Annotated in this window: 107 protein-coding genes and 1 pseudogene (1 of these 108 running past the window's edge); 42 read left to right on the top strand and 66 right to left on the bottom strand. The window is 69.5% G+C overall.

Annotated elements, in window-relative coordinates; genetic code table 11:
• Nucleotides 1-544, bottom strand: partial view of an FAD-binding oxidoreductase gene (locus A5696_RS22030; protein ID WP_067883104.1) — the start only. It extends 821 nt beyond the left edge of the window; 544 of the gene's 1365 nt are visible here — the first part of the coding sequence; its start codon is at nt 542-544; its stop codon lies off the left edge, out of view.
• Between the two features lie 237 nt (nt 545-781).
• Here A5696_RS22030 and A5696_RS22025 point away from each other — a divergent pair, with 237 nt between their 5' ends.
• The 4 genes from A5696_RS22025 (at nt 782) to A5696_RS22010 (ending at nt 5162) form a co-directional block, all read left to right on the top strand.
• Nucleotides 782-1639 carry a hydroxypyruvate isomerase family protein gene (locus A5696_RS22025; protein WP_067883160.1) on the top strand — a complete coding sequence of 286 codons (858 nt, stop codon included), beginning with the start codon at nt 782-784 and terminating at the stop codon, nt 1637-1639.
• Nucleotides 1636-2520, top strand: a complete 885-nt coding sequence (locus A5696_RS22020; protein ID WP_067883103.1) for a 2-hydroxy-3-oxopropionate reductase — start codon at nt 1636-1638, stop codon at nt 2518-2520. Before A5696_RS22025 ends, A5696_RS22020 begins: the two co-directional genes overlap by 4 nt.
• Before the next feature lie 4 nt (nt 2521-2524).
• Nucleotides 2525-4291 carry a glyoxylate carboligase gene (gene gcl, locus A5696_RS22015; protein WP_067883102.1) on the top strand — a complete coding sequence of 589 codons (1767 nt, stop codon included), beginning with the start codon at nt 2525-2527 and terminating at the stop codon, nt 4289-4291.
• 91 nt (nt 4292-4382) lie between these two features.
• Nucleotides 4383-5162, top strand: coding sequence for an IclR family transcriptional regulator (locus A5696_RS22010; protein WP_067883101.1), 780 nt, complete (start codon nt 4383-4385; stop codon nt 5160-5162).
• Here the strand turns inward: A5696_RS22010 and A5696_RS22005 are convergent.
• Nucleotides 5159-5473 carry a helix-turn-helix domain-containing protein gene (locus A5696_RS22005; protein WP_231964550.1) on the bottom strand — a complete coding sequence of 105 codons (315 nt, stop codon included), beginning with the start codon at nt 5471-5473 and terminating at the stop codon, nt 5159-5161. The genes A5696_RS22010 and A5696_RS22005 overlap by 4 nt on opposite strands.
• 90 nt (nt 5474-5563) lie before the next feature.
• Here A5696_RS22005 and A5696_RS22000 point away from each other — a divergent pair, with 90 nt between their 5' ends.
• Complete coding sequence (locus A5696_RS22000) at nt 5564-6130, top strand: carboxymuconolactone decarboxylase family protein (protein WP_067883100.1); 567 nt, start codon at nt 5564-5566, stop codon at nt 6128-6130.
• On the opposite strand, the gene A5696_RS21995 is transcribed toward A5696_RS22000, so the two are convergent.
• The 4 genes from A5696_RS21995 to A5696_RS21980 all read right to left on the bottom strand — a co-directional run bounded on the left by A5696_RS21995 (nt 6122) and on the right by A5696_RS21980 (nt 9156).
• The gene (locus tag A5696_RS21995; protein WP_067883099.1) at nt 6122-6658 is read right to left on the bottom strand and encodes a cupin domain-containing protein; all 537 of its coding nucleotides are present in this window, start codon (nt 6656-6658) and stop codon (nt 6122-6124) included. The two genes, A5696_RS22000 and A5696_RS21995, sit on opposite strands and share 9 nt — an antisense overlap.
• 105 nt (nt 6659-6763) lie before the next feature.
• Nucleotides 6764-7468, bottom strand: coding sequence for a nitroreductase family protein (locus A5696_RS21990; RefSeq protein WP_067883158.1), 705 nt, complete (start codon nt 7466-7468; stop codon nt 6764-6766).
• 17 nt (nt 7469-7485) lie between these two features.
• Entirely contained in the window at nt 7486-8136 is a 651-nt protein-coding gene (locus A5696_RS21985) for an HD domain-containing protein (protein ID WP_067883157.1), read from the bottom strand.
• Nucleotides 8137-8505: 369 nt separating this feature from the next.
• Nucleotides 8506-9156, bottom strand: a complete 651-nt coding sequence (locus A5696_RS21980) for an HD domain-containing protein (RefSeq protein ID WP_067883098.1) — start codon at nt 9154-9156, stop codon at nt 8506-8508.
• Between the two features lie 79 nt (nt 9157-9235).
• On the opposite strand from A5696_RS21980, the gene A5696_RS21975 reads away from it, so the two are divergent.
• The gene (locus tag A5696_RS21975; protein ID WP_197517050.1) at nt 9236-10210 is read left to right on the top strand and encodes a GlxA family transcriptional regulator; all 975 of its coding nucleotides are present in this window, start codon (nt 9236-9238) and stop codon (nt 10208-10210) included.
• Nucleotides 10211-10234: 24 nt separating this feature from the next.
• Nucleotides 10235-11260, top strand: a complete 1026-nt coding sequence (locus A5696_RS21970) for a TIGR03617 family F420-dependent LLM class oxidoreductase (protein WP_067883097.1) — start codon at nt 10235-10237, stop codon at nt 11258-11260.
• A 95-nt stretch (nt 11261-11355) separates the two neighbouring features.
• On the opposite strand, the gene A5696_RS21965 is transcribed toward A5696_RS21970, so the two are convergent.
• Both A5696_RS21965 and A5696_RS21960 read right to left on the bottom strand, forming a co-directional pair.
• Complete coding sequence (locus A5696_RS21965; RefSeq protein ID WP_067883096.1) at nt 11356-14352, bottom strand: UPF0182 family protein; 2997 nt, start codon at nt 14350-14352, stop codon at nt 11356-11358.
• 93 nt (nt 14353-14445) lie between these two features.
• On the bottom strand, nt 14446-15477 hold the full coding sequence (locus A5696_RS21960; RefSeq protein ID WP_067883095.1) for a PDZ domain-containing protein: 1032 nt from the start codon (nt 15475-15477) through the stop codon (nt 14446-14448).
• 78 nt (nt 15478-15555) lie between these two features.
• Between A5696_RS21960 and A5696_RS21955 the strand changes: the two genes are divergently transcribed.
• A complete protein-coding gene (locus A5696_RS21955; RefSeq protein WP_197517049.1) occupies nt 15556-16944 on the top strand; it encodes a zinc-dependent metalloprotease in 1389 nt (462 codons plus the stop codon).
• A 107-nt stretch (nt 16945-17051) separates the two neighbouring features.
• Entirely contained in the window at nt 17052-17783 is a 732-nt protein-coding gene (locus A5696_RS21950) for a C39 family peptidase (protein WP_067883093.1), read from the top strand.
• A 15-nt stretch (nt 17784-17798) separates the two neighbouring features.
• Here the strand turns inward: A5696_RS21950 and A5696_RS21945 are convergent, their stop codons facing one another.
• Entirely contained in the window at nt 17799-19274 is a 1476-nt protein-coding gene (locus A5696_RS21945; protein WP_082969097.1) for a PE family protein, read from the bottom strand.
• Between the two features lie 173 nt (nt 19275-19447).
• Here A5696_RS21945 and A5696_RS21940 point away from each other — a divergent pair, with 173 nt between their 5' ends.
• Nucleotides 19448-20305 carry a cyclodehydratase gene (locus A5696_RS21940; RefSeq protein WP_067883091.1) on the top strand — a complete coding sequence of 286 codons (858 nt, stop codon included), beginning with the start codon at nt 19448-19450 and terminating at the stop codon, nt 20303-20305.
• On the opposite strand, the gene A5696_RS28095 is transcribed toward A5696_RS21940, so the two are convergent.
• Nucleotides 20302-20475, bottom strand: a complete 174-nt coding sequence (locus A5696_RS28095; protein WP_197517048.1) for a hypothetical protein — start codon at nt 20473-20475, stop codon at nt 20302-20304. The two genes, A5696_RS21940 and A5696_RS28095, sit on opposite strands and share 4 nt — an antisense overlap.
• A gap of 91 nt (nt 20476-20566) precedes the next feature.
• On the opposite strand from A5696_RS28095, the gene A5696_RS21935 reads away from it, so the two are divergent.
• Nucleotides 20567-21910: an AarF/ABC1/UbiB kinase family protein gene (locus A5696_RS21935; RefSeq protein WP_067883090.1), complete on the top strand. Its 1344-nt coding sequence runs from the start codon at nt 20567-20569 to the stop codon at nt 21908-21910.
• A 14-nt stretch (nt 21911-21924) separates the two neighbouring features.
• On the opposite strand, the gene A5696_RS21930 is transcribed toward A5696_RS21935, so the two are convergent.
• From A5696_RS21930 to A5696_RS21925, 3 genes are all read right to left on the bottom strand, one after another.
• Nucleotides 21925-22194: a WhiB family transcriptional regulator gene (locus tag A5696_RS21930; protein WP_067883089.1), complete on the bottom strand. Its 270-nt coding sequence runs from the start codon at nt 22192-22194 to the stop codon at nt 21925-21927.
• Between the two features lie 130 nt (nt 22195-22324).
• Complete coding sequence (locus tag A5696_RS28515) at nt 22325-22486, bottom strand: hypothetical protein (RefSeq protein ID WP_231964549.1); 162 nt, start codon at nt 22484-22486, stop codon at nt 22325-22327.
• A 99-nt stretch (nt 22487-22585) separates the two neighbouring features.
• Nucleotides 22586-24682 (bottom strand): ATP-dependent DNA helicase UvrD2, encoded by a 2097-nt coding sequence (locus tag A5696_RS21925; RefSeq protein ID WP_197517051.1) that lies wholly within the window; start codon nt 24680-24682, stop codon nt 22586-22588.
• A gap of 113 nt (nt 24683-24795) precedes the next feature.
• On the opposite strand from A5696_RS21925, the gene mrx1 reads away from it, so the two are divergent.
• Nucleotides 24796-25044, top strand: a complete 249-nt coding sequence (gene mrx1 / locus A5696_RS21920; protein ID WP_067883088.1) for a mycoredoxin Mrx1 — start codon at nt 24796-24798, stop codon at nt 25042-25044.
• Nucleotides 25045-25050: 6 nt separating this feature from the next.
• Here mrx1 and nudC read toward each other — a convergent pair whose 3' ends face one another.
• The 4 genes from nudC to A5696_RS21900 all read right to left on the bottom strand — a co-directional run bounded on the left by nudC (nt 25051) and on the right by A5696_RS21900 (nt 33608).
• Entirely contained in the window at nt 25051-26019 is a 969-nt protein-coding gene (gene nudC / locus A5696_RS21915) for an NAD(+) diphosphatase (protein ID WP_156738538.1), read from the bottom strand.
• A complete protein-coding gene (locus A5696_RS21910; RefSeq protein WP_067883087.1) occupies nt 26019-27089 on the bottom strand; it encodes a TrkA family potassium uptake protein in 1071 nt (356 codons plus the stop codon). The genes nudC and A5696_RS21910 overlap by 1 nt, the downstream gene beginning before the upstream one ends.
• Nucleotides 27090-27183: 94 nt before the next feature.
• Nucleotides 27184-30510: an ATP-dependent helicase gene (locus tag A5696_RS21905; RefSeq protein ID WP_369803376.1), complete on the bottom strand. Its 3327-nt coding sequence runs from the start codon at nt 30508-30510 to the stop codon at nt 27184-27186.
• Nucleotides 30477-33608 (bottom strand): ATP-dependent DNA helicase, encoded by a 3132-nt coding sequence (locus A5696_RS21900; RefSeq protein WP_067883086.1) that lies wholly within the window; start codon nt 33606-33608, stop codon nt 30477-30479. The genes A5696_RS21905 and A5696_RS21900 overlap by 34 nt, the downstream gene beginning before the upstream one ends.
• A gap of 83 nt (nt 33609-33691) precedes the next feature.
• On the opposite strand from A5696_RS21900, the gene A5696_RS21895 reads away from it, so the two are divergent.
• Genes A5696_RS21895 through A5696_RS21885 form a run of 3 tightly spaced genes read left to right on the top strand, consistent with a single transcriptional unit; the run spans nt 33692 to nt 35003 of the window.
• Nucleotides 33692-33898: a hypothetical protein gene (locus tag A5696_RS21895; RefSeq protein WP_067883085.1), complete on the top strand. Its 207-nt coding sequence runs from the start codon at nt 33692-33694 to the stop codon at nt 33896-33898.
• Nucleotides 33895-34677 carry an alpha/beta hydrolase gene (locus tag A5696_RS21890; RefSeq protein WP_067883084.1) on the top strand — a complete coding sequence of 261 codons (783 nt, stop codon included), beginning with the start codon at nt 33895-33897 and terminating at the stop codon, nt 34675-34677. Before A5696_RS21895 ends, A5696_RS21890 begins: the two co-directional genes overlap by 4 nt.
• 2 nt (nt 34678-34679) lie before the next feature.
• Nucleotides 34680-35003 carry an MGMT family protein gene (locus A5696_RS21885; protein ID WP_067883083.1) on the top strand — a complete coding sequence of 108 codons (324 nt, stop codon included), beginning with the start codon at nt 34680-34682 and terminating at the stop codon, nt 35001-35003.
• A 139-nt stretch (nt 35004-35142) separates the two neighbouring features.
• On the opposite strand, the gene A5696_RS21880 is transcribed toward A5696_RS21885, so the two are convergent.
• The 3 genes from A5696_RS21880 to A5696_RS21870 form a co-directional block, all read right to left on the bottom strand.
• Nucleotides 35143-35997 carry a TIGR02569 family protein gene (locus tag A5696_RS21880; protein ID WP_067883082.1) on the bottom strand — a complete coding sequence of 285 codons (855 nt, stop codon included), beginning with the start codon at nt 35995-35997 and terminating at the stop codon, nt 35143-35145.
• Nucleotides 35998-36033: 36 nt separating this feature from the next.
• Nucleotides 36034-37221, bottom strand: a complete 1188-nt coding sequence (moeZ, locus tag A5696_RS21875; RefSeq protein WP_067883081.1) for an adenylyltransferase/sulfurtransferase MoeZ — start codon at nt 37219-37221, stop codon at nt 36034-36036.
• A 181-nt stretch (nt 37222-37402) separates the two neighbouring features.
• On the bottom strand, nt 37403-38428 hold the full coding sequence (locus tag A5696_RS21870) for a DUF3152 domain-containing protein (protein WP_197517047.1): 1026 nt from the start codon (nt 38426-38428) through the stop codon (nt 37403-37405).
• A 198-nt stretch (nt 38429-38626) separates the two neighbouring features.
• On the opposite strand from A5696_RS21870, the gene A5696_RS21865 reads away from it, so the two are divergent.
• The gene (locus A5696_RS21865; protein ID WP_067883079.1) at nt 38627-39310 is read left to right on the top strand and encodes a TetR/AcrR family transcriptional regulator; all 684 of its coding nucleotides are present in this window, start codon (nt 38627-38629) and stop codon (nt 39308-39310) included.
• Here the strand turns inward: A5696_RS21865 and A5696_RS21860 are convergent.
• The gene (locus A5696_RS21860; protein ID WP_067883152.1) at nt 39297-39572 is read right to left on the bottom strand and encodes a DUF3107 domain-containing protein; all 276 of its coding nucleotides are present in this window, start codon (nt 39570-39572) and stop codon (nt 39297-39299) included. The genes A5696_RS21865 and A5696_RS21860 overlap by 14 nt on opposite strands.
• A gap of 191 nt (nt 39573-39763) precedes the next feature.
• Here A5696_RS21860 and A5696_RS21855 point away from each other — a divergent pair, with 191 nt between their 5' ends.
• Entirely contained in the window at nt 39764-40489 is a 726-nt protein-coding gene (locus tag A5696_RS21855; protein WP_369803375.1) for an MmpS family transport accessory protein, read from the top strand.
• Nucleotides 40490-40501: 12 nt separating this feature from the next.
• Here A5696_RS21855 and A5696_RS21850 read toward each other — a convergent pair whose 3' ends face one another.
• Entirely contained in the window at nt 40502-41209 is a 708-nt protein-coding gene (locus tag A5696_RS21850) for a ferritin-like fold-containing protein (protein WP_067883077.1), read from the bottom strand.
• Nucleotides 41210-41462: 253 nt separating this feature from the next.
• On the opposite strand from A5696_RS21850, the gene A5696_RS21845 reads away from it, so the two are divergent.
• Both A5696_RS21845 and A5696_RS21840 read left to right on the top strand, forming a co-directional pair.
• Entirely contained in the window at nt 41463-42998 is a 1536-nt protein-coding gene (locus tag A5696_RS21845; RefSeq protein WP_067883076.1) for a DEAD/DEAH box helicase, read from the top strand.
• A gap of 15 nt (nt 42999-43013) precedes the next feature.
• On the top strand, nt 43014-44228 hold the full coding sequence (locus A5696_RS21840) for a hypothetical protein (RefSeq protein ID WP_067883075.1): 1215 nt from the start codon (nt 43014-43016) through the stop codon (nt 44226-44228).
• An 86-nt stretch (nt 44229-44314) separates the two neighbouring features.
• On the opposite strand, the gene A5696_RS21835 is transcribed toward A5696_RS21840, so the two are convergent.
• The gene (locus A5696_RS21835; protein ID WP_067883074.1) at nt 44315-45115 is read right to left on the bottom strand and encodes a ParA family protein; all 801 of its coding nucleotides are present in this window, start codon (nt 45113-45115) and stop codon (nt 44315-44317) included.
• Nucleotides 45116-45214: 99 nt separating this feature from the next.
• Here A5696_RS21835 and A5696_RS21830 point away from each other — a divergent pair, with 99 nt between their 5' ends.
• From A5696_RS21830 to A5696_RS21820, 3 genes are read left to right on the top strand one after another with little or no spacing between them, the layout of a single operon-like run.
• A complete protein-coding gene (locus A5696_RS21830; RefSeq protein WP_067883073.1) occupies nt 45215-45826 on the top strand; it encodes an acid phosphatase in 612 nt (203 codons plus the stop codon).
• Complete coding sequence (locus A5696_RS21825; RefSeq protein WP_067883072.1) at nt 45823-46923, top strand: isochorismate synthase MenF; 1101 nt, start codon at nt 45823-45825, stop codon at nt 46921-46923. The genes A5696_RS21830 and A5696_RS21825 overlap by 4 nt, the downstream gene beginning before the upstream one ends.
• A complete protein-coding gene (locus A5696_RS21820; protein WP_067883071.1) occupies nt 46920-47402 on the top strand; it encodes a GNAT family N-acetyltransferase in 483 nt (160 codons plus the stop codon). The genes A5696_RS21825 and A5696_RS21820 overlap by 4 nt, the downstream gene beginning before the upstream one ends.
• Here the strand turns inward: A5696_RS21820 and A5696_RS21815 are convergent.
• On the bottom strand, nt 47354-47788 hold the full coding sequence (locus tag A5696_RS21815) for a hypothetical protein (protein WP_067883070.1): 435 nt from the start codon (nt 47786-47788) through the stop codon (nt 47354-47356). The two genes, A5696_RS21820 and A5696_RS21815, sit on opposite strands and share 49 nt — an antisense overlap.
• A 69-nt stretch (nt 47789-47857) precedes the next feature.
• Between A5696_RS21815 and A5696_RS21810 the strand changes: the two genes are divergently transcribed.
• Together A5696_RS21810 and whiB1 are read left to right on the top strand one after the other, a co-directional pair.
• Complete coding sequence (locus A5696_RS21810; RefSeq protein ID WP_067883069.1) at nt 47858-48823, top strand: diacylglycerol kinase family protein; 966 nt, start codon at nt 47858-47860, stop codon at nt 48821-48823.
• Nucleotides 48824-49093: 270 nt separating this feature from the next.
• The gene (whiB1, locus tag A5696_RS21805; RefSeq protein WP_066962223.1) at nt 49094-49348 is read left to right on the top strand and encodes a transcriptional regulator WhiB1; all 255 of its coding nucleotides are present in this window, start codon (nt 49094-49096) and stop codon (nt 49346-49348) included.
• A 63-nt stretch (nt 49349-49411) separates the two neighbouring features.
• Here the strand turns inward: whiB1 and A5696_RS21800 are convergent, their stop codons facing one another.
• Both A5696_RS21800 and A5696_RS21795 read right to left on the bottom strand, forming a co-directional pair.
• Nucleotides 49412-50914: a sensor histidine kinase gene (locus tag A5696_RS21800; RefSeq protein ID WP_067883068.1), complete on the bottom strand. Its 1503-nt coding sequence runs from the start codon at nt 50912-50914 to the stop codon at nt 49412-49414.
• Nucleotides 50915-50963: 49 nt separating this feature from the next.
• Nucleotides 50964-51179 carry a biotin/lipoyl-binding carrier protein gene (locus A5696_RS21795; RefSeq protein WP_067883151.1) on the bottom strand — a complete coding sequence of 72 codons (216 nt, stop codon included), beginning with the start codon at nt 51177-51179 and terminating at the stop codon, nt 50964-50966.
• Nucleotides 51180-51368: 189 nt separating this feature from the next.
• Here A5696_RS21795 and A5696_RS29260 point away from each other — a divergent pair, with 189 nt between their 5' ends.
• Nucleotides 51369-51443: a 50S ribosomal protein bL37 gene (locus tag A5696_RS29260; RefSeq protein ID WP_003416889.1), complete on the top strand. Its 75-nt coding sequence runs from the start codon at nt 51369-51371 to the stop codon at nt 51441-51443.
• Nucleotides 51444-51452: 9 nt separating this feature from the next.
• Here the strand turns inward: A5696_RS29260 and rsrA are convergent, their stop codons facing one another.
• Together rsrA and A5696_RS21785 are read right to left on the bottom strand one after the other, a co-directional pair.
• Nucleotides 51453-51758 carry a mycothiol system anti-sigma-R factor gene (rsrA, locus tag A5696_RS21790; RefSeq protein ID WP_067883067.1) on the bottom strand — a complete coding sequence of 102 codons (306 nt, stop codon included), beginning with the start codon at nt 51756-51758 and terminating at the stop codon, nt 51453-51455.
• Complete coding sequence (locus tag A5696_RS21785; RefSeq protein WP_067883066.1) at nt 51755-52405, bottom strand: sigma-70 family RNA polymerase sigma factor; 651 nt, start codon at nt 52403-52405, stop codon at nt 51755-51757. The genes rsrA and A5696_RS21785 overlap by 4 nt, the downstream gene beginning before the upstream one ends.
• A 230-nt stretch (nt 52406-52635) precedes the next feature.
• On the opposite strand from A5696_RS21785, the gene A5696_RS21780 reads away from it, so the two are divergent.
• Both A5696_RS21780 and A5696_RS21775 read left to right on the top strand, forming a co-directional pair.
• Entirely contained in the window at nt 52636-53484 is an 849-nt protein-coding gene (locus A5696_RS21780; protein WP_067883065.1) for an NAD(P)-dependent oxidoreductase, read from the top strand.
• A gap of 114 nt (nt 53485-53598) precedes the next feature.
• Nucleotides 53599-54087: a YbaK/EbsC family protein gene (locus A5696_RS21775; protein WP_067883064.1), complete on the top strand. Its 489-nt coding sequence runs from the start codon at nt 53599-53601 to the stop codon at nt 54085-54087.
• Between the two features lie 84 nt (nt 54088-54171).
• Here A5696_RS21775 and A5696_RS21770 read toward each other — a convergent pair whose 3' ends face one another.
• The 3 genes from A5696_RS21770 to A5696_RS21760 are packed head-to-tail and all read right to left on the bottom strand — an operon-like array spanning nt 54172 to nt 58231.
• On the bottom strand, nt 54172-54999 hold the full coding sequence (locus A5696_RS21770) for an alpha/beta fold hydrolase (RefSeq protein ID WP_067883150.1): 828 nt from the start codon (nt 54997-54999) through the stop codon (nt 54172-54174).
• Between the two features lie 26 nt (nt 55000-55025).
• Complete coding sequence (locus A5696_RS21765) at nt 55026-56717, bottom strand: alpha/beta hydrolase (protein WP_067883063.1); 1692 nt, start codon at nt 56715-56717, stop codon at nt 55026-55028.
• A 2-nt stretch (nt 56718-56719) separates the two neighbouring features.
• Nucleotides 56720-58231, bottom strand: coding sequence for a long-chain fatty acid--CoA ligase (locus A5696_RS21760; RefSeq protein ID WP_067883062.1), 1512 nt, complete (start codon nt 58229-58231; stop codon nt 56720-56722).
• A 143-nt stretch (nt 58232-58374) separates the two neighbouring features.
• Between A5696_RS21760 and A5696_RS21755 the strand changes: the two genes are divergently transcribed.
• Nucleotides 58375-59598, top strand: coding sequence for a CdaR family transcriptional regulator (locus tag A5696_RS21755; protein WP_082969096.1), 1224 nt, complete (start codon nt 58375-58377; stop codon nt 59596-59598).
• On the opposite strand, the gene A5696_RS21750 is transcribed toward A5696_RS21755, so the two are convergent.
• Entirely contained in the window at nt 59595-60191 is a 597-nt protein-coding gene (locus A5696_RS21750; RefSeq protein ID WP_067883061.1) for an HdeD family acid-resistance protein, read from the bottom strand. The genes A5696_RS21755 and A5696_RS21750 overlap by 4 nt on opposite strands.
• Nucleotides 60192-60480: 289 nt before the next feature.
• Between A5696_RS21750 and A5696_RS21745 the strand changes: the two genes are divergently transcribed.
• Entirely contained in the window at nt 60481-60675 is a 195-nt protein-coding gene (locus A5696_RS21745) for a hypothetical protein (RefSeq protein WP_067883060.1), read from the top strand.
• A gap of 14 nt (nt 60676-60689) precedes the next feature.
• On the opposite strand, the gene A5696_RS21740 is transcribed toward A5696_RS21745, so the two are convergent.
• Nucleotides 60690-61988, bottom strand: coding sequence for a CdaR family transcriptional regulator (locus A5696_RS21740; protein ID WP_067883059.1), 1299 nt, complete (start codon nt 61986-61988; stop codon nt 60690-60692).
• Nucleotides 61989-62127: 139 nt separating this feature from the next.
• On the opposite strand from A5696_RS21740, the gene A5696_RS21735 reads away from it, so the two are divergent.
• Both A5696_RS21735 and A5696_RS21730 read left to right on the top strand, forming a co-directional pair.
• Nucleotides 62128-63912, top strand: coding sequence for a DUF3556 domain-containing protein (locus A5696_RS21735; protein ID WP_067883058.1), 1785 nt, complete (start codon nt 62128-62130; stop codon nt 63910-63912).
• Complete coding sequence (locus tag A5696_RS21730) at nt 63909-65330, top strand: NAD(P)/FAD-dependent oxidoreductase (protein WP_067883057.1); 1422 nt, start codon at nt 63909-63911, stop codon at nt 65328-65330. Before A5696_RS21735 ends, A5696_RS21730 begins: the two co-directional genes overlap by 4 nt.
• A gap of 169 nt (nt 65331-65499) precedes the next feature.
• Here the strand turns inward: A5696_RS21730 and A5696_RS21725 are convergent, their stop codons facing one another.
• Nucleotides 65500-66366: a 3-hydroxyacyl-CoA dehydrogenase family protein gene (locus tag A5696_RS21725; protein ID WP_067883056.1), complete on the bottom strand. Its 867-nt coding sequence runs from the start codon at nt 66364-66366 to the stop codon at nt 65500-65502.
• Between the two features lie 164 nt (nt 66367-66530).
• Between A5696_RS21725 and A5696_RS21720 the strand changes: the two genes are divergently transcribed.
• The gene (locus A5696_RS21720) at nt 66531-67922 is read left to right on the top strand and encodes an HNH endonuclease signature motif containing protein (RefSeq protein WP_067883055.1); all 1392 of its coding nucleotides are present in this window, start codon (nt 66531-66533) and stop codon (nt 67920-67922) included.
• Between the two features lie 9 nt (nt 67923-67931).
• Here A5696_RS21720 and A5696_RS21715 read toward each other — a convergent pair whose 3' ends face one another.
• Nucleotides 67932-68699, bottom strand: a complete 768-nt coding sequence (locus tag A5696_RS21715; protein ID WP_067883054.1) for an SOS response-associated peptidase — start codon at nt 68697-68699, stop codon at nt 67932-67934.
• A gap of 86 nt (nt 68700-68785) precedes the next feature.
• Between A5696_RS21715 and aroA the strand changes: the two genes are divergently transcribed.
• Nucleotides 68786-70078, top strand: a complete 1293-nt coding sequence (gene aroA, locus A5696_RS21710; RefSeq protein WP_197517046.1) for a 3-phosphoshikimate 1-carboxyvinyltransferase — start codon at nt 68786-68788, stop codon at nt 70076-70078.
• Nucleotides 70075-71055 (top strand): ribosome small subunit-dependent GTPase A, encoded by a 981-nt coding sequence (gene rsgA / locus A5696_RS21705; RefSeq protein ID WP_067883053.1) that lies wholly within the window; start codon nt 70075-70077, stop codon nt 71053-71055. The genes aroA and rsgA overlap by 4 nt, the downstream gene beginning before the upstream one ends.
• Before the next feature lie 84 nt (nt 71056-71139).
• On the opposite strand, the gene A5696_RS21700 is transcribed toward rsgA, so the two are convergent.
• Entirely contained in the window at nt 71140-71613 is a 474-nt protein-coding gene (locus A5696_RS21700; protein ID WP_067883147.1) for a helix-turn-helix domain-containing protein, read from the bottom strand.
• 94 nt (nt 71614-71707) lie between these two features.
• Here A5696_RS21700 and A5696_RS21695 point away from each other — a divergent pair, with 94 nt between their 5' ends.
• Nucleotides 71708-72889 (top strand): acetyl-CoA C-acyltransferase, encoded by a 1182-nt coding sequence (locus A5696_RS21695; RefSeq protein ID WP_067883052.1) that lies wholly within the window; start codon nt 71708-71710, stop codon nt 72887-72889.
• Between the two features lie 11 nt (nt 72890-72900).
• On the opposite strand, the gene A5696_RS21690 is transcribed toward A5696_RS21695, so the two are convergent.
• Nucleotides 72901-73965 carry an aldo/keto reductase gene (locus tag A5696_RS21690; RefSeq protein WP_067883051.1) on the bottom strand — a complete coding sequence of 355 codons (1065 nt, stop codon included), beginning with the start codon at nt 73963-73965 and terminating at the stop codon, nt 72901-72903.
• A 149-nt stretch (nt 73966-74114) separates the two neighbouring features.
• On the opposite strand from A5696_RS21690, the gene A5696_RS21685 reads away from it, so the two are divergent.
• Nucleotides 74115-74933, top strand: a complete 819-nt coding sequence (locus A5696_RS21685) for a helix-turn-helix transcriptional regulator (protein ID WP_231964553.1) — start codon at nt 74115-74117, stop codon at nt 74931-74933.
• Between the two features lie 35 nt (nt 74934-74968).
• Here A5696_RS21685 and A5696_RS21680 read toward each other — a convergent pair whose 3' ends face one another.
• Nucleotides 74969-75301: a DUF732 domain-containing protein gene (locus tag A5696_RS21680; RefSeq protein ID WP_067883049.1), complete on the bottom strand. Its 333-nt coding sequence runs from the start codon at nt 75299-75301 to the stop codon at nt 74969-74971.
• Between the two features lie 280 nt (nt 75302-75581).
• Between A5696_RS21680 and A5696_RS21675 the strand changes: the two genes are divergently transcribed.
• The 3 genes from A5696_RS21675 (at nt 75582) to A5696_RS21665 (ending at nt 79368) form a co-directional block, all read left to right on the top strand.
• The gene (locus tag A5696_RS21675) at nt 75582-76082 is read left to right on the top strand and encodes a nitroreductase/quinone reductase family protein (protein WP_067883048.1); all 501 of its coding nucleotides are present in this window, start codon (nt 75582-75584) and stop codon (nt 76080-76082) included.
• Nucleotides 76083-76203: 121 nt separating this feature from the next.
• A complete protein-coding gene (locus tag A5696_RS21670; RefSeq protein WP_067883047.1) occupies nt 76204-77442 on the top strand; it encodes an FAD-dependent oxidoreductase in 1239 nt (412 codons plus the stop codon).
• Nucleotides 77443-77622: 180 nt separating this feature from the next.
• Nucleotides 77623-79368, top strand: coding sequence for a hypothetical protein (locus A5696_RS21665; RefSeq protein WP_156738536.1), 1746 nt, complete (start codon nt 77623-77625; stop codon nt 79366-79368).
• A 27-nt stretch (nt 79369-79395) separates the two neighbouring features.
• On the opposite strand, the gene A5696_RS21660 is transcribed toward A5696_RS21665, so the two are convergent.
• The 6 genes from A5696_RS21660 to A5696_RS21635 form a co-directional block, all read right to left on the bottom strand.
• The gene (locus A5696_RS21660) at nt 79396-79932 is read right to left on the bottom strand and encodes a hypothetical protein (protein WP_067883045.1); all 537 of its coding nucleotides are present in this window, start codon (nt 79930-79932) and stop codon (nt 79396-79398) included.
• 68 nt (nt 79933-80000) lie between these two features.
• Nucleotides 80001-81290: a fatty acid desaturase gene (locus A5696_RS21655; protein ID WP_067883044.1), complete on the bottom strand. Its 1290-nt coding sequence runs from the start codon at nt 81288-81290 to the stop codon at nt 80001-80003.
• Nucleotides 81291-81376: 86 nt separating this feature from the next.
• Nucleotides 81377-82522 carry a ferredoxin reductase gene (locus A5696_RS21650; protein WP_067883043.1) on the bottom strand — a complete coding sequence of 382 codons (1146 nt, stop codon included), beginning with the start codon at nt 82520-82522 and terminating at the stop codon, nt 81377-81379.
• Nucleotides 82523-82623: 101 nt separating this feature from the next.
• Entirely contained in the window at nt 82624-83157 is a 534-nt protein-coding gene (locus tag A5696_RS21645; protein WP_067883042.1) for a hypothetical protein, read from the bottom strand.
• Nucleotides 83154-84014, bottom strand: a complete 861-nt coding sequence (ppk2, locus tag A5696_RS21640; RefSeq protein ID WP_067883041.1) for a polyphosphate kinase 2 — start codon at nt 84012-84014, stop codon at nt 83154-83156. Before ppk2 ends, A5696_RS21645 begins: the two co-directional genes overlap by 4 nt.
• A gap of 44 nt (nt 84015-84058) precedes the next feature.
• Complete coding sequence (locus A5696_RS21635) at nt 84059-85477, bottom strand: wax ester/triacylglycerol synthase family O-acyltransferase (protein WP_067883040.1); 1419 nt, start codon at nt 85475-85477, stop codon at nt 84059-84061.
• Between the two features lie 223 nt (nt 85478-85700).
• Here A5696_RS21635 and A5696_RS21630 point away from each other — a divergent pair, with 223 nt between their 5' ends.
• Nucleotides 85701-86195 carry an Rv3235 family protein gene (locus A5696_RS21630; protein ID WP_067883039.1) on the top strand — a complete coding sequence of 165 codons (495 nt, stop codon included), beginning with the start codon at nt 85701-85703 and terminating at the stop codon, nt 86193-86195.
• Here A5696_RS21630 and A5696_RS21625 read toward each other — a convergent pair.
• From A5696_RS21625 to mddA, 3 genes are all read right to left on the bottom strand, one after another.
• Nucleotides 86192-87331 (bottom strand): cation:proton antiporter, encoded by a 1140-nt coding sequence (locus A5696_RS21625; protein WP_067883038.1) that lies wholly within the window; start codon nt 87329-87331, stop codon nt 86192-86194. The genes A5696_RS21630 and A5696_RS21625 overlap by 4 nt on opposite strands.
• A gap of 4 nt (nt 87332-87335) precedes the next feature.
• Nucleotides 87336-87818, bottom strand: coding sequence for a cation:proton antiporter regulatory subunit (locus A5696_RS21620; protein ID WP_067883037.1), 483 nt, complete (start codon nt 87816-87818; stop codon nt 87336-87338).
• Between the two features lie 131 nt (nt 87819-87949).
• Nucleotides 87950-88714 (bottom strand): methanethiol S-methyltransferase, encoded by a 765-nt coding sequence (gene mddA, locus A5696_RS21615; RefSeq protein ID WP_067883036.1) that lies wholly within the window; start codon nt 88712-88714, stop codon nt 87950-87952.
• A 197-nt stretch (nt 88715-88911) separates the two neighbouring features.
• On the opposite strand from mddA, the gene A5696_RS21610 reads away from it, so the two are divergent.
• Nucleotides 88912-90630 (top strand): ATP-binding cassette domain-containing protein, encoded by a 1719-nt coding sequence (locus tag A5696_RS21610; protein ID WP_082969095.1) that lies wholly within the window; start codon nt 88912-88914, stop codon nt 90628-90630.
• Between the two features lie 48 nt (nt 90631-90678).
• Here A5696_RS21610 and A5696_RS21605 read toward each other — a convergent pair whose 3' ends face one another.
• From A5696_RS21605 to A5696_RS21530, 16 genes are all read right to left on the bottom strand, one after another.
• Nucleotides 90679-91455, bottom strand: coding sequence for an adenylate/guanylate cyclase domain-containing protein (locus A5696_RS21605; RefSeq protein WP_067883035.1), 777 nt, complete (start codon nt 91453-91455; stop codon nt 90679-90681).
• Nucleotides 91456-91509: 54 nt separating this feature from the next.
• On the bottom strand, nt 91510-93066 hold the full coding sequence (locus A5696_RS21600; protein ID WP_067883034.1) for an HD domain-containing phosphohydrolase: 1557 nt from the start codon (nt 93064-93066) through the stop codon (nt 91510-91512).
• 58 nt (nt 93067-93124) lie between these two features.
• The gene (gene secA / locus A5696_RS21595) at nt 93125-95965 is read right to left on the bottom strand and encodes a preprotein translocase subunit SecA (protein WP_067883145.1); all 2841 of its coding nucleotides are present in this window, start codon (nt 95963-95965) and stop codon (nt 93125-93127) included.
• 111 nt (nt 95966-96076) lie between these two features.
• Nucleotides 96077-96769, bottom strand: coding sequence for a ribosome hibernation-promoting factor, HPF/YfiA family (gene hpf / locus A5696_RS21590; RefSeq protein ID WP_067883033.1), 693 nt, complete (start codon nt 96767-96769; stop codon nt 96077-96079).
• A 316-nt stretch (nt 96770-97085) separates the two neighbouring features.
• Entirely contained in the window at nt 97086-97718 is a 633-nt protein-coding gene (locus A5696_RS21585; RefSeq protein WP_067883144.1) for a ComF family protein, read from the bottom strand.
• 56 nt (nt 97719-97774) lie between these two features.
• Nucleotides 97775-99046: an oxalate/formate MFS antiporter gene (oxlT, locus tag A5696_RS21580; protein WP_067883032.1), complete on the bottom strand. Its 1272-nt coding sequence runs from the start codon at nt 99044-99046 to the stop codon at nt 97775-97777.
• A 433-nt stretch (nt 99047-99479) separates the two neighbouring features.
• Nucleotides 99480-101246: an MtrAB system accessory lipoprotein LpqB gene (gene lpqB / locus A5696_RS21575; RefSeq protein WP_067883031.1), complete on the bottom strand. Its 1767-nt coding sequence runs from the start codon at nt 101244-101246 to the stop codon at nt 99480-99482.
• Nucleotides 101246-102919 (bottom strand): MtrAB system histidine kinase MtrB, encoded by a 1674-nt coding sequence (gene mtrB, locus A5696_RS21570; protein WP_082956514.1) that lies wholly within the window; start codon nt 102917-102919, stop codon nt 101246-101248. Before mtrB ends, lpqB begins: the two co-directional genes overlap by 1 nt.
• Nucleotides 102916-103602 (bottom strand): two-component system response regulator MtrA, encoded by a 687-nt coding sequence (mtrA, locus tag A5696_RS21565; RefSeq protein ID WP_055576516.1) that lies wholly within the window; start codon nt 103600-103602, stop codon nt 102916-102918. The genes mtrB and mtrA overlap by 4 nt, the downstream gene beginning before the upstream one ends.
• A gap of 80 nt (nt 103603-103682) precedes the next feature.
• The gene (locus A5696_RS21560; protein ID WP_067883029.1) at nt 103683-104315 is read right to left on the bottom strand and encodes a dTMP kinase; all 633 of its coding nucleotides are present in this window, start codon (nt 104313-104315) and stop codon (nt 103683-103685) included.
• 98 nt (nt 104316-104413) lie between these two features.
• Entirely contained in the window at nt 104414-105886 is a 1473-nt protein-coding gene (gene ahcY, locus A5696_RS21555) for an adenosylhomocysteinase (RefSeq protein ID WP_067883028.1), read from the bottom strand.
• Between the two features lie 58 nt (nt 105887-105944).
• Nucleotides 105945-106556, bottom strand: a complete 612-nt coding sequence (locus A5696_RS21550; RefSeq protein ID WP_369803374.1) for a TetR family transcriptional regulator — start codon at nt 106554-106556, stop codon at nt 105945-105947.
• A gap of 35 nt (nt 106557-106591) precedes the next feature.
• Nucleotides 106592-106774 carry a rubredoxin gene (locus A5696_RS21545; RefSeq protein ID WP_067883026.1) on the bottom strand — a complete coding sequence of 61 codons (183 nt, stop codon included), beginning with the start codon at nt 106772-106774 and terminating at the stop codon, nt 106592-106594.
• Nucleotides 106771-106944 (bottom strand): rubredoxin, encoded by a 174-nt coding sequence (locus A5696_RS21540; RefSeq protein ID WP_067883025.1) that lies wholly within the window; start codon nt 106942-106944, stop codon nt 106771-106773. The genes A5696_RS21545 and A5696_RS21540 overlap by 4 nt, the downstream gene beginning before the upstream one ends.
• The gene (locus A5696_RS21535; protein WP_067883024.1) at nt 106941-108176 is read right to left on the bottom strand and encodes an alkane 1-monooxygenase; all 1236 of its coding nucleotides are present in this window, start codon (nt 108174-108176) and stop codon (nt 106941-106943) included. Before A5696_RS21535 ends, A5696_RS21540 begins: the two co-directional genes overlap by 4 nt.
• An 80-nt stretch (nt 108177-108256) precedes the next feature.
• Nucleotides 108257-109753: an amino acid permease gene (locus A5696_RS21530; protein ID WP_067883023.1), complete on the bottom strand. Its 1497-nt coding sequence runs from the start codon at nt 109751-109753 to the stop codon at nt 108257-108259.
• A 64-nt stretch (nt 109754-109817) separates the two neighbouring features.
• Here A5696_RS21530 and A5696_RS21525 point away from each other — a divergent pair, with 64 nt between their 5' ends.
• Entirely contained in the window at nt 109818-111254 is a 1437-nt protein-coding gene (locus tag A5696_RS21525; RefSeq protein ID WP_067883022.1) for an NAD(P)/FAD-dependent oxidoreductase, read from the top strand.
• Between the two features lie 2 nt (nt 111255-111256).
• On the opposite strand, the gene manA is transcribed toward A5696_RS21525, so the two are convergent.
• The 3 genes and pseudogenes from manA to manB all read right to left on the bottom strand — a co-directional run.
• Nucleotides 111257-112483 carry a mannose-6-phosphate isomerase, class I gene (gene manA, locus A5696_RS21520; RefSeq protein ID WP_067883021.1) on the bottom strand — a complete coding sequence of 409 codons (1227 nt, stop codon included), beginning with the start codon at nt 112481-112483 and terminating at the stop codon, nt 111257-111259.
• Between the two features lie 8 nt (nt 112484-112491).
• The gene (locus A5696_RS21515; RefSeq protein WP_067883020.1) at nt 112492-113589 is read right to left on the bottom strand and encodes a TobH protein; all 1098 of its coding nucleotides are present in this window, start codon (nt 113587-113589) and stop codon (nt 112492-112494) included.
• Nucleotides 113586-114236: pseudogene (gene manB / locus A5696_RS21510) on the bottom strand (phosphomannomutase/phosphoglucomutase); the annotation flags it as partial. The gene A5696_RS21515 and the pseudogene manB, both read right to left, overlap by 4 nt.

The raw sequence follows: 114236 nt of genomic DNA, 5'->3' as shown, positions 1-114236 counted from the left end.
GCGGACCACCGAGGCGCACCACGCTCCCGTCGGCCAGTACGACTTCAAGGCCGAGGATGTAATCGGTGGTGACGCCGTACTTCACGCAGCACAGCCCGCCCGCGTTGGTCGCGGCGTTGCCGCCGATGGAACAGAATTCGAAGGACGACGGATCGGGCGGATACCACAGGCCGTGCTCGGCCACCGCGCGTTTCACCTCGGCGTTGAGGAGCCCCGGCTGTACCACGGCGGTGCGTGTCACCGGGTCGACGTCGATCTGGCGCATCAGCTCGGTGGTCAGCACGATGCCCCCGTCGACCGCCGTGGCGCCGCCGGACAGACCGGAACCGGCACCGCGCGGCACCACCGGCACCCCGGCCGCGGCGGCCCAGCGCATCACCGCCCGGACGTCCTCGGTGCTTCTGGCCCGCACCACCGCCAGCGGGCGCCCGGCGCCGGGATCCTTGGCCCGGTCCTGCCGGTAGCCCTCGGTCACGTCCGGGTCGGTGAGCACAACCACGTTCGGGATGCTGGTGACGAGGTCGCGTTCGTCGAGTGCCGTCATTGGCGAGTTCCATTTCGTATATCGGAATTGCTATTTCGTTCAAGCCACGGTGGCACGGCTCACGTTTGACTGTCAAAGGAAACCCCCGTTGTCAGTAGAGCTTTGGCTCAAGTACACGGCCCGTGACCAGGCTTCGCGCGAAAAGACCGGCGGTACCGGTTGACAAGGTGCGGGGACAGCGCCTTCACTGATTCCGTAATTTGAATACTTTATTTCGTATTGCGGAAGGACGGCGCGGTGTCTGTGACCTACACGGTGAACTGTTCGATCCTGTTCACCGAGCTGCCCCTGCTCAAGCGGCCGGCCGCGGCCCGGGAGGCGGGCTTCGAGGCGGTGGAGTTCTGGTGGCCCTTCGCCGAGCCCGCACCGCCGGACGGTGACGTGGACACGTTCGTTCGCGCCATCGGGAACGCCGGAGTCCAGCTGAGCGGTCTGAACTTCGCGGCGGGAGATATGGCCGGCGGCGACCGGGGCATCCTGTCCGACCCCGGGTCGGTCACCGCCTTCCGGGACAGCGTCGACGTCGCGGTCGACATCGCAAAGACGCTGGGCGCCAAGGCCTTCAATGCGCTCTACGGCAACCGGATCGAGGGCCAGGCGCCGGCGGCCCAGGACGACGTGGCGGCCGAGAACCTCGCCTACGCCGCCCAGGCCGCCCAGCGCATCGGCGCGACGGTGCTGATCGAGCCGGTCAGCGGCGCGCCCCGCTACCCGATCAGGACCGCGGCGGATGCCATCCGGGTCATCGACCGGGTGCGCAGCCGGTCGGGGTACGACAACCTGCGGCTGCTGGCCGATCTCTACCACCTGCACGTCAACGGCGACGACGTGGCCGCCGCGCTGCATGCGCATGCCGACCGGGTGGGTCACGTCCAGATCGCGGACGCTCCGGGTCGCGGGGAGCCGGGGACCGGCGAGATCGTGCTCGCCAGTGATCTTGGGATCCTGCTCGACCACGGGTACGGCGGGTACATCGGTTTGGAATACAAGCCCAGCCGCCCCGACACCTTCGACTGGCTGCCGGCGGCCGAGCGGGGCCGCGGCGGCGTCAACATCGAATCCCTTGCGGCACTTGTCGAAACGAGGAGTCAATGAGCACCATCGCTTTCATCGGCCTGGGCATCATGGGCAGCCCCATGGCATGCCACCTGGCTCGGGCCGGGCACACCGTCGTCGGCTACAACCGCTCGCCCGAGCGCACCGCCGCGCTGGTCGAGGCGGGCGGGGTGGCGGCCGCGTCGATCGAGGAGGCGGTCAAGGATGCCGACGTGGTGGCCGTCATGGTCCCGGACTCCCCCGACGTGCACGACGTATTGGCCTCGGACGGCGGCGTTTTCGCGCACGCCCAGCCCGAGACCTTGGTGATCGACTTCTCCTCGATCCGCCCCGACGTCACCGGTGAGCTGGCGCGCGAGGCGACCCGCCGGGGCTTGCGCCTCGTCGACGCCCCGGTCTCCGGCGGGGAGGCCGGCGCCAAGAACGCGTCGCTGTCGATCATGGTCGGGGGCACCGAGCGCGATTTCGCCGAAGCCAAGCCGGTTTTGGAGGTGGTCGGCAAGACGATCGTCCACGTCGGCCCGAACGGGGCGGGACAGACCGTCAAGGCCGCCAATCAACTGATCGTGGCGGGCAACATCGAACTGCTCGCCGAGGCGATCACGTTCCTGCGGGCCTACGGGGTGGACCTGGACGCGGCGGTCACGGTGCTGGGCGGCGGTCTGGCCGGCTCGGCGGTGCTGGATCAGAAGGCCGCGAAGATGCTGGCCCGCGACTTCGACCCCGGCTTCCGGATCGAGCTGCACCACAAGGACATGGGGATCGTGACCAGCGCGGCCCGCGAGGCCGACGTCGTCATCCCGCTGGGCGCCGTGGTCGCGCAACTGATGGCGTCCGCGCTCGCCAACGGCGACGGGGCCCTCGACCACTCCGGCCTGCTGCTGGGCGTCGAGCGGCTTTCGGGCCGCGGGGAAAGCTAGCGCGATGACGCGGATGCGCACGGTCGACGCGGCCGTCAGGATTCTGGAAATCGAGGGCGCCACACAGGCTTTCGGCCTGCCCGGGGCGGCGATCAACCCGTTCTACTCGGCGATGCGTGCCCACGGCGGGATCAGGCACGTGCTGGCCCGCCACGTCGAGGCCGCCAGCCACATGGCCGAGGGCTATACCCGGGCAGCGCCCGGCAACATCGGGGTCTGCGTCGGCACCTCCGGCCCGGCCGGCACCGACATGATCACCGGATTGTATTCGGCCAGCGCGGATTCCATTCCGATCCTGGCGATCACCGGGCAGGCGCCGGTGAACAGGCTGCACAAGGAGGACTTCCAGGCCGTCGACATCGCGGCGATAGCGGCGCCGGTGACCAAGATGGCGATGACGGTGCTGGAGCCCGGGCAGGTGCCCGGCGCGTTCGCCCAGGCGTTTCACCTGATGCGCTCCGGGCGGCCGGGACCCGTGCTGATCGACCTGCCCATCGACGTTCAGCTGGCCGAGATCGACTTCGACCCAATGGCTTACGCCCCGCTGCCGGTCTACAAACCCGCCGCGGGCCCGGCGCAGATCAACAAGGCGCTCGACATGCTGCAGACGGCGCAGCGGCCACTCATCGTCGCCGGTGGCGGCATCATCAACGCCGACGCTTGCGACCTGCTCGTCGAGCTGGCCGAGGTGCTGAACATCCCCGTGGTGCCGACGCTGATGGGGTGGGGCGCGATTCCCGACGACCATCCGCTGGCCGCCGGGATGGTCGGCCTGCAGACCGCGCATCGCTACGGCAATGCCACCATGCTCGAATCCGATTTCGTGTTCGGGATCGGAAACCGTTGGGCCAACCGCCACACCGGCGGGCTCGACACCTACCGCCGCGGCCGTCGGTTCGTGCACATCGACATCGAGCCCACCCAGATCGGCCGCGTGTTCGCGCCGGACCTCGGCATCGTGTCCGACGCGAGGGCCGCGCTGGAGCTACTGGTGGCACTCGGGACGGCGCGCGCCGCTGCGGGAACGCTGCCGGACTGGAGCGACTGGGTCCGGGCTTGCCAGCTTCGCAAGAAGACGCTGCACCGCAAGACCCACTTCGACGACGTGCCGATCAAGCCGCAACGCGTCTACGAGGAAATGAACCGCGCCTTCGGGCGCAATGCCCGCTACGTCACCGCGATTGGGCTCTCGCAGATCGCCGGCGGCCAGTTTCTGAACGTGTTCGAGCCCCGCCACTGGATCAACTGCGGCCAGGCCGGGCCGCTCGGCTGGACGGTGCCCGCCGCCCTGGGCGTGGTCACCGCCGACCCCACCGCCACGGTGGTCGGCTTGTCGGGCGACTACGACTTCCAATTCCTCATCGAAGAACTCGCCGTCGGCGCGCAATTCAACCTGCCCTACGTGCACGTCGTGGTGAACAACTCCTACCTCGGGCTCATCCGGCAGGCCCAGCTGAACTTCGACATGGACTACTGCGTCTCGCTGGCCTTCGACAACATCAACGCCCAGGAATCCGGCGACGCCGACCTGCCCAAGGGATACGGCGTCGACCATCGGAGTGTGGTGGAAGGACTGGGCTGCAAGGCCATTCAGGTCACCGAGCCGTCCGACATCGGTCCGGCGCTGGGCCGGGCACAACAACTGGCGCGCGAACACAAGGTTCCCGTCGTGGTGGAGGTCTTCCTGGAACGGGTCACCAACATCGCGATGGGCACCGAGATCGACAACGTCACCGAATACAACGAGCTCGCGACGCTGCCCTCCGACTGACCGGCCGGGCCGCTTGCTGCCGGCGTCAATTTCGTGATACGAAAAAGCGCAGGCGGGATGACGGGCCCTCGGGGCTGGATCGGAAGCGGTGATGGCTCGCGGGACCCACGGAAGCCCGAGCACGGGCGGCGTTCAGTCGGTCGAGCGGGCATTCGAGCTGCTGGAGATCCTGGCGACCATGGGCGGGACGGGCGCGCTCGGCGACCTGGCGGCGCGCGCCGACCTGCCGGCGCCGACGATCCACCGCCTCGCGCGCACCCTGCTGGGCATGGGTTACCTGCGGCAGCTGCCCAACCGGCATTATTCGTTGGGGCCCAGGTTGATCCGTCTCGGCGAGAGCGCGGCGCAACTGGTCGGCACCTGGTCGCGGCCGCATCTGGTCGAATTGGTGGAGCGCACCGGCGAGACGGCGAACATGGCGCTGATGGACAACGACATGGCCGTGTACGTGGCCCAGGTGCCCTCGCCGCACTCGATGCGGATGTTCACCGAGGTCGGCCGCCGCGTCTACCCGCATTGCACCGGCGTGGGCAAGGCGCTGCTGATGCAGCTGCCCAACGACGCGGTGCGCGCCCTGGTGTCGCGGACCGGGATGCCCGCGCCGACCGAGAACTCGCACACGACCCCCGAGGAGCTGCTCGCCGACATCGAGCTGTGCCGCTCGCGGGGCTACGCCGTCGACGAGGGCGAGCAGGAGGTCGGGGTGCGCTGCTTCGCGGTGCCGGTGCCCGACGCACCGTCACTGACGGCGATCTCGATCTCGGGTCCCGCGGCCCGGGTCACGCTGAAGTCGGCCACCGAGGTCACCCCGCTGCTCAAGCGGGTCGCCCGCGACATCGCCTCGGAGTTCGACAAGGAGGCGGCAGGCTAGCCGCCGCGAGCCGCACCGGCCTGGCGCCGGGCCCACCGCTTGGCCCACCTGCCCAGCGGCTCATAGGCCGCCAACAAGCTGCGGCCCTCGTCGGAGAGCCGGTAGCCGTCGGAGCCTTTGCCGACGATGCCCGCGTCACGCAGCTCGCGCAGCCTGCTGTTGAGCGCGCTGGCCGACACGCCGCCACAGCGTTGCTGGAGTTGGCGAAACGTCAGTTCGTCGGCGCGCAATTCCCAGATGACCCGCATCGCCCACCGGCGCCCCAGCAAGTCCAGCAGGGCCATGATCGGTTCCTTCGAGCTTTCGGACACGCCCAGCAGCGTAGCTTCCCCGGCCCTCTTGCGCTCTGATTTCCGGAGCGCTATCGTGGTGCTTCGATAATCAGAGCGCGGAGGTGGGTCGTGTCGCGTCGAGTCCGGATCGCTCCGTTGGAGCCTCCCTACGAGCCCGACATCGAGCGGTTTCTCGCCAAGTGGATGCCGCCCGGTTCGGCGGTGGCGCCGCTGGCGTTGTTTCGCACCCTGGCGGTTCACGAGGAGCTCGCGGCGCGGATGCGTCCGCTGGGCGCGGGCATCCTGGGCAGCCGCGTTGTGGCGCCGCGGACGCGCGAGGTACTGATCGCGCGGACGTGTGCGCTCTGTGGCGCCGAGTACGAATGGGGCGTCCACGCCGCCGCCTTCGGTAAGCCGCTCGGCCTGACCGACGAGCAGCTGTTTTCCACCGTGCACGGCGGACCGGACGACGCCTGTTGGAATGCCCAGCAGCGCAACATCATCCGCCTCGCCGATGATCTGCACCACACCAGCGCCATCTCCGACCAGCTGTTCGGCGACCTGCGCGCCGACTTCGACGACCGACAGATCCTCGAACTGACCGCCACGGCCGGCTGGTATCACACCATCGCCTACCTCATCGGCGTCGCCGGCGTCGCGGCCGAACCGTGGGCGCCGCGTTTCCCCTCAGTGTGAGGGCGGGTTCAGCCCGTATCGCCGCGCGACGTCATCCATCCAGTCCGGCGACCCGTAGGTCAGCCCGTATTTGTCCGCCAGCTCGCCGAATTCGGGCAGCTCGTGCAGGACCTTGCCGACCGGGTCATTCGCGTGCTCGATGAGCAGCTCACCCAGCTCGCGGAAGTAGTTCTCGAATCCGCCGGGGGTGATGATCTCGATGATGCGGCCGGGCTCGCCGCCGGCGTTCCACATCGCGTGCATCTGCCCGCGCGGCTTGGTGATGTAGCCGCCCGGGCCGAGGACCACTTCGCTGTCGTCGGAGCGGAAACCGATCTCGCCCGCCAACACGATCGAGTGCTCGTCTTCGCGGGTGTGCCGGTGCGCCGCGGTCAGCAGGCCGACCTCGAACGGGTGCTCGACGATGGAGACCTCGCCCGCGTTGGTCTTGCCGGACAGCTTGAACACCGCACCGAAACCGGGCAGGGCCACGTAATCCCCTTCGCCCGGCTGCACGACCGTGACCCCGAATTCACCCGCACCGGCCATCTGACCCACCTCCCGGACCTGTTATACCGGCTTCCGACTTGTGCGGCCACGCCTCTTGTTTCGCGCCCCGTCACGGTCCAGGCGACGGAATGGTTCGCCGCACCGCTAGCCGACCGCGGCCAATCCGGTCGTCGGGACCTCTTGAGGCGGCCACAGCGGCTCCGATACCTCGACGCCGAACGGGGCATCCCAGCGGTTGCGGGACGAAACCTCTTGCACGGGGCGACGATTGGCCGCCACGCCCCACTTGCCCAGCGGGTAGCCGAGGGTCAGCATGGCCGACATCTTCCAGCCCTCCTCGACGGGCACGCCCAGCATCTCGTTCACCTTGTCCCGGAAGTTGTTGAGCACCATCGTCATGACGCCGCCGACGCCCTCGGCCCGGGCGGCGAGCAGGATGCTCCAGATCGCGGGGTAGATGTTGGCGCCGCCGAGGTCGTCGATCGCGAACACGAAGAGCAGCAGGGGAACTTCGTCGAAGTGGTCGGCCAGATAGTTCCCCGAGCCCTTGATCCGGCGCATCGTTTCGGCGTGCGCCGCCAGGTCGGCACCGGGTCCCGGCACGACCATCGGTCCCTGCCCCGTCTGGAACTTCTCGTACTCGAGGGCGCGGGCCTGCCGGAACAGTTCGCCGAACTGGTGGATGAGTTGTGGATCGTCGACGGCCACGAAGTGCCAGCGTTGGGTGTTGCCGCCGTTGGGTGCCCGGACGGCCGCATCGAGGATGCGGGCCTGCACGTCCAGCGGGACCGGGTCCGGCCGTAACCGCCGCATCATCCTGGTGGTGTACAGCGCCTCATGGATCTCCATTTGCCCGCTCCCTTCCATTATTCGGGCCAGTTGCTGCCGAGAATGAAGTCGACCATGTTTCCCGGTTTGAACGTGGGGTCGAAGTGCACCAGCACGTCGGCGTTCATCGTCCCGAAAGTCGTGTCGGGGCGATGCTTCATGCCTTCGTTGAAGGCCGCCAGGATGCGGTTCTTGAAGTCGGGACGCGGGTGGGCGGCGGTCACCGCGTCGACCGCTTCCGGGTCCAGGGCCTCGAGGCCGACGCCGACCACGTCGGTCTTGACACCGGCTGCCAGCAAGGCGGTTTCGGGGTCGAGGCGCGCGGGAACCTCGGGCGTCGAGTGCAGGGCGATGCCGAGCCACACCTTGTCGGCGTCCGCCTGTCCGACGCCGTGCTCGAGCAGGAACTCGCGCGCCGCGTCGGCGCCGTCCATCTCGAAGCGCTGGGTCGACGTCCGGTAGCGCGCGGTGAGGCCCAGGTCGTGGAACATCGCCGCGACGTAGAGCAGTTCCGGGTCCGGCGCCAGGCCGACCCGGAGCCCGTGCAGCGCGCCGAACAGAAAGACCCGCCGGGAATGGTGGAACAGCACGTCGTCCTCGGCGCCGCGGATGAAGTCGGTCGCGTCCCGGACGAGTGCCGTGTCGGGGATGACGATGCCGGCTATGGTCTCGATGGACTGGATTGCCATGATCGCTTCTCCTTCGTGGACTATGTCCATCTTCCGGCGCCGCGTGGCCATGCACCGGTGCCGCTCGGGCCGTCTTTCCCACAGAATCCGACACGCGTCGGGGACTCGACCCGCGGTGGCGCGCAACAGCGGTTCGGCGTAGGGGTCACCGATGGCCCGACACGCCCGACAAATGGCCGCGGCCCCGGGTGTCCTTATCTCGTTGCGTACATGCGCTTTCGGGGTCTGGCGATCATCTGCAGCATCGTGGACGGATGGAACAGCTCGGCGCGATGGCTGACCATGTTCATCATCCGCAGGAATTTCTGGATCACTACCGGCTCGGTCTCCGCGGCGGACAGTACGTGGTCCAGGAATGAGAAGTGGCGCCTATTCGGGCCAGGTGTTGCCCAGGATGATGTCGACGAAGTTGTCGCGCACGAACTTCGGGTCGAAGTGCGCCAACACATCGGCGTTGACCGTGCCGAACGTGCTGTGCGGGCGGTGCTTCATGCCGTCGTTGAAGGCGGCGAGGATTCGCCGCTTGAAGTCCGGCCGGGGATGGGCGGCGGTAACGGCGGCGAGGGCTTCGGGCGAGAGGTCCTCGCGGCCGATGCCCAGGACGTCCGTCTCGACACCCGCTGTGACCAAGGCGATTTCGGGTTCGAGGAACTCGGGTATGCCGGGCGTCGTGTGCAGGGCGATGCCCAGCCACACCTTGTGGGCGTCGGCTTCGTCGACGCCGCGCTGCAGCAGGAAATCGCGCGCCGCGTTGGCGCCGTCCACCTCGAAGCGCCGGGCGGACGTGCGGTAGCGCTCGGTGAGGCCGATGTCGTGAAACATCGCCCCTGCGTAGAGGAGCTCCAGGTCCGGTTGCAGCCCGCGGCGGCGGCCCTGCAGCGCTCCGAACAGGAACACCCGGCGGGAATGGTCGAAGAGCAGATCGTTCTCTGCGTCGCGGATGTACTCGGTGATCTCCCGCACCAGCGGGGTGTTCGGTACGACGACGTCGGCGATGGTTTCCGTCGGCTGAGTAATCATGCAGCCAGTATGCTGGTGCGAGGCCCGGTCCACCCATGGCGATTGAGCCGTCTTTACCCCAGATTGCGACAATGAGGCCGTGGCGCAAGCCGGCGTGCGGTCGCGGATCGTGGTGATCGTCGTCTTCGACGACGTGACGATGCTGGACGTCGCGGGAGCCGGCGAGGTCTTCGCGGAGGCCAACCGCTTCGGCGCCGACTACGAGCTGAAGATCGCGTCGGTGGACGGCCACGATGTCACGACCTCGATCGGCACCCGGTTGGGCGTCACGGACGCGCTTTCGTCGATCGAGTCGGCGGACATCATCATGGTCGCCGGGAGCGACAACCTGCCTCGGCGGGCGATCGATCCCGCGCTTGTCGACGCGGTCAAGTCGGCCGCACAGCGCACACGGCGCCTGGCGTCGATCTGCACGGGGTCGTTCATCCTCGCGCAGGCCGGCCTGCTCAACGGCCGGCGCGCCACCACGCATTGGCACGAAGCCCGGTTGTTCGCCCGGGCCTTTCCCGACGTCGCCGTCGAGCCGGACGCGCTTTTCGTCCGCGACGGCGACGTCTTCACCTCGGCCGGGGTGTCGTCGGGCATCGACCTGGCGCTGGCGCTCGTCGAAATGGATCACGGCACGGAGCTGGTCCGCGACGTGGCCCGGTGGCTGGTCGTTTATCTCAAGCGCGCGGGCGGTCAGTCGCAATTCTCGACGCTGGTCGAGGCCGAGCCCCCGCCACAGTCCCCGCTGCGCAAGGTCACCGCGGCGATCTCGGCCGACCCGGCGGCCGACCACAGCGTGAAAACGCTTGCCGCGCAGGCCTCCTTGAGCACACGGCAGCTGACCCGGCTGTTCCAGTCCGAGCTCGGCACGACGCCGGCCCGCTACGTCGAAATGGTGCGCATCGACGCCGCCCGCGCCGCGCTCGACGCCGGCCGCACCGTCGCCGACACGGCGCGCATGGCCGGGTTCGGCAGCCCCGAAACCCTGCGGCGCGTGTTCGTCGACCATCTCGGCGTCTCGCCGAAGGCCTATCGGGACAGATTCCGCACCGCGTCCCGCGGCTGAATCGGCGGGGCATAGTGTTCCGCCATGCGCGTCGACGTGATGGCGGTCCCGCAACCGCTGGACAAGATCGGTGACCTGGCCCGCCGGACCCAAGCCGCGGGTTTCTCGGGACTGCTGCTGACCGAGACCGGGCGCACGCCCTACCTCAACGCCGCCGTCGCGTCGCAGGCCGCGCCCGGCCTGGAGCTGTCCACCGGGGTCGCGGTGGCCTTCCCGCGCAGCCCGTTCGTCACGGCCGCCGCCGCCTGGGAACTGCAGGAGGCGACCGGCGGGAAGTTCCGGCTCGGCCTCGGCACGCAGGTGCGCACCCACGTGGTGCGGCGCTACGGGATGGCCTTCGAGCGGCCGGGTCCGCGACTGCGCGACTACGTGCTCGCCGTCAAGTCGTGCTTCGCCGCGTTCCGGACGGGCAAGCTCGAGCACCGCGGTGAGTTCTACAACCTCGACTTCATCACCCCGCAGTGGAGCGCCGGACCGATCGACGCGCCCGACCCGAAAGTCGATGTGGCGGCGGTGAATCCGTGGATGCTGCGGATGGCCGGCGAGGTGGCCGACGGCGTGCATGTGCACCCGCTCGGCGAGCCCGGCTACCTGAGACGGCACGTGGTGCCCAACGTCGCGGAGGGGGCGGCGAAGACGGGCCGCTCGCCGTCGGACATCGCGATGACCGTGCCGGTGATGACGATCGTCGGCGACACCGACGAGGAGCGCGCCGCCGAGCGGGAGTCGGTGCGTGCCAGCATGTCGTTCTACGGCAGCACACCCAACTACGCGTTCATCTGGGACCAGGCGGGTTTCGAGGGGACGACCGCACGCATCCGGGAGAAGCAGAAGGCCGGCGACTTCGCCGGGATGGCGGCCCAGATCACCGACGAGCACATCGCCGCGTTCGCCACCGAGTCGACGTGGGACGGGTTGGCCGACGCGCTGAGGGCGAAGTACGCCGGGATCGCGACGCGGCTGGTGTTCTACAACGCTTTTGGCGCGCTGGGCGACCCCGAGCGCTTCGGGCGCTACGGCGAAATCGCCCGCCGGCTGCAAGCCACGTAGCGCTGCGCGAAGGTGCGCAGAATGCCGCGGTTTACGGCGTGTCGCCGTACAGACCCGCACGCTCGCGGCAGCTCAGCAGTTACTTCGCGGCGTTGTTACTTGGCGGCGTTGTACTTGTTGATGGCGTCGTCGAGTCGCTGCAGCGCCGCGCCGTAGGCGGCGAAGTCGCCCTTTTTCTGGGCGTCTTTCGCCGCGCCGATCGCCGCCTGGATGTCCTGCAGGGCGGCGGCCTTGGCCGCCGACAACGTCACCGACCCGTCCGGGGACGGCGGCACCGCGGCCGGCGGCGGCGGCCCCGGTGGGGCGGCGGGCGCCGGTGGGGCGCCGGGGCTGGGCGGGCTGGCCGGCGGGACCGGCGCCGCGCCCGGCTCGGTGGGCTGGATCCCCGTCGCGGTCGCGCCGGCGCCGGGTCCGAACAGCCCGTTGAGGGCGTCGCCCACCGTGGGGCCGTAACCGATCTTGTCGTTGTACATCATGGCCACCCGGATCAGCCGCGGGTACGACGACGCGGCGTCGCTGGCCCCCGGCGAGGCGTAGACGGGTTCGACGTAGAGCAGGCCGCCCTGGCCCACCGGCAGGGTGAGCAGGTTGCCCCACCGGATCCGGTTCTGGTTGTCGCGCCCGATCACGCCCAGGTCCTGGGACACCGCCGGGTCGGTGGTGATCGCGTTGTTGGCCAGCTTCGGGCCGTTGACCTGACCCGGGATGGTCAGCACGGTGATCCTGCCGTACGTCGCCGGGTCCGAACTGGCGCTGATGTAGGCCGCCAGATAGTCGCGCTTGAACCTGTTCATCGCGCTGATCAACTGGTATGACGCCGAATTGTCGTTCTTCGCAATGTTTTTCGCGACGATGTAGTAGGGCGGCTGATAGCTGCTGGCGGTGGGGTTGGGATCCAGCGGCACGTCCCAGAAGTCCGACGTGGAGAAGAAGGTCACCGGGTCGTTGACGTGGTACTTGGCCAGCAGCATCCGCTGCACCTTGAACAGGTCTTCGGGGTAGCGCAGATGCTCGGCGAGCTCGGGGGTGATGTCGCTCTTGGGCTTGACAGTGCCGGGGAACACCTGCATCCAGGCCTTCAGCACCGGATCCTGCTCGTCCTGCTGGTAGAGCGTGACGGTGCCGTCGTAGGCATCCACGGTGGCCTTCACCGAGTTTCGGATGTAGGACACCTGCTTGTCGGGCGCCAGCCGGTTGAACGCCACCTCGGTGGAGTCGGCGGTGGCCGATTCCAGGGAGGTCAATTCGGAATACGGGTAGTTGTCCAGCGTGGTGTAGCCGTCGATGATCCACACCAGCCGCTTGTTGACGATCGCCGGGTACACCGAGCTGTCGGTCGTCAGCCACGGCGCCACCGCCTCCACCCGCCGCGCGGGATCACGGTTGAACAGGATCTTGCTGTTTGCGCCGATCACGTTGGAGAACAAGAAGTTTCGCTCGGCGAACTTGGCGGCGAAGACGCTGCGGGACAACCAGTCGCCGACCGGGACGCCCCCGAGCCCGGTGTAGGTGTAGTTCTTGGTCTCGGTGCTGGTTTCGTAGTCGTATTCGCGGTCGTTGCCGTTGCGCCCGACGATCGCGTAGTCGGCGGAGGTGTTGGAGATGACGGGCCCGTAATAGATGCGCGGCTGGTCCAGCTGCGCCGGCCCGTCGGACACGATGCTGCCGTTGGCGCCGACGACGTTGGCGAGGAATTCGGGGTAGCCGCCGTTCTGGTTGGGGTCGTTGGCGATTCCGCGCACCGTGTTGGCCGGCGACGCGATGAAACCGTTGCCGTGGGTGTAGACGGTGTGCCGGTTGATCCAGTCCCGCTGATTGTCGATCAGCCGGTCGGGGTTGAGTTCCCTTGCGGCGACGACATAGTCGCGCAGCGCGCCGTTGCGATCCAGGTAGCGGTCGATGGACAGCTGGTCGGGGAAGTAGTAGAAGTTCTTGCCCTGCTGGAACTGCGTGAACGCCGGGCTCACGATCGTGGGGTCCAGCAGCCGGATGTTGGAGGTGGTGGCCCGGTCGGCGGCGACCTGCTGGGCGGTGGCCTGCCCGTCGCCGGTGTAGTTGCGGTAGCTCACCTGGTCGGACGTCAGGCCGTAGGCCTGCCGCGTCGCGGCGATGCTGCGGCTGATGTATTCGCTTTCCTTCTGCGCCGCGTTGGGCCTGACGCTGATCTGCTCGACGATCAACGGCCACCCGGCGCCCACGATCAGTGACGACAGCAGCAACAGCACCAGGCCGATGGCCGGAATCCGCAAGTCGCGCAGGGTGATCGCGGAGAACACCGCGGCGGCGCAGATCACCGCGATCGCCATCAGGATCAGCTTCGCCGGCAGCACCGCGTTGATGTCGGTGTACCCGGCGCCGGTGAACGGCTTGCCGCCGCGGGTGTGCGACAACAGCTCGTAGCGGTCCAGCCAATAAGCGACGGCCTTGAGCAGCACCAGGATTCCGACCAGGGTCACCAGCTGGATGCGCGCCGAGCGGCTCAGCGCGCCGGTGCGGCCGGACAGCCGGATGCCGCCGAAGATGTAGTGCGACAGCAGGTTCGCGAGGAACGCCAGAAACACCGCCACGAACATGTAGCTGAGCAGCAGCCGGTAGAACGGGAGCTCGAACGCGTAGAAGCCGAGGTCCTTGCCGAACTGGGGGTCCCTGATACCGAAGGTCCCGCCATGCAGGAACAGCTGGACCCGCACCCAATAGCTCTGCGCGATGATGCCGGCCAGCAGGCCGACCGCGACCGGGATTCCGATGCCCACCACCCGCAGCCGCGACACCACGACGGCGCGATACCGCGCCACGGGATCGTTGTTGTTGCTGGGGACGAACACGGGCCGGGTGCGGTAGGCCACGGCGAGCCCGGCGAACACGATGCCGCCGACCAGCAGGCCGGCGACCAGAAAGACCACGATGCGGGTGACCAGCACCGTGGTGAACACCGCGCGATAGCCGAGCTCACCGAACCACAGCCAGTCGACGTAGGCGTCGATCAGGCGTGGGCCGGCGAGCAGCAAAACGATCACACCCAGTGCGATCAGGATCAGAATCCGGCTGCGCCGAGTCAGCTTCGGCATCCGTGCGGTGGGCCGCATCCCCACTGGCTACGCTCCCTGATCGATCTGGCCGGGCTCAAGAGATTCCCGAGATTTCTAGCTCACAACTGTACGCATCGCGCGCGGCCGCCCGGGGGGCTAGCAACTGGGCGGCTGACCGCCCGACGTGATCGTGTGCAGCGCGTCCACCGCCTGGCCGAGCGTCTCCACCTTCACCAAGCGCAACCCGGACGGGTTGTCCGAGGTCGCCTCGTAGCAATTCTTGGCCGGCACCAGGAACACCGTGGCCCCGGCCGCGTGCGCGGCGACCATCTTGTGCGTGATGCCGCCGATCTGGCCCACCTTGCCGTCGACGGAGATGGTGCCGGTTCCCGCGATGAACTTCGAGCCGGCCAGATCGCCGGTGGTGAGCTTGTCGACGACCGCGAGGCTGAACATCAGCCCGGCCGACGGGCCGCCCACGTTGGCGAGGTTGAAGTCGATGACGAACGGCGCCCAGGGCGCATCGAGCACCGCCACACCCATGAAGCCGTAGTCACGATCCTTGTTGGTGCCCAGCGTGATCTGCGTGGTGCCGATGGGGGCGGCCGCGTCGTTCTTGCGGCGGTAGTCGATCGTCACCACCTGGCCGGGTTTGGTGTTCTTCAGGAATCCCGTGAACTGCTCGACGTTGGCCACCGGTTTGCCGTCGACCGCGTCGATGGCGTCACCGGATTTCAGCTTGCCCGCCGACGGCCCGGGGTCGGTGACCGTCGCGACCGTCACCGCGGCCGGGTACTTCAGGTACCCCAGGGCCGCGTATTCGGCGCTGTCCTCGGAGTTCTTGAAGTCGGCGTTGTTGGCCTTGTCGACGTCCTCCCGCGACTTGCCCGGGGGGTAGACGAGGTCGCGCGGAATCAACTGTTCCTGTCCCGACAGCCACAGCGTCAGCGCTTCGCCCAGGCTCAGCTCGTCGCGCTGGGACACCGTCGTCATGTTCAGGTGGCCGGTCGTCGGGTGTGTCACGGCGCCCTGGATGGCGACCACCTGCTTGCCGTCGACCTCGCCGAGGGTGTCGAACGTCGGGCCCGGCCCCAGCGACACGAACGGCACCGTCACCACCGCGAGCAGCACGCCGAACACGATGATCGGCACCAGCGCGACGATCAGGGTCAGAATCCGCCTGTTCACGCCGCTTACCCTAGCCGGAGCCAGCGCCGGGACGTTCAGCTACGAGCGTGACCCGGGATACCCCGTGGCGCCCCGGCGGTGAGTACCGTTAGCGGTATGCCTGACCTGCCTTTCGGCTTCTCCTCCGGCGAGGACCCGGAGCACGAGAAGCACGGGAAGAAAGATCCCGATTCCGGCTCGGGGGGCTCCGACCCGCTGGGTGCCTTCGGCCTGGGCGGGGACTTCGGCATGGGCGACCTGGGCCAGATCTTCACCCAGTTGGGCCAGATGTTCAGCAGCGCGGGCACCGCCGCGACCGGCGGCGAGGCGTCGGGACCGGTCAACTACGAGCTGGCGCGGCGCGTCGCGTCCAACTCGATCGGGTTCGTCGCGCCCATTCCCGCCTCGACGAGCAAGGCGATCGCCGACGCCGTCCACCTCGCCGAAACCTGGCTGGACGGCGCGACGGCGCTGCCCGCGGGCACGTCCAAGGCGGTGGGCTGGAGCCCGACCGACTGGGTCGACAACACGATGCAGACCTGGAAGCGGCTGTGCGATCCGATGGCCGAGCAGATCGCCACGGTGTGGTCGTCGTCGCTGCCCGAAGAGGCCAAGACCATGGCGGGTCCGCTGATGGCGATGATGTCGCAGATGGGCGGCATGGCCTTCGGCTCGCAGCTGGGCCAGGCGCTGGGCCGGCTGTCGCGTGAGGTGCTGACCTCGACCGACATCGGTCTGCCGCTCGGCCCCAAGGGGGTCGCCGCGATCCTGCCCGACGCGCTCGAATCGTTCGCCACCGGGCTTGAGCAGCCGCGCAGCGAGATCCTGACGTTCCTGGCCGCGCGCGAGGCCGCCCACCACCGGCTGTTCAGCCACGTGGCGTGGCTGTCCAGCCAGTTGCTGGGGGCGGTCGAGGCCTACGCCCGGGGCATGAAGATCGACATGACCGGGATCGAGGAGCTGGCGCGCGACTTCAACCCCGCGTCGCTGTCCGATCCCGCGGCCATCGAGAGCCTGCTCGGCCAGGGGGTTTTCGAACCGAAGGCGACGCCGGAACAGCAGCAGGCGCTGGAGCGGCTCGAGACCCTGCTGGCGCTGATCGACGGCTGGGTGCAGGTGGTGGTCACCGCGGCCCTGGGCGATCGGATCCCGGGCACGGCCGCGCTCAGCGAGACGCTACGCCGGCGCCGGGCCAGCGGCGGCCCGGCCGAGCAGACCTTCGCGACGCTCGTCGGCCTCGAGCTGCGGCCGCGCAAGCTGCGGGAGGCCGCGGCGCTGTGGGAGCGGCTGACCGAGGCCGTCGGCGCGGACGCCCGCGACGCCGTCTGGCAGCACCCGGACCTGTTGCCCGGCGCCGACGACCTCGACGAGCCGGCCGGCTTCATCGACCGCGTCATCGGCGGGGACACCAGCGGCATCGACGAGGCCATCGCGCGGCTCGAAGACTCCGGCACCGACGACTCGGCCGGCGGCGGCGCGGACAACTGAGCCGCGTTCACCCGTCCTGCTGGAATCATGTCTGATTGGGCCCCGGCCGCCCGCTGAAGTGCTACTTTGCGACCAACCGATTGTCGGGCCGGTCTTTGCGAGCGAACATGGTCAACCTCCGGATCGCCACCGCGGTGCGCACCGCCCTGGCGGCCGCCTGCATCGCGACCGCCGGCGTTTCATCGGTAGCGGCGTGCGGCCCGGCGCCCCCGTCGATGCGCGCCACCGGCGGCGCCTCCGGCAGCCCGTCGGCGACCGCGCGGCCGGCCGCCGACGGCGTATACGGCGACCCGGAGGCGGCGGCCAAATATTGGGTGCAGCAGTCGCTCGAGGACACCTGCGGGCTGGCGTCGGTGGCCGACGTGGTGGGTGAGGTCACGGGCAACGCTCCGACGGAGAAGCAGATCATCAAGCTGGCACAGAACACACCCTCGGTGATCCGTGATGGTCCGATCTACCTTCCCACCGGCGACCCCGGCCACGAAACCGATGCCGGCGGCATCGACATGGCCGACACCGTCGTGCTGCTCGAGCACTACGGCATCAAGTCGCGGATGATCTACGACACGCAGCCCGACCAGACCGGGCTGCCGGCCCTGGAGCAGTACCTCGGCGCCAACCGCAAGGTGATCGCGTGGGTCAACGGCGGAACGATCTTGGACAGCGACGACCAGCGCACCGCGCCCGACCACTTGCTCGTCGTCACCGGGGTCGACACGAACACCGAGACCGTGCACCTCAACGACCCGTACGCCGATCACGCCAACACCAAGGTCAGCATCAAAAGATTCATGACCGCCTGGAAAGTCGGGCAGAAATCGATCGTCGTCACCTCGTGATAGCGGCGCTGTGGGTCAACCCTCCGACCCGGGCAACCCATTCGCGCCGAATAACCGCGCTTTGCCGCCGGCGCCGCCGGCTGCGATGAGGAGCGCGGCGCTGTTGCCGCCGTTGCCGCCGTTGCCGCCGTTGCCGATCAGCCCGGAGATGCCGCCGGTGCCGCCGGTGCCGCCGGGACCGCCTGCGGTATCGCCGCCGGTGCCGCCGGCGCCACCGAAGCCGAAGACGATGCCGGCGTTGCCGCCGCCTCCGCCATTACCCCCGCCGCTGGTGGTGCCGAACCCGCCGATGCCGCCGGCGCCACCGGAACCGGACAGCGTGCCGCCAGCCCCGCCGGCCCCGCCGGTCCCGCCGATGAGGCCGAAGCCGCCGGCGCCACCGGCGCCACCGACACCATTGAGGAAACCGCCGTTGCCGCCACTCCCGCCGGCGCCGCCGTTGTGAGCAGTGCTTGCTCCGCCGGCGCCGCCGGTGCCGCCGTCGCCGAAGAGCCCGGCAGCCCCGCCGGCGCCGCCGTTGCCGCTGAGGCCGGTACCGAGGGGACCGGTGGCACCGAACCCACCGGCCCCGCCGGTGCCACCGGCGCCGAACAGCATGCCGCCGGCACCACCGGTGCCGCCGGTGCCACCGACGGTGCCGGTGCCACCACCGCCACCGACCTGGCCGAACCCGCCGGCGCCACCGGCACCGCCGTGGCCGAACAGCCCGGCAGGCCCGCCGGCGCCACCGGCCCCGGTCATGGCCGACTCTGTCTCGGAGCCGGTGCCCCCGGCACCGCCGATGCCCCACAGCAGCCCGCCGGCCCCGCCGTTCCCGCCGTTGTTGCCGCCCGTGCCGGTGCCCCCGGCTCCGCCGACGCCGATCAGCCCTGCGCGCCCGCCGTGACCGCCAACGCCGCCGAGGTCCCCAACGCCGTGGCCGCCGGGGCCGCCGGCGCCGCCGTTGCCCCAAAGCAGCCCGCCGGCCCCGCCGTTGCCGCCGGGGCCGCCGGGGCCGGTACCTGGAGCGAACCCAGACCCGCCTGACCCGCCGTTGCCGCCGTCGCCGATCAGCCACCCGCCGGGTGCGCCGTTTGCCCCGCTCAACGGCGCGCCGTTGGCACCGTTGCCGATCAACGGGCGCCCGGTCAGCGCCAGGAAGGGCGCATTGATCAGGCCGAGCACATCCTGCACGACCGCTTGCGCCGGATTGGCCGCAAACGCCGCAACATTGGCGGCTTCCGCGTCGGCGTAGGAGCCCGCCCCCGCGCTCAGCGCCAGCACAAACTGATCGTGAAACGCCGCCGCCTGCGCGCCGAGCGCCTGAAAGCCCTCCCCATGGGCGGAGAACACCGCCGCGATGGCCACCGACACCTCATCGCCGGCGGCGGCCAGCAGCCTCGTGGTCTGGGCCGCCGCCACCGTCCGGGCCGCGCCGACGTTCGTGCCGATGGTCGCCAAATCCGTTGCCGCCGATATCATTAGCTCCGGCGCCGCGATCACAGACGACATGTCAGTCCACCTATAGCTAGCCCCTGGTTGTCACTAGCCCGGCGGTCCTCCACCGTCAGAACAGAAAGAAATTCTAGGCCGCATTGGGTTGCCGTTAAATGCCTTCCGCCCAAGCGCGGGCCTGTGGATAGCTGAGGACGGCGGTTGCCGCCGGCGTGGCACAGTCTGACCCCATGTCGGCCGCCACGCTGTCGATGTACGCGCTGAACCCCGCCATGCCGGTGCTGCTGCGGCCCGATGGTGCCGTGCAGGTCGGCTGGGATCCGCGCCGCGCCGTGCTGGTGCGTCCACCGGGTGAGCTGACCGCGGCGGACCTGGCCGGCTTGCTGCGGTCCATGCGATCGCCGACGCCGCTCTCGGAGTTGCGCCGACGGGCCGCCGAGCGCGGCCTGCGGGCCGCCGACGGGCTGAACGACATGGTGGCCCAGCTGGTCGCGGCGGGTGTGGCGACCGAATCCGCGAAGTCCCCCGGCCGGTCGCCGTCCATCCGCATCCACGGCCGCGGGCCGCTGTCCGAGCTGCTCGCCGACGCGCTGCGCTGCTCGGGGGCGCGCATCGCGCACAGCAGCCAGCCGCACGCGGCCGTGTCACCCGCGGCCGTCGACCTCGTGGTGCTGTCGGACTTCCTGGTCGCCGACCCGCGCATGGTGCGCGACCTGCACAGCCGGGGCGTCCCGCACCTTCCGGTGCGGGTGCGAGACGGCACCGGCCTGGTGGGCCCGCTCGTCATTCCCGGCAAGACCAGCTGCCTGGGCTGCGCCGACCTGCACCGCAGCGACCGCGACGCCTCGTGGCCGGCCATCGCCGCCCAGCTGCGCGACACCGTCGGGGTGGCCGACCGGGCCACCCTGCTCGCGACGGCGGCGCTGGCACTCAGCCAGGTGAACCGCGTGATCGCGGCGGTGCGCGGGCAGCAGGCGGTGCCCGATCCCGCGCCGCCGCCGGCCCTGAACGCCACGCTGGAGTTCGACCTCGACGCCGGGTCGATCGTCGCGCGGCAATGGACCAGGCACCCGCTGTGCTCGTGCTAGCCGAGCCGTCCCTGTTCCGGAACGCACGTCGACACCGCGGCGTAGGCCCTGGCGAATTCCTCCAGGATCTCCGCGGTGAGGGTGCCGTCCTTGCGGTTCTTGTCCAGGGTTTCGATGATCGCCCTGAACAAGGCGTCGGCGGCGTCGTGCTGCGCTTGCTTTGCTGCCATGGCTTTGCCTCCTCTGCTGTCTTTTCTCCTATGTCTCCCAAGTGCAAAGACAACCTATGGTCCGGATCACCGGTCCCGCGCGCTGACCGTCGTGGATGATGGATGTGTGTCAGACATCAAACGCGGACGCGCGGCGCGCAACGCGAAGCTGGCCAGCATCCCCGTCGGCTTCGCCGGCCGGGCGGCGCTCGGCTTCGGCAAGCGGTTGACGGGCAAGTCGAAGGACGAAGTCCAGGCGGAGATGCTGGAGAAGGCCGCCAACCAGCTGTTCACGGTGCTGGGTGAGCTCAAGGGCGGGGCGATGAAGGTCGGCCAGGCCCTGTCGGTGATGGAGGCCGCCATCCCCGAGGAGTACGGCGAGCCCTACCGCGAGGCGCTGACCAAGCTGCAGAAGGACGCGCCGCCGCTGCCCGCCGCGAAGGTGCACCGGGTGCTCGACGCGCAGCTCGGCACCAAGTGGCGGGACCGGTTCAGTTCGTTCGACGACACCCCGGTGGCGTCGGCCAGCATCGGCCAGGTGCACAAGGCGGTGTGGTCCGACGGCCGCGAGGTGGCCGTGAAGATCCAGTACCCCGGCGCCGACGAGGCGCTGCGCGCCGACCTGAAGACGATGCAGCGGATGGTCGGCGTGCTCAAGCAGCTTTCGCCGGGCGCCGACGTCCAGGGCGTGGTCGACGAGTTGGTCGAGCGCACCGAGATGGAACTCGACTACCGGCTCGAGGCCGACAACCAGCGCCGGTTCGCCAAGGCGTATCAGGACAGCCCGCACTTCCTGGTGCCGCACGTCGTGGCCAGCTCGCCCAAGGTCGTGGTCCAGGAGTGGATCGAGGGGATCCACATGGCGGAGATCATCCGCAACGGAACCCGCGAGCAGCGCGACCTGATCGGCACCCGCCTGCTCGAGCTCACCTTCGACGCCCCGCGCCGGCTGGAGATGCTGCACGGCGACGCCCACCCGGGGAACTTCATGCTGATGCCCGACGGCCGGATGGGCGTCATCGACTTCGGCGCCGTCGCGCCCCTGCCCGGTGGCTATCCCGTCGAGCTCGGGATGACGATCCGGTTGGCCCGCGACAAGAACTACGACCTGCTGTTGCCGACGATGGAGAAGGTCGGCTTCATCCAGAAGGGCCAGCAGGTCTCGGTGCGCGACATCGACGAGATGCTGCGCCAGTACGTCGAGCCCATCCAAGTCGACGTCTTCCACTACACCCGCAAGTGGCTGCAGAAGATGACCGTGGTGCAGATCGACCGGTCGGTGTCGCAGATCAAGACGGCCCGGCAGATGGACCTGCCGCCCAAGCTGGCGATACCGATGCGGGTCATCGCCTCGGTCGCCGCGATCCTGTGCCAGCTGGACGCGCACGTGCCGATCAAGGCGCTGTCGGAGGAACTGATCCCCGGTTTCGCCGAGCCCGACACCGCGGCGGTCTAGGCCGCTCCTGCGTTCTAGGCCGCGACGGCGTCTTTGCGGGGCCGTCCGCGCGGGCGTTTGCGGCTCACGATCGCGCCGCGCTCGAAGATCTCGCCGCCCCACACACCCCAGGGTTCCGCCCGTTCCAGCGCCGCGGTCAGGCACTGGCGGCGCACCGGGCAGGGCGCGCACAGCGTCTTGGCGCGCTCGAGGTCGGCCGGGGCCTCGGCGAACCACAGGTCGGGATCGTCGACGTGACAAGGCAATTCCGGCAGCGTCGGTCTTCGGACTGGCAATGCCGACATGTCCTGCTCACCTGCTTCCTGGTCGGATGGTTGTCCTTCGTGGTGATCCGGACCAGGGCGGGTTTTCGACCCGAAAACAATGGCCACGGATCCTGCTGACTTCGGGTCCGTGGCCATCAAAGGGGGCTGGTTAGGTGGGGCCCCAATCCACGGACGCGTCGGTCGCGGCGGCGACGCGGTGCTTCACCGCTGCCGCCTTGGCAGCGGCATGGGCAGCATGGGAGGCGGCCTCGGGCAGACCTTCAGCCGGCACCGCGGAGGCCACGCCTACGCCGAACGCGTTCGTGATCATCGTGGCGAGCCTCCTCTCAGCCGGCAGCGGTGTGCGGTTTCGAGGTTAAAGGGTAGCCGCCGGGCCGCACAACCGAATTTCTGACCTGCGCAATCGCCCTCAGCGGGCCGCCCGGACCAGCTCCAGCACGTCGGGTCCGTACTGTTCGAGCTTGCGCGAGCCGATGCCCGGGATCGCGATCAGGGCCGCTTCGTCGGCGGGCAGCAGCTCGGCGATCGCGATCAGGGTGTTGTCGGTGAAGACGACGTAGGCCGGCACCTTCTGTTCCTTGGCGACGTCCATCCGCCAGGCCTTGAGCCTCAACAACAAGTCCTCGTCGATGTCGGCCGCGCACGTCTCACACCGCCGCAGCATGATGGCCGCCGGGGTGGTCAGGTTGTTGTTGCAGATCCGGCAGCGCGTCGCGGTGCCCTTGTTGCGACGGGACCTGGCCGGGGCGGCGTCGGCGCGCGCCTGCGGGGCGATCCCGTTGAGGAACCGCGACGGCTTGCGGCTCTGCCGCCCGCCCGGGCTGCGGGCCAGCGCCCAGCTCAGCGCCAAATGGACTCGCGCCCTGGTGATTCCGACGTAGAGCAGCCGGCGCTCCTCCTCGACGGCCTCGCTTTCGGGTCCGTGCGCCAGCGCGTGCGAGATGGGCAGCGTGCCGTCGGCCAATCCGACCAGGAACACCGCGTCCCACTCGAGCCCCTTGGCCGCGTGCAGCGAGGCCAGCGTGACGCCCTGGACCACCGGCGGGTGGCGCGCGTCGGCGCGCAGGCGCAGCTCGGCCACCAGCCCGGCCAGGTCGAGCTGCGGGCGCTGCGCCACTTCGTCGTCGACCAGCTCGGCCAGCCCGGACAGCGCCTCCCAGCGATCCCGGGCCCGGGTTCCGGTCGGTTCCTCGGCCGTCAGGCCCAGCGGCTCCAGCACCGCGCGGACGACCTCGGGGAGCGGGCCCTCTTCGCCCCGGTCGGCCGCACGCTGCAGCGCCAGCAGCGCCTGCTTGATCTCCTGCCGGTTGAAAAACCCCTCCCCGCCGCGGATCTGGTAGGTGATGCCCGCCTCGGTCAGGGCCTCCTCGTAGACCTCGGATTGCGCGTTGACCCGGTACAGCACCGCGATCTCGGCGGGCGGCGTCCCGGCTTCGATCAGCCGGCCGATCGACTTGGCGACCGCGGCTGCCTCGGCGGTTTCGTCGGGGTGCTCGTGAAACGACGGTGCCGGGCCCGGCGCGCGCTGCCCGGACAGCTGCAGCTTGCTCCCGGCGACGCGGCCGCGGGCCGCGGCGATCACCTGATTGGCCAGGGAGACGACCTGCGGGGTGGAGCGGTAGTCGCGTTCCAGGCGCACCACCGTGGCGTCCGGGAACCGACGCGAGAAGTCGAGCAGGAACCGGGGCGTGGCGCCGGTGAACGAGTAGATGGTCTGGTTGGCGTCGCCGACGACGGTGAGGTCGTCGCGGTCGCCGAGCCAGGCGGCGAGCACGCGCTGCTGCAGCGGGGTGACGTCCTGGTACTCGTCGACGACGAAGCAGCGATAGCGGTCGCGGAACTCCTCGGCGACGGCGGCGTCGTTCTCGATCGCGGCCGCGGTGTGCAGCAGCAGGTCGTCGAAGTCGAGCAGCGCCATCGACTCGTCGCGCACCTTGAGGGCCTCGTAGGCGGAGTAGACGGCCGCGATCTGCTTGGCGTCCATCGGGACGTCGCGGGCGGCGTCGGCCACCGCCGACGCGTACTCCTCGGGGCCGATGAGCGACGCCTTGGCCCACTCGATCTCCCCGGCCAGGTCGCGGACGTCGTCGGTGCTGACGTTGAGCCGGCTGCGGCCGGCGGCCCTGGCCACGACGGGGAACTTGCTGTCGAGCAGCTGCCAGCCGGTGTCGCCGACCACCCGCGGCCAGAAGTAGCGCAGCTGGCGGTGCGCGGCCGCGTGGAAGGTCAGGGCCTGCACGGCACCCGAACCCGGGTGCCCGCTCTGGGCGAGCGCGCGCAACCGCGACCGCATCTCCCCCGCGGCACGCTGGGTGAAGGTGACCGCCAGGACCTGCCCCGCCGCCACGTGCCCGCCGGCGACCAGCTGGGCGATCCGGTGCGTGATGGTGCGGGTCTTGCCCGTCCCGGCGCCCGCCAGCACGCAGACCGGGCCCCGGGGCGCCAGCACGGCCTCGCGTTGCTCGTCGTCGAGCTCGGCGGTCAGCGCGTCGGCGAGCAGCGGCATGGGCTTCATCTTGGCTTCCATGAAAGCAGGAGTGGCCGACAAACACGCCGTGGCGCCGTGCGTGAATCGGGTCGCCGCGGAATTCCGCGTCGCCGCGGTACGTTGAGCGGGCTATGGCCAACGCTCTCACGATGTACACGACGTCCTGGTGCGGCTACTGCCATCGGCTCAAGACGGCGCTCAAGTCCGACGGGATCTCCTACGACGAGGTCGACATCGAGGAGGACCGGGCCGCGGCGGAGTTCGTCGGCTCGGTCAACGGCGGCAACCGGACGGTCCCGACGGTGAGGTTCGCCGACGGGTCCACGCTGACCAACCCGAGCGCGGCCCAGGTCAAGGCGAAGCTCGCCGAAGTGGGCTAGGGCGCCTCAGTCGAGCGCGGCCCAGGATTCGATGATGACCCGCGCGATCGAAATCGAGCCGGGCAACAGCAGTTTGGACCCCTCGGAGTTCGACGCGCTGCTCCAGTCGCCGGCGTCCAGCGCCGCCCGCACCTCGTCGCGGGTGAACCAGCTCGCCTCGGCGATCTCACCGTCGTTGAACGAGAACCCCTCGTCCGGGTCGGCCACCGCGTGGAAGCCGACCATCAGCGAGCGCGGGAACGGCCAGGGCTGACTGCCCAGGTAGCGCACGTCGCGCACCGTCAGGCCGATTTCCTCGCGGATCTCGCGGGCGACGCACGCCTCGAAGGACTCGCCCGCCTCCACGAACCCGGCCAGCAGGGAGAACATCCGCTCCGGCCACACCGCCTGGCGCGCGAGCACCGCGCGGTCGCCGCCGTTGTGCACCAGACAGATCACCGCCGGGTCGATGCGAGGGAACTCCTCGTGACCCGTGACCGGGTTGACCCGCGACCAGCCACCACGGGCAGGTCTGGTCGGTGAGCCGTCCGTCGCGCTGAATCGCGCGCTGTCATGCCAATTCAGCAGCGCGAGGGCCGACGACACCAGTTGGCTGCTGGTGTCGTCGAAGATCCGGCCGAGGCTGCGCAGGTTCACCACCTCGGCCTGCACATCGGGATCCTCGGGCGCCTCCAGCGGGCCGCGGATCGCCCAGACGTGGCGGCCGCCTTCGATGCGGCCCAGGAACACCGCCTCCGGCGGCGGCTTGTCGGCCAGTGTGGCCGCGTTACCGAGCACCACCCGGCCGTCGGCGACCAACACCTGGTTGCGCGAATCCACCCGCAACAGCGCGGCGTCCGGCCAGCCCGCGGTCGCCGCCTCGACGTCGGTGCGCAGCTGATCGGCGCGGTCGGCGCCGACGCGCGACAGCACCGGAACCTCGCGCAGGCGAAACTCCCCAATCGCCACCGGGTCCGATTGACGGCGACCCGCCATCAGTGCCCCGCGTTGCGGATGTAGAGCAGCCGGTCGCTGGCCTCGATCGCGTCCACCTCGGGGGCGCCGATGCGCAACAGGTGGCCGTCGCGCACCACGCCCAGCACGATGTCGCGCAAATGCCTTGGCGATCCCCCTATTTCGGTCTGCTCGACCTCTCGTTCGGCGATCGCCAGGCCGGCGTCGGGGGTCAGCAGGTCCTCGATCATCTCCACGACGCTCGGCGTGGTGGTCGCAAGCCCGAGCAGCCGGCCGGCGGTTTCGGAGGAGACCACCACCGAGTCGGCGCCGGACTGCCCCAGCAGGTGCTGGTTCTCGGCCTCGCGGATCGACGCCACGATCTTGGCTTTCGGCGCGATCTCCCGCGCCGTCAGCGTGACCAGCACGGCGGTGTCGTCGCGGCTGGTGGCGACGACGATCGACGCCGCGTGTTGCGCCCCCGCCAGCCGCAGCACATCGGACTTGGTGGCGTCGCCGCGGACGGTGACCAGGCCGGCCGAGGCGGCGTGTTCGAGCGCGATCGCGTCGGTGTCGACGACGACGATCTCACCCTGAGCCTCCTCGTCGCCGAGGATGGCCGCGACCGCCGTTTTGCCCTTGGTGCCGTAGCCGATCACGATGGTGTGGTTGCGCACTTTGCTCCTCCAACGCTGGATCTTCCACCCCTGCCGCGACCGCTCCGACAGCACCTCGAGCGTCGTGCCGACCAACACGGCCAGGAACGCGATCCGCAGCGGCGTGAAGATCACGGTGTGAACCAGCCGCGCCGTTTCGGTGTACGGGGTGATGTCGCCGTAGCCCGTCGTCGACAGCGACACCGCGGAAAAATACAGGCAATCGAGGAAGGTCAGCGGCTGGCCGCGCAGGTCGCGGTAGCCGCCGGCGTCCAGGTAGACGATGACGGCGGCGCCGAACAGCACCAGCAACGCGATCGCGACCCGGCGCGCGATGACGCGGGTGGGGCCGGCGTGGTTCTCGGGGATGCGCAGAACGCCGACCAGCTGATGACCGGGCTGGGCGGTCAGTGTCTCGTCCAGACCGCTCAATTTGCGGGCCCTACCGTTGCCCACGGCGCTCCATCATCGGCTGAAGCCCAGCGCACGAGACACGCACGACTCCTATGTAACCACGCTGGCGCGCGGCCCATGACGCGAGCGGCGCACCTCACACCGCGACGGCGCCGCCGGGCGGCCCGGTGAGCAACGCGGCCAGCTCGGCGGGTTCGGGCAGTTCATCGGGCGTGACCGTGACGCCGGTGCGTACGTAATAGAAGGCGGTGCGCACCAACGACTCCGGAACCCCGGACAGCGCGGACCAGGCCAACCGGTAGACGGCGAGCTGGACGGCGGCCTGGCGCAGGGCTTCCGCCCCGCGCGGCGGCTCACCGGTCTTCCAGTCCACGACGGTGGCGCCACCGTCGGGGTCGGCGAACACGGCGTCGATGCGGCCGCGGACGACGGTGTCGCCGATCGGCATGTCGAACGGCACCTCGACGGCCACCGGGGTGCGCGACGCCCAGCGCGATCCGGCGAACGTCGCCTGCAGCGCGGTCAATTCCGAGGTGTCGCCGAGGTCGGAATCCGCCGCGCCCGGCAGGTCGCCGAGATCGAACAGCGAGTCCGCGCCGTAGAACCGCTGGACCCACGCGTGGAAGGCCGTGCCGAGGGAGGCGTGGGGGTCCGGGCGCGTCGGCAGCCGGTACACCAGCCGCTGCGCCGCGGCCGCCGGGTCGCGCGCCAGGTCGACCAGCCCGCTGACCGACACCTGACTGGGCAGGGCGCGGGCGCGCCGGCGCTCCGAGCGCACCCGCTCGGCCAGTAACACATCGACGTCGGGGTCCCTGGGGGCACCTTCCGCTTGCGGGGGACCCTCGGCGTCGGCGACGGACTCGCCGAAGTCGGCGGACATGGCCCGGACCACCAGCGCCGCCCCGCCCTCGACGTCGCCGCGGCGCGCGGCCAACGGGTCGGTCGGCCACGTCGCCTCGATGACGTTGTCGCGCAAGGGGTTGCGCTCGCCCTCGGCGGGCGCGGGCGCCCACTCTTCCACCACGCCGCAGGGGTCCCCGTCGGCGGCCGAACCGTCGATGACGTCCTTGAGCTCGCACAGGAATTCCGACGGGCCCCGGGGTTTGACGCCCGTGGATCCCCACTGATGGCCGGACACCAGCAGGGTGTCCTCGGCGCGGGTGATGGCCACGTACAGCAGCCGGCGCTCCTCGTCGACACGGCGCTGCTCGAGCTGGCGCCGATGCTCGAAGACCTTGTCGGACAGCTGCTTCCGGTTGGTGACGTCGGAGACGTCCAGCACCGGGATGCCCAGCGAGCCGGCCGAGGCACGGTCGCCGCGCAGCAGCGGCGGCAGCTCGCCGGCGTCGGTGAGCCACGTGCTGCGCGACGCGGTCGACGGAAAGACCCCGCCCGACAGGTGCGCCACCGCGACCACCTGCCACTCCAGGCCCTTCGCCGAGTGCACCGTGAGCACCTGGACCCGGTCTTGCGCCACCGCCGGCGGGGCCGGCGGCAAGCCGTTCTCCACCGCCTCGGCGACATCCAGGTAGGCCAGCAGGCCGGCGACCGATGCCACCGCTGAGGCGTCCATCGTGCGTTCGGCGTAACCCGCGACGACGTCGGCGAAGGCGTCGAGGTGTTCGGCCCCGGTCCACGGCTGCCCCACGGCGGCCGCCGCGCGCACCTCGCAGTCGACACCCAGCACGCGGCGCACCTCGGCGACCAGGTCGGGCAGCGAATGGCCGAGATGCCCGCGCAGCGCGCACAGTTCGGCGGCCAGCGCCGTGATGCGTCGATACCCCGCCGCCGAATACGCGGCGGCCGGACCGGGGTCGCTGATCGCGTCCGCCAGGCACGCACCGTCGGAGTCGGGGCCGGCGGCCAGCGCGATCGACTCGGGCGACGGCGCCGCGCCCGTCCGTCCCCCGGCCAGGTCCAGCGCACGTTGCCACAGCGCGGCGATATCCCGTCCCCCGAGCCGCCAGCGTGGGCCCGTCAGCACGCGCATCGCCGCCGCGCCGGCGGTCGGGTCGGCCACCAGCCGCAGCATGGCCACGACCTCGGCGACCTCGGGGACCGACAGCAGCCCCGCCAAACCCACCACCTCGACCGGGATTCCCCGCGCGCGCAGCGCGTCGGCGATGGGTGCGGCGTCGGCGTTGCGGCGTACCAGCACCGCGGCGGTCGGCGGGGCGACGCCGTCGGCTCCGGCCCGGCGGTAGTGCCCCTGCAGCTGGTCGGCGATCCACTCGCGTTCGGCCCGAACGTCGGCGAGCAACGCGCAGCGGACGGCGCCCGGCGGGGCGTCCGGGCGGGAGCGCAAGGCGCGCACCGCGACCGACCGCCGCCGCGCCTCCGCCGACACGGCGTTGGCCACCCGCAGGGCGCTGGGCGGGTTGCGCCAGCTGGTCCGCAGCTCCAGCACGGGCGCGGGCGTGCCGTCGGCGCGGGGGAAGTCGGTGGTGAACCGCGGCAGGTTCGTCGCCGAGGCGCCGCGCCAGCCGTAGATCGACTGGATCGGATCCCCGACGGCCGTGAGCGCGAGCCCGTCGTCGACCCCGCCGCCGAACAGCGCCGACAGCGCGATGCGCTGGGCGTGCCCGGTGTCCTGGTACTCGTCGAGCAGCACCACCCGGTAGCGGTTCCGCAGCTCCTCGCCCACCCGGGGGAAGCCCACCGCCAGCCGGGCGGCATAGGCCATCTGCATGCCGAAGTCCATCGCCTTCGTGGCGCGCAACCGGTCGCCCAGCGCGTCGAGCAGCGGCACCAGCTCGGCGCGCTCGGTCTGGGCCGCCAGCAGGCGCAGCAGCCACCGGCTGGGCCCGCGGTCGCGCTGATAGGGACCGGCCGGCAGGGCGTGAATCAGCCGTTCCAGCTCGACGTGGGTGTCGCGGAGCTGGCCGGTGTCCACCAGGTGCTCGGCCAGCTGGCCCCACAGCCGCAGCACCATCGAGGTGACCGCGGCCGGCGTCTTGTCGGTGCGCAGCTCGCCGCCATATCCGTTGACCACGTCGAAGGCCAGCTGCCACAGCTCGGTTTCGCCGAGCAGCCGGGTGTCCGGCTCGACGGGCAGCAGCAGGCCGTGGTCGCGCAACAGCGCGCCCGCGAAGGCGTGATAGGTGCTGACCGCGGGGGCGCCGTCGGGTTCGACGGCGGCGGCGCCGCCCAGGCCGATGCCGGCCAGGCGGGCCAGCCGGGAGCGCACGCGGCGCAGCAGCTGGCCGGCCGCCTTGCGGGTGAACGTCAGCCCGAGCACCTGGCCGGGCTCGGCGTGGCCGTTGGCGATGAGCCACACCACCCGCGCGGCCATCGTCTCGGTCTTGCCGGCGCCGGCCCCGGCGATGACGACCAGCGGGCCCGGTGGCGCCGCGATGACGGCGGCCTGTTCGTCGGTGGGCGGGAAAAGCCCGAGCGCGCAGGCCAATTCGGCGGGGCTGTAGCGCGGGTTCACGGCGTGGTCCCGTCGGCGTGGGCGGGACAGCACGGCCGGATCGGGCAGTGCGCGCAACCGTCATTGCGCCGGGCGACGAACTGCGGCCCGGCCGTCGCGTCGGCGGCGTGGCGCACCAGGTCGCGCCATTCGTCCCGGGCGGCCGCCGTCAGCGGGTCCTGCTCGCGCACGATGGCACCGCCGGCGCCCGCCTTGCCCACGTACACCAGCCGCGCCCCGCCGGGCTCGTCGCCGCCGGCGATCAAGCCCTCGGCGACCGCCAGCTGGTACGCCGCCAGCTGCGCGTGTTGCTGGGCATCGTCCTTGCTGACCGGTGTCTTGCCGGTCTTGACGTCGACGATGACGAGCCGGCCGGCCGCGTCGCGCTCCAGCCGGTCGACCCGCCCGCGCAGCCGGATCTCGCCGCCGTCTTCGCGGGGTGTGCCGAGCGTTCCGTCGACGCCCACCTCGACGCCGACCTCGGTGAGCTCGCCCCGGGTCTGCGCCCGCCACTCGAGGAACGCTCGAACCATCGCGCGATGCCGGGCCAGCTCGTTGGCCGAGTGCCACCGCGCCTCGAAGGGCAGATGCCTCCAGGCGCGGTCCAGCTCGGCCAGCAGTTCGGATTCGGTCTTGCCGGGTTGGGCGATCAGCGCGTGCAGCACCGAGCCGAGGGTGGAGCGCAGCTCCCGTGGGCTGCTCCCCCCGTGCCGTTCGGCCAGCCAGCGCAGCGGGCAGTCGTTGAGCGTCTGCAGGGTCGACGGGGTCAGCGTGACGGGCTCGCCGCTCGCCCGCAGCGGTGCACCGGTGCTGACCGGCAGCAGGCCATGCCAGCCGGCCGGGTCGGCACCCGGGACACCGGCCTGGGCTAGCCGCGCCAATTGCGTTGCGGCGCAACGGCGGACCGCATCGTCGACCGCGCCGGCGGGCGCACACACGACACTGCGCAGCCGGCCCACCACGGCGGCCGTGGACAGCACCCGCGGTGCCGAGACCGGTTGCGCCGCAACGGGATCGCCGCAGTCGGCCCATTGCGCGATTTCGGAGAAGAACGCCGAGGGCAGCGCGGCCTCCGCATCGGCCCCGCCCGCGTCGCCGTCCACCGCCGTCACCAGCAACCGGCGCCGCGCCCGGCCCAGTGCGGCCACCAGCAGCCTGCGCTCCTCGGCCAGCAGCGGCGCCCGCACCGAGGCGTCCCCGCTGACACCGTCGAGAGCGTCGAGCAGCCGCTGGGTGTGCAGCACGCCACCGCGCGGAACGGTGTTGGGCCACAATCCATCCTGCAGGCCGGCGATGACCACGAAGTCCCATTCGTGTCCCAGCGCGGCGTGCGCGCTGAGCACCCTGACCTGCTCGGCCCGGCAGTCGGGCTCGGTGTTGGCGCCGGGCACTTGCAGCGCCGCGACGTGCTCGACGAGCCCGCGCAGCGACGCGCCCGGGGTGCGGGCCACGTAGTGATCGGTGATGTCGAACAGGGCGGTCACCGCCTCCAGGTCCTTGGCGGCCTGGGCACCGGCGGGGCCGCCGCGCTCGGCGGCCGACAGCCAGCGGCGCTGCAGACCGGACCGCTGCCAGGCGGCCCACAGGGTGTAGCGCGGATCCTGGCCGTCGCGATCGCAGCGCGCGGCCGCGTCCAGCACCGCCCGCACCCGCCGCAGCGCGCGGGACTGCGGCCCGGGGAGCGGCGCGTCGGCGTGCAGGGCCTCGACGAGCAGGCCGCCGAAATCGCCCGGCGCGCGATCGGCGTTGGCGCGCTGCAGCGTTCGGCGTAGCTGCCGCAGCGACACCGGATCGACGCGGCCGATGGGGCCGGTCAGCAGCGCCAGGGCCAGGTCGCCGTCGAGCCCGCCGGCGGTGGCCGCCAGCACGGTGAGCAGCGCCCGGGCCGCGGGCTCGTCGGACAACGACCCGCTCGATGAAGGCGCGGCGATCGGTACGCCGGCGGCCGCGAGCGCGCGCGGCAAGCGCGCTCCGGCGCGCGGCACCGACCGGACGATGACGGCCATCTGCGACCACGGCACGCCGTCGACCAGGTGGGCGCGCCGCAACGCGTCGGCGATCATTGCCGCCTCGGCGTGCGCCGAGGCGGCCAGGCGCACCGCGACGGATCCCTCCTCGGGCCCGGTGCCGTCGATGCGTCTGCCCGCGCTGCCGCCCGGCAACCGGCCCGCCACGCCGCTGACCGCGCGCGCCACGGCCGGCGCGCAGCGATGCGACACCGTCAGCGTCACCGACGGTGAATCGTCGGCCAACAGCCCGGACCCCTCGCCGCCGCGGAAGCCGAACACGGCCTGGTTGGGGTCGCCGGCGATCAGCGTCGTCTCGGTGCCCGCCGCCAGCGCCCGAACCAGGCCGGCGGCCTGCGGGTCGAGTTGCTGGGCGTCGTCGATCAGCAGGACGCGGACCCGGGCGCGTTCGGCCGCCAGCAGCTCCGGGTCAACCGCGAAGGCCTCCAGCGCGGCGCCCACCAATTCGGCGGCACCCAGCGCCGGCGTCGTCGCCTGCGGGGCCGCCGTCCCGACCGCCGCCCGCAGCAACATCACCTGCTCGTACTGGCGCGCGAACCGGCCGGCCGCGGTCCATTCCGGACGCCCGCACCGACGGCCCAGCCGCTCCAGTTCCTGCGGATCCACGCCGCGTTCCGCGCAGCGCGCCAACAGGTTTCGCACCTCGGTGGCGAAACCGGCGGTGGCCAGCGCGGGCCGCAGGTGGGCCGGCCACCCGCTGGCCGAGCGCGTCCCGTCCTCGAGGTCACCGGCCAGCAGTTCCCGGATGATGGCGTCCTGTTCGGCGCTGGTGACCAGCCGCGGGGGCGCATCGCCGGCCCGCTCGGCTGCCCGCCGCAACACCGCGTACGCATAGCCGTGCACGGTGCGCACCAGCGGCTCGCGCACCGCCGCGCGGCCGGGACCGGTGGACCGCGACCGCAGCAGCGCCCTCGTCAACGCGCTGCGGGCCCGGACCCCGATCCGACCGGAACCGGTAAGCAGCAGAACCGATTCCGGTTCGACCCCGACGCCGATCCGGGCGACCGCCGCGTCGACCAGCAGGCTGCTCTTCCCGGTGCCGGGCCCGCCCAGGACACGCACCCGCCCGCGCAGACCGGGCGCCAGCACGGCACGCGCCTCGTCGTCCCAGGTGTATGACATGGCTGCATGCAATCACGGGGGTACGACAAGATCCGGATACTGGACCGAGACGCCGGAAACCCCGGCAGGTGAGGAGGGATTGGATGGGTATCGGCCCCGATGACGCAGTGCCTGAAGCCGACGCCGCAGAACAGCGGCAGATTGTCGACTCCGACTGGGACGGTCAGGAGGCGGGCCTGGACACCGCGTACCTGGACGACGCCACCGATCGGGATGCCAACGAAGCCGACGTGATCGAGCAGGCTTTCATCGTCCCCACCGACGACGACTGGGACGACGGCAACGGGTGAGCGCCGACCTGCACGTACACCGCTACGGCCCGCCGGGCCCGATGCGGGTGCTGGCCCTGCACGGGCTGACCGGTTACGGGGGACGCTGGCGGCATCTGGCCGGCCACGTGCCCGAGACCGCCGTCGCCGCGCCCGATCTGCTGGGCCACGGTCGCTCGTCGTGGGCGGCGCCGTGGACCATCGACGCCAACGTCTCGGCGCTGTCCGCGCTGCTCGACGATGCCGCCGCACCGGTGCTGGTGGTCGGCCACTCGTTCGGTGGCGGCCTGGCGCTGCACCTGGCAGCGTCCCGCCCGGACCGGGTGGCGGCGCTGCTGCTGCTCGATCCGGCGGTCGGGTTGGACGGTGCGTGGATGCGCGACATCGCCGACGGGATGTTCTCCTCCCCCGACTACCCCGGCGCCAGGGAGGCCCGCATGGAAAAGGCGACAGGCTCCTGGGCGGATGTGGACCCGGCGCTGCTGGCGTCCGAGATCGACGAGCACCTCGTCGAGCTGCCCAACGGGCGCTACGGCTGGCGGGTCAGCCTGCCGGCGATGATGTCCTACTGGAGCGAACTGGCCCGCGACGTCGTGCTGCCGCCGGCCGGGACGACCACGATCCTGGTGCGGGCGAAGCGAACCTCGCCGCCGTACGTGAGCGATCGATTGATCGATTCGCTGCAGGAACGGCTGGGTTCCGATTTCGAGCTGCTGGATTTCGACTGCAACCACATGGTGCCCCACGCCAAGCCCACCGAAACCGCGGCGCTGATCCGCGGGCTGCTGGAAGACCGCTGACCGTGGCGCCGGTGACCGACGAGCAGGTGGAGCGGGTGCGTTCGCTGGTCGCGGCGATTCCGTCCGGCCGGGTCGCCACCTACGGCGACATCGCTTCTGTCGCAGGGCTTTCCAGCCCGCGCATCGTCGGATGGATCATGCGGACCGACTCCTCGGACCTGCCCTGGCACCGGGTGATCACGGCGTCCGGACGCCCGGCGCGGCACCTGACCTCCAGGCAGCTGGAGTTGCTGCGCGCCGAGGGCGTGCTCGCCGTCGACGGCAGGATCGCGCTGGATGAGGTGCGCCACGAGTTCCCGCCGGGGGTTAGGAGGCCGCGCCGGTGATCTCGCTGGGCACACTTTTCGCTGAAGTCCGGTGTGCGCTCACGGCTTTGAGTGTGAGTCCACGGTGCAGATTTCGCGGATCTACCGCCCCCCACACACACTCGAAGCCGTGGGTTCACACTCAAGCGTGTTACTAAGGCTAAATCACCAGCCGGACCAGGGCCGCGGTGCGCGCCAGGCCGGGAAACGCCTCGGCCGTCGAGCGCGGGTGCAGCGCGTGGACAGCGAGACGAAACATCAACGCGCGCAACAACATCTGCGGCCACTCCGGCAGCGCGTTCCACCGTTCGATCAGGCCGTCGTCGGCCTCGCCCCAGGACAGCGCGTCGACCACGACGACGCCCGCGGCCCACGACGCGGGGCGCCAGTACGGCGTGATGTCGGTGATCCCCGGCGCCGCGGTGCCGATGAAAAGCACTGTGCCGTAAAGGTCCCCGTGGACCAGCTGGTTGGGGCTCTTAGTCGGCCGGCGCAGGGTGGCGAGCTGGTTGATCAGCTCGACGGATCGTTCGGCGTCCGCCGACGGCGGGGCGGTTCGGGCGCCCGGCGGGACCGAGGCCAGCGGCCGCTCCTCCCACGCCGCGCGGTCGGCGGCGATGAAGACGTCGACGTCCGACCACGGCGCGGTGGGGCCCTGGGTCAGGAATCGGGGGCGTTCCAGTTTGCCGGTCGCCTCGTGCAGCCGCACCGCCGCCGAGACGACTTCGTCATGCCGGGGCTCCGGGGTGCCGGCGACGAAGGTGTCCGCCCGCCACCCGGACACCACGTAGCGCCCGTCGGTGGAGCGGACCGGCCGGGCCAGGCGGACGCCGTCGACGAACAGCGTCTCGCGCACCCGGGCCGACCAGGCCGCGCGGGCATGGTCGGCGACGATCGACAACACGACTTCGCCGCATCGCCAGCCGCCTTCCCAACTGGCGCCCAACGGGACGGGCTGCACACCGGTCAAACCGAACGCCGCCAGCACATGCTCCGGCGGTGGCTCGACTGTCACACCGGTAGCGTAGACGAGCCGACCTGCGGTCTCGGGTCAGTACATGACCATGTCGGGCTGCATCTGCTCGGCCCACGCCACGATGCCGCCCTGCAGGTGGACCGCGTCGGAGAAACCGGCCTTCTTCACCGCGGCCAGCGCCTCGGCCGAGCGCACGCCGGTCTTGCAGTACAGCACCGCCGTGCGGTCGTGGGGCAGCTGCGCCAAGCCCTCGCCGGAGCTGAGCAGCGACTTCGGGATCAGCCGCGCGCCGTCGATGTGGTTGATGTTCCACTCCACCGGCTCGCGCACGTCGATCAGGGCGAGCTTCTTGCCCGAGTCCAGCAGCTCGCGCAACTCCCGCGGGGTGATGGTGGAATCGGCCGCGGCGGCGGTGCCTTCGGAGGACACCGCGCCGCAGAAATCGTCGTAGTCGATCAGCCCGGTGATCCTCGGCCTGGCGGGGTCCTTGCGGACGATGATCGTGCGGTAGCTCATCTGAAGGGCGTCGTAGATCATCAGCCGGCCGAGCAGCGGTTCGCCGATGCCGGTGATCAGCTTGATCGCCTCGGTGCCCATCACCGACGCGATGGAGGAGCAGACGATGCCCAGCACGCCACCCTCGGCGCAGGAGGGCACCGACCCCGGTGGCGGCGGCTCGGGGTAGAGGTCGCGGTAATTCAGGCCCCGCCCGTCGGGGGCGTCCTCCCAGAACACCGACACCTGGCCCTCGAACCGGTAGATCGAGCCCCACACGTACGGCTTCCCGGCGAGCACGGCGGCGTCGTTGACCAGGTAGCGGGTGGCGAAGTTGTCGGTGCCGTCGAGGATCAGGTCGTACTGCCCGAACAGCTCGACGGCGTTGTGCGAATCCAGCCGGAACTCGTGCAACCGCACGTCGACCAGCGGGTTGATGGCGGCGATCGAGTCGCGCGCCGACCGCGACTTCGGCCGCCCGACGTCGGCCACCCCGTGGATGATCTGGCGCTGCAGGTTCGACTCGTCGACGACGTCGAAGTCGACGATGCCGATGGTGCCGACGCCGGCCGCGGCCAGATAGAGCAGGGCGGGGGCGCCGAGCCCGCCCGCGCCGATCACCAGCACCCGCGCGTTCTTCAGGCGCTTCTGACCCTCGACACCGAGCTCGGGAATGATCAGATGGCGGCTGTAGCGGGCCACCTCATCGCGGCTCAGCCCGGCTGCGGGCTCGACCAGTGGCGGCAGTGGCGTCTGCGATGTCGACACCGAACATCTCCTCGGTAGCTTTCGTCCGCTCTATCCATCACAGCAGTTGCCCGGAGCAACGGCAAACCGCCGGCGCCGCTTCCCGGGGCGGGCCCCGTGGGCGTCGAGACTGCGCACCGATCGCGGTTGGCGCGCTGACCCACGCTCTGAGCGCAGTCTCGCCGCACTCCGGCCTGCCGGGTCAGGCGATGGGATACGGCCAGGGGTTGAACCGGCAGGTCTTGCCGTCGGCCTTGACGACGTCGGGGTCGAACTTGGCCGCGTCGTCGTTCGAGGTGGAGAACGTCTGCTGCATCATCACCGGCGCCAGGCCGCCCTGCTGCTCACACGGCTCGTGGCGGACGTAGCCGATGGCGTGGCCGACCTCGTGGTTGATCACATACTGCCGATAGGACCCGACGTCGCCCTCGAACGGGACCGCCCCACGCACCCAGCGCGCCTCGTTGATGAAAACCCGCGCCTCCCGGCCGGGCCCGTAAACCGGGTTGTAGCAGGACGTCTCGAGCCGGAACTCGTAGCCGCACCCGCCACGCACCGTGACCGGCGACACCAGCGAGATGCGGAAGTCGGGTTTGCCGTTATCGATCCGCACGAAGGCGAATTGCGGATTGTGCGTCCAGCCCTTGGGGTTGCCGAGCGTCTGATCGACCATCTGGGCGAAGGCCTCGTCGCCGCCGAACATCGTGGCGTCGATGCCGTTTTCGACCTCGACGGTGTACCGGAACACCTTGGCGGTGCCCTGGCCGATCTGCGGCGTCACGCCCGGCACGATGTGCCAGGTCTTGTCGCCCGCCTCGGTGAACGGACCGCCGTCGGGCAGGGTGCCGGCCGGCAGGTTCGCGTCGAAGGCGGCCAGGCCGCGCGGCGGTGCGTCGATGATCGACGTGCCCACCGCGCCGATGTCGGGCGTGCCCTGAATGGATTGCGTCGCCGTCGGTTTCGGCGCGCCGGTGCCGGTGACGGTCTGATAGATCACCAGCCCGGTGAGCACCACCAAGGCGGGCAACGCATAGGCGCGCCAGCCATAGGTGGAGACGAACCGTCCCAACCACGTCTGCTTGCGCCATTGGCGCGGCCGCTCGCGGTCGGCGCGGGTCCGTCCCGCGTCCCGCGCGATCGGGTCGCGCAGGGCCCGCAGTGGTTCTCGCCACTCGTCGCGCAGCACCGGAACTCGACCGGTGCCGCGCACAGGCCGCTGGGACGTCATTTCCCCAGGATTGCACAGCCCGGCACCATGACCACCCTTGGCGCGCCCGAATGCGACCCACGACACCGCTCCTGCCAGCGCCGACGACGGCGATGACAGTCACCGGGCCGTTACGGGTAGTAATGTCGTTGCGACTAGCCGCGTGCGGCTGGCCCCGGCGGGCCGACGGCCAGTTGCCAACGATCAGATGAGGACTCGATGAGCGATCTCGCCAAGGCGGCCCGGCGCACGATGAAGCCGGCCGACCGTGGTCGACCGGGCGACGGCGTGGTGCCCGCCAATCGGCGTGGCAACCGCCTGCCGCGCGACGAGCGCCGGGGCCAATTGCTGATCGTGGCCAGCGACGTCTTCGTCAACCGCGGCTACCACGCGGCCGGCATGGACGAGATCGCCGACCGGGCCGGCGTCAGCAAACCCGTTCTGTATCAACACTTTTCGAGCAAGCTAGAGCTCTACCTGGCGGTGCTGGCGCGGCACGTCGAGAACCTGGTGTCGGGCGTGCAGCAGGCGTTGAGCACCACCACCGACAACCGACGGCGGCTGCACGCGGCGGTGCAGGCCTTCTTCGACTTCATCGAGCACGACAGCCAGGGTTACCGGCTGATCTTCGAGAACGACTATGTCACCGAGCCGGAGGTGGCGGCGCAGGTGCGGGTGGCCACCGAATCCTGCATCGACGCCGTGTTCGACCTGATCAGCGCCGATTCCGGCCTCGATCCGCACCGGGCCCGCATGATCGCGGTCGGACTGGTCGGCATCAGTGTCGACTGCGCCAGGTACTGGCTGGACTCCGACCGCCCGATCTCGAAGGCGGACGCCGTCGACGGCACCGTCCAGTTCGCCTGGGGCGGGCTGTCCCACGTCCCGCTTACTCGCTCTTAGCGGCCTTGCTCGCGTGCCTGGCGGCCGATTCGGCCGCCCCGATCCCGAAGCCGACCCGGCGGGCGTCGGCGACACCGATCTCGACGTAGGCGATCTTGGCGCTTTGCACCAGGAAGCGGCGGCCCCGCTCGTCGTTGAGGGTGAGCAGGCCCGAGTCGTCGCGCAGCGCGGACGCGACGAGCTCTTCGATTTCGGCTTGCGTCTGCGTACTGGACAAGACCAGCTCCCGCGGACTGTCCGTGATACCGATCTTGACCTCCACGGTGGCCCCTTCCATTGGCTTCGAAGTTCGCAGACGCGTCAGCAGCAGGCTAGTGGACGGCCCGGCGCCGCATGTCCCCCCGGGGCCCGGTTCGCGGTAAGCGAAACCCGGCCCGCCCGAACATAACGATTCGCTCCCAGCTCGGCCAACATGCCGCTCGCCGGCGAAACCGGCATATTCACATCGGTAACATCGGCACCATCAGACACATGGTCACCGATCGTCTCGGCCCAGTCTCCGGCCCCATCGAGGACTACCCCGACGACGACTACGACGGAGCCGACACCGACGTACTGGACGGCTACGGCGATCTGGCCTGGCCGGGAGACACCCGCTGGCGCCCCGCCGCCGCGATCCTCGGCGTCGTGGTCGACTTCGGCGCCATCGCGACCGCGGTCATCATCAACAGCGGCGACAGCGCCTCGACCAAGGCGACCGTCGGGGCCCCGGTGCCACCGCCGCTGACGTCCTCGGCGCCCAGGACGACGGCCCCGGTGGCCCCGCCCAGCGCGTCGCCGACCCCGTTGCCCCCCGAGACGGTGACGACGGTGACCCCGCCGCCCAGCGTCACGCTCAGCCCGGCGCCGGCCCAGACGCCGACCGCGGCGCCACCACCGCCGGCCGCGCCGCCGCCGGTGGCGCTCAACCCGCGCACCGTGGTCTACAGCGTGACCGGCACGAAACAGCTGCTGGACCTGGTGAACGTCGTCTACACCGACGCCCGGGGCTACCCGCACTCGGAGTTCAACGTGTCGCTGCCGTGGTCGAAGGTGATCGTGTTGAATCCGGGCGTTCAGACGGTGTCGGTGGTGGCGACGAGCTTCTACGGCCAGCTCGATTGCGAGGTCGTCAATGCCGCCGGCCAGCCGGTGGTGATGTCGGCCAGCAACGGCCCCGTGGCCACCTGCACCCGCTGAGGCGGCTCCGGGTCAGCTCAGGCCGAGTTCGCGCATCCGCCGGTCGTGCGTCTGCTGCAGCCGGTCGAAGAACGCGGTGAGCTGACCCAGGCCCCCGGGGCCCGAGACCACCAGGTCGACCAGCTCGTCGTGCTCGGCCAGCACGTATTGGGCCTGGGTGATCGCCTCGCCGAACAGGCGGCGAGACCACAGCGCCAGCCGGCTGCGCTGCTTGCCGCTGGCGGTCACCGCGGCGCGCACCTCGGCGACCACGAACTGCGAGTGCCCGGTCTCCGACAGCGCCGCGCGCACGACGTCGGCGACCTCGTCGGGCAGACCGTCGGCGATCTCGAGGTAGAGGTCGGCGGCCAGCGCGTCGCCGACATAGGTCTTCACCAGGGCTTCCAGCCAGGTGCTGGGCATCGTCAGCCGGTGATAGTTCTCCAGCGCCGAGACGTACTTCGCCATCGCAGGCACCACGTCCACGCCGCGGCGTTCCAGCGCGTCGCGCAGCAGCTCGTAGTGCTGCATCTCGGCGGCGGCCATGCTGGCCATCGAGATCCGCCCGCGCAGGTCGGGCGCCATCCGCGCCTCGTCGGTGAGCCGATAGAACGCGGCGACCTCGCCGTAGGCCAAAACGGCGAACAACTCGTTGACGCCCGGGTGATCCGCCGACAGCCGAGAAGCGGGCGGATCGTCCACCTGGTCGGCGCGCGAGGGCCCGGAAAGGGGCGGGGTCATGGCAACACTGTAGTCGGCGGGATTAGCACGAAATGGGCGCCAGCTTTCGACCAGCTATCATGGACACAGGTATTGGCTGAATTCTTCAATCTTCATCTGCCAGTACCGGCGAAATGTGCGTGCACAGCTGGCCCAGACCGTGACAGGGCCGCGACTCGGCGACGTATTCGGAGTCGGAACTCGTGCGCGCGTGACCGCGACAGAGAAACACCGACAACACCGATACCGTCCCCGAAAGGCTTGTCCCCCACGTATGACCGCACTTGACAGCACAACTGAACTGACTTTTGCCAAACTCGGCGTTCGCGACGAAATCGTCCGCGCACTGGCCGAAAAGGGGATCGAACGCCCCTTCGCCATCCAAGAACTGACCCTGCCCATGGCACTGGCCGGCGACGACGTCATCGGCCAGGCCCGCACCGGCATGGGCAAGACCCTGGCGTTCGGGGTGCCGCTGCTGCAGCGCATCACCGACGGCGCCGCGCTTCGGCCGCTCAACGGCGCCCCGCGGGCGCTGGTCGTGGTGCCCACCCGCGAGCTCTGCCTGCAGGTGACCGACGACCTGGCGACGGCCGCCAAGTATCTGACCGCCGAGGGTGGCCGTGCGCTGGCCGTGGTGTCCATCTACGGCGGGCGCGCCTACGAGCCGCAGATCGACGCGCTGCGTGCCGGCGCCGACGTCGTGGTGGGCACCCCCGGCCGGCTGCTCGACCTGTGCCAGCAGGGCCACCTGCAGCTGGGCGGCCTGTCGGCACTGGTCCTCGACGAGGCCGACGAGATGCTCGACCTGGGCTTTTTGCCGGACATCGAGCGCATCCTGCGCCAGATCCCCGCCGAACGGCAGTCGATGCTGTTCTCGGCGACCATGCCGGACCCGATCATCACGCTGGCCCGCACCTTCATGAACCAGCCCACCCACATCCGCGCCGAGGCGCCGCATTCCGCCGCCACGCACGACACCACCGAGCAGTTCGTCTACCGCGCCCACGCGCTGGACAAGGTGGAGCTGGTGAGCCGCGTGCTGCAGGCCCACGGCCGCGGCGCGACGATGATCTTCACCCGCACCAAGCGCACCGCGCAGAAGGTCGCCGACGAACTGGCCGAGCGCGGCTTCAAGGTCGGCGCCGTGCACGGCGACCTGGGTCAGATCGCCCGCGAGAAGGCGCTGAAGGCGTTCCGCACCGGCGACATCGACGTGCTGGTCGCCACCGACGTGGCCGCCCGCGGCATCGACATCGACGACGTCACGCACGTCATCAACTACCAGATCCCCGAGGACGAGCAGGCCTACGTGCACCGGATCGGCCGCACCGGTCGCGCCGGCAAGACCGGGGTCGCGGTCACCCTGGTGGACTGGGACGAGCTTCCGCGCTGGACGATGATCGACAAGGCCCTGGGCCTGGAATCCCCCGATCCCGCCGAGACCTACTCGAGCTCACCGCACCTGTTCGACGAGCTCGGCATCCCCGCGGAGGCGGGCGGCACGGTCGGGGCGCCGCACAGGTCGCCGGGCAAGCGGCGCGACGCCGATCGCAGGGATTCGATTGAAGGCCCGGCACCGGAGAAGCCGGCCCGGAAGCGGTCCGGCACCCGCCGCCGCACCCGTGGCGGCCAGCCCGTCACCGGACACCCCGCCGCCAACGGCGGCGCCGCGGCCAACGGCGACGCCGCCGCGACCGCACCGTCGGAATCGGGTTCCGGCGCACCCGCGGGGAACGCCGGGACCCCCCGGCGCCGCCGGCGGCGCCGCAAGCCCACCTCCCAAACCACTGCAGCCACCGCGAACTGAGGCCCGCGCCGCCGCATGGTCAAACCGGAACGCCGGACCAAGGGCGACGTCCTGGCAGCCGCGGCGATCGCGGTCGTCATCGCCCTCGGGGCGGCGCTGATCTGGTGGACCAGCGATGCGCGGGCCACCGTCAGCCGCCCGGCCGCGATTCCGGTGCCCGCCCCGACCCCCGCGCGGGAGGTCCCGGCCACCCTGAAGCAACTGTGGACCGCTCGCAGCCCGGGCACCACGGCGCCGGTGGTGGTCAGCGGGACGATCGCCACGGCCGACGGCCGCCGGGTCGACGGGCGCGACCCGAGCACGGGCCAGTCCCGGTGGAGCTACGCGCGTGACACCGAGCTGTGCGGCCTGTCGTGGGTCTACCACTACGCCGTCGCGGTCTTCAGGGACGACCGCGGCTGCGGGCAGGTCAGCACCCTCGACGGGGCCACGGGCCGGCGCGGCGCCGCCCGCAGCGGCTACGCCGACCCGCGCGTGCGCCTGTCCTCCGACGGCACCACGGTGTTGTCGGTCGGCGACACCCGGCTGGAGCTGTGGCGCTCGGACATGGTCCGGATGCTCGCCTACGGCGAGACCGACGCCCGGGTGAAGCCGTCGGCGCGGGGCCTGCACTCGGGGTGCCGGCTGATCTCGGCGGCGGCCAGCTCGTCGGCGGTGTCGGTGCTGGAGAGCTGCGCGCAGCAGGCCGACCTGCGGCTGGTGCTGTTGCGCCCCGGCAAGGAGGACGACGAGCCCCAACAACACGTCGTCGCCGAGCCCGGGATCGGGGCGGCTTCGGGCGCCCGCGTGCTCGCCGTCTACGAGAACAACACCGCGGTGTACCTGCCGTCACCGCAGCCCCGGGTCGAGGTGGTCGACGACACCGGCACCACCGTGGCCAGCACGCTGCTGCCCGGGCCGCCGTCGGCCTCGGCGGAGGTGTCGCAGACGGGCAACCTGGTGACCTGGTGGACCGGCGACTCGCTGATGGTGTTCGACGCCGGCACCATGACCCTGCGCTACACGATCGCCAAGGGCGAGACGACCGCGCCGCTGGGTCCGGGCGTGATGATGGCCGGCCGGCTGCTGGTGCCGGTCACCGGCTCGATCGGCGTGTACGACCCGGTCAGCGGCGCGAACCAACGCTACATCCCGGTGAACCGGGCGCCCGGCGACGCGGCGGTGGTCCCGGCAGTGTCGGGATCGCGGGTGTTCGAGCAGCGCGGTGACACCGTGGTGGCGTTGGGCTGACGGCCCTCGGCCTGGCGTGCCGAGCAGACGCAAAAGCCCCCGACACGCCGTGCATTCGGGGGCTTTTGCGTCTGCTCGCGCTGAAGCTAAACCTCGACGGCGAACGTCGGCAGCGGCTTGCCGGTCTTCCAGTGCCTGATCAACGCCTTGGCCAGCTCGCCGTAGGCGACGGCACCCTTGTTCTTGCGCCCCGCCATCACCGACGAGCCCGACGCGCTGGCCTCGGCGAAGCGCACCGTGCGCGGGATCGGCGGGGCGAGCACCGGCAGGTCGTAGCGGTCGGCGACGTCGAGCAACACGTCGCGGGTGTGGGTGGTGCGGGAGTCGTACAGCGTCGGGAGGGCGCCCAGCAGCCGCAACTCCGGATTGGTGATCTGCTGGACGTCGGCGACCGTGCGCAGGAACTGGCCGACGCCGCGGTGCGCGAGCGTCTCGCACTGCAGCGGCACGATGACCTCGTCGGCGGCCGTCAGGCCGTTGAGGGTGAGCACACCCAGCGACGGCGGGCAGTCGATGACGACCACGTCGAACTGGTCGGAGAGCTTGGCCAGCCCGCGCTTCAGCGCGTATTCGCGACCGGCCCGCATCAGCAGCATCGCCTCGGCGCCCGCGAGGTCAATGTTGGCCGGCAGCAGCGTCATTCCCTCCATGGTGGAGACCAGCGCGGCGTTCGGCTCGACCTCGCCGAGCAGGACCTCGTGCACGGACACCGGCAGCTTGTCGGGATCCTGGCCGAGCGAGAAGGTCAGACAGCCCTGCGGGTCCAGGTCGACCAGCAGCACCCGCTTGCCCTCGTCCGCCATCGCCGCGCCCAGCGAGGCAACCGTCGTCGTCTTGGCGACGCCCCCCTTCTGATTGGCCACCGCCAGTACCCGGGTCTTATTCACAGGCGCCCGCCCCTCCTTGTTGCCGCGGTCACAGTGCCCATCCTGGCATGTTCGAACGCCGAGCGCTTCGGGCACGCCCGTCCGGCAGAATCGGTCGGCATGGGCATCTACAACCACCGGCTGGTCCTGCTGCGCCACGGCGAGACGCCGTGGTCCAAGTCCGGCCAGCACACGGGCCGTACGGATCTCGAGCTCACCGATCACGGGCGGGTCCAGGCCGAGCTCGCCGGCCGGGTTCTGCGCGAACTGAACCTCGCCGACCCCCTGGTGGTCAGCAGCCCGCGCATCCGGGCGCTGACCACGGCCAAGCTGGCCGGGCTGGCCGTCGACGAGGTGTCCGAGCTGCTCGCCGAATGGGATTACGGTGCCTACGAGGGGCTGACGACCCCGCAGATCCGCGAATCCGACCCCGACTGGCTGGTGTGGACGCACGGCTGCCCGGGCGGCGAGAGCGTGCAGCAGGTCAGCGACCGCGCGGACAAGGCCGTCGAATTCGCGCTGGGGCACATGGGCTCGCGCGACGTCGTCTTCGTGGGCCACAGCCACTTTTCCCGCTCGGTCATCACGCGCTGGGTCGAATTGCCCCTCGTCGAGGGCAGCCGCTTCTGGATGCTCGCCGGCTCGATCGCGGTGTGCGGGTTCGAGCACGGCGTGCGCCAGCTCGCCGCGCTCGGATTGACGGGCAACCCGCAGGCGATCGCGCCCGGGTGAGCGCGACCCAACCGCCGTTCGCGCTGTGCGGGCCGCGCGGGACCCTGGTTGCCGACAACGTGCGGGCGGCCTACCGCGACGTCGGCGCGGCCCAGGCGGCGCTGCGCTCGGGAGCGGCCCCAATAGTGTTGGGCGCGTTGCCTTTCGACGTGAGCGGACCCGCGGCCTTGCTGGCGCCGGACGCCGTGCGGTCCCTCGCCGGCCCGCCCGATTGGCCGACGGGCCCGCTGCCGCGGGTGCGCGTGGCCGCCGCGCTGCCGCCGCCGGCCGACTACCGCGAGCGGATCGGCCGCGCGCGGGACGTGCTGGCCGCGTCGGACAATCCGCTGCACAAGGTGGTGTTGGCGCGCGCGTTGCGGCTGGTCGCCGACGCTCCCCTGGACGCGCGGGTCATCCTGCGCCGGCTCGTCGCGGCGGACCCGGCCGCCTACGGCTACCTCGTCGACCTGACCGCCGCCGGCGACGAGTGCGCGGGAACCGCGCTGGTGGGCGCCAGCCCGGAGCTTCTTGTCGCGCGCACCGGCGACCGCGTGGTGTGCCGGCCGTTCGCCGGTTCGGCCCCGCGCGCCGCCGACCCGGAGGCCGACGCCGCCAACGGCGCCATGCTGGCCGCCTCGGCCAAGGACCGGCACGAGCATCGGCTGGTGATCGACGCGATGCGCGCCGCGCTGGAACCCCTGTGCGACGAGCTGACCATCGCGCCCGAACCGGAGTTGAGCCGTACCGCGGCGGTCTGGCACCTGTGCACGCCGATCAGCGGTCGGCTGCGCGACACGTCCACCACCGCAATCGATTTGGCGTTGGCGCTGCACCCCACCCCGGCTGTCGGCGGCGTTCCGACCAAGGCCGCCACCGAGCTCATCGCCGAGCTGGAGGGTGACCGCGGTTTCTATGCCGGGGCGGTCGGCTGGTGCGACGCCGCCGGCGACGGCCGCTGGGTGGTGTCCATCCGGTGCGCGCAGCTGTCGGCGGACCGCCGCACCGCGCTGGCGCGCGCCGGCGGCGGCATCGTCGCCGAATCCGACCCCGACGCCGAGGTCGCGGAAACCACAACGAAATTCGGCACTATCCTCACCGCGCTGGGCGTTGAGCAATGACAAAACACATACGCCGCGCAACACCGGAAGACGTCGCCGACATTACCGGCATGATCCACGCGCTGGCCGAATTCGAACGCGCCGCCGAGCAATGCACGGTCACCGAAACGCAAATTTCCACAGCGCTTTTCGGTACTCCACCCACCGTGCACGGGCATGTCGCCGAAGTCGACGGCGAGGTCGCCGCCATGGCGCTGTGGTTCGCCAACTTCTCCACCTGGGACGGTGTCGCGGGCATCTACCTCGAAGACCTGTTCGTGCGGCCGGGTTTTCGGCGCCGCGGCCTGGCCCGCGCCCTGCTGGCGGCACTCGCGCGCGAGTGCCTCGACCAGGGCTACACGCGGCTGTCGTGGGCGGTGCTGAACTGGAACGCCGACGCGATCGCGCTGTACGACGGCGTCGGCGCCGCGCCGCAGCCCGAGTGGACCACCTATCGGCTGTCCGGCCCGCGGTTGGCCGAACTCGCCGGACCGCCCTGATCGCGGCCCGCGGCCCAGCGCAGGGCCGGCGGACTGAACAGCAGGACCAACACCGCGGCCGCCAGGATGCCCACCGGGACGCCGACCGCCGGCCGGTGTGAGCCGGCCGCGAGGTACCACGCCACCGGAAGCAGCAGCAGCTGGGTGAAGATCCCCAGCCCGCGACCCCAGCGCCTGCCGCGCGCCAGCGCCCGCCCGGCGGCCAGCACCACCCCGCCGACCAGGAGGAACCACACCGCCGTGCCGAGTCCGTTGACCACCCGCTGGTCGGCCCCCGCGATGCCCCGCACCACCAGCGCCACGGCCACCGCCAGGGCGGCCACGCCCTGCACCGCGACGAGCAGACCCGCCACGCGGACCGCGGCCGGAGGGGGTGGCGGATTCACAGCGTCAGCGTAATCACCGGCACTTGCCCCAAAGCGGGGCCTTAACCGCCCCGCATAAGCTCGTGCATCATGCGCGCCGTGCTGATCGTGAACCCCACAGCCACTTCCACCACTCCAGCCGGTCGCGACCTGCTTGCGCACGCGCTCAAGAGCCGCCTGCAGCTCAACGTCGAGCACACCACCCATCGCGGTCACGGCGCCGAACTCGCGCAACGGGCTGTGCAGGACGGGATCGACCTGATCGTCGTGCACGGCGGCGACGGCACCGTCAGCGGCGTGGTCAACGGATTGCTGGGCCGCCCGGGCGCCTCCCCGTCGGGACCGGTGCCCGCGCTCGCGGTGGTCCCCGGCGGCTCGGCGAACGTGCTGGCCAGGTCGCTGGGCATCTCGCCGGACCCGATCGCCGCCACCAATCAGCTCATCCAGCTGCTCGACGACTACCGTCGCCGCCAGACCTGGCGCCGCATCAGCCTGATCGACTGCGGCGAGCGCTGGGCGGTGATCAACGCCGGGATGGGCGTCGATGCCGAGGTGGTCGCCGCGGTGGAGGCCCAGCGCAACAAGGGCATCAAGGTCAACGCGTTCCGGTATTGGCGCGTGGCGATACCCGTCACGGTGGCCTTCAGGCGCCGCGAACCCACCCTGACCGTCGAGTTGGCCGGCCGCGAGCCGGTCGCAGGGGTGCACTTCGCCTGGGTGTCCAACACCAGCCCGTGGACCTACAGCAACAGCCGGCCGTTGGTGACCAACCCGGGCTGCAGCTTCGAGTCGGGCCTCGGTGTGTTCGCGCTCACCGACATGAAGGTGCTTCCGACGCTCCGACTGGTCGCCCAGCTGCTCGGCAAGGGGCCCAAGGGGGAACCCAAACAGCTGATCCGCGACGACGACGCCCCTTGCGTGCGGGTGACGGCGACCGGCGAGCCGGTCGCCAGCCAGTTCGACGGCGATTATCTCGGCCTGCGCCAATCGATGACGTTCAGGTCGGTCCCCGATGTGCTGCCGGTGGTCGCGCCCCCCGGTAAAAACTATCCCTGACCTGCGGTAACGAAACGGCCCGAAAAACCCTTCGCCTGGAGCGGCCCGTTAGTGTAGTACAACGGAGTAAGGGCCTGACTAAGAAATCAGGGTAGTGAGATAGCCCACGAGGGTTACTCACGCTATTGACATCTGTTGAGCCTGTGAAACGATCGAAAGGTTGCATGCAGAAATTTGTGTAGGGGTGCGGACCCTTTTCTTGTGCACGCGTTAACAGCGAAGAAAATTGGCCGTGCGCCTTGCTGCGCACTCAGTGAGGAGTAATTACTTATGGATTGGCGCCACAAGGCGGTCTGTCGTGACGAGGACCCGGAGCTGTTCTTCCCGGTCGGGAACAGCGGCCCGGCGCTCGCGCAGATCGCTGACGCGAAACTGGTCTGCAATCGGTGCTCGGTGACCACGGAATGCCTTTCGTGGGCGCTGAACACCGGCCAGGACTCGGGCGTCTGGGGGGGCATGAGCGAAGACGAGCGGCGCGCACTCAAGCGCCGCAACGCCCGGACGAAGGCCCGTAGCGGAGTCTGACCAGCAGATCGCTAACAGTGCGGCCCCGACATTCGTCGGGGCCGCACTGTTGCGTCAGGGGATCTACAGCAGCAACCTGCTCCGGCGGCCGATCGGCACCCGCAGCACCACGTCGGTGCCGCGGGCGGCGGCGCGACGCATCCCCAGCGTCCCGTCCAGTTCAGCCGACACCAGGGTCCGCACGATCTGCAGGCCCAGGCTGTCGGAGTTCTCCAGGCTGAACCCGTCCGGCAGTCCGCGGCCGTCGTCGTGCACGACGACGTCGAGCCAGCGCGCGGAACGCTCGGCGCGAATGGTCACCGAACCCTCCTGGGCCGCCGGGTCGAATGCGTGCTCGATCGCGTTCTGGACGAGTTCGGTGATCACCATGATCAGGGCCGTAGCCCGGTCGGAGTCCAGCACGCCCAGGTCGCCGACCCGGTTGATCCGGATCGGCCGGTCCACCGAGGCCACGTCGTTCATGATCGGCAGGATCCGGTCGATGACCTCGTCGAGGTTCACCTGCTCGTCCACCGACATCGACAGCGCGTCGTGGACCAACGCGATCGACGACACGCGGCGCACCGACTCGATCAGGGCTTCCCGGCCTTCGGCATTGGCCGTGCGCCGCGCCTGCAGGCGCAGCAGGGCCGCCACCGTCTGCAGGTTGTTCTTCACCCGGTGGTGGATCTCGCGGATGGTGGCGTCCTTGGAGATCAGCGCCCGGTCGCGGCGCTTGACCTCGGTGATGTCGCGGATCAGCACGGCGGCGCCCGCGCTGGCGCCGTGAACCACCAACGGCAGCGTCCGCAACAAGACCGTGGCGCCGCCGGCGTCGACCTCCATCCGCATGCTCCGGCCGCCGGCGAGCAGGTCGCGCACGTGCTCGGCCACCTCCTGCGCCTCGAACGGGTCGGAGATCAGCGGCCGCGTCGCTTCGACGAGATGGTGGCCCTCCAGCTCCGACGTCAGGCCCATCCGGTGGTAGGCCGACAGCGCGTTGGGGCTGGCGTAGGCGACGACGCCGTCGACGTCGAGGCGGATGAAGCCGTCGCCCGCGCGCGGGGTGGAGCGCGACATGACGACGTCCCCGACGTCGGGAAAGGTGCCCTCGGCAAGCATCTGCACCAAGTCCATGGCGCAGTCGCGGTAGGCGGTCTCCAGCTGGCCGGGCGTGCGGTCGGCCGCTTCGGCGGTCTGGTGTCGTGTGATCGCCGCGACCACGTGGCCGCCGTACCGCACCGGGGAGGCCGTGACGTGGGGGCCGGGCAGCGGCCACGAATGCTCTTGGCCCGCATCGGCTTCCACCACGCCGGCGCCGGAGACGAACACCTCGTCGACGAGCGGCAGCCGGTCGGCGGTGACGACGGTGCCCACCGCATCGGTTTGCAGAACCGTGGGCGCGGTGTTGGGTCGGCACTGCGCCACGCACACCAGCATGCCGTCGTCGCGGCGCACCCACATCAGGTAGTCAGCGAAGGACAGGTCGGCCAGCAGCTGCCACTCCCCCACCACCGCGTGCAGGTGGTCGACCGCGTTGCCCGGCAGCATCGTGTGTTCGGCAAGCAGGTCACCGAGCGTGGACATGGATTACTCCCGCGTCGTTTCCGGGCGGCAGAGAGAAAGCGTCAAGCGGCTAGCTGATCACGGCGATGAGGTCGCCCGCCTGAATGACGTCGCCCACCGCCACACTGACCTTGCTGACCGTGCCGTCGACCTCGGCCAGGACGGGGATCTCCATCTTCATCGACTCCAGCAGCACGACGACGTCGCCCTTGCCGATCGGGTCACCCTCGCTCACAACAACCTCGAGCACGCTGGCCACGATCTCGGCGCGAACATCCTCCGCCATCTTCACCCCACTCGTCCCGGGCCATCTGTGCATGCTGGCTGCTGGTGCATCAAGGTCATGTATATCGAACCATAGGACCGGTTCCGAGGGCGGGACGCGGGGCGTGAGACAATGTGAGGCAACCTGACGGGCGCCCGGCGCCCTTTCTCGGCGAACCAATCAGCGACGAAGCAATCACGGAGGATGACGATGGCCAAGCGTGGCCGGAAGAAGCGCGACCGCAAGTACAGCAAGGCCAACCACGGCAAGCGGCCCAACTCCTAGTCGGGGCCGCTAGTCCGCTCCGCGGATGATGGTGGTCCGGCGGATTTCCAGCCGGAGGCGCTCCTTCAGCCCCTCGGGGGCCTTCTCGCCGGTGCATTTCGTCGCGATCAGGGCCTTGAGCCGCTCCTCGATGCCGTAGTGCTGGAAGCACCCGGGGCACGCCTCGAGATGATGGCGCAGCCGCTCCTTGGCCTCCGGGGTGCACTCGCCGTCGAGCAAGGTCCATACCTCGGCAATCACTTCGGCACACCCGATGCCGTGGGAGTGGCTGTCGTCGTCGGCGCGCGGGTCGGGGGGACCGGCGGACTCGCTCATGACGACACCTCCTCGTGCGCTTGCTGACCGCGGTTGAAACCGCGCTCCTTGGCCACGTCGGCCAACAGACCGCGGAGTTGCCGTCTGCCGCGGTGCAGCCGTGACATTACCGTCCCGATCGGCGTATCCATGATCTCGGCGATTTCCTTGTACGGAAATCCCTCGACGTCGGCGTAGTAGACCGCCATCCGGAACTCCTCCGGCAGGGCCTGCAGCGCCGCTTTGATCTCGTCGTCGGGCAGCGATTCCAGCGCCTCGACCTCCGCCGAACGCAACCCCGTCGAGGAATGCTCGGCGTTGGACGCCAACTGCCAGTCGGTGATCTCCTCGGTCGGGTATTCCGCCGGCTGACGCTGCCTCTTGCGGTAGCTGTTGATATAGGTGTTGGTCAGGATGCGGTACAGCCACGCCTTGAGGTTGGTGCCGGCCCGAAACGAGCGGAATCCCGCGTAGGCCTTCACCATCGTCTCCTGCAGCAGGTCCTCCGCGTCGGCGGGGTTGCGCGTCATGCGCAGCGCGCCGCCGTACAGCTGGTCCAGCAGGGGAATCGCGTCGCGCTCGAAGCGCGCCATCAGCTCCTCGTCGGTCTCCTCCGGCGGTGCCGGCTCGAGAGCCTCTAAACCGCTAGCGCCGTCGATATCGGCCATTTCGATTAACACGGTCCCTTCCGCAGCGGTGTCGCCGAGCGGCATCGAAAGCGCCGCCGGGCGCGCAAGCAGGCACGTCGCCGTTGGCACCAGACTGCTCCTCCCAATCTAGAGGCTGCCCCCGACAGTGTCTGCCTGGGCCTGCCGCGTCTGCATCAGAAACCGACTGCTGTAACAGCGCCGGGCGACCAGCTAATTCCCGGGTCTCCCGGTGGCGTTAGTGTGACGCCATGTCCCTGAACGGCAAGACCATGTTCATCTCCGGCGCCAGTCGCGGTATCGGCCTGGCCATCGCCAAACGCGCCGCACAGGATGGCGCCAACATCGCCCTGATCGCCAAGACCGCCGAGCCGCACCCGAAGCTGCCGGGCACGGTGTTCACCGCCGCCAAGGAGCTCGAGGACGCGGGCGGACAGGCCCTGCCGATCGTCGGGGACGTGCGCGACCCCGATTCGGTGGAGTCCGCGGTGGCCAAGACCGTCGAGCAATTCGGCGGCATCGACATCTGCGTCAACAACGCCTCGGCGATCAACCTGGGCTCCATCACCGAGGTGCCGATGAAGCGGTTCGACCTGATGAACGGCATCCAGGTGCGCGGCACGTATGCGGTGTCGCAGGCCTGCATCCCCCATCTGAAGGGCCGGGAGAACCCGCACATCCTGACGCTGTCGCCGCCGGTGCTGCTCGGCAAGGAGTGGCTCAAGCCGACCGCGTACATGATGGCCAAGTTCGGAATGACGTTGTGCGCGTTGGGGATTGCCGAGGAGATGCGCGAGGCGGGCATCGCGTCGAACACGCTGTGGCCGCGCACCTTGGTGGCCACGGCCGCGGTGCAGAACCTGCTCGGCGGCGACGAGGCCATGGGCCGGGCCCGCAAGCCCGAGGTGTACTCCGACGCGGCCTACGTCATCCTCAACAAGCCCGCCCGCGAGTACACCGGCAACACGCTGCTGTGCGAAGACGTGCTGGTGGAATCGGGCGTCACCGACCTGTCGGTGTACAACTGCGTACCGGGTTCGCAGCTCGGCGTCGACTTCTGGGTGGACGGCGTCAACCCGCCGGGGTACACGGGTCCGTAGTCGTGATCGCAAGCGCGGCGCAGCCAGGCGCAGCGGGTCACGACCATGGGACGTAGTCGTGATCGCAAGCGCGGCGCAGCCGGGCGCAGCGGGTCACGACCATGGGACGTAGTCGTGGCCGGTGCCGCCACGCCGGCGATCGCCGCACTGGTGCAGGCCGGCGTTGCGCACGAGGTCGTCAGATTCTCCCACGATCCCCGCGAAGCGTCGTACGGCGCCGAGGCGGTGCACGCGCTGACCGAAGCGCACGGGATCGCGCCGGGGCAGATCTACAAGACCCTGGTCATGGCGGTGCCTGGCGGGCTGGCGGTCGCGGTGCTGCCGGCACCGGCCCGGCTGTCGCTGAAGGCGGCCGCCGCCGCGCTGGGTGTCGCCAAGGCGAGCATGGCCGAACCGGCGGCCGCCCAGCGGGCCACCGGCTACGTCGTAGGCGCCATTTCGCCGTTCGGGCAGCGCCGGGCGCTGCCCACGGTCATCGACGCCGGCGCCCTCGACTGGGAGCGGGTGTACTGCAGCGCGGGAAGGCGCGGCTGGGACGTCGGTGTCGCGCCGCAGGATCTGATCCGGCTCACCGCCGCGATCACCGCCGACATCGCGTCCTGAGCCCGCGAGCGTAACCGGGCTGCGGTTTTCCGGGCGGATTTTCGCAGTGCGGTTACGCTCGAAGCGCGCGGAACGCCCCGCTGCTCAGGCTCGGTCGCCCGCCTCGCTGAGAAAGCCCTCGATGACGGGGGCGAGTTCGGTCGCGTTGTGCACGATGTCGATGTGGCCGCCCGAATGCAGGTAGAGAATCGCATGGGGCAGCAGCCGGTGCAGGATGTGGGCGTTGACCACCGGGATGATCGGGTCGTCGGTGCCCGAGACGATCAGCGTCTCCTGCCGCACCGCGGGCAGCGCGAACAGGCTGGTCCACACCGAGCCCGCGAGCAGTTGGTGCAGGTAGCCGAGCTTCGACCCGGCGTGCAACTGCCGCACGAACAGGCGCGCCACGTCTTCGCCGTGGGCGCGCACGGTACCGCCGTAGAGGTCACCGGCGATCGAAGCGGCGTAGTCGGGATCCGAAAACCGGCGCGGGGTAATCATTTTCGACAGCACCGATAAGCGGGCAGGCACCATGAGCACGCCGGTGCCGGTCGCCACCAACACCATCCGCCGGCAACGACGCGGATTCTGGAAGGCGAACTGCTGCGCCAGCGCGCCGCCCCACGACAGCCCGAAGATGTCCACCACGCCGATGTCGAGCTTGGACAGCACCCGGCCCAAAACCCAGGCCAGGTAGGGAAACCCATACGGCAGCGGCGACGTCGGCGATCCCCCGGTGCCCGGCACGTCGAACCTGACCACGGTCATCGGCAGCTGCTCGACCAGCGGATCGAGTACCTCCAGGCTCGCCCCGATGCCGTTGCACAGCACCAGCGGCACGCCCGTGCCTTCGCGCACGTTCACCCGGATCCGCTGCCCGCCGGCACTGACGTAGCGCTCCTCGCCGATCGTGCTCGGCGTTACCACGCGCAGGCGCCTCTGCGGTGCGCCACGCTTGCTCACTTCTCCATCACATAACCGCCGGGGGCCGGCCCAAGTGGCGGAAGCCCCTCGCCGCCGAGCGCTTTCGGAGCATCGACCTTCGGGCCGCTGCGCTCGTCGAGCCACCCGACGTAGTCCGGCCACCAGGAGTCGCTCGACTGCGTCGACGACTCCAGCCACTGTTGCGGATCCTCGGCGTCGACCGGTCCGGTGCGGTAGGACGCCTTCGGGTTGCCCGGCGGGTTGACCAACGCCGCGATGTGGCCGCTGGTGGACAGCACGTAGCGGTTGTCCTTGCTGCCGAGCAGTCGGGCGCTGCGATAGGTCGCCTGCCACGGTGAGATGTGATCGGCGACGCCTCCGACGACGTACGCGTCGGCGGTGACCTTCCCCAGGTCGACCGGGCTGTCCAGCATGGTGAGCGCGCCAGGGGTGACGAGGGCGTTGCGTTGCGCCATCAAAATCATGTCGCGGTGCAATGCGGCGGTCATCCGGGTGGTGTCGGCATTCCAGAACAACACGTCGAACGCGGCGGGCTTGCGGCCCTGCACGTAGTTGTTCACCCAGTACCGCCAGACCAGATCGGTGGGCCGCAGCCAGGCGAACATCTCCGCCATGTCGCGCCCGTCGAGATAGCCCTTGCGGCCCGAGACGCGGATCGCCGCCTGGGCGCCGCGATCGCTCATCATGGCGGCCGCGAAACCGGCGCGCGTCTCGTCCAGCACGGTGACCGACAGGTTCAGGCCGGCCACCCGGTCACCCTCGCCGATGTCAGCCAGGTGCGCCGCCGTCATCGCGGCCAGGATTCCGCCCGAGCAGGTGGCCAACAGATGGGTGCTGTCCGTCCCGGCGATCTTCTGCACCGCGTCCATCGCCTCGACGATCGCGGCGCCGTACGCGTCGAAGCCCCAATCCCGGTGCCGCTTTTGCGGATTGCGCCAGGAGATGGCGAAGACCTGCTGGCCCTGCTGCACGAAGTACTCGATCATGCTGCGCCCGGGTGCGATGTCCATGATGTAGAACTTGTTGATCACCGGCGGCACCATCAACAATGGGATCGCATTGACCTTCGGTGTCTGCGGGGCGTACTGGATCAGCTCGAACATCGAGGTCTGCAGCACGACCGCCCCCTTGGTGACCGCCAGGGTCTCGCCCACCGCGAAGGCGTCCGGCTCCACCATTGCGGGGACCCGGGGCTTCGAAAGCATGTCCCGCGCAAAGGCTTTGACGCCCCGGACGGCGCTCAGGCCGCCGGTGTCGATCATCGCCTTCCAGCCGAGCGGGCTGATCAGCGGGTTGTTGCTGGGCGCCAGGCCCTCGACGAGGTTGTCGACGACGAACTGCATCCGCTGATTGTCGCGCCAATCCAGCTCGGCTTCGGCGAGCAGCCCCTCGGCGGCCTCGGCGGTCGCCAGATAGGCCTGCATGATCCGGTGCAGCAATGGATTGTCCTGCCAGGCGGTGTCGCTGAAGCGCTTGTCGGCCCGGGCCGGCACGCGGTGCGAGTTGCCGGCCGCGATGGCGCCGAGTTCGCGGGTGAGGGCGGCGGCCCGGCCGGCCACCGCGCCGGGACGCTGCGCGAGGTTGGCGCCGAAGCGGGCCCAGGTGGCGTCCGGCATCATCCGGCTGGCAAACGGTTTGGTGGCACTGCTCAGCAGCAGGTCGAGGGGTGCGGCCAGCTCGTCGGCTTTCGCGGTTTGGGTAACCATGGTTATCGCGTGCTTTCGGTTGTCGGAACGGTGATTTCGCGCTTGAGGACCTTGCCGGTGGGTCCCTTGGGCAAGGTGTCGAGGAGCCACACCAGGCGCGGGTATTTGTAGGCGGCCACCCGCGCCTTGACGTACTCGACCAACTCTTCGGGCTCGACGGCCGCGCCCTCCTTGAGCGCGACGGCGGCGCCGACCTCCTCGCCGAGGGAATCGTGCGGGACGCCGACGACGGCGGCTTCGGCCACCGCCGGATGCTCGTAGAGCACCTCCTCGATCTCGCGGGGATAGACGTTGTACCCGCCGCGGATGATCATGTCCTTGGTCCGGTCGACGATGTAGAAGTAGCCGTCCTCGTCGACCCGGCCGACGTCGCCGGTGTTCAGCCAGCCGTCGGCGGTGATGGTGGTCGCGGTGGCCTCCGGCAGGTTCCAGTAGCCCTTCATCACGTTGTGGCCGCGGATCTGCACCTCGCCCGCCTGCCCCTGCGGCACCTCGACGCCGTCGAGGTCGACCACCCGCATCTCGACACCCTCGATCGGGGTCCCGATCGAACCGGCCTTGCGCGGCCGGTTCGGGTGATTGAACGCCGCCACCGGGGAGCTCTCGGAGAGCCCGTACCCCTCGAGAACCGGGCAGCCGAACGCCTTTTCGAAGTCGGTGAGCACCTGGACCGGCAGCGCCGCGCCGCCGGAGACGCAGATCCGCAGGCTGCGCGCCGCCCCCGGCGCGGCGTCGGCCGCCACGGCCAGCAGTGCCGAATACATCGTCGGCACGCCCTGGAAGACGGTGACGGCGTCGCGCTCGATCACCTCGAGCGCCTTGTGCGGGTCGAACCGCGGGATCAGCGTCAACGTCGCGCCGGCGCGGACGGCGCCGTTGAGGCCACAGGTCAGGCCGAAGACGTGAAACAGCGGCAGGCAGCCCATCACCACGTCGTCCGGCCCGGTGTCGATCAGGGTGCGGACGCTGACGTCGGCGTTGCGCCGGAGATTGCCGTGGGTGAGCATGGCGCCCTTGGGCTTACCGGTGGTCCCGGAGGTGTGCAGGATGACCGCGACGTCCTCGTCGTCGCGCGGTACCGGGGAGCCCTGGGCGGGCAGGTCGGCGATGAGGTCGGCCAGCCCGGCGTCGTCAACGAGCCAGCACTGCACCCCGGTCCCGGCCGCCCCGGCGGTGACCTCCTCGGCGAAGGCCGGCGTCGCGAACATGGCCTTGGCGCCGCTGTTGGACAGGTAATAGGCGATCTCGCGGGCCTTGAGCAGGGGATTCATCGGTACGGCGACGGCGCCGCGATAGGCGATGCCGTAGAAGGCGATGGCGAAGGCGGGCGTGTTGGGCAGCATCACGCCCACCCGGTCGCCCGGCTCGATCCCCGCCCGCTCCAGCAGCGTCGCCACCCGGGCCGCCGCGTCGTCGAATTCGGCGTAGGTGAGCTGCAGGTCGCCGCACCGCAGCGCCACGCGTCGTGGGTGACGATTCTTCGACGCGGCGAGATCGGCGCTCAGAGCGGTCATGGGATGCCTCCGGGACGTGCCAATGGTGCGTGCTTCAAGCGTGATCCAGGGCACCCCTGGCCACAATGTTCGCGCAAACAACAGCCGACCCCGTTCGGTGTGAGCGGTCACATTCGGCGGTCCCGGGGCTTAAGGTTTGCGGTATGGGCGTGGCATCGGAGCACCGCGGCGTCCGACCTGATGCGGCGGCGGACCCGCACGTCGTGGAGCTCAGCAAGCTGATGACGTCCCGCGCCCCGAAACTGGGACGAGCGATGGCCGACCTGCTCTGCCGTGAAATCGACGCCTACCGCGACGGCACGGTCGTCACCAAGGAACAGGTCGCCGAAAGCTGTGCGGCGAACGTGGCGTTCATCTTCGACTCGCTCACCCGCGGCGCCGATGTCGACGTCTCGCCCGCCGAGCGCACCGGCACCGAGCGTGCGATCGCCGGGGTGCCGCTGCCGGCGGTGATGACCGCCTACCGCATCGGGTTTCGGTTCGTGTGGGAGGAGACCCTCGCCGTCGCCCGCGCCGCGAGCATACCCACCGACGCCATACTGGACGCCACCGCGCGGATCTTCTTTGCCCAGGAGACGTTCACCCAGGCGATGGCCAGCGCCTACCGCCAGCAGCTGACCACGCAGATCATCGAGCGCGAGGAAGAGCGATCGGCGTTGGTCGAGGCGCTGCTGGCTCACCGGATCACCGACCGGCAAAGCCTTTGGGAGGCAGCCGATTTACTTCGGCTGCCCACCTCCGGACCCTACGTCGTGGTGGCCGCCGAGCTGCCCGCGATCGGGCGGCTGGGGTTGCCGGCGATCGAAAACAAGCTGTCGGCAAGGGACATTCGGTCCGCGTGGCGGCTGTTGCCCGACCTGCAGGTGGGCATCGTCCACCTGCGCGGGCCGCGGACGGCCGCCGGCATGGACATCCTCGTCGAGGTGCTGGGTGAGGCCGCGACGGCGCGGGTCGGCATCAGCCCGACGTTTCGCGATCTGGCCGAGACCAGCGAGGCATTGCGACTGGCCAGGCTCGCGGTCACCGGCAAGCCCTCCGGCGAGTCGCTGGTTTCGTTGTTCGACGACACCCCCCTGGCCGTCGCGGCGGTCAGCGCGCCCGAGGTGATGGCGAAGATCAAGAACCTGGTGCTGTCGCGCCTCGACGAGCTGCCCGCCGAGGAACGTGCCATCCTGCTCGACACGTTCCTGGCCTGGGTAGAGGCGGGCGGCTCGGCCAACGACACCGCGGCGAAGATCTTCTGCCACCCCAACACGGTGCGGCACCGGCTGCGCCGCATCGAGGAGCTGACCGGCCGATCACTCTCGCGGCCAAGGGATCTCGCCGAGCTGTGCCTGGCGCTCGAGGTGGAGCGGCGCCTGCCCTAACGGGCCCCGACCGATTGCGCCACCTGCTTCGCCTGGTGGCGAACCTGGAACCCGCTGACGATGTCCACGATGCCTATCGCGATCAGCCAGCAACCGGCGACCAGGGTCAGGACCGCGATCGAATCCATCGGGTAGATGATCAGCACCACGCCGCCGGCGACGATGATGATGCCGGAGAGTATCTGCCAGCCGCGACCGGGCAGGTGATCGAAGGACAGCGCCGCGGCGAGCAGCGTCATCCCGCGGAACACCCAGCTGATGCCGATCCACAGGGCCAGCAGCCAGACCGCCTCGAATTTGTCGCGGAAACAGAAGACGCCGAGCACCACCGACACGGCGCCGGTGAGGAAGGCCAACACCCGCATCGCGGCCCCGATGTGGGTTCCGAAAGCGGCGAACATGTAGCCGATCCCGGACACCACCAGGTAGATACCGAACAGCACGCCGGCCACGAACAGGGTCTTGCCCGGCCAGGCCAACACAATGACACCGAGTGCGATGGCCACGATGCCGATAAACAGAGTCAATTGCCACGCGCTACGTGCCAACTGCTGCAGCGGACGCTCGAAAACAGTGTTCTCGGTAGTTGTCATGTAAATATGATTTGCCTTCTCGGTGGCAAACGTATAGGGCCTTTTGGACACAATTCGGCAACGCGCAATGTCATGGCCAACAATGCGCCCCGCTCAGCGATAACGGATCAGCGCCGCATCCATTTGTCGCCCGAAGACAACAACGCGTCGCAACTTCGTCGTCCCGCGACATCGCCGCACCGGAGCGGCGCCGCTACGTTCTGCGACGAACCGCCGAATCGATCCTGGCTAGACCAATTCGCAACCGCCACAACCAATTCGATTCCACTCAGCGAGGAAGCGCAGGTTGATGATGTTTGAATCGATGCTCGTGATCATGATCTACGTCATGGGCGTCTTCACGCCCGTCCTGATTCCGGCGACCATCCATGCGGTCCATTTTCTGCGCGATTGGCGCTCGGCGCGGCCACTGCGCGCGGTGTCGAGGGTGCGCCTCCCGCGGCTCCTGGTCTCCCGTCGCGTCGCCATTCCCGCCGCGGGGTGATGCCGCCGGCCGGCTCATTTGGGCTGCAGCACCGCGCTCCCGTACCAGTGGCATGCTTGCAACGCCAGTTCCACATCGAGCCGGTCAGCGCCGATCTCCCGTCCGCGCCGGGCGACGGCCCGGCCCACTCGGTATTTCACCGAGTTGAAGTGCATGTTGAGCTCCTCGGCGGCCAATTTGTAACTGGAACCGCAGCCCAGAAATATCCGCAAAGTCTCCCGTAGCCGCGCGTCGTTGTCGCTTTCGCTCGCGAGGTCGCCGAGCACGCTCGCCACCCATTCCCGGGTGCCCGCCACGTCGCCGCCCAGGCGGGCCACGACGGAGAGGCCCGGATCGGCCGCGGCGATCACCGCCGGACCCGACGAGGCCGTCCGCTGGGCGACCATCGCGACGCCGCGGGCCTCGACCGCCGCACGGTGGGAGCGGCGAAAGCCCTCGACGCCGGCCCCCGTCGTTCCAATCGCGACATTCGGCGAATCCGACCGGCCCAGGGCGAAGCGCCGGACCTTCTCGACGATGTCGGCGGCCGCGGCGCGGAAGGGCAGCCACGCCCACGCGCAGCTTTGGTCGGCGGGGACGAAAAGCGGCCCCGCATCGGCGGCGACCGCGTCGGCCAGATCGCGCATGAACCGTTGCAGCCGCGTGAGTTCGTCGCCCGCGTCGCCCTGATCCGGGTACCACATGATCAGGCCCACGTGGTGCCACCGCAGCGGATAACGGATCACCGTGGTGGCCGCGTCGATGTCGACAACCCTGTTGGACGACAACACTTCACGCACCCGCATACCGCGAAGGCTGTTCTGGTTGTCCAGCCATCGTTCGCGCTCTTCTTCGTACACCGCCACGACCTGTTGCGACATCCAGTCGATGTAGGCGAACATCGCGGCGCTCATCGCCTCGATCACCGCCACCCGCGCCGAATCGGGGATGTCGACCGCGTGCAGCTCGGCGAATACCAGCTCGTTCATCCGGCGCTGACCGAGCCGGTAGGCACGCACCAACGCGTTGACCGGCACCCCGTGTTGCGCCAGCCGGCGGGCATACTCGAGCGCCGCGGTCGGCGCCTCAACGCGCTCGACCGCGATGTCGTAGCGCAGCGCGTGCAGCATCGTGTCGACGTTTCCCTCGACGCTGGCACCGAGCAACTCCGTGATCCGCGGCTCGCGGGGCAGATCCGGGATCTGTTCCTCGAGCGCGCGATGAATCTCCGACGTCACGTCGGCCAATCTGCGGTGCAGTCGGCCGGCGACCTCGGCGACGTAACCCCGCACCCCCACGTCGGCGTCCGGGGCGTCGACGTGCGATTTCTTCACCTCAATGACGTTAGACGCCGACGTTGTCTTCTGGCGATAACTGCGGTGAGCGGTTTTGTCGCTTCGCGACTGTGTCGCGCCGCACTCCGCGCCTAGCTTTGTCGCCACGGTTACTCCCGAAGCCGAAGGAGCGAAGGAAATGGGATTCAAACAGCCAGATCTCGCCGCGGTCGACCCGGACACCTTCCTGCAGAAGCCACTGATGGAGCGGATGCGGATCCTCGCCCTCGATTGGGGCGAAAAGGGCTTCGGCTCGCCCAAGATGGTGCACACCATCTACATCCTCAAGCTGGTCGTTTTCTTCGCGATCGGCGGCATCACGGTCGCGACGGCGACCTCGGGGCTGCCGGCCTTCTGGCATGTCACGCAGTGGTGGAACCAACCGATCGTCTACCAGAAGGTGATCCTGTGGACGGTGCTACTCGAGGCCATCGGCGTGGCCGGCTCCTGGGGTCCGTTGGCCGGCAAGGTCAAGCCGATGACCGGCGGCATTCTGTTCTGGGCCCGGCCCGGCACCATCCGGCTGCGGCCGTGGAAGTGGGTGCCGTTCACGCGAGGTGACCGGCGGACCTGGTTCGACATCGCGGTGTACCTGGCGCTGTTGGTCACCCTGGCCGTCGCGCTGCTATCACCCGGTGTGCACAGCGAATCGTTGTCAAAAGCTCTGCCGCACAACACCTCCGGCCTCGTGAACCCGGCCCTGTTGGTCGCGCCGATCGCGCTGCTGGTGCTGATCGGGCTGCGCGACAAGACCGTTTTCCTGGCCGCCCGAGGGGAACAGTATCTGCCGGTTCTGGTCGTGTTCGCCGCGTTGCCTTTCGTCAACATGATCATCGCGCTGAAGCTGGTGATCGTGGTGGTGTGGATCGGGGCCGGCTTCTCGAAATTCGGTAAGCACTTCGCCAACGTCATCCCGCCGATGGTCAGCAACACGATCTACCTGCCCACCCGGGTGCGCCGGGCACACTACCGCGACTTCGGGCGCGACATGCGGCCGTCGCGGGTGGCGAAGTTCATGGCGCACGTCAACGGCACCACGGTCGAGATCGTCGCCCCGCTCGTCCTGTTGTTCTCCACCAACAAGTGGCTGACGCTGGCGGCGGCGCTGCTGATGGTGGGATTCCACCTGTTCATCATTTCGACGTTCCCGCTGGCCGTTCCGCTGGAATGGAACGTCGTGTTCGGCTACACCGCGGTGTTCCTGTTCCTCGGGTTCCCCACCTGGAACGGCTATGCCCCGTGGGACATGACGCCACCGTGGCTCGCCCCGGTGATCGCCGCCATCCTGGTGTTCTACCCGGTGCTGGGCAACCTGCGGCCGGACAAGGTGTCCTTCCTGCCGTCGATGCGCCAGTACGCGGGCAACTGGGCCTCGGCGATGTGGGCCTTCACGCCGGGCGCCGAGCAGAAACTGAACCGGGTGACCCGCACCGCTGCCAACCAGATCGACCAGTTCATCGCCGCCGGCTACGAGCCGAAGTGGGCAGAGGTCACCATGCAGAAGACGATCGCCTGGCGCAGCATGCACAGCCAGGGGCGCGGCTTGTTCTCGCTGCTGTTGACCCACCTGCCCGACGTCGACGCCCGCATCGTGCGCGAGGGTGAGTTCGTGTGCAATTCCCTCATCGGCTTCAATTTCGGCGATGGGCACCTGCACAATGAAGACTTGATCCGTGCCGCGCAGAGCGAAGCCGCGTTCGAGCCGGGCGAGTGCGTCATCGCCTGGGTCGAGTCCGAGGCGTTCGGCAGCGGCGTGCAGCACTACAAGCTGATCGACGCGGCGCTCGGGGTCGTTGAGCGGGGGACATGGAAGGTGGCCGACGCCGTCGCCGAGCAACCGTGGCTGCCCAACGGCCCTATCCCGCTTCAGGTCGGTTGGTCGCTGCTGGGCACGGCGGCGGTCAAGGCGGGCTCACTGACATGACAACCGCGCTGGTGGTGGGCGGCGGCCCCAACGGGCTCGCCGCCGCCATCTGCCTGGCGGCCGAGGGCGTGCAGGTCACCGTGCTCGAGGCCGCCGACGAGGTGGGCGGCGGTGCGCGCAGCAGCGAGGCGATCGTCCCGGGTCTGCTGCACGACCACTGCTCGGCGATCCACCCGATGGCCGTCGGCTCACCGTTCCTGAGCCGTTTCGGGCTGGAGCGCTACGGCCTCACCTGGCGGTGGCCCGCGATCGATTGCGTGCACCCCCTCGACGGTGGCGGTGCCGGCGTCCTGCACCGCTCGGTGGCGCGGACCGCGGCCGGTCTCGGCCGCGACGGATCGCGATGGAGGCTGGCGTTCGGCTACTCGGCTTCCCGCTTCGACGCGCTGAGCGAGGACATCATGCGGCCCCTGCTGCGGATCCCGCGTCATCCGCTGATGCTGGCCCGGTTCGGCGCCCCGACCGTGCTTCCCGGGTCGACGTTCGCCCGGTTCTTCCGCACCGAAGAGGGGCGGGCGTTGTTCGGCGGCGTTGCGGCCCATACTTTTCGGCCGCTGCACTACCCGATGACCTCGGCCATCGGGATGGGCATCATCGCCGCCGGCCACCGGCACGGCTGGGCGGTCGCCGAGGGTGGGTCGCAGGCGATCACCAACGCGATGGTGGCGCTGCTGACCGACCTGGGCGGCAAGATCGCGACGGGCGTCCGGGTTCAGGCGGCGTCGCAGCTGCCGCCGGCTGACGTCACGATGTTCGACCTGGCGCCGGAGGCCATCGCGGCGATCGTGGGTGATCGTCTTCCACGCCGGATCTCGCGCTCCTTCAGGCGGTTTCGCCGTGGCCCCGGCGCGTTCAAGGTCGACTTCGCCGTCGAGGGCGGCGTGCCGTGGACCAACGCCGACGCGCATCGGGCGGGCACGGTGCACCTGGCCGGGACCTACTCCGAGCTGGCCGCGACCGAGCGGGAGATCCATGCCGGACGGATGCCGGAGCGCCCGTTCGTGTTGGTGGGTCAGCAGTACCTGGCCGATCCGCAGCGCTCGGTGGGCGATACGCATCCCGTGTGGAGCTACGCGCACGTGCCCAACGGCTATGCCGGCGACGCCACCGAGGCGATCGTCGCGCAGATCGAGCGGTTCGCCCCGGGTTTCCGCGACCGCGTCGTCGGCCTCGCGGTGCGCCCGACGACGCAGATGGACGCCTACAACCCCAACTTCGTCGGCGGCGACATCATGACCGGAGCCAAGGACATCCGCCAGTTGACGTTCGGGCCGCGGATAACCCTGTCGCCCTACACCATTGGGGTGCCGGGCATGTACATCTGCTCGGCCGCCACCCCGCCCGGGCCCGGCGCCCACGGCATGTGCGGCGCGAACGCGGCCGCACATGCCCTCGGCTACCTCCGCACCGTCGCCTGATCGCCGCCGCCATCGCCGGTCGACAAACGCGGCGGCATTCTTCGTCGACTCGCGACGATGGAATGGACCGGCCGACACCGACGCAGGGAAACTGGAACAACTTCTGGCGTGTCCCGGACCGCACGGCCGCCGGTATGTGGCGTTTGGTCCTGAGCAACTGAGTGCCAGGTCAATACGTGTAGAAGCCCTGGCCGGTCTTGACGCCGAGCTTGCCGGCGTCGACATAGCTCTGCAGCAGCTCCCGCACGTGTTCCGGTAGGTGCGGGAACTCCTCGGCGTAGTGGTTTTCGATGTCCAGAACGACGTCGAGGCCGACGAGATCCATCATCTGGAACGGCCCGGCCGGCACCCCCCAGTTGACCTTGAACATCCCGTCGACGTCCTCCGGGCGGGCCACGCCCTCCGCAACCACGGCCAGACACTCACGCTTGATCGCCGCCCAGACCCGATTGAAGATGAAGCCGGTGCACTCCTTGCGCGCCTCGAAGGGAAAGACGCCGAACTCGGGCAGCACCGTCAGCAGCGTGTCGAGCAGCCCACGGTCGGTCTCACCGTCCGACATCAGGTCGACGGCGTTGGCCTCCGGCGGCATGTAGAAGTGGGTGTTGCAGAGGCGCGACTTGTCCCGCACGCTGCCGGCCATCAGGCGCGACGGGTACGACGACGAATTGGTGCCGAAGATGGTGTCGGGCGGGGCCGCTTGGTCGATCTGGTCCCATGTCGCCCTTTTGATCTCGAGCTTCTCGGGGACGGATTCGACGACGAGCCAGGCGTCATCCAATGCCTCTTCGAGCGACCCCGCGCCGATCGCACCGCCCACGTCACCAAAACCCCGCTGCGCCAACACCTTCGGCAGCGTCTCGGTCACGTATTGGATCGCGGCGGCGCGCTGTTCGGCGCGGGGCGCGAAGATCCGGACCGTTCCGCCCCGGCTGGCGAACATCAGCGCTATGCGGCGGCCCAGCGTTCCCGCGCCGATCACCGCCACCGGGCGGTTCTGGATGTCCTCGAACGTGTAGGTGTAGGTGCCGGCCACACACGCATCCTAGGTCGCGTTGGCATGCATGGATCCGTCGCCGAGCGACAAAGATGCGCCGAAAGTTGCACCGGGGAGACAAAATCCAATTCACTTGGGCCACTTTGGTTTCAGTGGTCTCACGTCAGCCGTTTTTGTCGGTGGGCTCGAATAGTTTCGGGGCTATGGCTGGTGGTGTTGATCGCGAGGCGCTGACGGCGGCGCTGGATGCGATGGATGCCGCCTTCGACACGGTCGCCGGGTTCGACTGCACGGCGTTGACCACCCGCGAGCAGCTGGGGTTGCTGGAGCGCTTCGAAAAGATGCGCCGGCGCATCCCGGCCCTGGAGCACCCGCTGATCAACGCCGTGGGCCGCCAGGCCAGCCCCGCGGAGTTGGGCGGCACACTGTCGCACGCGCTGGCCGAGGCCACCCTGGTCAGCCGCGCCGAAGCCGCGCGGCGGGTCAAACAGGCCGCCGACCTGGGCCCACGCCACGGCCTGACCGGCGAACCCTTGCCGCCGGTGCTGCCGGCCACCGCCGCCGCCCAACGCCACGGCACGCTCGGTCCCGAGCAGGTGGCGGTGATCCGCAAATTCTTTCACCGCCTGCCCGGCTGGATCGACACCGCCACCCGCGGCCACGTCGAAGCCCGCCTGGCCAAAGAGGGCACCCGGTACCGGCCCGAACAACTGGCCGCCCTGGCCGAAACCCTGGCCGACTGCCTCAACCCCGACGGCACCTACACCGACAACGACCGCGCGCGGCGCCGCGGGCTGACGTTGGGCAACCAGCACGCCGACGGCATGTCCGAACTCCACGGCTGGCTGACCCCCGAACTGCGCGCCACGCTGGAAGCCGTACTGGCCAAGCTGGCCGCGCCCGGCATGTGCAACCCCCTCGACGACACCCCGTGCGTGGACGGCACACCGAGCCAACAGGCCATCGAAAACGACACCCGCAGCTGCGCCCAACGCCAACACGACGCGCTGCTCACCGCGCTGCGCGCCCTGCTGATGTCCGGCAACCTGGGCCAGCACAACGGCCTGCCCGTCTCGATCATCGCCACCACCACCCTGGCTGAACTCGAAGCCGCCGCCGGGAGCGCCCTGACCGGCGGAGGCACCCTGCTGCCCATGAGCGACGTCATCCGCCTGTCCCGCCACGCGCGGCACTACCTGGCCATCTTCGACCACGGCAAACCCTTGGCGCTGTATCACACCAAACGCCTGGCCTCCCCGGCCCAACGACTCGTCCTCTATGCCAAAGACCGCGGCTGCAGCGCCCCCGGCTGCACCGTGCCCGGCTACTACTGCGAAGTCCACCACGTCATCGGCTACGCCGTCTGCCGCGCCACCGACATCAACAACCTCACCCTGGGCTGCGGCACCCAACACCGCATCATCCAGCCCGACGGCTGGACCACCCGCAAAAACACACACGGCGACACCGAATGGATCCCCCCGCCCCACCTCGACCGCGGCCAACCAAGAACCAACACCTACTGGCACCCCGAAAAACTCCTCCACAACGACGGGGACGAGGAAGACGAAGACCACAGCCCCGACGCGGCATAGCGATCAGCGCTACAGCAGCTTCATCTGCTCCGACTGCTCGCCGACCGGCTCGAGCAGCTCCGGGCCGTTATTGCGCACGTTGTTGACCAGTGTCGACACCTCGCGCATCCGGATGCCGTGCACGTCGGGTGTCCGGGCGAGCAGCTCCTCGTCGACCGGGGCGTCGGGGTTCAGCCAGCGGTCCCAATCCCGTTCCGCAACCACCAGCGGCATCCGGTCGTGGATTTCGGCGAGCTCACCCGGCGCGTCGGTGGTGATGATCGTGCAACTCAGCAGCGGCTGAGCGTCTTTCTGGTCTTTGGGCTTCCACACCGACCAGAGCCCGGCCATGAACAGCGGCTCGCCATCCTCGCGGTACATGAAGAACGGCGTCTTCCGGGATTTCTTGCCGTCGACGTCGGGATTGACGCGCCATTCGTAGTAGCCGTCCATCGGTATCAGGCACCGCTTCGACTTGGCGCTCGAGCGGAAGGCGGGCGAGCTGGTGACCTTGTCGGCGCGGGCGTTGATCAGCAGCGGGCCCTTACCCTCGGGTGCGCCGTCAGCGTCGGCCTTGGCCCAGGGCGGGATCAGGCCCCAGCGCATGAGCCGGACGCGGCGGGTGGGGTCGTCGTCGGGCTCGGTATGCCGGGTGACCACGGTCGCGATCGTCGTTGTCGGTGCGACGTTGAAGTTCGGCTCACCGGCGTTGGGCGCGGTTCCGGTCGCCTCGTCGATCGCCTTGATCTTCTCCGCCAGCTTCGCCGGATCCGTGGTCACCGCAAACCGCCCACACATAGCTCCATGGTGGCAGAGCCTTCTGTGGGTGCCAGAGCCACAACTCCCATTGGTTGCAGAACGCGGTAACAAGCGATGATGTACCGGTGACCGCATGGACCGCCCCACAGGCCACCGCACCGGTGCACGCGACCGTGACCGTCGCGGGCTCGAAGTCGCAAACCAACCGCGCCCTGGTGCTGGCGGCGCTCGCGGCCGCGCAGGGCGGTGGCACCTCCACCATCACCGGGGCGCTGCGCAGCCGGGACACCGACCTCATGATCGGGGCCCTGCGCACCCTGGGCCTGCGCGTCGACGGGGCCGGACCCGACCTGACCGTCAGCGGCGAAATCTCACCCGACCCCGGCGCCCGCGTGGACTGCGGCCTGGCCGGCACGGTCCTGCGTTTCGTGCCGCCGTTGGCGGCGCTCGCCGACACGGTCGTGGAGTTCGACGGCGACGAGCAAGCGCGGGCCCGGCCCATCGCGCCGCTGCTGGACGCGCTGCGCGGCCTCGGCGTGAAGATCGACGGCACCGGTCTCCCGTTCCGCGTCCAGGGCAGCGGAGCGGTCGCCGGCGGGACCGTGGCGATCGATGCCTCGGCGTCGTCGCAGTTCGTGTCGGGCCTGCTGTTGTGCGCGGCATCCTTTGCCGAGGGCCTGACCGTCGAGCACACCGGATCGCAACTGCCGTCGGCGCCGCACATCGCGATGACGACCGTGATGCTGCGGCAGGCCGGCGTCGACGTCGACGACTCCGTCCCCAACCGCTGGCGGGTGCGCGCCGGCGCGGTCGCGGCCCGGCACTGGGAGGTCGAGCCCGACCTGACCAACGCCGTCCCGTTCCTCGCAGCGGCCGTGGTCACCGGGGGAACGGTGCGCATCACCGGCTGGCCCGCGACCAGCGTGCAGCCCGCCGACAACATCCTGCACGTGCTGAGCAAGATGAATGCCGTTGTGACACGGACTGATTCGTACCTGGAGGTGCGGGGGGCGCCCGACTACCCCGGCTTTGACGTCGACCTGCGTGACGTCGGAGAGCTGACACCGTCGGTGGCGGCGCTCGCCGCGCTGGCGACCCCCGGGTCAGTGTCACACCTGTCCGGCATCGCCCACCTGCGGGGCCACGAGACCGATCGGCTCGCCGCGCTGAGCGCCGAGATCAACCGCCTTGGCGGCAATTGCGCCGAAACGCCCGACGGCCTGGTGATCACCGCGACGCCGCTGCGGCCGGGCACCTGGCGCGTGTACGCCGACCATCGGATGGCGATGGCCGGCGCCATCGTCGGGCTGCGGGTCGCCGGGGTCGAGGTGGACGACATCGGCGCCACCAGCAAGACGTTGCCGGAGTTTCCGCAGCTGTGGGCGCGCATGTTGGCCGATGGGGGGCCCGGCATGTGAGGCCCGGCGACTACGACGAGTCCGACGTCAAGGTCCGTTCCGGCAAGGGCACGCGACCGCGCACCAAGACGCGTCCCGAGCACGCCGACGCCGAAGCGGCGATGGTCGTCAGCGTCGATCGCGGGCGCTGGGGGTGCGTGCTGGGCGGCGACCCCGCCCGCCGGGTCACCGCCATGCGGGCGCGCGAGCTGGGCCGCACCCCGATCGTCGTCGGCGACGACGTCGACCTCGTCGGCGACCTGTCCGGGCGGACGGACACCCTGGCCCGCATCGTGCGCCGCGGCGAGCGCCGAACGGTGTTGCGCCGCACCGCCGATGACACCGACCCCAGCGAGCGCGTGGTGGTGGCCAACGCCGACCAGCTGCTGATCGTGGTCGCACTCGCCGACCCGCCGCCGCGCACCGGGCTGGTCGACCGGGCGCTGATCGCCGCCTACGCCGGCGGCCTCGCCCCGATCCTGTGCCTGACCAAGACCGACCTCGCCCCGCCGGAGCCGTTCGCCAAGCAGTTCCTGGACCTGGACCTGACGGTGGTCGCCGCGGGCGTCGACGATCCCCTGCTGGCGGTGGCCGACCTGCTCGAAGGCCAGATCACCGTGCTACTGGGCCATTCCGGGGTAGGAAAGTCGACGCTGGTGAATCGCCTTGTGCCCGAGGCGGATCGGGCCGTCGGCGAGGTGACGGAGATCGGCAGGGGGCGGCACACGTCGACCCAGTCGGTGGCGCTCCCGCTGGAGGGCTCCGGGTGGGTGATCGACACGCCGGGGATCCGCTCCTTCGGGCTGGCCCACATCGAGCCCGACGACGTGCTGATGGCCTTCTCGGATCTGGCCGAGGCGATTCGCGACTGCCCGCGCGGGTGCGGGCACATGGGGCCGCCGGCCGACCCCGAATGCGCGCTGGACGCGCTGTCGGGGGCCGCGGTCCGCCGCGTCGCCGCCGCGCGCCGGCTGCTCGCGGTGCTCAACCAGACCTGACAAACGGGGCGAGCGTGCGCGTTTGTACGGCGACACGCCGTAAAAGGCGTACAATTGCGCACCCTCGGCGCCGACCGGTGGCGCTCAACCAGACTTGGCCAGCCGCATGCCCAGCTCGCCGGGCGGCACCAGATGCCCCTCGGCGCAACGGATTTCAACGCCCGCCTCGGCTCCGCAGCCAAGGTGGGTGAGCCGCAGGCGGTTGCGGCCCGGCAGATGGCGTCGACCCCACTCGAACATCGCCCACACCACCGGCATGAAGTCGACGCCGGCCTGGGTGAGCACGTACTCCTCGCGGCCGCGCTGCCCGGGCTCGCGGTAGGGCCGCCGCTGAAGCAGCCCGAGGTCGACCAGTTCGGCCAGCCGCGCCGACGTGGCCGCCTTGGTGATACCCACCCGGCGGGCGAAGTCATCGAACCGGGTGGTGCCGTAATAGGCCTCGCGCATGATCAGCATCGCGGACTTGGTGCCGACCACCGCCATGGTCTTCTCGATCGCGCACTCCCCGACCGCCGACCATTTCTCGCGGTCCGCCAGCACGCCCTGCAGAAATGTCACGTAGATCACCTCCTGGTCTGGGTTGATTTTAGTGTACCTAGATGTTTACCTGGGTACAGCTAGACATACCTAGCGTTGGACTCGAGGAGGAGCCATGGTTCAAGGCCGCGACGCCGTCATCGTCGGTGCCCTCCGCACCCCTGTCGGCAAGGGCAAGGCCGGCGGCGCGCTGCACGACGTGCTGCCCGCCGACCTGCTGGCGCACAGCCTGCGCGAACTGGTGGCCCGCACCGGCGTCGACGCGGCGCAGGTCGACGACGTCATCGCCGGAGCCGTCACCCAGGTCGGCGACCAGGCCGTCAACATCGCCCGCAACGCGCTGCTGGGCGCCGGATTCCCCGAGTCGGTCCCCGGCACCACCGTCGACCGGCAGTGCGGCAGCAGCCAGCAGGCCATCAGCTTCGCCGCCCAGGGCGTCATCGCCGGTGCGTACGACCTGGTGGTCGCCGGCGGCGTGGAGTCGATGAGCCGCGTGGTGATGGGCAGCTCGGTGTTGCCGGGCAGCAACCCCTTCGGCAACGACATGGCGGCGCGGTATCCCGAAGGACTGGTGCCCCAGGGCATCAGCGCCGAACTGATCGCGGCGAAGTGGGGCTTCTCGCGCACCGAGCTCGACGAGTTTTCCGCGGCCAGCCATGAAAGGGCGGCCCGCGCAACCAAGGACGGGCTCTTCGACAACGAGCTGATCCCGATCGCCGGGCTGGAAACCGACGAGATCATCCGCCCCGCCACCACCGTGGAAACGTTGGCCGCACTGCAGCCGGCGTTCTACAGCGACGCCATGAAAGAGCGCTTCCCGCAAATCAATTGGGAGATCACGCCGGGAAACTCCTCGCCGCTCTCCGACGGTAGTGCCGCGGTCATGATCACCACCAGTGATAACGCCAAGAGGCTGGGATTGCGCCCGCTGGCCCGGATTCACACCGCGACCGTGGTGGGATCGGACCCACTGTACATGCTGACCGGAGTGATCCCGGCGACCGAAAAGGTGTTGCGCCGTGCCGGCCTGGCGCTGGCCGACATCGACCTGTTCGAGGTGAACGAGGCGTTCGCGCCCGTCGTGCTCGCCTGGGCGCACGACACCGGGGCCGATCTGGCCAAGACCAACGTCAACGGCGGCGCCATCGCGATCGGACACCCGTTGGGCGCCAGCGGCGCTCGCATCATGACCACGCTGGTCAACGCTTTGGAGCAGCGCGGCGGCCGCTACGGCCTGCAGACCATGTGCGAGGGCGGCGGCATGGCCAACGCCACCATCATCGAGCGTTTGGCCTAGGAAACCCGGCCTCAGCGGCGGGTTTCGATCTTCAGCTCGCCGGCGGTCACCGTGCGGAGGTGGTCGCTGGCGAGTATGTCGTGCGGAAAACCCGGTGCGATCGCGCTGGCCTCGTCGAGGCGCGCCAGTTGGGCGGCGTCGAAATCCACTTCCAGGGCGCCGAGGTTGTCCTCGAGCTGCGCGGCGGTGCGGGCACCGATGATCGGCGCCGTCACGCCCGGGTTCTGCAGGGTCCAGGCCAGCGCGACCTGGGCTGGGGGGCGACCCAGCTCGGTCGCGACCTCCTTGACGACGTCAGCGACGGCAAGGTTGCGCTCCGTCAGCGTGCCCAGCGCGAGGTTGAAGCTCTTCCGGGTGCCGTCGCCGGAAGCGACGCCGGCCGCGGCCAGGTCGTCGAGGCTGTACTTGCCGCTGAGCACCCCACCGGCCAGCGGCGAATACGGAACGACACCCAACCCCATCTCGCGTGCCATGGGAATCAAGTCTCGCTCGCCGGTCCGCTCGATCAGGTTGTATTCGATCTGCAGCGCGACCAGCGGGGACCAGCCGCGCAGATCGGCGATCGTCTGCATGCGGGAAACCTGCCAGGCCGGAGCGTTGGAGATCGCCACGTACAAGACCTTGCCCTGCCGGACCAGATCGTCCATGCCGCGCAGGATCTCCTCGGCCGGTGTTGTGAAGTCCCACACATGCAGATAAAGCAGATCGATGTAGTCCGTATTCAGCTGTCGCAGGCTGGCTTCCGCCGAAGCGAACAGGCTCTTACGATGAGCGCCGCCGGAATTCGGATCGCGGGGCCGTCGTAGCGTACTGTACTTCGTTGCCAGCACCAGGCTTTCGCGGTTATGTGCGACAAATTCGCCCAGCAGACGCTCGGAGCTGCCATCCGTGTAGGTGTTGGCGGTGTCGATGAAGTTGCCACCGCGCTCGACATAGACTTCGAAAAGCTTCCGCGCCTCGTCCTGCTCGGCGCCCCAGCCCCACTCGGTGCCAAAGGTCGCGGCCCCCAACGCCAGCGGTGACACCCGGAGTCCGGAGCGGCCCAGCAGCCGATAGGTGTCCAGGGTGAGCGACATCGTGTCCTCCCATGCTCGTGATCGCTTTCGACAACGACGCTGTCACCGCAACCGGCAGGGGGTAAGGGAAAGAAGTTCCTGGGAACAGGAGTCCCACCCCGGCCGTTGGACCGCACGTGACTACCCGCACCGTGGACACGACACAGGAGATGGCCGCGTTCCTTAGGGCCCGACGGGAACGGCTGGACCCGCGTGATTTCGGCCTGCCGTTGCGGCGGCGGTCCCGGCGGACGCCGGGACTGCGCCGTGAAGAGGTTGCCGAACTGGCCGGGGTGAGCATCGACTACATCGTGCGGCTGGAACAGGGCCGCGGGCTGCGGCCTTCCGCGGACGTGATCGAGGCGCTGGCCCGAGCGTTGCGCCTGGGAGCCGAGGAACGCGCCTACCTCTTCGACCTGGCCCGGCGGCGCCCGCGCAACACCCACAGCCCGGCGACCGCCGCGGCGCCCCCGCTGGCGCAGCTGGTCGACGACCTGTCGCCACTGCCGGCCATGCTGATGAACCATCGCTTCGACATCCTGGCCTGGAACGGCGAGATGGCACGGCTGCTAGTGGATTTCGACACCCTGCCGCCGTCGCAGCGCAATGCGATGTGGCTGTGCCTGATGCATCCTGAGATCCGCGAGTATTACGTCGACCGTGACCGTGTCGTGCGGGAGGGGGTCGCCCACCTGCGCGCCGCCTGGGCCGCCCATCCGGATGATCGGGCCTTGACCGACCTCATAACCGAATTCACCACCCACGAAGACGAATTCGCGCGATTGTGGTCAGAGCGCGAGGTCAAGGTCAATGGCCGCGGGCGCAAGGCGATGCGGCATCCTGACGTCGGCGCGCTCGCGATTCACTTCGAAGTGCTCACGCCCCTGCAGGATACGGACCAGCGGTTGATGATCTGCCGCGCAGCGGACGACGAGAGCCGGGCGGCATTGGACCGGCTCTGCGCGGCGCCGAACGGTCCCGCGCGCTGAGTCGCCGCGTCAATCCGCGTTGTTGCGGCGCAACGTCAGTCGAATTTGCTCGAGTACTGCGGGCAGTAAACCCCCGTCGCCGCACCCATGATCTTGGCGAGGGAGGTGTCGGCTAATTGTGGCATCCCCGACTTCGCGTCGGCGAGCGTTTGCTCGAAGGTCATCCCTTTGGACCAGTCGGTGCACACCGCGTGCCCGATCTGGACCATCGTCGGGTCGGCGCCGCTCGGCCAGGTGATGCCCTTGTCCTTGAGCGTCGACAGGTAAGCGTCATCCGCCGAGTCGGCAGTCGCGAGCGGGGCCGTGACGACGGCGACACCACCCAGGACGGCGGCCAGCGGGCCGGTCAGTCGAGCGGGCTTCTTCATTCGTTGACTCCTCGGTGTGGACTACGGATTTCCAAGCCCCCTGACGCTCACGCGGCTGCAGCTAGATTAGCTGGATCCTGCCGGCTGGCAAATCGAAACGGCACGGATCCGACCAACACCAACGGTGACGGCGATGCCAGCGGCATCGGCCAGCCCTTATGGCACGGGCTACGTCCTTGCGCGGCCGCGTGCCGGCACATGGTTGCATGGTCAGCCTGGCAAAATCAGCGGACGGAGGCGCGGTCGTGCGGCCTCGCCTCGTTGACGGGAGGAGTCATCCATGAGCGACGCCGACGCGGCCGCGATCCGAGCGGAGCGCAGTGACTGGATCAGCGAGCACCTCGAGAGCTACCTGACCTCCGGCGGCACGCGAGGCCACATCATGGACCTGAGCGCGCTCGGGGGCCGCAAGCTGACCACGCACTGCTTGATCGAGGTTGTCGGGCGCAAATCGGGTAAGAGCTATGTCAGACCGCTGATCTACGGCAACGTCGGCGGCGAGATCGTGATCGTCGCATCCAAGGGTGGCGCCGACGCGCACCCGGAGTGGTACTTGAATGTCTTACAGAGCAACACGATCGGCGTTCAGATCGCCACCCAGGCATTCGAGGCGACCTGGCGCGAGCCCGAAGGCGAGGAACGGCACGAGGTGTGGGCGTACATGACTCACCTCTACCCGCCGTACCTCGCCTATCAGAGGTCGACGAGTCGGCAGATCCCGCTGGTGATGTTGGCGCCCGTGCGGGCGATCGACGTCTTCTCTGCGGAGCATTCAGGGTAGCCGCCGTCCATCCGGGCGATGCGGCTGAGACCTGTGGTGGTAGCAGGGACATCACCAGCCGTGATGTGATACGACGCGACGCGATCCGCCCTGTCGAAGCCCGTCGGAAGCGAAGAACACAATGACCGAACCGAAATCCACCACCTGCGCGATCGCCGGAGGTGGTCCCGCCGGAATGATCCTCGGGCTGCTGCTGGCCCGAGCCGGCGTCGAGGTCACCGTGTTCGAGAAGCACCCCGACTTCCTCCGCGACTTTCGCGGTGACACGGTGCACCCGGTCACCCTGCGCTTGCTCGACGAACTCGGGTTGTTTCACCGCTTCGACGCCCTGCCGCACAGCAAGTTCGAGAAGGCCGAATTCGACATCAACGGACGGCAGGTCACTTTGGTCGACTTCCGCCGCCTGCGCCTGCCCCATCGCTATATCGCGCTGGTGCCGCAATGGGATTTCCTCGATCTGCTCGCCGAGGCGGGCAAGGACGAACCCACGTTCACGTTGCGGATGCAAACCGAGGTCACCGGGTTGCTGCGCGACGGCGACGCCATCACCGGGGTGCGCTACCTCGGGCCCGACGGGCCCGCAGAGTTGCGCGCCGACCTCACCGTGGGCTGCGACGGCCGCTCGTCGACCGTGCGCCGCGAGGCCGGATTGACCGCGCGCGAGTACCCGGTGCCGTTCGATGTCGGGTGGTTTCGACTCGACCGCAAGACCGAAGTGAAATTTCAACTGACACCGCGCACTTCGCCCAGCCTGACTTTGGTGCTGATCCCGCGCGAAGGGTACTTCCAGGCCGGATGCTTCCTCCCCAAAGGGGGTGAGCAACAATTGCACTCCCGCGGGTTCGACACTTTCCGATCTCAGGTAGCTGAATTGGTGCCCGAGGCCTCGGTGCAGAACCTCAGATCGTGGGACGACGTCAAAGTTCTCGACGTGCGGGTGAACCGGCTCCGTCGTTGGTACAGGAAGGGACTGTTGTGCATCGGGGACGCCGCCCACGCCATGTCCCCGGCCGGCGGGGTCGGGATCAACCTCGCGATCGCCGACGCAGTGGCCGCCGCACGGATCCTGGCCGACCCGCTGCTGGCCCACCGGCTCACCACTCGGAACCTGGCCGCGGTCCAGCGGCGCCGGAAGCTCCCCGCGGCAATCACCCAGGCGGTGCAACAGGCCGCAGGGCGAGTCCTCATCCCGGTCGTCCTGCGTGGCGAGATCAAGCCACCGCCGCCCCTGATCACCAACGCCGCCGCAAGGCTTTTCGGCTGGATCCCCTCGCTGGCGGTGATCCCCGCCTACGCGGTCGGCGTCGGCCCGCTCCCCGAGCACGCCCCGCAATTCGCGCGGCGAACCGAGTCGAAGTGAGCGACTGAAGTCGTACCTCATTGCCGGCATGCACCCGGCCGCGCGCAGCAGCTCAGCGCCGCAACCAAAATCGACGCACACCCGCGCCGCCGGCCATCAAGGCGATCAAGGCGTGGACCAACGCTCGCGGTGCGAATTTTGCCCTGGACCGACGGGGACGGATGTAGGCACCATTATGGGGTGCCAGATGCCATCGATCGGTTCATGTGGGGCTTCCAGAGCCCATTCCGGGGTTCTGTGGAGATCGCGCTCCGCAGTTCGCTGGAGGCGCTCGGCGTATCCGCCGAGCCGACGGTCTTCCTGATCGGGCTGCCGAGGAAGAAGGGGTCGGGCCATCCGTTGTGCGTGGAGCCCGAGGACGGGCTGATCGTCCCGGCCGACTTTGACGGCCTGTTTGACCGGGCCGCCGAGCTCTACCGCCAAAACGGCGAGACCACAACCGAATTCAGCTCGCCGGGGGTGCGGGAGAAGCGGCACCAGGAACTGCGCCACCGCGCCTACACCAGGGCCATCGGTGAGGTGCTCGAGGGGAAGCTTCGACCGGGTCTGCGGTTGGTCGTAGGACTGCCGGCACCCGTGGAGCAGCACCTCGTGTTCGCGGCGATCGGACTGCCCGACCGAGTGCACCACAGCACCCCGCACCTGCTCACCACGACGGCGGGCGGCCACCCCGTCACGCCATCGCTCGTCCATGGCGCGGTTGACGAGATCCTTCGCCTGAGCAGGCGGGCACTGTACGAACCGCACGCCGGCTCGGGACTGAGCATCGGCCACGACCCCGCGGATGTGGCGAGGTCGGCGGGCAGGGCCCTGACCCGTTCGGCCACCGTGTTGGCCGGCAACGACACCTGGACCGACTTGTTCGATGGGCTGAACCGGGTGTCGACAACACGGTACGAAACGCGGGTGGGCGTCGGATCGCTGCTACTCGCCGACGCGCGCTCGGAGCACATCGACCGCTCGGTGACGCTTCGCTCCCCGGTCCCCGTCAGCGAGACCCGAACACTCCGAAAGCTGTTGGAGACCAGCAGCTTCCACGGCGAGTCGCTGCTCACCGACGGCAACGAGGTTTACGGATTCGGACGGCAGCGGCCGGACTATCCCGAAACGTCCGAGTCGGTTTTCCAGGTCGTCGTTCTCGGCGACGGCATCTGGGAGTTGAGCCACGCCGGCGTCCGGCTGGTGACCGTGCAGTTCGGAGCCGCGCGGCTGCCCGACCAGCCACTGCCCCCCGAACGGCTCGACGACCTCTGCGGCCGGGTGTTCCAGCAATACGACGGCGGCGCTTTGTGGGACCTCGCCACCGCGGCGAGCAGGGCCGCACATGGAACCATGCTTGTCATCTCCGAACGCGCCGCCGAAGAGGCAGCCCGGCTGGAAAGCCAGGCGCTGACCATCGAACCGACAAGGCTGGACCAGGAATTCGTCGGAAAAGTCACCGGCATCGATGGCGCTGTGCTCGTCGACCCGTCCGGGTATTGCCACGCGATCGGGGTCATCCTGGACGGCACCGCCACCAGCGAGGGTGACCGTTCCCGCGGCGCGCGGTACAACTCCGCGGTGAAGTACCTCGCTCATGCCCGAGACGCGCGGATGCCGACCGTGATCCTGCTGGTGTCGGAGGACGGCATGATCAACCTCTTACCGGACCTGCGGCCCAGGATGCGTCGCAGCGAGCGGGATGCCCTGCTCGCCGCGCTGCGGGAAGCGGCGGCCATCGATCCGGTCCACCCCGAAGAGTTCTACAAGGCGTACCGGCGGATCGAGGCCAAGGCGTTCTACCTCTCGCCGGATCAGATCTCGGAGGTCAACGCCCTGATGGACGACCACTGGGAGCGCCGCATGGCAGACGGCGCCAACGTTCGCACTTTCGAGCACCCTCTCCGCGCCGACCCGGAAATGACCGAGGAGTACCTCATCGACTAAAGGCGCGGGACCAGCCACCGGGCGAAATCAGAGCCAGCCGGTGCGGGCCGCGGCGACCGGCTCGGGTGGCGACGGGGCTAACTCGCCGACCCGCACGCCGTCGAGCATGCGCTTCACCGCGGCGACGATCTCCGGGGCCGCCGATGCGAGCCCGGCCTTGTCGGCTTCGGGAACCTCGTCCGGGTCGACGCCCGCCCGGGCCAGCACGGCGGCGGGGTCGGCCAGCTGGCCGGCCAGCCAGCCCACCGGGTCGGCGGACAGCTCGGGGACGAAGTGCCGGCGGCCAGGTTCCCACCCGTCGAAACGGGGATGGTGATGGGCCCGGTCCAGCGTCCCGGGCGGGCTCTCGGTGGACCCGAACAGGTCCACCCGCCACACCGGGCGCGCGAAGGTGATCGGGACGCCGGCGTAGATGGAGCCACGGGGTTCGTCCCGCTCGATCAGGCGAAGTTCCAGCCTGACTCCCCGTTCCGGGGTTTCCTGACCTTCGAGCGGGCGAGGGTCGACGAAGTACATGTCGCCGACGACCACACCGAGGGCTTCGAATCCGAACGCTGCAAGCATCGCGCACCTCTCCTCGTACCTTGTCGAGGGTAGCCCAGGCGATGCGGCGCGCGGGCCGGTCGGAAGCTTCAGGCCGCCAGGTCGGCGGAGTCCGCCTGCGCGCCTTGCCTTTTGGCGCGCTTGGCGTGCCGCCAGCCACGCACGGTCGCGATGGCGGTCTTCAGCCCGCGCCGGCGGCCGGTCTGCGGGTCGGTGCCCGCGAAACCCGGCTCCAGTTCGGCGAACATCCGCTCGCTGCGCGTCTCCGGCGCGTCGTCGGCGTCGTCGCGCAGGTATTTGTTCGGCAGCGACAGCTTGGCCAGCGTGCGCCACGTCTTGCCGTACTGCAGCAGGAAAGAGCCGGTGGTGTAGGGCAGGTCGTACTTGTCGCAGAGCGCGCGGACCCGCACCGAGATCTCGTGCAGCCGGTTGCTGGGCAGGTCGGGGTACAGGTGGTGCTCGATCTGGTGGCAGAGGTTGCCGCTCATGAACCGCAGCGCCGGACCGGCCTCGAAGTTGGCGCTGCCGAGCATCTGGCGCAGGTACCACTGGCCCTTGGTTTCGCCGATCATGTCGGTCTTGGTGAATTTCTCCGCGCCATCGGGGAAGTGCCCGCAGAAGATGACGGCGTTGGCCCACACGTTGCGGATCACGTTGGCGGTCGCGTTGGCCGTCAGCGTCGACCGGTAGGTCGCGCCGGGCGACAGCGCGGTCAGCGCCGGGAACGCGACGTAATCCTTGAGCACCTGGCGGCCCGCCTTGGCCAGGAACTCGTCGACCCGCTGCCGGGCGTCGTCGTTGTCCATACGTTTCTTGGCGATCTTGCCGAGCTCGACGTGCTGGAGGCCGACGCCCCATTCGAACCCGAGCGCCAGCAGGGTGTTGTACAGCAGGTTGAACATGTTGAAGCGCTTCCAGCGCTGGTCGCGGGTGACCCGCAGCAGGCCGTAGCCGACGTCGTCGTCCATCCCGAGGATGTTGGTGTACTTGTGATGGACGAAGTTGTGGGTGTAGCGCCAGTGCTTGGACGACCCGCTCATGTCCCACTCCCACGTCGAGGAGTGGATCTCGGGGTCGTTCATCCAGTCCCACTGGCCGTGCATGACGTTGTGGCCGATCTCCATGTTCTCGATGATCTTGGCCACGCCCAATGTGACGGTCCCGGCCCACCACGCCGAACGGCGGGAACTGGCGGCCAGCAGCAGCCGGCCGGCCACCTCGAGCGCGCGCTGCGCGGCGATGGTGCGGCGGATGTAGCGGGCGTCGCGCGCCCCGCGTGAGTCTTCGATGTCCTGGCGGATGGCGTCGAGCTCAACGGCCAGGCTTTCGATGTCGGCGTCCGTCAGATGGGCGAATACGTCGACGTCGGTGATCGCCATCGTCTTTCTTCTCCCTGCGGTCGTTGTCCGGTCACTTACCTACGTTATCGTAACCTACGAAGGCGTAGGTTACCTGTGAGTAGCCTTTAGATGTCGAGCACACAATCCCCGGAGGCGGCCGACACACACGTCTGGATTCGCGTGCCGGGCTCGTGCTCCGCGCCGGTCCTCAGGTCCCGGACGTGGCCGTCCACCAGGCTGACGACGCACGATTGGCAGATGCCCATCCGGCAGCCGAAGGGCATCTGCACACCGGCGCCCTCCCCGGCGTCCATCAACGAGGTCGCCGCGTCCGCGGCAACGGCGCGCCCGCTGCGCGCGAACGTGACCGTCCCGCCGGCTCCGGCGGGCGCCGCCTTGGATACCGCGAATCGCTCCAGGTGCAGCCGGGCGCCGATGCCGGCCGACGACCACACCTTCTGGGCCGCGGCGAGCATGCCCTCCGGCCCGCACGCCCAGGTCTGGCGCTCGCGCCAGTCCGGCACCTCGTGGTCCAGCGTGCCGAGATCCAGCCGGCCCTGCCTGCGGGTCTCGCGCACCTGCAGGCGATAGCCCGGCTGGTTGGCGGCCAGCGCGGCCAGCTCGGCGCCGAACATGACGTCGGATTCGGTGGGCGCCGAATGCAGGTGGGTGATGTCACCGATTTGGTTGCGCCGCACCAACGTTCGCAGCATCGACATCACCGGCGTGATCCCGGACCCCGCGGTCAGGAACAGGATCTTCGGCGGCGCCGGATCGGGCAGGACGAAGTTGCCCTGCGGCGCGGCCAGCCGCACGATGGTGCCCGGCTCCACGCCGGCCACCAGGTGGGTGGACAAAAAGCCTTCGGGCATCGCCTTGACGGTGATGGTCACCGTGCGCGGCGCGGCTGAGGTCTCGGCCGGGCTCGACGTCAGCGAATACGACCGCCAGCGCCAGCGCCCGTCGACCAGCAGCCCGATCCCGATGTACTGGCCCGGCTGGTAGTCGAAGCTGAAGCCCCAGCCCGGCTTGATCACCAGCGTCGCGGAATCTTCGGTCTCGCGGCGCACCTCGACGATGCGGCCGCGCAATTCGCGGGCGGACCACAGTGGGTTGGCCAGGCGCAGGTAGTCGTCGGGCAGCAGCGGCGTGGTGATGCGGGCTGCCAGTTTGCGCAGCGCGTGCCAGCCGGGATGCCGGTCCGCCCCGGCGACGACCGGGCGCTTGGTGTCGACGACATTCGCGGTGATCGGCGCGTATTTCTTGCTCATCCGAAACTCCTGCTCACGACGCCCCTCACAAAGGCTACGGTACCGTAGGTTACGTCGGCGCAGCCAGACGCGCGCGCCAGGACTGCGTCACATCGGGCGGGTCACAGCAGGTCGAGCAGGAACGGCAGCTCCTGGTTCGCGTACCAGGCGAGGTCGTGGTCCAAGGCATCGCCGACGACCAGCTCGGCGTCCTCGTCGCCCAGGTCGGCGTCGTCGATCACCTCGATCGCCCTGGTGACGTCCGGCTCGGCGGCGGCGTTGTCGACGTAGGCCGCGACCACCTGTTCGATCGTGACAGGGGCGGCCAGTCTGACGACGGCGTCGTCGAGATCGGGGCGGTACCTGGCCCCGGATTCACCCCAGTCGACCTCGGCGGCCAGCACCGCGCGCCGGGGCGGCAGACCGGCCTGGCCTTCCTGCGCATGGTGGTCCTCTTGGGCGGCCAGCAGGCGCAGCGACGCGAGCGCCGCTTCGCGCAGCGCCACGTCGGCGAGCTCGTCGTCGTCGCCCTCCGCGTAGGCCTCGCGCAACGCCGGCGTCACCGCGAACGCGGTGCCGTTGACCGGCCACAGGGAACCGTCGGTGATCAGCTGCTGCAACATCTCCAAGGTGGCCGGGATGTAAACCTGGATCATTTCTTCTCGATCAACGTGGCCGCATGGTCGTCGACGTACTTCGACAGCTCACGCGGCGGCCGCTGATAGTTCGCGCTCACCACCGGGTGCTTGGGCAGTTTGACCTTGGGCCGCTCCACGTCGTGATACTCGATCGTCGACAGCAGGTGGGCCATCATGTTCAGCCGCGCGTGCTTCTTGATGTCGGATTCCACGACATACCAAGGGCTGATCGGGGTGTCGGTGTGCACCATCATCTCGTCCTTGGCGCGCGAATAGTCCTCCCACCGATACAACGATTCCATGTCCATCGGGCTGAGTTTCCATTGCCGGACAGGGTCATTCAGCCGCGCGCGGAACCGGCGCAGCTGTTCGTCCTCGGACACGGAAAACCAATACTTGCGCAACAGAATCCCGTCGTCGATCAGCATCTGCTCGAAGATCGGCGTCTGCCGCAAAAACAGCACATACTCCTGCGCCGTGCAGAATCCCATCACCCGCTCCACGCCGGCGCGGTTGTACCAGGACCGGTCGAAGAGCACGATCTCGCCCTTCGCGGGCAGGTGGGCGATGTAGCGCTGGTAGTACCACTGGCCGCGTTCGCGATCGCTCGGGGCGGGCAACGCCGCGATGCGGGCGACCCGGGGGTTCAGGTATTCGGTGATGCGTTTGATGGTTCCGCCTTTGCCCGCCCCGTCGCGGCCTTCGAAGATGATCACCAGACGCGCGCCGGTGTGCCGCAGCCACTCCTGCAATTTCACGAATTCCGTTTGCAGCCGGAACAATTCGGCCCCGTAGACGGCATTGGAAATTCGGTGTGCGGGCGGCGCGGTCGATTTGCTTTCGCTCGGCTTGCCGTCATTTGTCGCGGTGCTCACAATTACGAATCATAGAACCGGGCACCGATTTTCACCCCGACTAACTAGCGGGAAGCTTCCAGAAGTTCCTCGAGGGACTGCTTCAACAGGCCCGGCAGCAGGTCGACGTCGCTCATCGCTTCGCGGTCGGCGTTGATCCCGAAATACAGCATGCCGTTGTAGGACGTCACGCTGATCGCCAAGGCCTGGTTGGGCAACAGCGGCGGGACGGCGTAGGTCTCCAGCAGTTTGGTGCCCGCGATATACATCTGCGACTGGGCGCCCGGCGCATTGGTGATCAAGAGGTTGAACGTCAGCTTGGAAAAGCTCGGGAAGCTGGTGGCGACCCGGATGCCCATGGCGTGCAGGGTGGGCGGCGCGAAACCCGAGAGGGTGACGATGGTCTGCGCGTCGACCAGGCTGGCCGACGTGGCATTCGACTCGGTGGCGTGGGCGATCTGCGACAGCCGCACCACCGGATTCGCCTCCCCCACCGGCAGATCCACCAGGAAAGGCGTGACCTGACTCATCGTCTGGCCGGGCCCGGACGCGTCGAGGTGGTCGTCGGCATACACCGACAGCGGCGCCATCGCGCGGATCGTCGCGGTGGGCGACACCGCCACCCCGCGGGACAGCAGCCAGTTGCCCAGCGCGCCGGCGATGACGGCGAGCACCACGTCGTTGATGTCGCAGTCGTAGCGCGCGCGGACGGCGCGGTAGTCCTCGAGGCTGCCGTGAGCGACCGCGAACCGCCGGTGCCGCGACACGGTGGCGTTGAGCGGGCTGCTGGGCGGGTTGCCCCGCGCCACCGCGCGCGCGATGTCGACGACGCGGCGGCCCGCGTCGAGCAGCTCGCCGTAGTTCGTGACCGCGCCGGCCACCGCGGACCCGACGGCCTGCAGCTGCGTGCCCGGCCCCGCGAGCCAGTCACCGACGGCGCCCAGGACCAGCCGGGTGTTGCCGGGGTCGCGTTCCGGTATCCAGATGTCCTCGGGAAACGGCGGCGGGCGCCGCGTCCGGTCGGCGATGACATGGCCGATCTCCAGCGCGGTCATGCCGTTGATCAGTGCCTGGTGGGATTTGGTGTACAGCGCGACCCGGTTTTTCGCCAGGCCCTCGACCAGGTACATCTCCCACAGCGGCCGCGACTTGTCCAGCGCCCGCGCGGCCAGCCGCGCGACGAGCTCGTGCAGCTGCTCATCGCTGCCCGGCGAGGGCAGGGCCGAGCGCCGCACGTGGTAGGTGATGTCGAAGTCGTTGTCGTCGATCCACACCGGGCGGGCCCCCGGGAAGCCCACCTCCCGGACCTTCTGCCGGTAGCGCGGGATCTGGGGCAGCCGCTTCTCCACGGTCGCCAGGAGCGTCTCGTAGCTCAACCCGGCGCGCGGTCGCTGCAGGATGGACAGCGATCCGACATACATCGGGGTGGCCGTGTTCTCTAGCCGATAGAAGGAGGCGTCCGCGGGGGACAGCCGGGCCACCATTACGGCGTTGTCCTTCTTATCAACTCGCCCCCGGTTCGTTTAGTGGACTGATGTACCCGCCCACCGTAATCGTCCCGCCGGGACGGAGCTCGGCGCGGGTGCGGGTGGGCTCCGCCGGCGCGGATACGCGCCCGCTCGACCTGTGCCATGATGACCACTGACCACCGGCGTCTGCCACTCTCCAGCAGGCTCTTACGCGACCGTTCGAGTTGGAGAGTGCGCCTTGACCGTCTTCGCCGTGACGCCCGTCGTCGACTACGAGCCTCCCGGAAGTGACGTGCGGCGGTGCCGGCAGCCGTCCCCCGCCTCCCCGCGTCGCCGTGCGCCCCGCGGGGCCCGCACCACCCAAACGGGGCGACCACCGCAGGCGCCGACCTCCGCGCCGATGCGCGCCGCGGGCGCCCTCGCCGACGCCGCCCTGCGCCGGGTGCTGGAAGTCATCGACCGTCGCCGCCCCGCCGCCCAGCTGCGGCCCATGCTGGCCCCCGGCCTGGTGGAATCCGTGCTGGCGATCGGCCGCTCGGCGACCGGCCACGCGCGCGGGCACTCCGGCGCCGCGGTGCTGCGCCGGATGCGGCTGCAACCGTCCGGGCACCGGGAGACCGCGGCCGAGGTTGCCGGGTCGTACAGCCGCGGGGACCGCATCCATGCCATCGCCTGCCGGGTGGAGCAGGCGCCCACCGGCGAGTGGCAGGTGGTGGCGCTACACATCGGCTAGGGCCGGCGGGAGCCGCCGACGTAACGGGCCAGCACCGGGCCGGCGATCGCCATCACGAAGACGTACGACGTCGCCAGAGCCGCCACCGCGGGGATGGAGGCGCCGACCAAGCCGATGATGATCAACGAAAACTCGCCCCTGGCGATCAGCGCGGTGCCCGCGCGCAGCTGCCCGCGCCGCGCCACGCCGTCGCGCCGGGCGGCGACCATCCCGGTGACCACCTTCGTCACGGCGGTGACGGCGGCCAGGGCCAGCGCCACCGGCAGCATCGGCAGCAGCTCATGCGGGTCCACCGACAGGCCGATCGCCAGGAAGAAGATGGCGGCGAACAGGTCGCGCAGCGGGCCCAGCACCCGGCGCGCCCGGTTCGCCGTCTCACCGGTCAGGGTCAGCCCCACGAGGAACGCGCCGACCGCCGCCGACGCGTGCAGGACCTCCGCCACGGCCGCCACCATCAGGGTGATCCCCAGGACCCGCAGCAGCAGCTGCTCGGAATCGGGGTGTTCGACCAGCCGGCCGACGTGGTGGCCCCAGCGGTAGGACGCGGCGAACGCCACCAGCAGCGCACCGACGGCGGCCGCCATGCCGGCGACCGCCTGCACCCAGCCGCCGCCGGACGCCAGGACCGCGAACAGCGGCAGGTACGCCGCCATCGCGAAGTCCTCCAGCACCAGCACCGACAGCACCGCCGGCGTCTCCCGGTTGCCCAGCCTGCCGAGGTCCTGCACCAGGCGCGCGATCACGCCCGACGAGGAGATGTAGGTGACCCCGGCCAGGGCCAGGATGGCCACGCCGTCCAGGCCCAGCAGCCAACCGGCCACGGCGCCGGGTGTGGCGTTGAGGACGAGGTCGACGCCGGCCGACGGCAGGTGGTGGCGCAGGCTGCTGGCGAATTCGGTCGCCGAGAATTCCAGGCCGAGGGTCAGCAGCAACAGCACGATGCCGATGGGCGCCGCCGTCTCGATGAACTCGCCCGCCGCCGCGACCGGGAGCAGGCCACCCTTGCCCAGCGAGAGGCCCGCCAGCAGGTAGACGGGTATCGGTGACAACGCGAAACGCCTTGCGACGGTGCCCAATACGGCCAGCGTGGCCAGGAGGGCGCCGAGTTGAAAGAGTAGCGCCCCCGAAACCTGCATCGGCTCAGCCCTTGTCGATGATCTGCTCGACGCCGGCGATGCCGTCTTCGGTGCCGATCACGATCAGAACGTCTCGCGCGTGCAGCATTTCGGCCGGACCGGGCGAGGCGAGCACCTGCTCGTCGCGCACGATCGCGACGATCGACGCCCCGGTGCGGGTGCGGGCGCGGGTGTCGCCGAGCGGGTGGCCCACGAACGGGCTACCCGCGACGATGTGAACCTGTCCCGTCTCGAGTCCGGTGACCGCCCTGGACAGCTCGGTGAACCGCTCGGCGATGCGCGGGGCACCCAGGATCTGGGCCACCGCCTCGGCCTCGTCGTCGGTCAGGTGAAAGACCGGCCGGGCCCGGTCGGGGTCGTCGGGGCCGTACAGGACGACGTCGAAGTCGCCGCCGCGGCGTGCGACGATCCCGATGCGCTCACCGTTGTGGCTGGTGAACTCGTAGCGGAGACCGACGCCCGGCAGCAACACCTCCTTGACATCCATACCGTCCATGCTTACCAGCCGGGCGGCGCTTTTCGTAAGCGGACCGCTTGCCGCGAGCGTAACGACACCGCGAAAAATCGCATTGGGATTCGCAATGGCGTTACGCTCGCGGGCTTTTGGGCCTTGGAGGATTAGTGCTGGGCAACGGCTTCGGCCGGGCGCCGGCGCGGCGCGCGCTTGAGCGGTACCAGCATCGGCACGTCGCGCTGGTAGTCGCGGTACTGATCGCCGAGCGCCGCGACCAGGCTGCGCTCCTCGATCTGCAGTGCGACCAGGATGTAGGCCGTGATGGCGATCGAGAACAGCAGGTGCCCGGCCGTCATCGTGGGTGTCGCCCAGAATGCGATCAGGAATCCCAGCATGAGCGGGTGGCGCACCAAACGGTAGAACAGGTGGGTGCGAAAACCCAACTCGGCGTATGGTTTTCCGCGCCACGCCAGAAACACGTGCCGCAGGCCGAACAGGTCGAAGTGGTTGATCATGAAGGTCGACGCCAGCGCGATCGCCCAGCCGAGCCAGAACACGGCCCATATCGCCGGTCGCACCGCCGTGTCCCGCACATCCCAGGTGACGGCCGGCATGTCGCGCCATTGCCAGTAGAGCAGCATCAGCACAGCGCTCGACAGCACCACGTAGGTGCTGCGCTCTATGGACCGCGGCACCAACCGTGTCCACCACGCCTTGAACGACTTCCGCGCCATGACGCTGTGCTGGACACCGAACGCGCCTACCAGCAACACGTTGATCAGCACCGCCTGGCCGATCGGAGCGGGGAGCCCGTGATCGACCGAACGAGGCACCCACAGGTTGCCCAGGAAACCGACGAGATACAAGAAGGCCGCGAGGAACAGCAGGTACGCTGCGGCGCCGTAACCAATGATCAAGTAACGCTTCATGACCCAAGTCTCCGCCGGGCGCACGGTGCGGGATATAGGTCATTTGCCTCAATTTCGCGGGGCGGGCGACTAGTCAATTTTGACTAGTTTTCGCGAGCTGGTGGCAGATGGGGCAGATGCCTCATGCGAACGCGGACGCGGTGGGGCGACGATCGGCCATGACGACGCCACTTCGAGGAAAGCACCGAGGCCACATCATGACCGAATCGACATGCAGGGCAACGACTACCGAGGCCACCGGCACGCGACGATCAGCATCCGGCGGCGTTCGCGTCGACGCGATCGGCGTCGGCCGGCGCGTGGGTGGGCGGCAGATCCTCCATGAACTGTCGCTGTCGGTGGAGCCCGGAGAATTGGTCGCCATCGCCGGCGGCAGCGGTGCGGGCAAGACCACCTTGCTGGAAATCCTCGCCGGACTGCAACCGCCGTCGGTGGGAGAGCTTCGCCACGACGGCGTCGCTCCCCGCATCAGCTCCGGCTCCGCGATCGGCTACGTACCCCAGGACGACATCATCCACCTGGAGATGCCCCTGCGCCGCACGCTGCGCTACGCGGCGCTGCTACGGCTGCCCGCCGGCACAACTGCGGCGGAAGCGGAACGGATCGTCGACGAGACCCTGCGCGACCTCGACCTGGCCGACCGGGCCGACGTGCCGGTGCGCGCGCTGTCCGGCGGTCAACGCAAGCGGGCCAGCATCGCCGTGGAGCTGCTGACCCGGCCGCACCTTTTCTTCCTGGACGAACCCACCTCCGGGCTCGATCCCTCCACTGCGGCTGACGTGATGCGCTTGTTGCGCCGGCTCAGCCAGCGCGGAATCACGATCGTTCTGACGACGCACGAGCCGGCGGGGATCGACCAGTGTGACCGGGTGGTCTTCCTGGCTCGCGACGGCCACTTGGCCTTCACCGGCAGTCCGGCCGCCGCGCGGCGCTACTTCGGCGTGGAGAACCTCACCGAGGTGTACGAGCGGCTGGCCGGCGAGCACAGTCCGCAACTCTGGGCGAAGCGATTCGCGGAAAGCCGGGTGAACTCGACCACCCGACCCGGCTCACACCCACGACCCGTCCCGGCCGTCCGCCCCGACGTCAGGCGCCCGGGCATGGCCCGGCAATGGTGGCTCCTGACCCGGCGCAATGTCGACGTCCTGGCCCGCAACCGACTGACGCTGGCGATCCTGCTCGGCTCACCGGTGCTGGTGACGGTCATGATGGCGACGTTGTTCAAGCGCGGCGCGTTCGATCCGGGCGGCGCGGCCGGCGCCGGCCCCGCGCAGCTGGTTTTCTGGATCGCTTTCGACGGCTTCTTCTTCGGTCTGACGTACGGCCTGCTCCAGATCGTCGGCGAGATGGCCGTTTTCCGGCGCGAACGCCTGGCCGGCCTCAGCGTGAGCGCCTACGTCGGATCGAAGGTGACGGCACTGCTTCCGGTTCTGGCGGGGGTGAGCGCGGTGTTGCTGGTGGTGCTGCGCGCGCTGGGTCGGCTTCCCGCCGTCGGGTGGGGCGTGTACGCCGCGCTGTTCGCGACGATTGTGATCGAAGCGACCTCGGCACTGGCCCTGGGCCTGTTCGCCTCGGCCGCCGTCTCCAACGCCGCGCAGGCGGCCCTGGCCCTGCCGATGCTGTGCTTCCCCCAGGTTCTGTTCGGCGGCGCCATCGTCCCCGTCGACCAGATGGCCACGCCGGGCCGCCTGATGAGCCTGGTCCTGTCGAACCGACATGCCTTCGACGCGTTGGGTCGCGACCTGGGGCTGGACCGCTACACCACCACGCTGCCGGCGATGTCGGCCTACCATGCCACCTTCCAGGGGGGTACCGCCGCCAGCCTCATCGCGCTCGGTTCGTTCGCGGTTGTGCTCACGCTGGCCACCGTCTGGGTGCTGGACCGGCGATCCCGGCCCGGGGCCGCCGTGCGATGACAACCCCGCTGAACCGGGCCCGCGATCCCGCGGGCCCGGTTCACGGCATTACGCCGAAGCCACGAAGACGTCAATCGGCGCCGATTGCCCCCGCAGATGCAGTGTGCGCCGCCGCGCGCCGGCCATGAGTGCATCTGCGACTCCCCCAGCGACCAGCAACTCACCGCCGGCGGCGTGTTGTTGCATCCGGGCTGCGGCGTTGACGGGACTACCGAGCGCGGTGAAATCGACCACGGCCCCGCCGACGTTGCCGACGTATGCGACGCCGGCGTTCACCGCGACGCCGACGTTCAGCCACGGACCGCCCGGTGTGCCGTGCCCGACGGCGTTGAGCAGGTCTTTTCCCGCCTCGACGGCCCGTTGCCGATAGTGGGGGCCGCTGATGCCCCGGACGAAGAACGCCATCACCTCATCGCCGATGAGCTTGTCGATCACCGCGTCGTGGCGCAGCAGCGTCTGCGTCGCGGCGGTGTAGAAGCGGTTGAGCAGGCCGGCGAAGTCCGCGGCGGCCCGCAAGTCGCCCAGCGCCGTGGAGCCGCGGACGTCGGCGAACAACACCGCGATGTCGACCTCCGCTCCGCCCCGCGGCAACGCGTCGCAGCATCGCTCGCAGAGGTTGGGATTCTTGCGCGAGCGGCGGAACCCGGCGGCGGCGAACACCCGGCCGACGGGGCCGCCGAAGGGGTTGTTGCAGAGCTTGCATCGCGGCGCGGAGGGCAGGTAGCGGAACGCGTGCCTGGCCCTGACCAGAGACGCGTGCCCGTCGATGAGCACCTTGTCCCACACTCCCGACGTCACCGCATCCGGAGGCGCGATGCTGGTCATGCGGCAATGATCGCTGCCGGTGACCGTCCGCGCATGGGGCATCGGCCCCAAATATCAGGACCCGGTCGGGGCGCTGCCGGTCAGGCCGTGCCGCGTCGCATACAGGCTGGCCCCGATCCGGTTGGACACCCCGATCTTGGCATAGATGTGCTCAACGTGATTGCGCACCGTCTTCTCCGAAATCCAAAGGGCCGAGGCGATCTCGCGGTTGGTGAGCCCCTGCGCGACGTGCAGCAGCACCTCGGCCTCGCGGCGGGTCAATCCCGCCGGCCTGGCGGGCCTGCGCGACGGCCGGTGGCCCGCGGCTTCGAGCACGGCCTCGACCGCGTCGCCGTCGAGGCGGCCGCGCGACGCTTCACCGCGCAGCCGCCCGGCCGCGCCCGTCTCGTCGGATGCCTCGCGATGTGGTCGCGGCTCGGTTGAGGCGCAATAGCTTTCGGCGGCGGCGAGTATCCGGTCGCGGACGGACAGGTCCTCACCCCGCAGACCGTTCGGATATCCCGACCCGTCCAGTCGTTCGTGGTGGTTCACCGCGACCTCCCGGACGGCCTTCAGCCCACCGACCCGCGCCAAGATCCTGCCGGACAGATACGGGTGCAGATGCACCCGCTCGCGTTCGGCATGGGTGAGTTCACCGGGCTTTTCCCACACCCGGTTGGACACGCCGATGCGACCGAGGTCGTGCACGTAACCGGCGCGGCGCAGAACGTCGATGTCGTCGCTCGGCAGCCCGGCGCATTTCCCGGCGTTCTCCGCCAGCTCGGCCACGGCACGCGAATGACCAAGGGTGAACGGGCATTTCAGGTCCGCGAAGTCCCCCATCGCGCGCAGGAGCCGGTCCAGCGCGTCGCCGCTCAGCGCCTCGCCGGGATCAGGAGCAAGGTCGGCGGCGGCCGACCACGCATCTTCGTTCTCGCGCAACAGCTCGCCGGCGGCCGCGGTGAACGCCGCGACCACGTCGGGGTCGAATTGCTTGCCGCTGCGCTTGCGCACCTCGGCGATCGCGGCCTCCGCACCGTAGGCGCGATGGTGCACTTCGGCGATGTCGGCTACCTGCGCCACCCGCATCGCCACCGGTATGCGGTCTCGGGCGGCGCCGGCGGGCATGCCGCTGCCATCCCATCGTTCATACGCATACGGCAGGGCCTCGCACACGTCCGCGCCCAAGCCGATCTCCTCGGCGAGCAATGCGGCCGACAGGCAATGGGATTGCACCAGCCCGCCGATATTCCCGCGTGCGTCCCAAAACACCCTGGCCGCCAGCTGCGCCCGCTTCGGCAACGTGGCCCCGCGGCCCAGATTGCTCATGAGGAATCGGCGGTACGGCGCGCCGGACCAGTCGATGTAGTGGCTGGCGTGCCGCACCGCGATGTCGTCGCCGAACCAGCGCGCGTACTCGTGGGAGTCGGCGTGACAACCGATCCACATCACCAGGCCGGTGTAGAAAACGGTGCCGCGCTCGCGCTCGCTCAGCCCGAGCCGCTCGCCGAGCCTGGTGCCCAGCGCCGCCGACCGCAGCATGTGGTCCATCGGCTGCCCGAGCCCGAGGTCGATCGCCAACGACAGCGCCGCCAGCACCTCGGTCCGCGACACCGCTCCGTCGAAGGGCATGAAACGTGCCCCTTTCTCGACCGGGTCAGGCCCGCGGCATCTCCGACCGGTTGCCGACTTAGCGCCGCTTCACCGACTTTGGCGGCTTGGCGCCGCGACCCTGCCGGCGCGCGGCCTCACGGCGCTCGCGACGGCTGGCGCCGCCGGGCGCGCCGGCCGTCGTCTTCTGCGCGCCACCGCCGTTGCGCTGCACCTGCGCCGAACCGTCCTCGGCCGGGCCGGAGTACGTGAGCGCGGGCGCCTCGTCATCGATGCCCTTGGCGCGCAGGGTGCTTGGCGCCTCCTCGCGCGGCGCCGCGGGCGGTTGGGCTTCGCCGCCGGGCTGTCCGCCGGCGGCGGCTCCCAGCTCCGCGAGCCCCTCCGGTGTCGCCTGGGGGGCGACCTGCGGCGCGGGCACCGCCTCCACGGTGACGTTGAACAGGAAGCCGACCGACTCCTCCTTCATGCCGTCGAGCATCGCCATGAACATGTCGTAGCCCTCGCGCTGGTACTCCACCAGCGGGTCGCGCTGCGCCATCGCCCGCAGCCCGATGCCCTCCTTGAGGTAATCCATCTCGTAGAGGTGCTCGCGCCACTTGCGGTCGATGACGTTGAGCAGCACGTTGCGCTCCAGCTGGCGCATCGCGCCCTCGCCGGCGATTTCCTCGAGCTCGGCTTCCCTTGCGGCGTAAGCGCGTTCGGCGTCCTTGAGCAACGCGTCGAGGAGCTCGTCGCGGGTGAGGTCCTCGAGGTCGTCGTCACCGTCCCGGCGCGTCAGCGTCACGTGGTCGATCCCGACCGGATAGAGCGTCTTGAGCGCCGACCACAGCGCCTCCAAGTCCCAATCCTCGGCGTAGCCCTCGGCCGTCGCGCCGTTGACGTAGGCGGTGATCACGTCGCGGACCATGTCCAGCGCCTGGTCCTTGAGGTTCTCGCCCTCGAGGATGCGGCGGCGCTCGGCGTAGATCACCATCCGCTGCTGGTTCATCACCTCGTCGTACTTGAGGACGTTCTTTCTGACCTCGAAGTTCTGCTGCTCGACCTGGGTCTGCGCGCTCTTGATCGCGCGGGTCACCATCTTGTTCTCGATCGGCACGTCGTCGGGCAGGTTCAGCCGGTTGAGCATCGCCTCCAGCGCCGCGCCGTTGAAGCGGCGCATCAGCTCGTCGCTCAGCGAGAGGTAGAAGCGCGACTCGCCAGGGTCGCCCTGGCGGCCGGAGCGGCCGCGCAGCTGGTTGTCGATGCGCCGCGACTCGTGCCGTTCGGTGCCCAGCACGTACAGGCCGCCGGCCTCGATCACCTCGGCGGCCTCCTTGCCGGCCTCCTCCTTGACGATCGCCAGCTCCTCGTGCCAGGCCGTCTCGTACTCGTCGGGCGTCTCCACCGGGTCCAGCCCGCGCTCGCGCAGCCGCTGATCGGTGAGGAAGTCGACGTTGCCGCCCAGCACGATGTCGGTGCCGCGGCCGGCCATGTTGGTGGCGACGGTGATACCGCCGCGGCGGCCCGCCACCGCGATGATGCCCGCCTCCTGCTCGTGGTACTTGGCGTTGAGCACGTTGTGCGGGATGCGGCGCTTCTGGAACTGCCGCGACAGGTACTCCGAGCGCTCCACGCTGGTGGTGCCGATCAGGACCGGCTGCCCCTTCTCGTAGCGCTCGGAGACGTCATCGACCACAGCGATGTACTTGGCCTCCTCGGTCTTGTAGATGAGGTCGGAGCAGTCGGTGCGGATCATCGGCTTGTTGGTCGGGATGGAGACCACGCCCAGCTTGTAGATCTCGTGCAGCTCGGCCGCCTCGGTCTGGGCGGTGCCGGTCATGCCGGCCAGCTTGTCGTAGAGGCGGAAGTAGTTCTGCAGCGTGATGGTGGCCAGCGTCTGGTTCTCGGCCTTGATCTCGACGTGCTCCTTGGCCTCGATGGCCTGGTGCATGCCCTCGTTGTAGCGGCGGCCGATCAACACGCGGCCGGTGAACTCGTCGACGATGAGCACCTCGCCGTCGCGGACGATGTAGTCCTTGTCGCGGGTGAACAGCTCCTTGGCCTTCAGCGCGTTGTTCAGGTAGCTGACCAGCGGCGAGTTGGCGGCCTCGTAGAGGTTGTCGATGCCGAGCTGGTCCTCGACGAACTCCACGCCCTTTTCGTGCACGCCGACCGTGCGCTTGCGCAGGTCGACCTCGTAGTGCACGTCCTTTTGCATCAGCGGCGCCAGCCGCGCGAACTCGAGGTACCAGTTCGACGCGCCGTCGGCGGGGCCGGAGATGATGAGCGGGGTGCGGGCCTCGTCGATCAGGATGGAGTCGACCTCGTCGACGATGGCGTAGCTGTGGCCGCGCTGCACCAGGTCGTCGAGCGAGTGGGCCATGTTGTCGCGCAGGTAGTCGAAGCCGAACTCGTTGTTGGTGCCATACGTGATGTCGGCGTTGTAGGCGACGCGCCGCTCGTCGGGCGTCATCTGCGCGAGGATCACGCCGACCTGCAGGCCCAGGAAGCGGTGCACCCGGCCCATCCACTCGCTGTCGCGCTTGGCCAGGTAGTCGTTGACGGTGACGATGTGCACGCCCTTGCCGGCCAGCGCGTTGAGGTAGGCCGGCAGCACGCAGGTCAGGGTCTTGCCCTCACCGGTCTTCATCTCGGCGACGTTGCCGAGGTGCAGCGCGGCCGCGCCCATCACCTGCACGTCGAACGGGCGCTGGTCAAGCACCCGCCACGCGGCCTCGCGAGCCACGGCGAACGCCTCGGGCAGCAGGTCGTCGAGGGTCTCGCCCTCCGTGAGGCGCTGTTTGAACTCGTCGGTCTTGGCCCTCAGCTCCGCGTCGGTGAGCTTCTCGACGTCGTCGGACAACGTGTTGACATAGTCGGCCACCCGCTTGAGGCGTTTGACCATGCGACCTTCACCAAGGCGCAGCAACTTCTGTAGCACGGTGTCGTCCCTCTTGGGGATGTTCCCCTGTTGGATGGCGTTGTTCTTCGCCGCATCAGTGTTCGGCGCCATCCATCGTAGGTGACACGCCGGAAAAGCCCGCGAACGTCGTCAGGACAGACTGATCAGCCCGTAGTCGTAGGCGTGGCGACGGTAGACGACGGACGGCCGCTCGGTCTGCTTGTCGAAGAACAAGAAGAAGTCGTGCCCGACCCGTTCCATCTCGTACAGCGCGTCGTCGACCGTCATCGGTTTGGCCTGGTGCTCCTTGGTGCGCACCACCCGCCCCGGCTCGCGGTCAAGGTGTTCGTGCCCGTCGACACCGGCGCCGTCGTGCTCGTGCGGCTGCACCGGCTCGCTGTCGAAGGCCTTCGCGGGTAGCGGGGCGACCGCGGTCGCCGCGGCCAGCGACACCGGCGTCTTGTCGCCATAGTGGACCTTGCGTCGGTCCTTGACGCGGCGCAGCCGGTTCTCCAGCTTGTCGACCGCCGACTCGAAGGCGGCGTAGAAGCTGTCGGCGCAGGCCTCCGCGCGGCTGACCGGCCCGCGCCCGCGGGCGGTGATCTCCACGCGCTGACAGGACTTGCGCTGGCGGCGGTTGGGGGCGTGCTTGAGCTCGACGTCGAAAAGGTAGATGGAGCGATCGAATCGTTCGAGGCGGGCGAGTTTCTGCGAGACGTAGATGCGGTAGTGATCGGGGATTTCGACGTTGCGGCCCTTGAACACGACCTCGGCGTTCAATGTCGGTTCGGCCGGCCCGGTGGTGTCTGCCGGCGGTTGGTCGAGAGTCTGACCGGAATCCACGGTAAGCCTTGACATACGTGTCAACTCGTTTCCTTTTCCACGTTGCACGCGCTGCGTGCCGGCTTGCTACGAAACGCGCCGACGGGGTGGGAGCGGTTTTGGCCGCAGGCTGCCCGCCGGTGCTAGGAGTCGAATACTCACCTCCTTCGCGTGCGGCGCTTCAACCTGGGGAATCGCGACGAGTGTGTTGCGTGTTCAGGAAGCCCAGGGTGTTCCTGAAGGTTGTCCTCGACGTTAGCTCGTGTTCGCCTTGGGACGCCACCAATTTCGCAGAGCTGTTGCATGTTCTTCACAACCTCATGCCCGGGCCACAGCCTCACGCGGCCGCGATCGCCAGCACCGCCGCCACGCGCACCCCCGCGGCACGCAGGATCCGCACCGACTCGCGCGCCGTCGCCCCCGTGGTGACGATGTCGTCGACGACCAAGACCTCGGTACTCGGCGGCCGCCGGCACAACACGACCCGGCCCGCGACATTGCGCTCGCGGTCCGACGTGGAAAGCCCCACCGAGTCGCGGACCAGCGCCTTCATCCGCAGCGCCTGCACGACGCCGACGTCCGGGTAGCCGGCCACCGCGGCCCGCGCCAGCCGGGCGACGGGGTCACCGCCCCGGCGGCGCGCCGCCGAACGCCGGGTCGGCGCGGGCACGATCGTCAGCGGGGTCTCGACCATGCCCCAGGTCAGCAGCCGGTGCACCCCGACGGCCAGCGCCCGGGCCAGGGGCGACACCAGGTCCCCGCGGCCGCGCTCCTTGCACGCGAGGATCGCCCGGCGGCGCGCCCCGGCGTAACGGCCCAGCGCGAACACCGGCACCTCCGGGTCGATCCGCGGGTCAACCACGTGCGGCTGGTCCGGTTTGGCCTCGAGCTCGGCCGCGCAGGCGGCACACCAGCGGGTCGACGGCGCCCCGCAGCCGCCGCATTCCAGGGGCAGGATGAGGTCGAGCACGGACACAGTCTGGTGGGCGCGTCCGACAACACGACCCGCTTGGCTGAGTGGCCTGCCTAGCCTTCTCGTTGCCCCGCGCTGACGAAACGCCCACGCGCCGGCTTCAACACGAACACGGCCAGCGCCGCGGTTCCCAGATCGAGCGCGATCGCACACTCGAACACCGGGATCCAGCTGCGGGCTTGTTGGTGCAACAGGGCGGCGAGCGGGCCGCCGAAGATCGAACCGATCCCGAACGAGATGTAGAGCCAGCCATAGTTCGCCGTGGCGTAACGGGTCCCGAAGGTGTCGGTCAAGGTGGACGGGAACAGCGAGAAGATCTCGCCCCACCCGAAGAACACCAACCCCGACAGGAGGACGAACATCGTCGCGTCGTGTCGGGTGAGCAGCCAGAGCGTCATGGCGACGCCCTCCAGCGCGAAGGCAAACGCCATGGTGTTCTCACGGCCCAGCCGATCCGATACCCAACCGAACAACGGCCGGGTAAGCCCGTTCGTGAAGCGGTCGATGGTCAAGGCGAGCGGCACGGCGGCGAGCCCGAACACCAATACCTTGCTCACACCGAAGTCAGCGGCGAACGTCGCCAGCTGCGACGTGACCATCAGGCCCGAGGTGGCCATCGTCGTCATCATCACGAACATCAACCAGAAGAGGGGCCGCTTGAGCATTTCGGATGGCCGATAATCGCGCACGGTGGTGGACGCGCGGGCGCTCGACGTACTCGATGCCAGATCCGTCGGCGGCACATGCAACCCCTGCGCCGCAACGCAACCGACGGCGGCGAACGCGACGCCGAACAGCCACAACGTCGACTCCACGCCGCGTGCGGCCAGCGATGAGGCGATCGGAAAAGTGGTGAGCATGGCGCCCATTCCGTAGCCGGCCGCCACCACACCGGCGGCGAATCCGCGCCGATCGGGAAACCACTGGACCATCAGCCCGACGACGCCGACATACACGATCCCCGTGCCGATGCCGCCGACACCGCCATAGGTGAGGTACAGCATCGGCGCGGTAGGCGCGTGGGATGCGAGCACCCAGCTCAAGCCCGCCAGCAGCGTGCCGATAGAGATCAGCCGGCGGGGCCCGAAACGGTCGACCAGCGCCCCCTGGAATGGCGAGAAAAAGGCCTGCAAAACCACGAGAATCGAGAAGGTGACCTGCAATTCCGGCAGGGCAATCCCGAGTTTGGCGGCGAGCGGCTTGGTCATCAGCGTCCACACGTACTGCGGACTCGATATCGTCATCATGCATACCAGGCCCAGGCCGAGCTGGAGCCAGCGGGTGCGCGCGACGGTCGGCGCTGTAGTCGCTGCCGTGGAGCTCAAGGCGTCCGTGTTAGCAAGCAAAGCGGCTCTCCGTTTCCAGTTACGTGCCGGCGGTGATATCGGGGCGTTCGAAATGCCAAAGTGCTTGTCCGAAACAAATTTTCAGACAGCGCGAGTTGTTGTGAACGCCAATGTGCCTCGCCAACAGTAGGTTTGGCGTGTTTCCGGGACATTACCGATGATCACCGGCACATCAACTCCCACTCACTGACGTACCGAGGTCGAGCGCCGACGGTCTGTAATTCGTTGTGATGCAACGTATTTGGTTCGATAATCCGTTGGCGGGCGTGATGATAGATTCTGTATATCGCGCCATAACGAGCGATTGTCCGCGCACGTCACCGCGGTTCCCGCACCTACCCCGGTTGACTTAACCGTATTCAGGGTCGTGCACAGGACCCCCGTCAGCCGGGTCGCGCACGGCGCCTCTGCGTCAGCCCGGCAAGACCGGCGCCGCGCCGGGCATGTTCAGCCCGGAGACGTCCGACCAGCTCTGCTGGCTTTCGGGCGCCGACGCCGAATACTGCAGCACCCCCTGCGGGGCGGCGACGTAGACCGCCGACGGGTTGGCCGCGACCGTCGTCACCGGGACCTGCAGGCCGCGGGCCGGCGCGTCGGAGTTGACCCCGTCGAGGTTGACGTAGGACACCGGATGGCTGGCGTCGGTGCGGGTGACCACGATGTCGTCACCGGTGCGCCACGACAGCGAGACCACCGAGTTGCCCAGCCCGAAACCCAGGCGGCGCGGGTAGGTCAGGGCGTACTGCCCGGCCTGCGTCTGCTCCACGCCGGCGAGGATCACCTGGCCGTTGATCACCATCGCCGCGCGGGTGGAATCGCGGGACAGCTGCAGGTCGGTGATCGGCCCGGGGAAGCTCGCGGCCACCAGCGCGGAATCCACCGGGATCCGCGCGGGCTGCCCGGACGCCGGTTCCTGGATCGCGCGCAGCACGTTGTTGTTGTCCACTACCACCCAGACGGCGTCGTCCAGCGACCAGCTGGGCCGGGTCAGGTTGTGCCCGTCGGCGGACTGGACCGCCTCGCCACCCAGATCGCCGATCCACAGCGACGCCGCCTGGTCCGGCGCGCCGCGCCGCAGCGTCACCACCGACGCCACCTGCCGCCCGCTGCGGGACAGCGCGGCGCCCGTCTGATCGCCCATCCGCCCGAAGGCTCCCGCCACGTTGGTGGTGTGCTGCCCGTCCAGCCCGACCAGCGACCCGTTGACCAGGGCGTGCACGCCCGCACCCGCCCCGTCGGCCACGCCCGGGTCGGTGGCCGCGACATCGGAGGTGGTCCACCCCTCCGCGAACCTGTCGTCCAGCGGCGCGCCGTCGGCGTTGATCACATACGGACCGCGGATGTCCGCGCGGGCCAACGTCCAGATGATCTGTGCGGCAAGCAATTGCCTGCTGTGCGGATCGGTGGTGGACAGTTTCTCCAGATCGATGCGGGCGCCGCCGTAACCGAGCCCGATCCCGTTCTTGCCGCCGTCGGCGCGGGTCACCGGCCCGCGCAGCCGCAGCGGCGGGGCGAGCAGGTTGCGCACCGTGTGGGCCATCTCGGGCCGCGGCCCGGCCAGCATCTTGGACACCAGCTCGGTGGCCAGCTGGTCGTGATCGGCCACCGCCACATAGCGGGGATCGGGAACCACCGTCTTGCCGGTCGGGTCGGCGAAGTACAGCGTGTTGCGTTTGTAGGTCTCCTGGAATTGCTGCCAGTCCAGGAACACCCCGTTGGGCAGGCGGTCGATCCGCCAGCCGCCGGAGGTCTTGACCAACTCGATCGGGCCCGGGTCCGGCAGCACGCCCTCGGCGGTTTCGAACACCCCGACGTCGGACAGCGAGCCCAGGATGTCCGCGCGCATGGTGGCCGAAACCCGTTCGGCGCCACGGGTTTCCACGAACACCACGTGGTCGATCAGCAGCGCGCTGCCGGCGTCGTCCCACGCGTTGGACGCCGACTGGGTGAGGAACTGGCGCGCCGCCAGGTGCCGGTTAGCCGGATCCGCTGTGGCCTTGAGGAATTCGCGCAGCAACACGTCGGGATCCATGCCCGGGGTGGGCTTGGGCAGGTTCGACGGGGCCGGGCGTTCGACGGTGCCGATCGCCTGCGGGGCCGACGAGCTGGGCACCCCCGCGCACCCGGCGAGCAGCACCGCCAGGAACAGCAGCGCCAGCAGCCGTGCCAGCCCCCGCATCAGACGCTCCTCTCGGCGGGTTCCGGTTGGCGCGCCTTGTGTTCGGGGGCGCTCGGCTCCGGCATGGGCTGCGGGATGGGCTTCAGCGGCAGCGGGCTGGTGGTGACCTTGTGGCCGCGTACCAGCGGAAGCGTCAGCCGGAAGCAGGCGCCCTGGCCCGGCTCGCCCCAGGCCTCCAGCCGCCCCTGGTGCAGCCGCGCGTCCTCGACGCTGATCGCCAGGCCCAGCCCGGTGCCGCCGGACCGGCGCACCCGCGACGGGTCCGAGCGCCAGAACCGGCTGAACACCAGCTTCTCCTCGCCCGGCCGCAGCCCGACGCCGTAGTCGCGAACGGTCACGGCGACGGTGTCCTCGTCGACGCCCATCCGGATGTCCACCGGTTTGTGCTCGGCGTGGTCGATGGCATTGGCGATCAGGTTGCGCAGGATGCGCTCCACCCGCCGCGGATCGACCTCGGCGATCACCTCCTCGGACGGCATGTCCACCTGCAGTTCGATGCCTGCGTCCTCGGCCAGGTGGCCGACGTTGCCCAGCGCGCTCTGCACAGTGGTGCGCAGGTCCACCGCCTCGACGGACAGCTCGGCCACACCGGCGTCGTGCCGCGAGATTTCCAGCAGGTCGTTGAGCAGTGTCTCGAACCGGTCCAGCTCGTTGACCATCAGCTCGGTGGACCGGGCCAGGGTCGGGTCGAGGTCGGCGCTGTGGTCGTAGATCAGGTCGGCGGCCATCCGCACCGTCGTGAGCGGGGTGCGCAGTTCGTGGCTGACGTCGGAGGTGAACCGGCGCTGCAGGTTGCCGAACTCCTCCAGCTGAGTGATCTGCCGGGACAGGCTCTCGGCCATGTCGTTGAACGACAACGCCAGCCGGGCCATGTCGTCCTCGCCGCGCACCGGCATGCGTTCGGACAGGTGCCCCTCGGCGAACCGCTCGGCGATCCGCGACGCCGACCGCACCGGCACCACCACCTGCCGCGAGACCAGGAGCGCGATCCCGGCCAGCAGCACCAGCAGCACCCCGCCGCCGGTGATCATCGTGCCGCGCACCAGCTGGATCGTGGCCTGCTCGTTCTTCAGCGGGAAGATCAGGTACAGCTCAACGTTCGCCACCTGCGACGACGTCGGCGTCCCGACGATCAGCGCCGGCCCCGAAAAGCCCTCGGTGTGCACGGTCGCGTACTGGTAGGCCGCCTGGCCGGCCTTGACGAACCCGCGCAACGAGCCGGGCACCTGGTCGACGGGGCCGGCTGTGGTCGCGGCGCGCGGGCCGTCGCCCGGGACGATCAGCACCGCGTCGAAAGGCCCGGCCAGCCCGGCGCCCGAGGCGGTGTCGGTCTTCGAGGTCAGGGTGTTGCGGGCCAGCTGCAGGCTGCTGTCCAGCGAGCGCGTCTCCTCGCCGTTGACGATGCCGCCGACGGTGGTGCGCGCCCGCTCGATCTGCTCGATGGCGGCCTTGACCTTGACGTCCAGCACCCGATTGGTGACCTGGCTGGTCAGCACGAAGCCGAGCGCGAGGATCACCGCCAGCGACAATCCGAGTGTCAGCGCCACGACCCGCAGCTGTAGCGATCGGCGCCAGGCAACGCCCACGGCTCGACTCAACGCACCCATGCCGCGGGTCATGGGGCCAGAGCGCCCCCAACGGCTTCTCGTGCGTCGCGGCGAGCGCCAGATCACGGAGGTCCGGCCTTGTATCCCACTCCTCGAACGGTCAACACCACAGTCGGGTTCTCAGGGTCCTTCTCGACCTTGGCCCGCAGACGCTGGACATGCACATTCACCAGGCGGGTGTCCGCCGGGTGCCGATATCCCCACACCTGTTCGAGCAGCACATCACGAGTAAACACCTGGCGCGGTTTGCGTGCCAGCGCGACCAACAGGTCGAACTCCAGCGGTGTCAGGGAGATCTGCTCGCCGTTGCGGGTGACCTTGTGCGCGGGCACGTCGATGTCCACGTCGGCGATCGACAGCATCTCGGCGGGCTCGTCGTCGTTGCGCCGCAGCCGCGCGCGCACCCGGGCGACCAGTTCCTTCGGCTTGAACGGCTTCATGATGTAGTCGTCGGCGCCCGACTCGAGGCCGAGCACCACGTCGACGGTGTCGGTCTTGGCGGTCAGCATCACGATCGGGACGCCGGAGTCGGCCCGCAGCACCCGGCACACGTCGATCCCGTTCATGCCCGGCAGCATCAGGTCCAGCAGCACCAGGTCGGGGCGCAACTCGCGCACCGCGGTCAGGGCCTGAGTGCCGTCGCCGATGACCGCCGTGTCGAAACCCTCCCCACGCAGCACGATGGTGAGCATCTCGGCCAGCGAAGCGTCGTCGTCGACGACCAAAATCCTTTGCCTCATGGAGTCCATGGTGTCACCAGATCGGGATAAATTTGGGGCGCCACACGGGCGTTTCTTCTTCGATACGGCCAAATCGTGACCAATTTGTGCTACCCGGCGGTCAAAGTTGCCGCCAGATCCCCCGGATCGACGTCTTTCTCGACGACCAGCCAGCGACCTCCGAAGTCCGCCGCGGCCAGCTGCGCGTAAACCGCGCCGGTGCGCCGCTGCAGTCCGTCGTCGCGTTCATAACTGTCGCGCGCGCGGCCGGGTTCGTTCTCGGCGCGGTGGCGCGCCCGCTGCGCGGCGAGCTCTGCGGGCACCGCGAGCAGCACCTGCCAGTCCGGCGGGGGCAGCCGCAGCCGCTGGTATTCGAGCCGGTGCACCCAGGCCGCCGCCTCCCCGGCCGCGTCCTGGTGCAGCCGCGCGGCGGTGTAGGCCGCGTTGGAGGCCACGTAGCGATCCAGGATCACCACGTCGTAATCGCGGCACAGGCCCTCGATCTCGGCGATCGCCCCGGCGCGGTCGAGCGCGAACAGCATCGCCATCGCGTACGCCGACGACGCCAGGTCGCCGTGCTCGCCGTGCAACGCCTCAGCCGCGATGTCGGCGGTCACCGACCGCCCATAACGCGGGAAGGCCAGTGTGACAACCGACTTGCCGGCGCGTTCGAAGGCCTTGCGCAGGCCGTCGGACAGGGTCCGCTTGCCGGAGCCGTCGACCCCTTCGATCGCGATCAGCACGGCGCGAGCCTATCGGGCTCGCCCTGCGCACGAGTGTGCGGCAGGCCGCACGCTCGGTGCCGAATGTGCGGCTGGCCGCACGCTCGGCGACCCGGCGCTCAGTAGCGGTAGTGGTCCGCCTTATACGGGCCGTCGACGTCGACGCCGATGTATTCGGCCTGCTCTTTCGTCAGCTTGGTCAGCTGGCCGCCGAGGGCCTCGACGTGGATGCGGGCCACCTTCTCGTCGAGGTGCTTGGGCAGCCGGTACACCTCGTTGTCGTACTCGTCGTTCTTGGTCCACAGCTCGATCTGGGCGATCACCTGGTTGGAGAAGCTGTTGCTCATCACGAACGACGGGTGTCCGGTGGCGTTGCCCAGGTTCAGCAGCCGGCCCTCGGAGAGCAGGATGATCGACTTGCCGCTGTCGCCGAACGTCCACACGTCGACCTGCGGGCGGATGTTCACCTTGGTGGCGCCGGACTTTTCGAGCTGGGCGACCTGGATCTCGTTGTCGAAGTGCCCGATGTTGCCCAGCACGGCGTGGTCCTTCATCGCCTTCATGTGCGCCAGGGTGATGATGTCCTTGTTGCCGGTCGCGGTGATGACGATGTCGGCCTCGCCGATCGCGTCCTCGACCGTCTTGACGTCGTAACCCTCCATCAGCGCCTGCAGCGCGTTGATCGGGTCGATCTCGGTGACGACCACCCGCGCGCCCTGGCCCTTGACGGAGTCCGCGCAGCCCTTGCCGACGTCGCCGTAGCCGCAGATCAGCACCTTCTTGCCGCCGATCAGCACGTCGGTGCCGCGGTTGATGCCGTCGATCAGCGAGTGCCGGCAGCCGTACTTGTTGTCGAACTTGGACTTGGTGACCGAGTCGTTGACGTTGATCGCGGGGAACGCCAGGTCGCCGGCGGCGGCGAACTGATACAGGCGCAGCACGCCGGTGGTGGTCTCCTCGGTGACGCCCTTGACCGACTCGGAGATCTTCGTCCACTTCTCCTTGTCGGTCTCGAAGCGGCGGCGCAGCAGCTCCAGGAAGACCTTCCACTCGGTGGGGTCGTCCTCCTCGGCCGGGGGCACCACGCCCGCCTTCTCGTACTGCGCGCCGCGAAGCACCAGCATGGTGGCGTCCCCGCCGTCGTCGAGGATCATGTTGGCCGGTTCGTCGGGCCAGGTCAGCATCTGCTCGGCGGCCCACCAGTATTCCTCGAGCGTCTCACCCTTCCAGGCGAACACCGGCACACCCTTGGGCTCCTCGGGCGTGCCGTGCGGGCCGACGACCACCGCGGCCGCGGCGTGGTCCTGGGTGGAGAAGATGTTGCACGACGCCCACCGCACCTGCGCGCCCAGCGACACCAGGGTCTCGATGAGGACCGCCGTCTGCACTGTCATGTGCAGCGAGCCCGAGATCCGCGCCCCCTTGAGCGGCTGCACCTCGGCGTACTCGCGCCGCAACGACATCAGACCCGGCATCTCCTGCTCGGAGAGCTCGATGTCCCGCCGGCCGTAATCCGCCAGCGACAGGTCGGCCACCTTGAAATCGATGCCGTTGCGGACCTCGGCGGTTAACGAACTTTCGGTCGTCGTCATAGCGTGATCTTCCTTCTTCGACGTTTGGGGGGCTCACTCGAGCCAAGCGGTACTTAGCTTAGGTATGTTCTTCCGCCACTGTAGCCGCGACCCCATGACGCTCCGCGAACGGCGTCATCAGCCGCGCAAGGTCCGCGGCGACATCATGGTCGGCCTCCGGGGGCATGGACACGTAGCTCAGCGCCAGCCGCACGATGGCGCGCGCCAGCACGCCGGCGTCCTCGTCGCTGGTGGCCACCCAGCTGTTGGTCAGCGCCGTGGTCAGCCGGGCCGACGCCCGGGTGATGATGGGCCCGCTGTCGGTGGTGATGATCTGCAGCAGGTCGGGCTTGGCGACGCCGGTCAGCAACGAGATCACCAGCGGGTCGGCCGCCGACTCCGCGAAGAAGGAGCGGAATCCCTGCAGGAACGCCTCGTGGATGTTGCCGACGTTGGCGTCGATCGCGCCGCCGACCGCGTCGACCAGGCGGTCGGCCAGGCGCAGGGCGTACCCCTGCGCCAGGCCCTGCCGCGAACCGAACTCGTTGTAGATGGTCTGCCGGCTGATGCCCGCGGCGCGGGCCACGTCGGCCAGCGTGATGGCCGACCAGTCGCGGGCCAGCAGCAGGTCCCGCATCGCGTCGAGCACCGAGTCGCGCAGCAGGACGCGCGACGCCTCCGCGTACGGCATCCGCTTCACAGGCGCGACACTAGCGGTTGCGCTGCTCACGATCGAGCGATCTCGACCATCTCGAAATCGGACTTCGCGGCGCCGCAGTCCGGGCAGCTCCAGTCCTCGGGGATGTCGTCCCAGCGGGTCCCGGGCGCGATGCCGTCCTCCGGCCAGCCCAGCGCCTCGTCGTATTCGAAGCCGCACTGGATGCAGCGGAACAGCTTGTAGTCACTCATGCCTTGGCTCCTTGCATCTCGAAGTCGACCTTCTCGCGCACCGCGCAATCCGGGCAGCACCACTCGTCGGGGATGTCGCTGAAGGGCGTGCCCGCGGGAAAGCCTTCCCGCGGAGCCCCTTTCGCTTCGTCGTAAACGTAGTCGCAGCCCGGGCAGCGGTAGGCGCTCATGCGCTCGCCCCGTAGCGTGCCAGTACCCGGTCGCGCAGCCGCGGCTGGATGTTGACCTTGCTGATGTCGCCGTCGTAGTGGGACAGCACCCGGTGGTCCATCACCTTGCGCCACAGCGGCGGGAAGTAGGTGAGCGAGATCATCGACGCGTACCCGCTGGGCAGGTTGGGCGAGCCCTCGATGCTGCGCAGCGTCTGATAGCGACGGGTCGGGTTGGCGTGGTGATCGCTGTGCCGCTGGAGGTGGTACAGGAACAGGTTCGTCACGATGTGGTCGGAGTTCCAGCTGTGCACCGGCGCGCACCGCTCATAGCGGCCGTTCGCGTTCTTCTGCCGCAGCAGCCCGTAGTGCTCGAGGTAGTTGACCGCCTCGAGCAGGCTGAACCCGAACACCGCCTGGATGATCACGAACGGGACCAGGCCCACGCCGAAGATCGCGATCAGCGCGCCCCACAACACCACCGACATCAGCCAGGCGTTGAGCACGTCGTTGGACGGATAGGTCGTGGGGTTCCAGGGGCTCCTGCCCTGCCGGCGAATCCGCTGGGCCTCCAGCCGCAGCGCGGAACGCAGGCTGCCGAACACGCTGCGCGGCAGAAACTCCCAGAACGTCTCGCCGAAACGCGCCGAGGCCGGGTCTTCGGGTGTCGAGACGCGCACGTGGTGGCCGCGGTTGTGCTCGATGTAGAAGTGGCCGTAGCAGGACTGCGCCAGGGTGATCTTGGACAGCCACCGCTCCAGCGACTCCTTCTTGTGCCCCATCTCGTGGGCCGTGTTGATCCCCACCCCGCCGAGGACTCCGACGGACAGCGCCACGCCCAGCTTGCCCGCCCAACCCAGGCCGCCTTCAGAACCGGCCGGGAAGCCGAGCCAGCTCAGGTTGGACGCGGTGAACAGGTAGGCGCCCAGGATCACGCTGAGGTACTGGAACGGGATGTAGACGTAGGTGCAGCGGCGGTAGTACTTGTCGTTCTCCAGTCGCTCCATCACCTCGTCGGGCGGGTTCTGCCCGTCGGGCCCGAAACGCACGTCGAGGATGGGCAGCAGGACGTAGAGCAGGATCGGACCGATCCACAACGGCACCTGCGCGACGGCGTGCCAGCCCAGCCAATTCAGTCCCCACACGATCGGCAGCATCACGAACAGCGCCGTCGGGGGGATGAGCCCCATCAGCCACAGATGGCGCTTTTTGTCCCGCCAGACGGTCACTTCGGCCGGTTCCACTGTGGTCATATGCCAAACCTCCTTGTGAGTCATGCCACGTTGGAGTTGGACATTACCGGCGCTTGCGTCTCGTGTCTAGACACAGAAGGCTATTTTGTAAACACAGCCTCCGCCTCGCCGCGCCCGGCGTCCCGGCGCCCCTGCACGGAGTGCCGGTACCCGTAGCCGGCGTAGATCGCGGTTCCCACCACCAGCCACACGCCGAACCGGACCCAGGTCAACGCGGTCAGGTTGAGCATCAGCCATGCGCAGGCGCAGATCGACGCGATGGGCAGCACCGGCACCCACGGGGCCCGGAACCCGCGCTCGAGGTCCGGCCGGGTGCGGCGCAGGACCATGACGCCGGCGGAGACCAGGACGAACGCGAACAGCGTCCCGACGTTGACCATCTCCTCGAGCTTGGCGATCGGGAACACCGACGCCGTCGCCGCCACCACCAGCGCGACCAGGACCGTGATCCGCACCGGGGTGCCGCGCGAGCCGGTCTTGGCGAGCGGCCGCGGCAACAGCCCGTCGCGCGCCATCGCGAACAGCACCCGGCACTGCCCGAGCATCAGCACCATCACGACGGTGGTCAGCCCCGCCAGGGCACCGATGGCGATGATTTTGCTGGCCCAACCGATCCCGTTTGCTGCGAACGCCGTCGCCAGGTTGGCCGGCTTGTGGCCGGGCAGGGTCTTGAGCTGGGTGTAGGACACCATGCCGGACAGCACGACCGCGACGGCGACATACAGCAGGGTGACGATCGCCAGCGACACCAGGATCCCCCGCGGGACGTCGCGCTGGGGCCGCTTGGTCTCCTCGGCCATGGTCGCGACGATGTCGAAACCGATGAACGCGAAGAACACGATGGACGCCCCCGCCAGCACGCCGTAGAGGCCGTAGTGGCTGCCCTGCGCGCCGGTGAGCAGCGACAGCACCGACTGGTTGATGCCCGACGCCTCCCGCCCCGACTCGGGCCTGGGGATGAACGGCGAGTAGTTGGAGCCCTTGATGTAGAAGGCGCCGACGATCACGACCAGCACCACCACCGACACCTTGATGCCGGTGATCACCGCGGAGAATCTCGACGACAGCTTGGTCCCCAGGGCGATCAGCGTCGCCACCGCCGCGACGATCAGCAGCGCGCCCCAGTCAAGCTGAACGGACCCGATTTGCGCTGTGCCACCGGCGAACCCGAACACGTTACCGAGGTAGCTCGACCAGCCTTTGGACACGACGGCGGCGCCGATCGCCAACTCCAGCAGCAGGTTCCAGCCGATGATCCAGGCGAGGAACTCGCCGAAGGTGGCGTAGGAGAACGTGTAGGCGCTGCCCGCCACCGGCAGCGTCGAGGCGAATTCGGCGTAGCACAGGGCCGCCAGCGCGCACGTGATGGCCGCGATCACGAACGAGATCCAGATGGCCGGCCCGGTGATGTCGCCGGTGGTCGACGCGGTCACCGTGAAGATGCCGGCGCCGATCACCACCGCGACACCGAACACCACGAGGTCCCACCACGTCAGCTCCCGGCGCAACCGGGTCTCGGGCTCGTCGGTGTCGGCGATCGACTGTTCGACCGACTTGGTGCGCCAGCGATTCGCCATTCCGCCCCGCCCCTTCCCGATGCGCCCGCCCGTTGGACCGCACAGTACTGGGTAGTCTGCGAGCATGGCGGACAGCGGGGGGAACGCGACGGATCATGCGGTAGTCGTCGGGGGCAGCATCGCCGGGTTGTGTGCCGCCCGGGTGCTCTCGGATTGCTACGCCCGGGTGACCGTCTACGAACGTGACGAGTTGCCGAGCGCCCCGGCCCACCGGGCGACGGTCCCGCAGGACCGGCACCTGCACATGCTGATGGCGCGGGGCGCGGCGGAGTTCGAGGGCCTGTTTCCCGGCCTGCTGGCCGACATGGTGGCCGCGGGCGTGCCGATGCTGGAGAACCGGCCGGACTGCATCCACCTGGGCGCCGCGGGCCACGTCCTCGGCACGGGGCACACGCTGCGCGACGAGTTCACCGCCTACGTGCCCAGCCGCCCGCACCTGGAATGGCAGCTGCGCCGGCGGGTCCGCGACATCGACAACGTCGAGATCGCGCGGCGATCGGTCGCCGAGCCGCGCTTCGACCGCGCGCGCCGGCGGGTGACCGGTGTCCTGCTCGACCCGCAGAACGGGGGCGAGGGCGAGTTCGTGCCCGCCGACCTCGTCGTCGACGCCGCGGGCCGGGGCACCCGGCTGCCGGTGTGGTTGCAGCAGTGGGGATTTGATCGCCCCCGCGAGGAAACCATCGACATCGGCATCAACTACGCCACCCACCGCTTCCGGATGCCGGAGGGCCTGATCGCGGAGAAGGTGGTCGTCGCCGGCGCCTCCCACGACCAGTCGCTCGGGCTGGGCATGCTGTATTACGAGGACCGCACCTGGGTGCTCACCACGTTCGGGGTGGCGGGCGCCAAACCGCCGCAGACGTTCGGCGACATGCTCGCGCTGGCCGGCACGCTGCTGCCCGCCCACTTCACCGCCGCGCTGGCGCAGGCGGAACCGTTCGGGGAGCCGGCTTATCACGCGTTTCCGGCCAGCAAGTGGCGTCGCTACGACAAGCTGAGCCGCTTCCCCGCCGGCATCGTCCCCTTCGGCGACGCCGTCGCCAGCTTCAACCCCACGTTCGGGCAGGGCATGACGATGACGTCGCTGCAGGCCGGTCACTTGCGGCGGGCGCTGCGGTCCCCCGACCTCGAAGTCGAACTGAACCGGGCCACCGCCAGGACCACCTACCCGGTGTGGATGATGAACGGCATCGCCGACGTCAACTTCCACCACGCCGGAACCACGGCGCCCGTCCCCTGGTGGTGGCGGCCGTCGGCGGCGCTGTTCGACCAGTTCCTCGGGGCCGCCGAAACCGAACCCGTGCTGGCCGAATGGTTTTTGCGCCGCTTCTCGCTGCTGGACAGCCTGTACATGGTCCCGCCGCCGCGGATCGTCGGCCGCGCCATGGCGCACAACATGCGGCTGTGGCTGCGCGAGCGCCGGGAAGCTCGGAAGGGGCGACGGGTCGCGATCGCGAGCGCGACGGTGCCGGGCGACGCAGGCCGCCACCAGCAGGCCTAGCCTTACAGCCCTACGGTCGCCCTGAACAGCTTGGCGGGTTCGCGTGCGACCAGCCTGACGGGCCCGTCGTCGGCCGCCACCCAGGCCGCCATCCCGCGTTCCAGCGTGAGCGACCCGGCCTTGCCGTGCACCGTCGTGCAGCCCTCGGTGCACAACAGGATCTGCGGGCCCTCGTGGCTGCACGACGCGTCGACCTCGTGGCCGAGGTACTCGCCGTCGAGCGCCAAGAGCGTGACCGCGAACTCCTCGGTCGGCGTCTCGTAGACCCGGCCCAACCCCTCGCGGCGGATGTGCGGGCGCAGTTGCTCCTCGGTGGTGGGCGTGAAGTTCAGCACCCTCAGCAGCTCTGGCACGTCCACGTGCTTGGGGGTCAGTCCGCCGCGTAAGACGTTGTCGGAGTTGGCCATCACCTCGACCGCGAAGCCGCGCAGGTAGGTGTGCAGGTTGCCGGCAGACACGAAGATGGCCTCGCCCGGGGCCAGGGTGATGCGGTTGAGCAGCAGCGCCGCCAGCACCCCGGCGTCGCCGGGATAGCGCTCGCCGAGCTCGAGCACCATCTTGGCTTCGGCCGCGAATTCCGTTGCGCCGGAGCTGATGTACTGGATGGCGCCGTCCAGCACCGCCGGCACCAACACGTCGATGTCGGGCTGCGGGGCGGTGATCCAGGTGGTGAACAAGGCACGCAGGCCGTCGGCGTCGGACTGGTCGCTCAGCAGGTCGATGTAGGGGTCGAGGTCGGAGACGGCCAGCGCCCGCAGCAGCTCGACCGTCCGCGGCACCTGGCGAAATCCGGCCAGCGCCTCGAAGGAATGCAGCGCCACCAACAGCTCCGGCTTGTGGGAGGTGTCGCGGTAGTTGCGGACCGGCGAGTTCACCGGGATGCCCAATCGCTCCTCGCGCAGGTAGCCCTCGACGGCCTGGTCGGAGCTGGGATGGGCCTGCAGCGACAGCGGCTCGTCGGCGGCCAGCACCTTGACCAGAAACGGCAACACGTCCCCGAACCGCGCACGCGACCCCGGGCCGAGCTGCCCCTCCGGGTCGGCGACCAGCTCCTCCAGCAGCGAAACCTCGCCCCTGCCGGTTTCCAGCCAGGCCGGGTCGCCGGGGTGCGCGCCAAACCACAGCTCCGCCTCCGGGTGGGCCGCCGGAACCGGACGCCCGGTGAATTCCGCCAGGGCGGTGCGCGACCCCCAGGCGTAGGTCCTCAACGCCCCGCGAAGCAGTTCCACTTGTCTATCTATCCCCGTACCAGTCGCATGTAAACCGCGGCCATCTCCAGCCGAACGGCCAATACTGCCAGTTGTTGCTCGGCGCTGATGGCGCCACCCAACGCCGGCGCCACCGTGGAGCCGGCCGAGCCGCCGGGCCCGTCGGGCACGTCCTCGGCCGCGAGCAGGTACACGTCCTCGAGCCCGGCGGTCCGGGCCGCCACCACCGTCTGCTCGGCGGACAGGGTCAGCGCCAGCACCCGCAACCGCTCGGGCCGCGGCCCGTCGATCTCCTCGTCGTGGAAGATGTCGTCGACCGCCCCGTCGCTCGTGTTGGCGGCCGCGCGCAGCGCCAGCACGGCATCGGCCAGCCCGGTGGCGGCGACCACCTCGTGCGCCAGCCGCAGCAGCACCGAGCTGCCGTGCCGGGCCAGCGCCAGCGTGGCGGCGCAGTCACCCGCCAGCACCAACCGGCGACCGTCCGCGCGCGCGGCGATCGCCTTGGCCGGGTTGGTGAACAATTCGCGGCCCCCGCTGTTGCGCAGCGCCTCCGCATCCAGCGCGTCGGCGAGCACACTCAGGTCGGCGCCCCGCCCGCCGTCGACGGTTTGCAGGGCGGCCAGCCCGGCCGCGAAGTAGCGGCACAGACCGAACACCTCGGGCACCTCGAGCCGCGGCTCGAGCGCTGCGCCGCGCCCGGCCGCGGCGTCGCGCAGCGGGCCCTCGTTGGGCGCCACGACGAGCACCCGGGCGCCGCGCCGCACGCCGGTGGCGGCGGCGATGACGAGCGCGGGGTCGCCGGGATCGTCGCCCGCGACGATCAGCACGTCCAGCGGGCCGATCCACGGCGGCACCTCGCCGGTGAGCGTGATCGGGGCGGGCGCCACGCCGCCCATCGTGGCGGCGAGCATGGCCCCGGCGGTCTCGGCGGGGCCGCGGCCGGACACCCAGATCAGGCTGCGCGCACGGTCGTCGGTCCGCAGCGGGTCCAGCGCGCCCTCGTCGACCGCGGCCGCGATCGCGCGCACCTGCGCCCCGGCCGAGGACGCCGCCCGCAGCAGGCCGTCGCGGTCGGCGGCCAGCAGGCCCTCGCCGTCTTCGAGGTCGATGACGCGGGTGGCGCTCACGGGGCGGACCCGGCGATCTCGGCGCGAACCTGGGCGACCACCGCGTCGACGTCCTCGGTCGTGCGGCCCTCCACGTTGAGCCGCAGCAACGGCTCGGTGTTGGAGCTGCGCAGGTTGAACCAGCTGCCGTCGCCCAGATCGACCGTCACCCCGTCGAGGTGGTCGATGGACTGGATCCGGGTGCCGAACGATTTCAGCACCGCCTCCACGCAGGCCGCCGCGTCGGCCACCGTGAAGTTGATCTCGCCGGACGACTCGTAGCGCTGGTAGTCGGCGGTCAGCTCGGACAGCGGCCGGTCCTGCTCGCCGAGTGCGGCCAGCACGTACAGCGCCGCCAGCATCCCGGAGTCGGCGCCCCAGAAATCGCGGAAGTAGTAGTGCGCCGAATGCTCGCCGCCGAAGATCGCGCCGGTGTCGGCCATCAGCGCCTTGATGTAGGAGTGGCCGACCCGCGAGCGCAGCGGGGTGCCGCCGCGCTCGGTGACCAGTTCGGGCACCGCGCGGGAGGTGATCACGTTGTGGATGATCGTGGCGCCGATCTCCCGGCCCAGCTCGCGCGCGGCCACCAGGCTGGTCACCGTCGACGGCGACACCAGCCGCCCGCCCTCGTCGACCACGAAGCACCGGTCGGCGTCCCCGTCGAAGGC

The sequence above is a fragment of the Mycobacterium sp. E2699 genome, from assembly GCF_001666745.1.
Lineage (GTDB): Bacteria > Actinomycetota > Actinomycetes > Mycobacteriales > Mycobacteriaceae > Mycobacterium.
The sequence above is the reverse complement of the archived record's forward strand: the minus strand, read 5'-3'. Positions and strand labels throughout refer to the sequence as shown.

Bases quoted from the DNA above. Each gene is read 5' to 3' on its own strand.
- A5696_RS22020 (WP_067883103.1), top strand. From the start codon at position 1,636: ATGAGCACCATCGCTTTCATCGGCCTGGGCATCATGGGCAGCCCCATG.
- gcl (WP_067883102.1), top strand. From the start codon at position 2,525: ATGACGCGGATGCGCACGGTCGACGCGGCCGTCAGGATTCTGGAAATC.
- A5696_RS22010 (WP_067883101.1), top strand. From the start codon at position 4,383: ATGGCTCGCGGGACCCACGGAAGCCCGAGCACGGGCGGCGTTCAGTCG.
- A5696_RS21995 (WP_067883099.1), bottom strand. From the start codon at position 6,658: ATGGCCGGTGCGGGTGAATTCGGGGTCACGGTCGTGCAGCCGGGCGAA.
- A5696_RS21990 (WP_067883158.1), bottom strand. From the start codon at position 7,468: ATGGAGATCCATGAGGCGCTGTACACCACCAGGATGATGCGGCGGTTA.
- A5696_RS21985 (WP_067883157.1), bottom strand. From the start codon at position 8,136: ATGGCAATCCAGTCCATCGAGACCATAGCCGGCATCGTCATCCCCGAC.
- A5696_RS21980 (WP_067883098.1), bottom strand. From the start codon at position 9,156: ATGATTACTCAGCCGACGGAAACCATCGCCGACGTCGTCGTACCGAAC.
- A5696_RS21970 (WP_067883097.1), top strand. From the start codon at position 10,235: ATGCGCGTCGACGTGATGGCGGTCCCGCAACCGCTGGACAAGATCGGT.
- A5696_RS21950 (WP_067883093.1), top strand. From the start codon at position 17,052: ATGGTCAACCTCCGGATCGCCACCGCGGTGCGCACCGCCCTGGCGGCC.
- A5696_RS21945 (WP_082969097.1), bottom strand. From the start codon at position 19,274: ATGTCGTCTGTGATCGCGGCGCCGGAGCTAATGATATCGGCGGCAACG.
- A5696_RS21940 (WP_067883091.1), top strand. From the start codon at position 19,448: ATGTCGGCCGCCACGCTGTCGATGTACGCGCTGAACCCCGCCATGCCG.
- A5696_RS28095 (WP_197517048.1), bottom strand. From the start codon at position 20,475: ATGGCAGCAAAGCAAGCGCAGCACGACGCCGCCGACGCCTTGTTCAGG.
- A5696_RS21930 (WP_067883089.1), bottom strand. From the start codon at position 22,194: ATGTCGGCATTGCCAGTCCGAAGACCGACGCTGCCGGAATTGCCTTGT.
- A5696_RS28515 (WP_231964549.1), bottom strand. From the start codon at position 22,486: ATGATCACGAACGCGTTCGGCGTAGGCGTGGCCTCCGCGGTGCCGGCT.
- A5696_RS21925 (WP_197517051.1), bottom strand. From the start codon at position 24,682: ATGCCGCTGCTCGCCGACGCGCTGACCGCCGAGCTCGACGACGAGCAA.
- mrx1 (WP_067883088.1), top strand. From the start codon at position 24,796: ATGGCCAACGCTCTCACGATGTACACGACGTCCTGGTGCGGCTACTGC.
- nudC (WP_156738538.1), bottom strand. From the start codon at position 26,019: ATGGCGGGTCGCCGTCAATCGGACCCGGTGGCGATTGGGGAGTTTCGC.
- A5696_RS21900 (WP_067883086.1), bottom strand. From the start codon at position 33,608: ATGTCATACACCTGGGACGACGAGGCGCGTGCCGTGCTGGCGCCCGGT.
- A5696_RS21895 (WP_067883085.1), top strand. From the start codon at position 33,692: ATGGGTATCGGCCCCGATGACGCAGTGCCTGAAGCCGACGCCGCAGAA.
- A5696_RS21870 (WP_197517047.1), bottom strand. From the start codon at position 38,428: ATGACGTCCCAGCGGCCTGTGCGCGGCACCGGTCGAGTTCCGGTGCTG.
- A5696_RS21865 (WP_067883079.1), top strand. From the start codon at position 38,627: ATGAGCGATCTCGCCAAGGCGGCCCGGCGCACGATGAAGCCGGCCGAC.
- A5696_RS21850 (WP_067883077.1), bottom strand. From the start codon at position 41,209: ATGACCCCGCCCCTTTCCGGGCCCTCGCGCGCCGACCAGGTGGACGAT.
- A5696_RS21845 (WP_067883076.1), top strand. From the start codon at position 41,463: ATGACCGCACTTGACAGCACAACTGAACTGACTTTTGCCAAACTCGGC.
- A5696_RS21840 (WP_067883075.1), top strand. From the start codon at position 43,014: ATGGTCAAACCGGAACGCCGGACCAAGGGCGACGTCCTGGCAGCCGCG.
- A5696_RS21830 (WP_067883073.1), top strand. From the start codon at position 45,215: ATGGGCATCTACAACCACCGGCTGGTCCTGCTGCGCCACGGCGAGACG.
- A5696_RS21820 (WP_067883071.1), top strand. From the start codon at position 46,920: ATGACAAAACACATACGCCGCGCAACACCGGAAGACGTCGCCGACATT.
- A5696_RS21810 (WP_067883069.1), top strand. From the start codon at position 47,858: ATGCGCGCCGTGCTGATCGTGAACCCCACAGCCACTTCCACCACTCCA.
- whiB1 (WP_066962223.1), top strand. From the start codon at position 49,094: ATGGATTGGCGCCACAAGGCGGTCTGTCGTGACGAGGACCCGGAGCTG.
- A5696_RS21800 (WP_067883068.1), bottom strand. From the start codon at position 50,914: ATGTCCACGCTCGGTGACCTGCTTGCCGAACACACGATGCTGCCGGGC.
- A5696_RS21795 (WP_067883151.1), bottom strand. From the start codon at position 51,179: ATGGCGGAGGATGTTCGCGCCGAGATCGTGGCCAGCGTGCTCGAGGTT.
- rsrA (WP_067883067.1), bottom strand. From the start codon at position 51,758: ATGAGCGAGTCCGCCGGTCCCCCCGACCCGCGCGCCGACGACGACAGC.
- A5696_RS21785 (WP_067883066.1), bottom strand. From the start codon at position 52,405: ATGGCCGATATCGACGGCGCTAGCGGTTTAGAGGCTCTCGAGCCGGCA.
- A5696_RS21780 (WP_067883065.1), top strand. From the start codon at position 52,636: ATGTCCCTGAACGGCAAGACCATGTTCATCTCCGGCGCCAGTCGCGGT.
- A5696_RS21765 (WP_067883063.1), bottom strand. From the start codon at position 56,717: ATGGTTACCCAAACCGCGAAAGCCGACGAGCTGGCCGCACCCCTCGAC.
- A5696_RS21760 (WP_067883062.1), bottom strand. From the start codon at position 58,231: ATGACCGCTCTGAGCGCCGATCTCGCCGCGTCGAAGAATCGTCACCCA.
- A5696_RS21755 (WP_082969096.1), top strand. From the start codon at position 58,375: ATGGGCGTGGCATCGGAGCACCGCGGCGTCCGACCTGATGCGGCGGCG.
- A5696_RS21750 (WP_067883061.1), bottom strand. From the start codon at position 60,191: ATGACAACTACCGAGAACACTGTTTTCGAGCGTCCGCTGCAGCAGTTG.
- A5696_RS21745 (WP_067883060.1), top strand. From the start codon at position 60,481: ATGATGTTTGAATCGATGCTCGTGATCATGATCTACGTCATGGGCGTC.
- A5696_RS21735 (WP_067883058.1), top strand. From the start codon at position 62,128: ATGGGATTCAAACAGCCAGATCTCGCCGCGGTCGACCCGGACACCTTC.
- A5696_RS21730 (WP_067883057.1), top strand. From the start codon at position 63,909: ATGACAACCGCGCTGGTGGTGGGCGGCGGCCCCAACGGGCTCGCCGCC.
- A5696_RS21720 (WP_067883055.1), top strand. From the start codon at position 66,531: ATGGCTGGTGGTGTTGATCGCGAGGCGCTGACGGCGGCGCTGGATGCG.
- A5696_RS21715 (WP_067883054.1), bottom strand. From the start codon at position 68,699: ATGTGTGGGCGGTTTGCGGTGACCACGGATCCGGCGAAGCTGGCGGAG.
- A5696_RS21695 (WP_067883052.1), top strand. From the start codon at position 71,708: ATGGTTCAAGGCCGCGACGCCGTCATCGTCGGTGCCCTCCGCACCCCT.
- A5696_RS21690 (WP_067883051.1), bottom strand. From the start codon at position 73,965: ATGTCGCTCACCCTGGACACCTATCGGCTGCTGGGCCGCTCCGGACTC.
- A5696_RS21685 (WP_231964553.1), top strand. From the start codon at position 74,115: ATGGCCGCGTTCCTTAGGGCCCGACGGGAACGGCTGGACCCGCGTGAT.
- A5696_RS21680 (WP_067883049.1), bottom strand. From the start codon at position 75,301: ATGAAGAAGCCCGCTCGACTGACCGGCCCGCTGGCCGCCGTCCTGGGT.
- A5696_RS21675 (WP_067883048.1), top strand. From the start codon at position 75,582: ATGAGCGACGCCGACGCGGCCGCGATCCGAGCGGAGCGCAGTGACTGG.
- A5696_RS21670 (WP_067883047.1), top strand. From the start codon at position 76,204: ATGACCGAACCGAAATCCACCACCTGCGCGATCGCCGGAGGTGGTCCC.
- A5696_RS21660 (WP_067883045.1), bottom strand. From the start codon at position 79,932: ATGCTTGCAGCGTTCGGATTCGAAGCCCTCGGTGTGGTCGTCGGCGAC.
- A5696_RS21655 (WP_067883044.1), bottom strand. From the start codon at position 81,290: ATGGCGATCACCGACGTCGACGTATTCGCCCATCTGACGGACGCCGAC.
- A5696_RS21650 (WP_067883043.1), bottom strand. From the start codon at position 82,522: ATGAGCAAGAAATACGCGCCGATCACCGCGAATGTCGTCGACACCAAG.
- A5696_RS21645 (WP_067883042.1), bottom strand. From the start codon at position 83,157: ATGATCCAGGTTTACATCCCGGCCACCTTGGAGATGTTGCAGCAGCTG.
- A5696_RS21635 (WP_067883040.1), bottom strand. From the start codon at position 85,477: ATGGTGGCCCGGCTGTCCCCCGCGGACGCCTCCTTCTATCGGCTAGAG.
- A5696_RS21625 (WP_067883038.1), bottom strand. From the start codon at position 87,331: ATGCAGGTTTCGGGGGCGCTACTCTTTCAACTCGGCGCCCTCCTGGCC.
- A5696_RS21620 (WP_067883037.1), bottom strand. From the start codon at position 87,818: ATGGATGTCAAGGAGGTGTTGCTGCCGGGCGTCGGTCTCCGCTACGAG.
- mddA (WP_067883036.1), bottom strand. From the start codon at position 88,714: ATGAAGCGTTACTTGATCATTGGTTACGGCGCCGCAGCGTACCTGCTG.
- A5696_RS21610 (WP_082969095.1), top strand. From the start codon at position 88,912: ATGACCGAATCGACATGCAGGGCAACGACTACCGAGGCCACCGGCACG.
- A5696_RS21605 (WP_067883035.1), bottom strand. From the start codon at position 91,455: ATGACCAGCATCGCGCCTCCGGATGCGGTGACGTCGGGAGTGTGGGAC.
- A5696_RS21600 (WP_067883034.1), bottom strand. From the start codon at position 93,066: ATGCCCTTCGACGGAGCGGTGTCGCGGACCGAGGTGCTGGCGGCGCTG.
- lpqB (WP_067883031.1), bottom strand. From the start codon at position 101,246: ATGCGGGGGCTGGCACGGCTGCTGGCGCTGCTGTTCCTGGCGGTGCTG.
- mtrA (WP_055576516.1), bottom strand. From the start codon at position 103,602: ATGGACTCCATGAGGCAAAGGATTTTGGTCGTCGACGACGACGCTTCG.
- ahcY (WP_067883028.1), bottom strand. From the start codon at position 105,886: ATGACGACGACCGAAAGTTCGTTAACCGCCGAGGTCCGCAACGGCATC.
- A5696_RS21550 (WP_369803374.1), bottom strand. From the start codon at position 106,556: ATGCCGTACGCGGAGGCGTCGCGCGTCCTGCTGCGCGACTCGGTGCTC.
- A5696_RS21545 (WP_067883026.1), bottom strand. From the start codon at position 106,774: ATGAGTGACTACAAGCTGTTCCGCTGCATCCAGTGCGGCTTCGAATAC.
- A5696_RS21540 (WP_067883025.1), bottom strand. From the start codon at position 106,944: ATGAGCGCCTACCGCTGCCCGGGCTGCGACTACGTTTACGACGAAGCG.
- A5696_RS21535 (WP_067883024.1), bottom strand. From the start codon at position 108,176: ATGACCACAGTGGAACCGGCCGAAGTGACCGTCTGGCGGGACAAAAAG.
- A5696_RS21530 (WP_067883023.1), bottom strand. From the start codon at position 109,753: ATGGCGAATCGCTGGCGCACCAAGTCGGTCGAACAGTCGATCGCCGAC.
- A5696_RS21525 (WP_067883022.1), top strand. From the start codon at position 109,818: ATGGCGGACAGCGGGGGGAACGCGACGGATCATGCGGTAGTCGTCGGG.